105 protein-coding genes (1 of these 105 only partly in view) are annotated in these 112,906 nt (G+C 71.7%); 48 read left to right on the top strand and 57 right to left on the bottom strand.

Annotation, left to right across the window (positions count from 1 at the left end; genetic code table 11):
* Positions 1-112: 112 nt before the first annotated feature.
* The gene (locus AMK18_RS12515) at positions 113-1,498 is read left to right on the top strand and encodes a glycoside hydrolase family 18 protein (RefSeq protein WP_073862843.1); all 1,386 of its coding nucleotides are present in this window, start codon (positions 113-115) and stop codon (positions 1,496-1,498) included.
* A 55-nt stretch (positions 1,499-1,553) separates the two neighbouring features.
* Here AMK18_RS12515 and AMK18_RS12510 read toward each other — a convergent pair whose 3' ends face one another.
* Positions 1,554-1,838, bottom strand: coding sequence for a hypothetical protein (locus tag AMK18_RS12510; protein WP_241836555.1), 285 nt, complete (start codon positions 1,836-1,838; stop codon positions 1,554-1,556).
* A gap of 372 nt (positions 1,839-2,210) precedes the next feature.
* Here AMK18_RS12510 and AMK18_RS12505 point away from each other — a divergent pair, with 372 nt between their 5' ends.
* From AMK18_RS12505 to AMK18_RS12495, 3 genes are all read left to right on the top strand, one after another.
* A complete protein-coding gene (locus tag AMK18_RS12505) occupies positions 2,211-4,397 on the top strand; it encodes a M4 family metallopeptidase (protein WP_073862838.1) in 2,187 nt (728 codons plus the stop codon).
* Between the two features lie 185 nt (positions 4,398-4,582).
* A complete protein-coding gene (locus AMK18_RS12500) occupies positions 4,583-7,426 on the top strand; it encodes an AAA family ATPase (protein ID WP_073862837.1) in 2,844 nt (947 codons plus the stop codon).
* A 271-nt stretch (positions 7,427-7,697) separates the two neighbouring features.
* Positions 7,698-8,411 (top strand): lytic polysaccharide monooxygenase, encoded by a 714-nt coding sequence (locus tag AMK18_RS12495; RefSeq protein ID WP_018100883.1) that lies wholly within the window; start codon positions 7,698-7,700, stop codon positions 8,409-8,411.
* A 55-nt stretch (positions 8,412-8,466) separates the two neighbouring features.
* Here AMK18_RS12495 and AMK18_RS12490 read toward each other — a convergent pair whose 3' ends face one another.
* Positions 8,467-9,282, bottom strand: coding sequence for an SDR family NAD(P)-dependent oxidoreductase (locus AMK18_RS12490; protein WP_073862835.1), 816 nt, complete (start codon positions 9,280-9,282; stop codon positions 8,467-8,469).
* A 160-nt stretch (positions 9,283-9,442) separates the two neighbouring features.
* Between AMK18_RS12490 and AMK18_RS12485 the strand changes: the two genes are divergently transcribed.
* Together AMK18_RS12485 and AMK18_RS12480 are read left to right on the top strand one after the other, a co-directional pair.
* Positions 9,443-10,027 (top strand): TetR/AcrR family transcriptional regulator, encoded by a 585-nt coding sequence (locus AMK18_RS12485; protein WP_018100885.1) that lies wholly within the window; start codon positions 9,443-9,445, stop codon positions 10,025-10,027.
* Between the two features lie 39 nt (positions 10,028-10,066).
* Complete coding sequence (locus AMK18_RS12480; RefSeq protein ID WP_073862834.1) at positions 10,067-10,711, top strand: hypothetical protein; 645 nt, start codon at positions 10,067-10,069, stop codon at positions 10,709-10,711.
* Positions 10,712-10,744: 33 nt separating this feature from the next.
* Here AMK18_RS12480 and AMK18_RS12475 read toward each other — a convergent pair whose 3' ends face one another.
* Complete coding sequence (locus tag AMK18_RS12475) at positions 10,745-11,137, bottom strand: hypothetical protein (protein ID WP_241836569.1); 393 nt, start codon at positions 11,135-11,137, stop codon at positions 10,745-10,747.
* Positions 11,137-12,795 (bottom strand): hypothetical protein, encoded by a 1,659-nt coding sequence (locus AMK18_RS35205; RefSeq protein ID WP_241836554.1) that lies wholly within the window; start codon positions 12,793-12,795, stop codon positions 11,137-11,139. The genes AMK18_RS12475 and AMK18_RS35205 overlap by 1 nt, the downstream gene beginning before the upstream one ends.
* 322 nt (positions 12,796-13,117) lie before the next feature.
* Between AMK18_RS35205 and AMK18_RS12465 the strand changes: the two genes are divergently transcribed.
* Positions 13,118-13,387, top strand: a complete 270-nt coding sequence (locus AMK18_RS12465; protein ID WP_073862831.1) for a type II toxin-antitoxin system Phd/YefM family antitoxin — start codon at positions 13,118-13,120, stop codon at positions 13,385-13,387.
* Entirely contained in the window at positions 13,380-13,643 is a 264-nt protein-coding gene (locus tag AMK18_RS12460) for a type II toxin-antitoxin system RelE family toxin (protein ID WP_073862830.1), read from the top strand. Before AMK18_RS12465 ends, AMK18_RS12460 begins: the two co-directional genes overlap by 8 nt.
* A 126-nt stretch (positions 13,644-13,769) precedes the next feature.
* Here the strand turns inward: AMK18_RS12460 and ychF are convergent, their stop codons facing one another.
* From ychF to AMK18_RS12425, 7 genes are all read right to left on the bottom strand, one after another.
* The gene (ychF, locus tag AMK18_RS12455; protein WP_073862829.1) at positions 13,770-14,858 is read right to left on the bottom strand and encodes a redox-regulated ATPase YchF; all 1,089 of its coding nucleotides are present in this window, start codon (positions 14,856-14,858) and stop codon (positions 13,770-13,772) included.
* 119 nt (positions 14,859-14,977) lie between these two features.
* Positions 14,978-16,189, bottom strand: coding sequence for a GNAT family N-acetyltransferase (locus AMK18_RS12450; RefSeq protein ID WP_073862827.1), 1,212 nt, complete (start codon positions 16,187-16,189; stop codon positions 14,978-14,980).
* Positions 16,190-16,258: 69 nt separating this feature from the next.
* The gene (locus tag AMK18_RS12445) at positions 16,259-17,311 is read right to left on the bottom strand and encodes a peptidase C39 family protein (protein WP_073862825.1); all 1,053 of its coding nucleotides are present in this window, start codon (positions 17,309-17,311) and stop codon (positions 16,259-16,261) included.
* Positions 17,312-17,330: 19 nt separating this feature from the next.
* The gene (locus AMK18_RS12440) at positions 17,331-19,427 is read right to left on the bottom strand and encodes an iron ABC transporter permease (protein WP_073862824.1); all 2,097 of its coding nucleotides are present in this window, start codon (positions 19,425-19,427) and stop codon (positions 17,331-17,333) included.
* A complete protein-coding gene (locus AMK18_RS12435) occupies positions 19,424-20,488 on the bottom strand; it encodes an ABC transporter substrate-binding protein (RefSeq protein WP_018100902.1) in 1,065 nt (354 codons plus the stop codon). The genes AMK18_RS12440 and AMK18_RS12435 overlap by 4 nt, the downstream gene beginning before the upstream one ends.
* 77 nt (positions 20,489-20,565) lie before the next feature.
* Positions 20,566-21,429, bottom strand: coding sequence for an ABC transporter ATP-binding protein (locus tag AMK18_RS12430; RefSeq protein WP_018100903.1), 864 nt, complete (start codon positions 21,427-21,429; stop codon positions 20,566-20,568).
* A 180-nt stretch (positions 21,430-21,609) separates the two neighbouring features.
* Complete coding sequence (locus AMK18_RS12425) at positions 21,610-22,494, bottom strand: helix-turn-helix domain-containing protein (protein WP_073862823.1); 885 nt, start codon at positions 22,492-22,494, stop codon at positions 21,610-21,612.
* A gap of 244 nt (positions 22,495-22,738) precedes the next feature.
* Here AMK18_RS12425 and AMK18_RS12420 point away from each other — a divergent pair, with 244 nt between their 5' ends.
* The gene (locus AMK18_RS12420; protein WP_026171230.1) at positions 22,739-23,272 is read left to right on the top strand and encodes a DUF6542 domain-containing protein; all 534 of its coding nucleotides are present in this window, start codon (positions 22,739-22,741) and stop codon (positions 23,270-23,272) included.
* Positions 23,273-23,296: 24 nt separating this feature from the next.
* On the opposite strand, the gene ppgK is transcribed toward AMK18_RS12420, so the two are convergent.
* The gene (gene ppgK / locus AMK18_RS12415) at positions 23,297-24,043 is read right to left on the bottom strand and encodes a polyphosphate--glucose phosphotransferase (protein ID WP_018100906.1); all 747 of its coding nucleotides are present in this window, start codon (positions 24,041-24,043) and stop codon (positions 23,297-23,299) included.
* A gap of 61 nt (positions 24,044-24,104) precedes the next feature.
* Positions 24,105-25,094, bottom strand: coding sequence for a 4-hydroxy-3-methylbut-2-enyl diphosphate reductase (locus AMK18_RS12410; RefSeq protein WP_198956985.1), 990 nt, complete (start codon positions 25,092-25,094; stop codon positions 24,105-24,107).
* Between the two features lie 74 nt (positions 25,095-25,168).
* Between AMK18_RS12410 and AMK18_RS12405 the strand changes: the two genes are divergently transcribed.
* The 4 genes from AMK18_RS12405 to AMK18_RS12390 all read left to right on the top strand — a co-directional run bounded on the left by AMK18_RS12405 (position 25,169) and on the right by AMK18_RS12390 (position 28,856).
* On the top strand, positions 25,169-26,542 hold the full coding sequence (locus tag AMK18_RS12405; protein WP_073862822.1) for an APC family permease: 1,374 nt from the start codon (positions 25,169-25,171) through the stop codon (positions 26,540-26,542).
* A gap of 47 nt (positions 26,543-26,589) precedes the next feature.
* Complete coding sequence (gene xseA, locus AMK18_RS12400) at positions 26,590-27,801, top strand: exodeoxyribonuclease VII large subunit (protein ID WP_073862821.1); 1,212 nt, start codon at positions 26,590-26,592, stop codon at positions 27,799-27,801.
* Positions 27,802-27,872: 71 nt separating this feature from the next.
* Positions 27,873-28,109 (top strand): exodeoxyribonuclease VII small subunit, encoded by a 237-nt coding sequence (locus AMK18_RS12395; RefSeq protein ID WP_018100910.1) that lies wholly within the window; start codon positions 27,873-27,875, stop codon positions 28,107-28,109.
* 156 nt (positions 28,110-28,265) lie between these two features.
* Complete coding sequence (locus AMK18_RS12390; protein WP_018100911.1) at positions 28,266-28,856, top strand: malonic semialdehyde reductase; 591 nt, start codon at positions 28,266-28,268, stop codon at positions 28,854-28,856.
* 103 nt (positions 28,857-28,959) lie between these two features.
* Here AMK18_RS12390 and AMK18_RS12385 read toward each other — a convergent pair whose 3' ends face one another.
* Positions 28,960-29,478, bottom strand: coding sequence for a DUF4245 domain-containing protein (locus AMK18_RS12385; protein WP_018100912.1), 519 nt, complete (start codon positions 29,476-29,478; stop codon positions 28,960-28,962).
* Positions 29,479-29,621: 143 nt separating this feature from the next.
* On the opposite strand from AMK18_RS12385, the gene glpX reads away from it, so the two are divergent.
* Entirely contained in the window at positions 29,622-30,653 is a 1,032-nt protein-coding gene (gene glpX / locus AMK18_RS12380; protein ID WP_073862819.1) for a class II fructose-bisphosphatase, read from the top strand.
* An 87-nt stretch (positions 30,654-30,740) separates the two neighbouring features.
* Here the strand turns inward: glpX and AMK18_RS12375 are convergent, their stop codons facing one another.
* Both AMK18_RS12375 and AMK18_RS12370 read right to left on the bottom strand, forming a co-directional pair.
* Complete coding sequence (locus AMK18_RS12375) at positions 30,741-31,085, bottom strand: WhiB family transcriptional regulator (RefSeq protein WP_018100914.1); 345 nt, start codon at positions 31,083-31,085, stop codon at positions 30,741-30,743.
* 166 nt (positions 31,086-31,251) lie between these two features.
* Positions 31,252-31,932 (bottom strand): DUF1707 SHOCT-like domain-containing protein, encoded by a 681-nt coding sequence (locus AMK18_RS12370; protein WP_073862818.1) that lies wholly within the window; start codon positions 31,930-31,932, stop codon positions 31,252-31,254.
* A 192-nt stretch (positions 31,933-32,124) separates the two neighbouring features.
* Between AMK18_RS12370 and AMK18_RS12365 the strand changes: the two genes are divergently transcribed.
* Entirely contained in the window at positions 32,125-33,792 is a 1,668-nt protein-coding gene (locus AMK18_RS12365; protein WP_073862817.1) for a fumarate hydratase, read from the top strand.
* Positions 33,793-33,992: 200 nt separating this feature from the next.
* Here the strand turns inward: AMK18_RS12365 and AMK18_RS12360 are convergent, their stop codons facing one another.
* Positions 33,993-35,009: a LuxR C-terminal-related transcriptional regulator gene (locus AMK18_RS12360; RefSeq protein ID WP_073862816.1), complete on the bottom strand. Its 1,017-nt coding sequence runs from the start codon at positions 35,007-35,009 to the stop codon at positions 33,993-33,995.
* A gap of 146 nt (positions 35,010-35,155) precedes the next feature.
* On the opposite strand from AMK18_RS12360, the gene AMK18_RS12355 reads away from it, so the two are divergent.
* A complete protein-coding gene (locus tag AMK18_RS12355; protein WP_073862814.1) occupies positions 35,156-36,355 on the top strand; it encodes an MFS transporter in 1,200 nt (399 codons plus the stop codon).
* A 424-nt stretch (positions 36,356-36,779) separates the two neighbouring features.
* Positions 36,780-38,081 carry a M18 family aminopeptidase gene (locus AMK18_RS12350; RefSeq protein WP_073862812.1) on the top strand — a complete coding sequence of 434 codons (1,302 nt, stop codon included), beginning with the start codon at positions 36,780-36,782 and terminating at the stop codon, positions 38,079-38,081.
* 60 nt (positions 38,082-38,141) lie between these two features.
* On the opposite strand, the gene AMK18_RS12345 is transcribed toward AMK18_RS12350, so the two are convergent.
* On the bottom strand, positions 38,142-39,665 hold the full coding sequence (locus tag AMK18_RS12345; RefSeq protein WP_073862811.1) for a ricin-type beta-trefoil lectin domain protein: 1,524 nt from the start codon (positions 39,663-39,665) through the stop codon (positions 38,142-38,144).
* 114 nt (positions 39,666-39,779) lie between these two features.
* On the opposite strand from AMK18_RS12345, the gene AMK18_RS12340 reads away from it, so the two are divergent.
* The 3 genes from AMK18_RS12340 to AMK18_RS12330 all read left to right on the top strand — a co-directional run bounded on the left by AMK18_RS12340 (position 39,780) and on the right by AMK18_RS12330 (position 44,213).
* On the top strand, positions 39,780-41,183 hold the full coding sequence (locus tag AMK18_RS12340; RefSeq protein ID WP_073862810.1) for a class II fumarate hydratase: 1,404 nt from the start codon (positions 39,780-39,782) through the stop codon (positions 41,181-41,183).
* Between the two features lie 44 nt (positions 41,184-41,227).
* The gene (fomD, locus tag AMK18_RS12335) at positions 41,228-41,935 is read left to right on the top strand and encodes a cytidylyl-2-hydroxypropylphosphonate hydrolase (protein ID WP_073862809.1); all 708 of its coding nucleotides are present in this window, start codon (positions 41,228-41,230) and stop codon (positions 41,933-41,935) included.
* Between the two features lie 385 nt (positions 41,936-42,320).
* The gene (locus AMK18_RS12330) at positions 42,321-44,213 is read left to right on the top strand and encodes an ATP-binding SpoIIE family protein phosphatase (RefSeq protein WP_018100923.1); all 1,893 of its coding nucleotides are present in this window, start codon (positions 42,321-42,323) and stop codon (positions 44,211-44,213) included.
* Positions 44,214-44,222: 9 nt separating this feature from the next.
* Here the strand turns inward: AMK18_RS12330 and AMK18_RS12325 are convergent, their stop codons facing one another.
* The 3 genes from AMK18_RS12325 to AMK18_RS12315 all read right to left on the bottom strand — a co-directional run bounded on the left by AMK18_RS12325 (position 44,223) and on the right by AMK18_RS12315 (position 51,447).
* A complete protein-coding gene (locus AMK18_RS12325) occupies positions 44,223-44,984 on the bottom strand; it encodes a hypothetical protein (RefSeq protein WP_073862807.1) in 762 nt (253 codons plus the stop codon).
* Positions 44,984-48,961, bottom strand: coding sequence for an SGNH/GDSL hydrolase family protein (locus tag AMK18_RS12320; protein WP_241836552.1), 3,978 nt, complete (start codon positions 48,959-48,961; stop codon positions 44,984-44,986). Before AMK18_RS12320 ends, AMK18_RS12325 begins: the two co-directional genes overlap by 1 nt.
* A 203-nt stretch (positions 48,962-49,164) precedes the next feature.
* Positions 49,165-51,447: a transglycosylase domain-containing protein gene (locus AMK18_RS12315; RefSeq protein ID WP_073862805.1), complete on the bottom strand. Its 2,283-nt coding sequence runs from the start codon at positions 51,445-51,447 to the stop codon at positions 49,165-49,167.
* Between the two features lie 227 nt (positions 51,448-51,674).
* Between AMK18_RS12315 and AMK18_RS12310 the strand changes: the two genes are divergently transcribed.
* The 5 genes from AMK18_RS12310 (at position 51,675) to AMK18_RS12290 (ending at position 56,622) form a co-directional block, all read left to right on the top strand.
* Positions 51,675-52,646 carry an SPFH domain-containing protein gene (locus AMK18_RS12310; RefSeq protein WP_026171235.1) on the top strand — a complete coding sequence of 324 codons (972 nt, stop codon included), beginning with the start codon at positions 51,675-51,677 and terminating at the stop codon, positions 52,644-52,646.
* A 68-nt stretch (positions 52,647-52,714) separates the two neighbouring features.
* Positions 52,715-52,915 (top strand): hypothetical protein, encoded by a 201-nt coding sequence (locus tag AMK18_RS12305; protein ID WP_202533684.1) that lies wholly within the window; start codon positions 52,715-52,717, stop codon positions 52,913-52,915.
* Positions 52,916-53,018: 103 nt separating this feature from the next.
* Positions 53,019-53,543: a PadR family transcriptional regulator gene (locus AMK18_RS12300; RefSeq protein WP_018100929.1), complete on the top strand. Its 525-nt coding sequence runs from the start codon at positions 53,019-53,021 to the stop codon at positions 53,541-53,543.
* Positions 53,540-54,226 carry an ABC transporter ATP-binding protein gene (locus tag AMK18_RS12295; RefSeq protein ID WP_018100930.1) on the top strand — a complete coding sequence of 229 codons (687 nt, stop codon included), beginning with the start codon at positions 53,540-53,542 and terminating at the stop codon, positions 54,224-54,226. The genes AMK18_RS12300 and AMK18_RS12295 overlap by 4 nt, the downstream gene beginning before the upstream one ends.
* The gene (locus AMK18_RS12290; protein ID WP_073862804.1) at positions 54,223-56,622 is read left to right on the top strand and encodes an ABC transporter permease; all 2,400 of its coding nucleotides are present in this window, start codon (positions 54,223-54,225) and stop codon (positions 56,620-56,622) included. Before AMK18_RS12295 ends, AMK18_RS12290 begins: the two co-directional genes overlap by 4 nt.
* 22 nt (positions 56,623-56,644) lie before the next feature.
* On the opposite strand, the gene AMK18_RS12285 is transcribed toward AMK18_RS12290, so the two are convergent.
* Positions 56,645-57,610 (bottom strand): hydrogen peroxide-inducible genes activator, encoded by a 966-nt coding sequence (locus AMK18_RS12285; RefSeq protein WP_018100932.1) that lies wholly within the window; start codon positions 57,608-57,610, stop codon positions 56,645-56,647.
* A gap of 132 nt (positions 57,611-57,742) precedes the next feature.
* Here AMK18_RS12285 and AMK18_RS12280 point away from each other — a divergent pair, with 132 nt between their 5' ends.
* Positions 57,743-58,297, top strand: coding sequence for a peroxiredoxin (locus AMK18_RS12280; RefSeq protein ID WP_018100933.1), 555 nt, complete (start codon positions 57,743-57,745; stop codon positions 58,295-58,297).
* Between the two features lie 12 nt (positions 58,298-58,309).
* The gene (locus tag AMK18_RS12275) at positions 58,310-58,843 is read left to right on the top strand and encodes an alkyl hydroperoxide reductase (RefSeq protein WP_018100934.1); all 534 of its coding nucleotides are present in this window, start codon (positions 58,310-58,312) and stop codon (positions 58,841-58,843) included.
* 77 nt (positions 58,844-58,920) lie between these two features.
* Here AMK18_RS12275 and AMK18_RS12270 read toward each other — a convergent pair whose 3' ends face one another.
* From AMK18_RS12270 to AMK18_RS12255, 4 genes are all read right to left on the bottom strand, one after another.
* Positions 58,921-60,306 (bottom strand): AI-2E family transporter, encoded by a 1,386-nt coding sequence (locus AMK18_RS12270; RefSeq protein WP_073862802.1) that lies wholly within the window; start codon positions 60,304-60,306, stop codon positions 58,921-58,923.
* 131 nt (positions 60,307-60,437) lie between these two features.
* Positions 60,438-61,148 (bottom strand): transglycosylase SLT domain-containing protein, encoded by a 711-nt coding sequence (locus tag AMK18_RS12265; RefSeq protein WP_018100936.1) that lies wholly within the window; start codon positions 61,146-61,148, stop codon positions 60,438-60,440.
* A 390-nt stretch (positions 61,149-61,538) separates the two neighbouring features.
* Positions 61,539-62,861, bottom strand: a complete 1,323-nt coding sequence (locus AMK18_RS12260) for a PhoH family protein (RefSeq protein ID WP_018100937.1) — start codon at positions 62,859-62,861, stop codon at positions 61,539-61,541.
* Between the two features lie 185 nt (positions 62,862-63,046).
* A complete protein-coding gene (locus AMK18_RS12255; RefSeq protein WP_018100938.1) occupies positions 63,047-63,808 on the bottom strand; it encodes an isoprenyl transferase in 762 nt (253 codons plus the stop codon).
* 199 nt (positions 63,809-64,007) lie between these two features.
* Here AMK18_RS12255 and mgrA point away from each other — a divergent pair, with 199 nt between their 5' ends.
* The gene (gene mgrA, locus AMK18_RS12250) at positions 64,008-65,048 is read left to right on the top strand and encodes an L-glyceraldehyde 3-phosphate reductase (RefSeq protein WP_073862801.1); all 1,041 of its coding nucleotides are present in this window, start codon (positions 64,008-64,010) and stop codon (positions 65,046-65,048) included.
* Positions 65,049-65,318: 270 nt separating this feature from the next.
* Here the strand turns inward: mgrA and AMK18_RS12245 are convergent, their stop codons facing one another.
* From AMK18_RS12245 to AMK18_RS12235, 3 genes are all read right to left on the bottom strand, one after another.
* Positions 65,319-65,822 carry a hypothetical protein gene (locus AMK18_RS12245; protein WP_241836551.1) on the bottom strand — a complete coding sequence of 168 codons (504 nt, stop codon included), beginning with the start codon at positions 65,820-65,822 and terminating at the stop codon, positions 65,319-65,321.
* Positions 65,823-65,886: 64 nt separating this feature from the next.
* Complete coding sequence (locus AMK18_RS12240; protein ID WP_073862800.1) at positions 65,887-66,345, bottom strand: hypothetical protein; 459 nt, start codon at positions 66,343-66,345, stop codon at positions 65,887-65,889.
* 67 nt (positions 66,346-66,412) lie between these two features.
* On the bottom strand, positions 66,413-67,213 hold the full coding sequence (locus tag AMK18_RS12235) for a class I SAM-dependent methyltransferase (protein WP_073862799.1): 801 nt from the start codon (positions 67,211-67,213) through the stop codon (positions 66,413-66,415).
* On the opposite strand from AMK18_RS12235, the gene AMK18_RS12230 reads away from it, so the two are divergent.
* From AMK18_RS12230 to AMK18_RS34200, 4 genes are all read left to right on the top strand, one after another.
* The gene (locus AMK18_RS12230; protein WP_241836550.1) at positions 67,212-68,636 is read left to right on the top strand and encodes a type IV secretory system conjugative DNA transfer family protein; all 1,425 of its coding nucleotides are present in this window, start codon (positions 67,212-67,214) and stop codon (positions 68,634-68,636) included. The two genes, AMK18_RS12235 and AMK18_RS12230, sit on opposite strands and share 2 nt — an antisense overlap.
* On the top strand, positions 68,629-69,150 hold the full coding sequence (locus tag AMK18_RS12225) for a hypothetical protein (protein WP_241836549.1): 522 nt from the start codon (positions 68,629-68,631) through the stop codon (positions 69,148-69,150). The genes AMK18_RS12230 and AMK18_RS12225 overlap by 8 nt, the downstream gene beginning before the upstream one ends.
* Before the next feature lie 87 nt (positions 69,151-69,237).
* Positions 69,238-69,516 carry a hypothetical protein gene (locus AMK18_RS12220; protein WP_073862797.1) on the top strand — a complete coding sequence of 93 codons (279 nt, stop codon included), beginning with the start codon at positions 69,238-69,240 and terminating at the stop codon, positions 69,514-69,516.
* Complete coding sequence (locus tag AMK18_RS34200) at positions 69,513-70,328, top strand: zeta toxin family protein (RefSeq protein ID WP_079199272.1); 816 nt, start codon at positions 69,513-69,515, stop codon at positions 70,326-70,328. Before AMK18_RS12220 ends, AMK18_RS34200 begins: the two co-directional genes overlap by 4 nt.
* Here the strand turns inward: AMK18_RS34200 and AMK18_RS12210 are convergent.
* Complete coding sequence (locus AMK18_RS12210) at positions 70,316-70,846, bottom strand: HPP family protein (RefSeq protein ID WP_073862795.1); 531 nt, start codon at positions 70,844-70,846, stop codon at positions 70,316-70,318. The genes AMK18_RS34200 and AMK18_RS12210 overlap by 13 nt on opposite strands.
* A 139-nt stretch (positions 70,847-70,985) precedes the next feature.
* Here AMK18_RS12210 and AMK18_RS12205 point away from each other — a divergent pair, with 139 nt between their 5' ends.
* A complete protein-coding gene (locus tag AMK18_RS12205; RefSeq protein ID WP_073862794.1) occupies positions 70,986-71,564 on the top strand; it encodes a CGNR zinc finger domain-containing protein in 579 nt (192 codons plus the stop codon).
* Between the two features lie 10 nt (positions 71,565-71,574).
* Here the strand turns inward: AMK18_RS12205 and AMK18_RS12200 are convergent, their stop codons facing one another.
* Positions 71,575-72,372, bottom strand: coding sequence for a prepilin peptidase (locus AMK18_RS12200; protein ID WP_073862793.1), 798 nt, complete (start codon positions 72,370-72,372; stop codon positions 71,575-71,577).
* Positions 72,373-72,460: 88 nt separating this feature from the next.
* On the opposite strand from AMK18_RS12200, the gene AMK18_RS12195 reads away from it, so the two are divergent.
* Positions 72,461-72,841: a DUF192 domain-containing protein gene (locus tag AMK18_RS12195; RefSeq protein WP_198956984.1), complete on the top strand. Its 381-nt coding sequence runs from the start codon at positions 72,461-72,463 to the stop codon at positions 72,839-72,841.
* Positions 72,842-72,852: 11 nt separating this feature from the next.
* Here the strand turns inward: AMK18_RS12195 and AMK18_RS12190 are convergent, their stop codons facing one another.
* Positions 72,853-73,446: a hypothetical protein gene (locus AMK18_RS12190; protein WP_073862791.1), complete on the bottom strand. Its 594-nt coding sequence runs from the start codon at positions 73,444-73,446 to the stop codon at positions 72,853-72,855.
* Positions 73,447-73,636: 190 nt separating this feature from the next.
* Between AMK18_RS12190 and AMK18_RS12185 the strand changes: the two genes are divergently transcribed.
* Positions 73,637-74,233: a GNAT family N-acetyltransferase gene (locus AMK18_RS12185; RefSeq protein ID WP_073862790.1), complete on the top strand. Its 597-nt coding sequence runs from the start codon at positions 73,637-73,639 to the stop codon at positions 74,231-74,233.
* 56 nt (positions 74,234-74,289) lie between these two features.
* Positions 74,290-74,793, top strand: a complete 504-nt coding sequence (locus tag AMK18_RS12180; protein ID WP_018100961.1) for a DinB family protein — start codon at positions 74,290-74,292, stop codon at positions 74,791-74,793.
* On the opposite strand, the gene AMK18_RS12175 is transcribed toward AMK18_RS12180, so the two are convergent.
* Positions 74,790-75,701 (bottom strand): YihY/virulence factor BrkB family protein, encoded by a 912-nt coding sequence (locus tag AMK18_RS12175; RefSeq protein WP_073862789.1) that lies wholly within the window; start codon positions 75,699-75,701, stop codon positions 74,790-74,792. The genes AMK18_RS12180 and AMK18_RS12175 overlap by 4 nt on opposite strands.
* A gap of 172 nt (positions 75,702-75,873) precedes the next feature.
* Between AMK18_RS12175 and AMK18_RS12170 the strand changes: the two genes are divergently transcribed.
* The 4 genes from AMK18_RS12170 (at position 75,874) to AMK18_RS12155 (ending at position 80,713) form a co-directional block, all read left to right on the top strand.
* The gene (locus AMK18_RS12170; protein WP_018100963.1) at positions 75,874-76,302 is read left to right on the top strand and encodes a hypothetical protein; all 429 of its coding nucleotides are present in this window, start codon (positions 75,874-75,876) and stop codon (positions 76,300-76,302) included.
* On the top strand, positions 76,299-77,024 hold the full coding sequence (locus tag AMK18_RS12165) for a YqjF family protein (RefSeq protein ID WP_018100964.1): 726 nt from the start codon (positions 76,299-76,301) through the stop codon (positions 77,022-77,024). Before AMK18_RS12170 ends, AMK18_RS12165 begins: the two co-directional genes overlap by 4 nt.
* Before the next feature lie 252 nt (positions 77,025-77,276).
* Positions 77,277-78,920 carry a TlrC/CarA/OleB/SrmB family ABC-F type ribosomal protection protein gene (locus AMK18_RS12160; RefSeq protein ID WP_073862787.1) on the top strand — a complete coding sequence of 548 codons (1,644 nt, stop codon included), beginning with the start codon at positions 77,277-77,279 and terminating at the stop codon, positions 78,918-78,920.
* Between the two features lie 122 nt (positions 78,921-79,042).
* Positions 79,043-80,713, top strand: a complete 1,671-nt coding sequence (locus tag AMK18_RS12155) for an FG-GAP repeat domain-containing protein (RefSeq protein ID WP_073862785.1) — start codon at positions 79,043-79,045, stop codon at positions 80,711-80,713.
* Between the two features lie 45 nt (positions 80,714-80,758).
* Here the strand turns inward: AMK18_RS12155 and AMK18_RS12150 are convergent, their stop codons facing one another.
* From AMK18_RS12150 to AMK18_RS12095, 12 genes are all read right to left on the bottom strand, one after another.
* A complete protein-coding gene (locus tag AMK18_RS12150; RefSeq protein WP_018100967.1) occupies positions 80,759-81,385 on the bottom strand; it encodes an OmpA family protein in 627 nt (208 codons plus the stop codon).
* Positions 81,382-81,909 carry a hypothetical protein gene (locus AMK18_RS12145; protein ID WP_079199290.1) on the bottom strand — a complete coding sequence of 176 codons (528 nt, stop codon included), beginning with the start codon at positions 81,907-81,909 and terminating at the stop codon, positions 81,382-81,384. The genes AMK18_RS12150 and AMK18_RS12145 overlap by 4 nt, the downstream gene beginning before the upstream one ends.
* 109 nt (positions 81,910-82,018) lie before the next feature.
* Complete coding sequence (locus AMK18_RS12140) at positions 82,019-82,678, bottom strand: pilus assembly protein TadG-related protein (RefSeq protein WP_073862783.1); 660 nt, start codon at positions 82,676-82,678, stop codon at positions 82,019-82,021.
* Positions 82,675-82,923: a hypothetical protein gene (locus AMK18_RS12135; protein ID WP_374215665.1), complete on the bottom strand. Its 249-nt coding sequence runs from the start codon at positions 82,921-82,923 to the stop codon at positions 82,675-82,677. The genes AMK18_RS12140 and AMK18_RS12135 overlap by 4 nt, the downstream gene beginning before the upstream one ends.
* 206 nt (positions 82,924-83,129) lie before the next feature.
* Complete coding sequence (locus AMK18_RS12130) at positions 83,130-84,017, bottom strand: DUF5936 domain-containing protein (RefSeq protein WP_073862782.1); 888 nt, start codon at positions 84,015-84,017, stop codon at positions 83,130-83,132.
* Positions 84,018-84,036: 19 nt separating this feature from the next.
* Positions 84,037-84,975: a type II secretion system F family protein gene (locus AMK18_RS12125; RefSeq protein WP_073862781.1), complete on the bottom strand. Its 939-nt coding sequence runs from the start codon at positions 84,973-84,975 to the stop codon at positions 84,037-84,039.
* A 31-nt stretch (positions 84,976-85,006) separates the two neighbouring features.
* Positions 85,007-86,347: a CpaF family protein gene (locus AMK18_RS12120; RefSeq protein ID WP_018100973.1), complete on the bottom strand. Its 1,341-nt coding sequence runs from the start codon at positions 86,345-86,347 to the stop codon at positions 85,007-85,009.
* Between the two features lie 45 nt (positions 86,348-86,392).
* Positions 86,393-86,761, bottom strand: a complete 369-nt coding sequence (locus tag AMK18_RS12115; RefSeq protein WP_073862780.1) for a TadE/TadG family type IV pilus assembly protein — start codon at positions 86,759-86,761, stop codon at positions 86,393-86,395.
* A complete protein-coding gene (locus AMK18_RS12110) occupies positions 86,755-87,165 on the bottom strand; it encodes a TadE/TadG family type IV pilus assembly protein (RefSeq protein ID WP_198956983.1) in 411 nt (136 codons plus the stop codon). The genes AMK18_RS12115 and AMK18_RS12110 overlap by 7 nt, the downstream gene beginning before the upstream one ends.
* A 23-nt stretch (positions 87,166-87,188) precedes the next feature.
* On the bottom strand, positions 87,189-88,436 hold the full coding sequence (locus AMK18_RS12105) for an AAA family ATPase (protein WP_073862778.1): 1,248 nt from the start codon (positions 88,434-88,436) through the stop codon (positions 87,189-87,191).
* Positions 88,437-88,443: 7 nt separating this feature from the next.
* On the bottom strand, positions 88,444-89,157 hold the full coding sequence (gene cpaB / locus AMK18_RS12100) for a Flp pilus assembly protein CpaB (protein ID WP_018100977.1): 714 nt from the start codon (positions 89,155-89,157) through the stop codon (positions 88,444-88,446).
* 66 nt (positions 89,158-89,223) lie between these two features.
* On the bottom strand, positions 89,224-90,060 hold the full coding sequence (locus AMK18_RS12095) for a hypothetical protein (RefSeq protein WP_073862777.1): 837 nt from the start codon (positions 90,058-90,060) through the stop codon (positions 89,224-89,226).
* A gap of 330 nt (positions 90,061-90,390) precedes the next feature.
* Between AMK18_RS12095 and AMK18_RS12090 the strand changes: the two genes are divergently transcribed.
* A complete protein-coding gene (locus AMK18_RS12090; RefSeq protein ID WP_324604574.1) occupies positions 90,391-92,121 on the top strand; it encodes a chitinase in 1,731 nt (576 codons plus the stop codon).
* Between the two features lie 191 nt (positions 92,122-92,312).
* Positions 92,313-94,487 carry a serine/threonine protein kinase gene (locus AMK18_RS12085; protein WP_073862776.1) on the top strand — a complete coding sequence of 725 codons (2,175 nt, stop codon included), beginning with the start codon at positions 92,313-92,315 and terminating at the stop codon, positions 94,485-94,487.
* A gap of 15 nt (positions 94,488-94,502) precedes the next feature.
* Here the strand turns inward: AMK18_RS12085 and AMK18_RS12080 are convergent, their stop codons facing one another.
* The 4 genes from AMK18_RS12080 to AMK18_RS12065 all read right to left on the bottom strand — a co-directional run bounded on the left by AMK18_RS12080 (position 94,503) and on the right by AMK18_RS12065 (position 98,474).
* Complete coding sequence (locus AMK18_RS12080) at positions 94,503-95,978, bottom strand: GntP family permease (protein ID WP_018100980.1); 1,476 nt, start codon at positions 95,976-95,978, stop codon at positions 94,503-94,505.
* A 106-nt stretch (positions 95,979-96,084) separates the two neighbouring features.
* Positions 96,085-96,495, bottom strand: a complete 411-nt coding sequence (locus AMK18_RS12075) for a RidA family protein (RefSeq protein WP_018100981.1) — start codon at positions 96,493-96,495, stop codon at positions 96,085-96,087.
* Positions 96,496-96,501: 6 nt separating this feature from the next.
* Positions 96,502-97,260, bottom strand: a complete 759-nt coding sequence (locus AMK18_RS12070; RefSeq protein ID WP_073862775.1) for an IclR family transcriptional regulator — start codon at positions 97,258-97,260, stop codon at positions 96,502-96,504.
* Positions 97,257-98,474 carry a PfkB family carbohydrate kinase gene (locus AMK18_RS12065; protein ID WP_073862774.1) on the bottom strand — a complete coding sequence of 406 codons (1,218 nt, stop codon included), beginning with the start codon at positions 98,472-98,474 and terminating at the stop codon, positions 97,257-97,259. Before AMK18_RS12065 ends, AMK18_RS12070 begins: the two co-directional genes overlap by 4 nt.
* A 148-nt stretch (positions 98,475-98,622) precedes the next feature.
* Here AMK18_RS12065 and AMK18_RS12060 point away from each other — a divergent pair, with 148 nt between their 5' ends.
* From AMK18_RS12060 to AMK18_RS12050, 3 genes are read left to right on the top strand one after another with little or no spacing between them, the layout of a single operon-like run.
* Entirely contained in the window at positions 98,623-99,912 is a 1,290-nt protein-coding gene (locus AMK18_RS12060) for an amino acid deaminase (RefSeq protein ID WP_073862773.1), read from the top strand.
* A 34-nt stretch (positions 99,913-99,946) separates the two neighbouring features.
* Complete coding sequence (locus AMK18_RS12055; protein WP_073862772.1) at positions 99,947-101,557, top strand: N-acyl-D-amino-acid deacylase family protein; 1,611 nt, start codon at positions 99,947-99,949, stop codon at positions 101,555-101,557.
* A 33-nt stretch (positions 101,558-101,590) separates the two neighbouring features.
* Positions 101,591-102,454, top strand: a complete 864-nt coding sequence (locus AMK18_RS12050; RefSeq protein ID WP_198956982.1) for a DUF1206 domain-containing protein — start codon at positions 101,591-101,593, stop codon at positions 102,452-102,454.
* A gap of 62 nt (positions 102,455-102,516) precedes the next feature.
* On the opposite strand, the gene AMK18_RS12045 is transcribed toward AMK18_RS12050, so the two are convergent.
* The 5 genes from AMK18_RS12045 to AMK18_RS12025 form a co-directional block, all read right to left on the bottom strand.
* Positions 102,517-103,416 carry a S1 family peptidase gene (locus AMK18_RS12045; protein WP_073862769.1) on the bottom strand — a complete coding sequence of 300 codons (900 nt, stop codon included), beginning with the start codon at positions 103,414-103,416 and terminating at the stop codon, positions 102,517-102,519.
* A gap of 126 nt (positions 103,417-103,542) precedes the next feature.
* The gene (locus tag AMK18_RS12040; RefSeq protein ID WP_073862767.1) at positions 103,543-104,202 is read right to left on the bottom strand and encodes a response regulator; all 660 of its coding nucleotides are present in this window, start codon (positions 104,200-104,202) and stop codon (positions 103,543-103,545) included.
* Positions 104,199-105,350, bottom strand: a complete 1,152-nt coding sequence (locus AMK18_RS12035) for a sensor histidine kinase (RefSeq protein ID WP_073862766.1) — start codon at positions 105,348-105,350, stop codon at positions 104,199-104,201. Before AMK18_RS12035 ends, AMK18_RS12040 begins: the two co-directional genes overlap by 4 nt.
* Before the next feature lie 35 nt (positions 105,351-105,385).
* Positions 105,386-106,225 (bottom strand): CPBP family intramembrane glutamic endopeptidase, encoded by an 840-nt coding sequence (locus tag AMK18_RS12030; protein ID WP_073862765.1) that lies wholly within the window; start codon positions 106,223-106,225, stop codon positions 105,386-105,388.
* A 131-nt stretch (positions 106,226-106,356) separates the two neighbouring features.
* On the bottom strand, positions 106,357-106,680 hold the full coding sequence (locus tag AMK18_RS12025) for a hypothetical protein (protein ID WP_073862764.1): 324 nt from the start codon (positions 106,678-106,680) through the stop codon (positions 106,357-106,359).
* 143 nt (positions 106,681-106,823) lie between these two features.
* Between AMK18_RS12025 and AMK18_RS12020 the strand changes: the two genes are divergently transcribed.
* From AMK18_RS12020 to AMK18_RS12010, 3 genes are all read left to right on the top strand, one after another.
* On the top strand, positions 106,824-107,660 hold the full coding sequence (locus AMK18_RS12020; RefSeq protein ID WP_018100992.1) for an arylamine N-acetyltransferase family protein: 837 nt from the start codon (positions 106,824-106,826) through the stop codon (positions 107,658-107,660).
* A 226-nt stretch (positions 107,661-107,886) separates the two neighbouring features.
* Positions 107,887-109,098, top strand: a complete 1,212-nt coding sequence (locus tag AMK18_RS12015) for a pyridoxal phosphate-dependent aminotransferase (RefSeq protein ID WP_073862762.1) — start codon at positions 107,887-107,889, stop codon at positions 109,096-109,098.
* Between the two features lie 90 nt (positions 109,099-109,188).
* Positions 109,189-109,584 (top strand): SCO4983 family protein, encoded by a 396-nt coding sequence (locus AMK18_RS12010; protein WP_018100994.1) that lies wholly within the window; start codon positions 109,189-109,191, stop codon positions 109,582-109,584.
* 71 nt (positions 109,585-109,655) lie between these two features.
* Here the strand turns inward: AMK18_RS12010 and AMK18_RS12005 are convergent, their stop codons facing one another.
* The 3 genes from AMK18_RS12005 to AMK18_RS11995 all read right to left on the bottom strand — a co-directional run.
* Positions 109,656-111,788, bottom strand: coding sequence for a DUF7927 domain-containing protein (locus AMK18_RS12005; protein WP_143202268.1), 2,133 nt, complete (start codon positions 111,786-111,788; stop codon positions 109,656-109,658).
* A 100-nt stretch (positions 111,789-111,888) separates the two neighbouring features.
* Entirely contained in the window at positions 111,889-112,401 is a 513-nt protein-coding gene (locus tag AMK18_RS12000) for a hypothetical protein (RefSeq protein WP_073862761.1), read from the bottom strand.
* A 176-nt stretch (positions 112,402-112,577) separates the two neighbouring features.
* A protein-coding gene (locus tag AMK18_RS11995; protein WP_073862760.1) for a phosphoenolpyruvate carboxykinase (GTP) crosses the window boundary here: on the bottom strand, positions 112,578-112,906 show its 3' end. Its footprint extends 1,498 nt past the window's final position; 329 of the gene's 1,827 nt are visible here — the last part of the coding sequence; its start codon lies off the right edge, out of view — the gene reads right to left on this strand; it ends in the stop codon at positions 112,578-112,580.

Genomic DNA, 112,906 nt, shown 5'->3' with positions numbered 1-112,906 from the left:
ATGACATTGGGCGGGCCTGCGCATAGTCCGCCGCGCGTGGACCAGAACCCCTTTAAACCGCCTTTGCCAAACCCTTGACCCCGTTTGGTCCAGACCAATAACTTCTGGCCTCATGCGTCGAAGAACCCTGTCTTCACTCGCCATCGCCGCCTGCGCTGTCACGCTCGCGGCCTCCTTCTCCCCCGCCGCCAACGCCTCGTCCGGGCACGGCGGTCACGGCGGCGGGCACGGCCACCACGGCTCCGCGCCCAGCTACAAGCGCGTCGGCTACTTCACCCAATGGGGCGTGTACGGACGTGACTTCCAGGTCAAGGACCTGGAGACGAGCGGCACCGCGGCCAAACTCACCCACGTCAACTACTCGTTCGGCAACGTCAGCGCGGACGGCAAGTGCTTCACGGGCAATGTGCCCGGCGAGGCCGACGCCTGGGCGGACTACGTCCGTCCGCTCGACGCGGCCGGCTCCGTGGACGGGACCGCCGACACCGACGACCAGAAGCTCGCGGGCAACTTCAACCAGCTGCGGGAGCTCAAGGCCAAGCACCCCGGTCTGAAGGTGATGATCTCGCTCGGCGGCTGGAGCTGGTCCACGCACTTCTCCGACGCGGCCCGCACCGCCGCGTCGCGCAAGGCGCTCGTCTCCTCCTGCATCGACCTGTACATCAAGGGCAACCTGCCGGTGGACGGGACGCGCGGCGGCGAGGGCGCGGCGGCCGGGCTCTTCGACGGCATCGACATCGACTGGGAATGGCCGGGATCCGCCGGTGACACCGACACGGTGTACCGCCCGGAGGACAAGCGGAACTTCACCGCCCTGGTCCACGAGTTCCGCACCCAGCTCGACGCGTACGCGAGGAAGACCGCCCAGGCCCAGAAGGGCCGGCACCACGGCGCGAAGCCCAAGCACTACGACCTCTCGGCGTTCGTCCCGGCGTCCCCCGAGAAGATCGACGCCGGGTTCGACGTGCCGCGCATCATGCGGGACTTCGACTTCGTGAACCTCCAGGGCTACGACTTCCACGTCTCCGGCGAGGCGAAGACGGCCCAGCAGTCCGCGCTGTACGCGAAGAACGACTACAGCGTCGACCGGACCGTGCGCGACTGGCTGAAGCGGGGCGCCCCGGCGCGCAAGCTGGTGATGGGCATGCCCTTCTACGGCCAGGGCTGGACGGGCGTGACCGGCGGCGGCGACGGCCTCGGCCAACCGGCGGCGGGCCCCGCCCCGGCGACCTGGGCGGCCGGTTACGAGGACTACAAGGCCCTCAAGAAGCTGGCCGAATCCGGTACGTACAAGGTGCACCGCAACACGCGCGACGGCAGCGCCTGGCTGTTCGACGGCACCACGCTGTGGACCTACGACGACCCCCAGGTGCTGCGCACCAAGACCGCGTACATCCGCGACCACCGGCTCGGCGGCGCGATGTTCTGGTCGCTGGACGGGGACACCGAGAACGGCGAGCTGATCACGGCCGTCGACCGCGGGCTCTCCCACCGCTAGGAACACCCCGAGGGGCGGCTGCGCACCGGCAGCCGCCCCTCGGTCGTGCGTACGGTCACCAGTCGACGGTCTCCGTCCAGACGGACTGGATGTAGCCCGCGCCCCACGGGTTGGTGGCGACGGAGGCCTGACCCACCGGGGCCCAGTCGCCGAGGACGATCCGCTGCGGAAGGCGCGGGTCCAGGGCGTTGAGCACGGCGTGGACGCGGTGGTGGCCGGTGCCGCCTGTGCACAGGCTGGAGATCGTGCTGCCGGCACCGCCCCCGTAGGAGACCGAGCAGCCCGTCGGCGCCGCCTGGGCGGAGGGGGCCGCCGTCAGCATCGCGCCGACCGCGGTCATGGCAAGGGCCGCGGTACCTATGACACTGCGCTTCCCGAACATGTGACTCCTTGGGTCCAGTGGGTGGGTCCAGTGATGGGGAACTCGCCGCGATCCGCCCAACTCCCCGTATGTGCAGGTTTCCTGACACATCGGGAGATCGCGTGAAGAATCCTGCACACATCCGGCCACGCTGACAAGAGCGTTGCCCATATTTGGTCCAGTCCAATCGGGAGGCCCGGGGCCCGCATAGGGAAACCCCTCGGCATTCGCCGGGTGCCTGGCAGCCCCGCCGGACGGCTCCCCACACTCGTGCGTCGGCACCGCCCTCACCACCCCACGGGACGGTGGCCGGATTCCGCCTGTACGAGGTGAAAGGACACCCCCGTTCCTATGTACATACGAAGAGCCACGAGGCTTCTGACGGCCACTCTGGCCTGTGCGTGTGCCTCCGCCCTCGCCCTTCCCGTCGCGTCGGCCGCCCCGGCGCCGCCCGCCCCCTCCCCCACCGCCGGTCCGCATGCCTTCGCCCCGGCCCCGTACACGACGAATCCCACGGCCGCCGTCCGGCGCGATGCCGAGGCCGACGCGAAGAAGGCCCTGGCGGCGCACGGGCGCGTCGCGCACCGCAGTGGATCGGACGCCTTCACGGTCCGGAATCTGGTCGTCGACCGCGACGGCTCCGCGTCCGTGCGCTTCGACCGCACGTACAAGGGCCTGCCGGCGTACGGCGGCGATGTCGTCGTCCACCTGAAGAGCGACGGCAGCTACGAGTCGCTGACCAGCGCCGCCGAGGCCGCGCCCGCGCTGTCCACCACCCCCTGGCTCGCCGCGTCGCGCGCCGCGAAGCTGTCGGAGAAGGCGTTCGACGGCTCGGCCGACACGGTCTCGACGCCCCACCTCGCCGTGCAGCTGGACGGCACCGCGTCCGCCCTGGTCTGGGAGACCGTGGTCAGCGGGGTCCGCGCGGACCAGACGCCCAGTCGGCTGCACGTCCTGGTGGACGCGCACTCCGGCAAGGTCCTGCGCACCCGGGACGAGGTGAGCACCTTCGCACCGGCGGGCCGGGCGGCTCAGGCCCGTACCAGCGGAGCCACCGCCACCGACTCCGCCGCACCCGCGCCGTCCGCCGCCGCCACCGCGGTCACCGGCCGTTCGATCTACAGCGGCCAGGTGTCGCTGGACGCCACCCAGTCCGGCAGCGGGTACAGCCTCCAGGACCCCTCGCACGGCAACGGCTACACGACCAACCTCAACCACGCCACCAACGGCACCGGTTCGCTGTTCACCAGCTCCACCGGCACCTTCGGCAACGGCTCCCCCAGCGACCCGGCGTCGGCCGGCGCGGACGCGCACTACGGGGCGGCCATGACGTACGACTACTTCAAGACGGCCCACGGCCGCAGCGGCATCTTCGGCGACGGCCGGGGCGTGCCCTCGCGGACCCACTACGGCAACGCGTACGTGAACGCCTTCTGGGACGGCAGCCAGATGACGTACGGGGACGGCCAGGGCAACCAGCGCCCGCTGGTCGAACTCGACGTCGCCGGGCACGAGATGGCGCACGGCGTGAGCGGCGCGCTCACCGGCTGGGACGAGACCGGTGAGACCGGCGGCATGAACGAGGGCACCAGCGACATCTTCGGCACGCTGGTGGAGTTCTACGCCGACAACCCCGTGGACAAGCCCGACTACACCATGGGCGAACTGATCAACATCAGCGGCAACAACCAGCCGCTGCGCTGGATGAACCAGCCCTCGCTGGACGGCTCCTCGCCCGACTGCTGGAACAGCAACAACGGCGGCCTGGACCCGCACTACTCGATGGGCCCGCTCAACCACTGGTTCTTCCTCGCCGCCGTCGGCAGCGGCAACCACGGCTACGGGAACAGCCCGACCTGCAACAACTCCACGGTCACCGGCATCGGCAACGACAAGGCCGGGAAGATCTGGTTCAAGGCGCTGGCCACGTACGCCAACAGCCGCGAGAACTACCACCAGGCGCGCATCGACTCGCTGAAGGCGGCGGCCGACCTCTACGGCGCGCACTGCACCGAGTACAACACCATCGAGGCCGCCTGGGCGGCGGTCAGTGTCACCGGCGCCGACCCGGTCCCCGGCACCTGCGGCAGCCAGCCCGGCTCGCCCTCGGTGACCAATCCCGGCAACCAGACGACCGCCGTGGGCACCGCCGTCTCGCTCCAGATCCAGGCGAGCGACCCGGGCGGCTCGACGCTCACCTACAGCGCGAGCGGCCTGCCCGCCGGACTGTCGGTCAACGCCTCGACCGGCCGCATCACCGGCACCCCGACCACCGCGGGCACCTCGTCGGTGACCGTCACCGCGAAGAACACCGCGGGCGCCACCGGCACCGCCGCCTTCACCTGGACCGTCAACGACGACGGCAACCCGCCCGGCGGCTGCGGCGACCTCCCGGCCTGGAGCGCCACCACCCCGTACGCCCCGGGCGACCGGGTCGCGTACAACGGCCACACCTACACCTCGCAGTGGTACTCCACCGGTGCGGAGCCGGGTGCCCCGGGCTCCTGGGCGGTGTGGACGGACGGGGGCGCGTGCTGAGCCCCTGACCGCCTGACGGGGGATCACCGGTCACGGCGCGCGCCGCACGCGCCGTGACCGGTCGACGCACGTGAACCGACGCCCCGTTGACCCCGCCCCCGGCCGGTCCTACATTCGGGCCTGGTCATGGGCGGGCCCCGTCGCACGGGCGGCGAGGGTACAAGGCTGCGCGCGAAGGGGCCCCGATGACCCGCACCGGACACGACCGTTCCGCCGCCCCCAGCTCCACCCGTGCCGCGCTGCGCGAGGCCGCCCGTGCCCACCTGGAGGGTGGCGGCTCCGTCCTCCTCACCGGCCCGGCGGGCATCGGCAGGAGCACGGCGGCGGCACGGATCACGGATGGCCTCGCGGCACGCGGTCACCGGGTCCTGCGCTGCTCCCCGTCCCCGGCCGACCGGGACAGCCCGTTCCTCGGGCTGATCGACCTGCTGGGCCCGGCCGGTGACGAGGCCCTGGCCCCGCTGGCCGCCCATGAGCGGGCCGTGCTCGACGGCGCCCTGCTGCGCGGGACGCCGCCCGCCGGTACCGACCCCACGGGCGGCCGGGACGCGCTGGTCCTGCGGGTCGCCGTACGCAAGGTGCTCGCCGCGCTCGCCTCGGATGCCCCGCTGCTACTGGTCGTGGACGACGTGCAGTGGCTGGACGAGCCGACGGCCCGGGTCCTGCTGTTCCTGGCCCGCCGCTCGGGCCCGCACCACGCGGTGCTCGCCACCCTGCGCACCGCGCCGCACACCGGCCCGGACGCCCCGGCCGCGCGCGAGCTGTGCCCGCAGCCGGTACGGACGCTGCCGCTGCCGCCCCTGACGGTGCGCGGGATCGCGGACGTGCTCGACGCGCACGGTCTGCACGGCGGACCCGCCTGGCCCCGGCAGCTCGCCGCCCGCCTCCACGAGGCCGCGTCCGGCAATCCCCGTACCGCCCTCGAACTCGCCGCCGGGCTGCACGAGTCGGCCGCCGCCGGGGCGCCGCTCCCCGACGCCTGGGAGCCGCTGCCGGTGCCGGAATCGCTGAGCCGTCCCGTGCTGGACCGGGTGGAGGCCCTCCCGGCGCGGGCCCGGCAGCTGCTGCTCACCGCGAGCGCGGCGGTCCGCCCGACGGTGGAGCTGCTGCGCCGGGCGGGCTGCCGGCAGGCCGCGGCGGACGTCGACACCTGCGTACGGCACGGGCTGCTGGCCCCGCCGGACCGGGGCGCGCTGCGGTTCGCCGACCCGCTCACGCCGATGGTGCTGGAGGCGCGGGCCCCGTACGCGCTGCGGCTGGACGCGCACCGCGCGCTGGCCGAGGCGGCCGACGACCCGGTGGAGCGGGCCCACCACCTGGCCCGGCTGACGGCGGGGACCGACCCGGCGGTCGCGGACCGGCTGGTGGAGGCGGCGTCGGCGGCCAGGCGCCGGGGCGCACCGGGCACGGCGGCCCGGCTCGGGCGGCTCGCGGCGCGCCACACCCCGGCGGACTCCGCGCACACCGGCACGGCCCGCCGCCTGACCGCGGCCGAGGACGCGTTGGACGCGGGCGACCTGGACTTCGCCCGGGAGCTGGCGTACGAGGTGCTGGGCGACGCGGTCCGGCCCGCCGACCGGGTGCGCGCCTGGACGGTGGTCGTGGACGCCTCGGGCCAGGCGATGTCGGAGATCGCGGACGTGTTCCCGGAGGCGGTACGGGACGCGGGCGACGACCCCGGGCTGCTGGCGCCGCTGCACTACCGGATGAGCTGGCACGCGTGGATGGTGGGCGGCTCGGCCGGGCGGGCCCGCGATCACGCCGCGCGCGCCGCGGGGCTCGCCGCGCGGGCGGGCGACCGGCGCACCGAGGTGCTGGCGCTGACCCAGCAGGCGTCCCTGGAGCTGTTCCTCGGGCGCCCGGAGGCGGAGTCGACGCTCGCCGCCGCGCTGGCCGCGCCGCACGACGCGTACGCGATGAGCCACCACAACGGGCCGATCTACCTCAAGCACCGCTTCCACCTGGCGCACGACCAGCTGGACGAGGCGCGGGCGGAGCTGCGGACGCTCGTGTACACGCTGCGGCAGCGGGGGTCGGCGGACTGCCTGAGCCAGTGCCTGATCGGTCTCGCCCAGCTGGAGATCCAGCGCGGGCGCTGCCGCCAGGCGCTGTCGATGGCCAGGCAGAGCCTGCGGATCACGGAGCGGGCGGGGCTGAGCCAGGGGCCCGCCTGGTACGCGGTGGCGCTGGCCGAGACCGCGGGCGGCAGCCTGAGCCAGGCCCTGGCGGCGGCGGAGGCGGCGAGGCGGCACAGCGAGGACGACGACGACCGGCTCTTCCTGCCGAGAGCGCTGCACGCGGAGGGCCGGATCCGGCTGTTCGGCGGCGAGTCCGGGCGGGCGGCCGCGCTGCTGCGCCGGACGGCGGAGCTGGAGAGCGCCCAGGGTCAGGGCGACCCGGCGACCCGCCGCTGGCACGCCGACCTCGCGGAGGCCCTGGCGCGCTCCGGGGCGGTGGACGAGGCGGAGTCGGTGATCGACCGGGCGCGCGCCCAGGCGGCCCGGCTCGGCCGCGCCGGTGTCCTGGCGGCCCTGGACCGGGCGGCCGCGGCGGTGTGCGAGGCGCGGGGCGGGCTGGGGGCGGCGGCGGTGGGTTACGAGGAGGCGGCGGCGCGGCTGCGGGCCGCCGGGTACGTCCTGGAGGAGGCGCGGACCCGGGTGGCGCTGGGCCGGGTGCGCCGCCGCCTGGGCGACGAGGGCGCCGCGCATGCCGCGTTCACGCAGGCGCTGCGCGTGTTCACGGCGGCGGGGGCGCGGGCCTGGGTCGCGGGGGTCCGGGCGGAGCGGGACCGGGCCGAGGAGGCGCCGCTGTTCCAGGTGGACGACCGGGCGTGGCCGGAGCGGCTGAGCTCGACGGAGCGCAGTGTGGTGACGCGGGTGGCCCAGGGGGCGACCAACCGGGAGATCGCGGCGGGCCTGACGCTCAGCGTGAAGACCGTGGAGGCGGCGCTCACCCGGTCCTACCGGAAGCTGGGGGCGCGGTCCCGGGTGGAGATCGCACGGATCGTGATGACCCGGCCCGCGCCATGATGCTCCGTCAAGATCCTTGCGTACAAGCCCTCTTGACGTACAGGCCCTATTGACGAGTACACGCCCATGAGTATGGTCTAGACCTAAGGTGAGCCGTGGTCGCCCCCGGGCGTCCACCGGCGTGCGCGGGGGCTGCGGGCGGCTCCCCCCTCGCCACCGGCCGTACCCCTGCCCCCACCGCGCCGGCACCCCCCTGACGAGGCCGCTGCCCGGTGCGGGCATGTCCGACCGCTGCCGTCACCCCGCGGCAGTCCCCAGCGAAGGAGTTGGCATGAACGCGAAGCGAAAACTGGCCCTCGTGCTCGGTGCGGGAGTCGCCCCCCTGCTCGCGGTGGTCCTGCCGGCCACCACGGCCAGCGCGCACGGTTACGTCTCCTCGCCGCCGAGCCGCCAGGCCCAGTGCGCCGCGGGCACCGTCGACTGCGGCCAGATCAAGTACGAGCCGCAGAGCGTCGAGGGCCCCAAGGGCCTGATGAGCTGTAGCGGAGGAAACGCGCAGTTCGCCGAGCTGGACAACGACAGCAAGGGCTGGAAGGCCACCCCGGTCGGCAGCTCCGCCGACTTCTCCTGGACCCTGACGGCCCGCCACGCCACGAGCACCTGGCAGTACTACATCGGCGGCTCGAAGATCGCGGAGTTCAACGACAACGGCGCCCAGCCCGGCGCCACCAAGACCCACCACGTGAACTTCGGCAGCTACTCCGGCCGCCAGAAGGTGCTGGCCGTCTGGAACATCGCGGACACCGCCAACGCGTTCTACGCCTGCATCGACCTCCAGATCGGCGGGGGCGGCACCCCCGGCGACGGTGACGGCGGCGACCCGGGCGACTGCGCCGCCTCGGCGTGGGAGGCCGGCCGCGTGTACAACGGCGGCGACACGGTCTCGTACAACGGGCACACCTGGCGCGCCAAGTGGTGGGTCCAGGGCGACCAGCCCGGCACGACCGGCGAGTGGGGCGTCTGGGAGGACCTCGGCACCTGCTGACGCACGTCTCTCCGCGGGGCTCCGGCCCCGCGGAGAGGTACGTACGGGACCGGGCTCATGCCGCGTACGACGCGGCCCGCTCGCTGGCCCCGGCGGTGAGGACCTTGCGGGTGACGCGCTCGGCGATCGCGGCGACCAGGGTGCGCGGCCGGCGCGGCAGCAGGTGCGCGGACAGGGCGTTGCCGAACCCCGGGGTGACATAGGCGCGGTCGCGGTCGAGGGCGGCCAGCGCGGCGCGCACGACCGGCTCCGGCGTGCTCATCGACCCGTTGACGGCCGCCTCACGGGTCCCGATGGCCTCGAAGAACGGGGTGTCGACGGGCCCGGGGCACAGGGTGAGCACGCGCACGCCGCGCCCGCGGCACTCCTGACGCAGCGACAGCCCGAAGTTCAGCACGAACGCCTTGGCCGAGCTGTAGACCGCGAAGTACGGGGCGGGCTGGAAGGCCGCGGTGGAGGCGACGTTGACGACGGCGCCGGTGCCGCGTTCCAGCATGCCGGGGAGCAGGGCGTGGGTGAGGCCGACGAGCGCGACGACATTGACCATCAGCTGGTCGTGGTCGCGCCCCGCGTCGATGCCCTCGAAGCGCCCGCAGGTCCCGAACCCCGCGTTGTTGACGAGCATGCCGATGCTCAGCCCGCGCTCGTCGAGCCGTTCGGCGACCGCGCGGGCGGCGCCGGGCTCGGCGAGGTCCTGGACGAGGACGTGGGCGCGTACACCGTGCTCGGCCTCCAGCCGCGCGGCGAGGGCGGTGAGCCGGCCCTCGGAACGCGCGACCAGGACCAGGTCGTGCCCACGGGCGGCGAGCTGGGCGGCGAATTCCGCGCCGAGCCCGGAGGAGGCACCGGTGACGAGAGCGGTTGCAGGCATGGGAGGTCTCCTGAGTGAGGCGCGAACGGACCGAACATCTGCAACAAGAGAGTACCCATTCCCTCCCTATCTGCAACACCAATGTCCCACATACTCAAAAGATGGCGCACCGGTGTTACGTTTCAGGGGTTCGGGCAGCAAAGTGGACGAGGAGTGGACGATGGCCGGCGAGACAACGGCACGGCCGCTGCGGGCGGACGCGGAGCGCAGCGTGCGCCTGATCCTGGAGGCGGCGGAACGCCTGCTGTCCAAGGACCCGGGCGCCTCGATGGAACAGATCGCGGCCGAGGCGGGCGTCTCCCGCACGACGATCCACCGCCGCTTCGCACACCGCCAGGCACTGATCGACGCCCTGGCCCTGTCGGCGGCCCGCCAGCTCGCCCAGGCGGTGGACGACGGCCGCCCCACCACCGCCCCGCCCCTGGTGGCCCTGCACCGCATCACGGCCAACGTCCTGGAGGTCAAGGGCGCCTGGACCTTCGCCCTCAGCCTCCCCGCCACCCCCGGCACGGAGGCGGCCGCCCTCCACGAAACGATGACCGAACACTGCCTCGCAGTCCTGGCCCGCGCCCGCGAGGACCACCTCATCGCCCCCTCGTCCGACCTCCCCTGGCTCCAACGCGTCTACTACGCCCTCCTCGGCGAAACGCTGCACGGCAACCCGAACGACCCGGTCACGGACCCGGACGCACTGGCGGCGCGGGTGGTGGAGACGTTCCTGCGGGGGGCGGGGGGACGGGGCTGAGGCATCCCGGTTGTCAGTGCCCACTGCTTTCATGACGCCATGAGCACCGCACGCGAAACCGCAGCCCTCCTCCCCGCCCCCGAGGAACTGCGCGTCCACTTGAAGGCACTGGCGACCCTGGATGCCACGATCGGCGACGACCCGCTGTTCGTCTGCTACACCTTCGATACGGCGTGGGACCCCGGCGAGGAAGTGGCCCTGATGAACAACGGCTCGGGCGACGACTTCTCCGTGCACTTCACCCCGGCCGGCGTGCTCATCCGGGGCTTCGACCACGAGTCGGCGATGAGCCCGTACGTGAACGAGGAGGTCTGGCCGGGCCTCATAGACGAGGTACCGGCCTCACTGAGCCCGATCCTGCACAACCCGGCCTTTTGCGACGAGGACATCGACGTCCCACGCGTCACCGCGTGCCTGTGGCAGGAGACCGGTGACACTCTCTGGCACACCGGCACATCCATCGACTTCCCGCCGGACAACGCGGACCCGGACGGCTCCGGCTTCCTCTTCGACCTCCTCACGGACCGCTCCCCCGAGACCGTCCAGGCGTACTTCGCGGACTACTACGAACGCCCCGTCCCCCTGGAAGCCATCCGCCACGTCCTGGCGGGCCTCCCCCTCACTCCGGCGGTGACAAAGGCCCTCAACCCGGCCGCCGTCCCGCTCCGCGAGACCGCCGAGTGACCACGGACCTCATGGTGTCTCCTTGCTGACGAGTCAGCCGATCCATCCCGTGATGGCATCGGCCAGCGCCTGCCCGCCCTCCTGAACCGCAGTCCCGACAACCAGTGCGGGCAACGTCCGTGCCAGCTGCATCAGCACACCCTCGTCGGGCGGTGACGCGGCAAGCTGGGCGTCGATCGTCTCCGTCACGCCCCGCAGGACGGGCGCGGTGGCCAAGTCCTGCTGATTCCGATCCAGTTCGGCGCGGAACGCGGTGAGCAGGTCGCGTACGTCCTCGGGGCCCGCGGTGTTCCGGACCGACGCCGACTGGTGTACACCGGAGATGTCCCGTCCGACGACGTTCTGAATCGGGGCGACGCTGTCGCCGCCGATGTGGATGGCCGAGCTGGGTTCCCTGTCCGGGTCGGGGCGTCGACGGCCGATCATCACTTGCCTCCTTGGGGTGGGCTGCCCTGGCTCACGCCGCTGATGTTGCTGCCGGCGACGTTCTGGATGGGTGCGTGGTTGTCGCCGTACACCTGGATGTTGGTGATCACGGCAGCCACCTGCTGTTCGTAGGGGGCGGTATCGACGCCCAGCTCTTCGAGATACTCGGCCACAGTCCGGAAGACACAGGTCTGCATGAGGACGACGTGCCTCTTGGCGTCGTCGCTCTGGTGCATGTCCGTGACTTCCTCGATGGAGTAGCGGTCACGGACACTGACGGGGTCCTTCTCCTCGCCCCGGCCGTCGCCGCCCTCTTCCTGGTGCTTCGCCAGCCCCCGTCCGAGGCGGGCCGAGAACCGCCAGGCAGCCAACGGACCCACCACCGCGTCCAACAAGGACTGCACGGTGAGCCAGCGAAGGAGCCGGAAGTGCCGGAGCGCCAGCGGCGCGTCCGTCCCGCGCAGCTCGTTGTACACCGGTGTCACGACGTGCGGCCGGACCGTCAAATGGAGTTCCCCGGCCTCCAGGGCCGCGTGAACGAACACGGTGACCACGACCTCGCCGTCCCAGGTCACGCACTGGGCGCGCATATACAGGCGGTCAGGCACACTCGACGGCGACAGCCGACCACGGCCACGAAGTTTCGGCTCCCCCGCCTTCGCATTTCGCGTGCGCAGCAGCCACAAATCCGAAGGAAGACCGACCACCTCGGAGGCCGTGAAGCCCGGCAGCGGTTCGGTGATCTCCTGCGGACCTCGCCCCAGGTCCTCCAACGCCTCACGCATGCGGGCCAGCAGCTCGCGATCCTCGAACGGATCAACTGCCCCCTTCGCATCCTTGGGCTTCAACGGAACATTCATGTCCGCGATGCCCCAGACGTAGCGCCCGGCACCGACGAAACGCTCCGGTACGTCGTACGGCAGCTCTGTGAGCCCCTGCCCCTCCTTCAGCCGAGCGAACCGCCGCTTGCCCTTCGGGGCCATCCACGGCAGTCGCCCGGAGGCAATCTCGCCGCCGACGACCCGGCCCAGCGAGGCGCGGGCCACGAGCCGGTCTGCGGCAAACACAACGGCCCCGCCGATGAGCAGCACAAACGGCGCGAGAGCCAATTCGAGCCGTATGCCGACGACTTGGCCGTCAATAGGCCATTTGTAAGGAACGACAGCCAGCAGCCACGGCACGCAGAGCACCATGTACGCCAGGCCGGGCCGGGAAGAACGACCCGCCGCCCTCGGCTTCCGCTCCGCCCTAGCCGCCGCCCAGCGCAGGAAAAGCGCCAGAAGGACGGCGGCGCCCCAGACCGCAGAAGCCCAAGGAGCGACACCCGCGACGGCCACGAACACGAGGAGAAGCGCCGCGCGCCGTGCCCAGCGCCGCCGCCGGACACGAAGTCCGTGCGCCACCACCGGCCCAAGGTCGAACCCGTAGGACGGGACCGGCCACGGAGGCCCGTGCACGACATGATCCACGACCCACTGCGCCATCTGCTCGCCCAGAGGCGGACAGTCGTCGCTGCCCTCAAGGTAAATACGCCGTCGGGCACTCCGGCGCGGCTTCTCGGGCTTGTCACCCCTGCCAAGAAGCTTGCGCCACCACGCCTTGATCGGCTTCAAGCGGTCAGGGCGCGCATACATGCTCTGACACAACAGCTTGGTCACCACGGACGCCGTGGGGTTTACCTCGCCGCCGTGCTCCCCGGCATCATCCGGCGCCCTCCGATTCTGGCTGGGAATCCCCGGAAGCCCTCCCGCCGCCAAGCCCTCATGCCGCTGGGCACGCAGCTCCCGTTCCCGCCCCATGACTCCGCCCCCGTTGTTCGGTACGGCGGGCATCATCGCCGCGCCCGGCAGCGACGACCAGACCACAAACGCGACATTGCTCGCACATCTTCACACCCGTGCGGATTGTCCGAATCCAACCCCTAGGTCTGATCGATCGAAACAGTGGTGTACACATGGCACACTCGGTACGCTTGATCGCATGACGCAGCCGCAACCCATAGAGTCCATCCGCACGGTACGCGCGCACTTGGCCGAGGTCGTGGAGCGTGCCGACCGGGACGACGTACCCACCGTGATCACCCGACGGGGCAAGCAGGTCGCTGCCGTCGTCTCCATCGAGGTGCTGCGCAAGTACCAGGAGTGGGAAGAGCGCGAGATCAACCGGATCATCGACGAGCGTATGAGCAACTCCGCACCCGGCACCCCGATCGAGGACGTCATGAGGGAGACGCTGGAACGCGGTGAGTAAGTACCGAACCGTCTTCCGCCCCGAGGCCCAGGCCGAACTCCGAACGATCCCGCGCGGCATGGCCCTACGCATCCTGGCCAAACTGACCGAGCTGGAGAGCAATCCCCTGGGCTTCAACACCACCGCGCTCGTGTCACGGCCGGACCGTCGCCGCCTGCGAGTCGGCGACTACCGAGTCGTGTACACAATCGACAACGGAGAGGTCGTGGTGTGGGTCGTCCATATCGGGCATCGCTCCACCGTGTACGACACCTGAGCTCCGCTGAATCCCCTGTACCTACGGCACAGCCCCCGGTACGAGCGAAGGGGCCGACTCCCACGGAGTCGACCCCTTGTGAACGGCACGCTTGCCACGTCAGCCACGCGGCGACGTGTCATCCGCTCACACGTTGAACCTGAACTCCACCACGTCCCCGTCCTGCATCACGTACTCCTTGCCCTCCATGCGGGCCTTGCCCGCTGCGCGGGCTTCGGCTACTGAGCCGGTTTCGGTCAGGTCCTCGAAGGAGATGATCTCCGCCTTGATGAAGCCCTTCTGGAAGTCGGTGTGGATGACACCGGCCGCCTCGGGGGCCGTGGCGCCCTTCTTGATGGTCCAGGCGCGGGTTTCCTTGGGGCCTGCCGTGAGGTACGTCTGGAGGCCCAGGGTGTCGAAGCCGACGCGGCCGAGGGTGGCGAGGCCGGGTTCTTCCTGGCCCATGGACTGGAGGAGTTCCAGGGCCTCGTCGTCGTCCAGCTCGATCAGCTCGGACTCGATCTTGGCGTTCAGGAAGATCGCCTCGGCGGGAGCGACCAGGGCGCGCTGTTCGTTCTTGAAGTCCTCGTCCACCAGCTCGTCCTCGTCCACGTTGAACACGTAGATGAAGGGCTTGGTGGTGAGGAGGTGGAGCTCGTGGAGGAGGCGGCCCTTCTCCGTGGCGGCGGTGATGCCCGCGTGGAAGAGGGTGTCGCCGGCTTCGAGGATCTTCTGCGCCTCCTCGACCGCCGCGAGGACCGCGACCTTCTCCTTCTGGAGGCGGGACTCCTTCTGGAGGCGCGGGATCGCCTTCTCGACCGACTGGAGGTCCGCGAGGATCAGCTCGGTGTTGATCGTCTCGATGTCGTCCTTGGGCGAGACCTTGCCGTCGACGTGGACGACGTTCTCGTCCTTGAACGCGCGGATGACCTGGCAGATCGCGTCCGACTCGCGGATGTTCGCGAGGAACTTGTTGCCCAGGCCCTCGCCCTCGCTCGCGCCCCGTACGATCCCTGCGATGTCCACGAAGTCCACCGTCGCCGGGAGGATCTTCTGCGAGCCGAAGATCTTCGCCAGGGCGTCCAGGCGGTGGTCCGGGACGCCGACCACGCCGACGTTCGGCTCGATCGTGGCGAACGGGTAGTTGGCCGCCAGCACGTCGTTCTTGGTCAGGGCGTTGAACAGGGTCGACTTGCCGACATTCGGCAGTCCGACGATTCCGATACTAGTACTCATGCCACAAACGTCCGCTCAGGATCAAGAAGGGTGGGGTCGGCCGCGACGGCGGCCCAGGCGCGCCATCGTCCACGTGCGCCTATCACGGTACAGGGACGGGGCCGAGGAGATCTCCTCGGTCAGAACCAGTGCAGGCAGTGCGGGGACAGGTCGCTCGCGAACAGCGCGTCCGCGCGGGCGGCGGCGGCCGGGTCGTGCGCCCGGATGTGTCCGGCCCGTACGAGCGTGCTCGGGCGGGTGCCGCCGAGGTAGACCGAGCCCAGGTCCCGTACGTCCAGCGACAGGTCCGGCCGCCGGTCCGTCGCCACGCACTCCGCCCTGCCGTCGCGGACGGTCAGCAGGTAGCGGCCGTGCTCGCCCAGGAACGGATCGGCCACGTCCAGCACCAGCTCCCCGTCCGTGAACCAGCCGCGCGCCGTCAGCGCACGCGGTACGTCGAGGAGGCGCACCCAGAGCCAGTCGGTGTGGCCGCCGACCTCACCGGCCCGGATGTCCGCGAGCTGCCAGCGCAGCGGGTGCTCCGGCGGGACGTGGCGGAACACGACCTGGGAGACCAGGTCGTGCCCGAGGGCGTACCGGGCGAGGGCGGTGAAGGCCGCGTCGTCCACGGCGATGGTCTCGTCCACCGTCAGGGTGCCGGACTCGGTCGAGTAGCTGGCGTACCCGTCCGGCGTGCCGTCCGCGTCCCGGTGCACGGCCACGTAGCGAGGGGCCCGGGAGACCGGCGGCTGGCCCGCGCCCAGCTCCCACCAGCGGTGCGGCCGGGACAGCGCGCCGGGCTGCGCGCGGCGGTACCGGTCGTAGACCGCTTCGAGGATCTCCCCGCAGTCGGCACGCGGCAGGACCTCCACGGAGCCGGTGCCGTCCTCGGCCGCGCCGCCCCTCCGCGCCGCGGGCTCCGCCCGGTGCCGGGGCACCGTCAGCCGGGCCGTCGACGTCGCGGGGCCGTACCCGAACCGGCCGTAGATCCGCGCCTCCGAGGCCAGCAGCACCGACAGGAACTCGCCCCGCTCCCGCACCTCGGCGAGCTGGTGGCGCATCATCGCGCTGAGCACGCCGCGCCGCCGGTGCGAGGGCACGACGCCTACGGCGGTCACTCCGGCGGCCGGAACGGGCTTTCCGCCGGGCAACGTGAGCTCGAAGGAGTACGCGGCGGCGGTGCCCACGGGCTTTCCGTCCGGTGCCACGGCGAGCAGGCCGCGCTCCATCTCCAGCGCCGACCACCAGCGTCCGCCGTCCGCGACCGGGGCCTCCGGGAACTGCCCGAAGGCCGTGTGGACGGTGGCGACGAAGACCTCGAAGTCCTCGTCGGTCGTGGGGCGGATCTCCATCACTGGCGTTTCTCCTCGGGTTCGGAAAGGGGCCCAGCGTACGGGCGGCTCCGCGCCCGGTGCACCGGATTACTGGGGGGCGGAGCGCAGGGTCACGGCCCCGCGGAAGCCCCCCGGCGCCATCCTCGACATCGCGTCCAGCGAAGCGTCCGGCACCGGCAGCAGGTGGGCGTCGACCCAGGTGTCCCCGGTCGCCCCGTTGGCCCACGGGTCGTCGATCACCACGGCACCGGGCACGACGCCGTGGCAGAGGACCCAGTGCGGCACCTCGAACCCCTGCATCGCGGCGAGCGAGAGCAGCAGGAGTACGTGGTCCTGCCGGCCGATCGCGTCCCGGACCGCGCTCAGCGGAAGGTGGTCCGCGTCGACCGGGACGCCGACGCTTTCGGCCTCCGTACGGGACACCCGCTGGAGCAGCGCGCGCCACTCCTGGTCGCCCGGGCCGAGGTGGTCGAGCATGACCGGCCGGTCCGTATCGAGGTGGACCGTCACCCCGTACGACGGCCGCGCGCGACGCAGGGCGACGCCCAGGCCGACAGGCTCGCAGGCCATGAAGTTGGTCGCGTCCCGCCACAGCGTCAGTTCCGCCCGGCGGTCCAGCGCCTCCCGGGGCAGGACGCCCGCGTGCACCTGCGCGACGAGGGCGGTGACGGCGCCGCAGCTGAAGTGGGTGGTCTGCCCGTAGTACGGAGGCGCGGTCACCGCGTCGTCGTTGAGCCAGCGGACGTAACCGGTGTCCGGCCCGTTCGCGCCCTCCGACTGCGAGAGCGGCGGCTCCAGAGCGGCGAAGCCCGCGGCGGCGGCCTCCGAGGGCGTGACCGTCCACCCCTCCCACTTCAGCTGGACGAGCCCCCGCTCGCGCGCGTGCGCGGCGACGGCCTCGATGACGGCCGGTACGTCACCGACGGCGTCCACGATCTTCAGATACGCCGTACCGGGGCGGGCGGTCACGACCGCGGCGCCCGCCCACTCCTCGCCGTCACCGCGCACGGCCACGAGGTGCGGGGCGTGCGCGGAGCGGTCGACCGCGTCCCAGCGCTCCGCCACCTCCGGGGGGACGAGCGGGGCGGGCGCGATGCCGGGCTCGTAGGGCACGGGCCCTTCTTGCAGGGAGAACGTCATTCGAATGCTCCAGAGAAAATCACGCGCGGGACTGCTTCAGCACCCACACGAAGTACGGCGCGCCCACCAGCGCGATCATCAGCCCCGCCGGCACCTGGGAGGGGGCCGCGACGGTGCGCCCGAGCGCGTCCGCCACGCACACCAGCACCCCGCCGAGCAGCATCGCGACCGGGATCGTCCGGGCCTGCCGGGCGCCCACCAGGGAACGGGCGAGGTGCGGGGCGACGAGCCCCACGAAGCCGACGACCCCGATGGCGATCACGCTGAGCGCGGCGAGCACGGCGGCGATCGCCAGGGCCGCGAAGCGGGTGCGCTCCACCCTGACGCCGACGATGCGCGGGGTGTCCTCGTCGACGGCGAGCAGGTCGAGCCGTTCGCGCATGACCAGCAGTACGGGAAGGGCGAGGGCCAGCGCCACCGCGACCGGGACGGTGTCGGAGAACGTACGGCCGTAGGTCGTGCCGGAGAGCCAGGTGAAGATGCGGGGCGTGTTGTACGGGTCGGCGCGCAGCAGCAGGAACGTGGTCACGGCGCTGAGGCCGTACCCCACCCCGATGCCGATCAGGACGAACCGGTCGGGCAGGAAGCCCCCGCGCCAGGCCAGCAGGGCGATCACCGCGAAGGTGGCGAGCCCGGCCGCGACGGCGACCGCGACGAGCACCGTCTGTCCGCCGCCGAGCCCCGAGGTGACGACGCCCGCGGCGCCGAGACCGGCGCCCGCCGTGATGCCGAGGATCCCCGGCTCCGCGAGCGGGTTGCGTACGGTGCCCTGCACCACGCATCCGGCGAGTCCGAGCGCCATGCCGGCGAGGATCGCGGCGGTGACCCGGGGCACCCGGTCGTCCAGGGCGGCGCCGATCAGGTCGGGGGCGGTGCCCTGGATCCAGAGGGCGATGTCCCCGGTCTTCAGCCAGAGGCTCCCGGCCAGGGTGCCGACGAGGGCGGCCACGGCCAGCAGGACCGCCGCGCCGGTGACGACGAGGAGGTAGGCGCGCCGGGACCGGGCGGCGACCCGGGCCCGTGGCGGCTGCTGGATCCGGCCCGTGTCGCGCAGCCGCAGCGCGAGGACCACGATCACGACGGAGCCGAGCAGCGCGGTCGGCACCCCGGTGGGGATGGAGGCCGCCCCGTCCGCCCCCTGCACCGCGCGCAGGACGGCGTCCGCGAGCAGGATGAGCAGCGCGCCGAGCAGGCCGGCCGCGGGGATCAGGAGCAGGTGGCGGCGCAGCCCGCGGACCCGGCCCGCGATCAGGCGGGCGAGGACGGGGGCGCCGAGGCCGACGAACGCCATCGGGCCCGCGAGGGTGACCGAGGTGCTGGTCAGGAGGACCGCGCAGACCACGGCGAACACCCGGGTGCTCCGGATCGGGACGCCGAGGGTGGCCGCGGTGTCGTCGCCCAGGTTCATCACGTCGAGGCGCCGGGAGAGGGCGAGGGCGGCGCAGAGCACGAGGACGACGAGGGGGATGGCGCGCAGCGACGCGTCGATGTCGAGCTGCGAGAGCGAGCCGCTGCCCCAGGCGTAGAGGCCGGTGGTGTTCTGCTTGAACAGGATGAGGAGCATCCCGGTCGCGGAGTCCAGGGCCATCGCCAGCGCCGATCCGGCGAGGATGAGGCGGGTGCCCGAGGTGCCCGCCGCCCGGCCCGCGAGGAGCAGGACGAGCGCCGCCGCGACCAGTCCGCCGGCGAAGGCGACGACGCCCGAGGCCCACAGCGGTACGGAGAGGCCGAAGGCGGCGACCAGCGAGACGGCGAAGTAGGACCCGGCCGAGACCGCGAGGGTGTCGGGCGAGGCCAGCGCGTTGTGCGTGACGGACTGGAGCAGGGTGCCGGCGCAGCCCAGCGCGAAGCCGACCGCGACGCCCGCGAAGAGGCGCGGCAGCCGGGAGCCGGTGAGGATTTCGCCGACCGGGGCGCCGTCGGCGCTGTCCTCCGCCCCGGCGAGGTGGCGCACGAGGTCGCCGACGCCGACGCCGGAGGTGCCCTGGGTCAGGTGCCACAGGCCCACCAGGACGGTCGCGGCGAGGAGGACGGCCAGGACGGCCGCCCCGGCGGGAGCGCCGCCGCGTTCCTTGAGCGGACGCGTGGGCGCTCCCTCGGTGGGTACGGCGCTCACTTCTTGTCGAGTACGTCGACGTAGGCGTCGATCGCCTGCTCGTTGGAGCGGGGGCCGCCGGCGCCCCAGACCCGGGCCGGGAAGGCGTGGGCGCGGCCTTCCTTGACGGCCGGGAGCTTCTTCCAGATCGGGTTCTTCTGAAGCGCGGCGACGTAGCCGCCGGCGCCCTCGTCGTTGGCGTAGAAGAGGTTGGCGTCGCCCACCGCGACGAGGCCCTCGACGTCGGTCTGCGCGAGGCCGTAGGCGGGGTCGACGCCTCCGTCGCCGTGCTCCTTGTTGACGCTGCTGGTCCACGCGGGCTTCAGGCCGAGCTCCTTGCCCAGCTCGGTGAAGAGGGCGCCGTCGCTGTAGGGGCGGACGGTGAGGTTGTTGCCCTCCAGCCAGCCGTCGAAGAACACGAAGTCCTTCGTCGGCAGGTCGGCGTCGGTGACCTGCTGCTTGGCCTTCGCCAGGTGGGCGTCGAACTCCTTGAGCACCTGGTCGGCGCGCTCGGTGCGGCCGGTGGCCTCGCCGATCATGCTGAAGACCTGGCGCATGTTGCCGATCGGGTCCTTCGGGTTGGCGCCGCGCGTGGCGAGCACGGGGACGCCGCGCTTCTCCAGCTTCTTGATCATCTCGTCCTTGGCGTCGAACGCCTCCACGACGATGAGATCGGGCTTGGCCGCGTACAGGGTGTCGAGGTCGGGCTCCTCGCGGGTGCCGATGTCGGTCACCCCGCCGGGCAGCTTCTCCGCGCTGACCCAGGTGCTGTAGCCCTTCGCGTCGGAGACGGCCGCGGGGGTGACGCACAGCGTCAGGGCGTCCTCGACCTGCTGCCACTCCAGGACCGCGATGCGCTTGGCGGGCTTGTCGAGCTTCACCTGCCGGCCGACGCCGTCCGTGAGGGAGACCGGCTTCGTCGACGTGGTCGTGGTGTCGTCGGCGCAGCTCTTCGACGCGGGGGCGGCCTTGGCGCTGCTCTTGGCCGTGACGTCGTCGGCGTTCGTCGTACCGCAGGACGCGAGGGCGAACAGGGCGAGCCCGGTGGTGGCTGCGGCCGTGAGGCGGCTGGCGCGGTTCATGGAGGGTCCTCTTTCTCAAATTTTCGAACGTTGCGTCGGAGCGCCGCACGGCTGCTCCGGAAGGGGGTGGGGCCTCGTCAGGTGAGGTGGCGCCCGAGGGGGTCGATGCGCAGTCGGCCCGTACGCGGGTCGAGGGCGACGTCGACGCGGATGTCGTAGACCAGGCCGATGTTCTCGGCGGTGAGCACGTCGGCCGGGGCGCCCGCCGCGTGGATACGCCCGGCGTGCATGAGGACGAGCGTGTCGGCGATCCGGGACGCCTGGTCGAGGTCGTGGAGCACGATGCCGACGGCGAGGCCGTGCCGCTCCACGAGGTCCCGGACCAGGTCGAGCGTCTCGAACTGGTAGCGCAGGTCCAGGTGGTTGGTCGGTTCGTCCAGCAGCACGACGCCGGTGTCCTGGGCGAGGCAGGCCGCGAGCCAGACGCGCTGCATCTCGCCGCCGGAGAGCTCCCCGACCTGCCGGTCCGCCATGTCCCGGACGCCGGTGACGCCCATGGCGCGGTCGACGGCGGCGCCGTCCTCGGGGGTGGGTCCGGCGAAGCCGCGCCGGTAGGGGTGGCGCCCGAAGGCCACGACCTCGGCGACCGTCAGCCCCTGGGGCGCGGGCCGCGACTGGGAGAACAGGGTGACCTCGCGGGCGAAGCCGCGCGGGCTGAGCAGCGCCGCGTCGCGCTCGGCCGCTCCGTCGGGGGCGCCGAGGGTGACCTTGCCGCCGTCCACCGGGTGCAGCCGGGACAGCGCGCGCAGCAGCGTGGACTTGCCGCTGCCGTTCGGCCCCACGAGGGCGGTTACGCGGCCGGGCTCCAGGGTGACCGAGACGCCGTGGACGACCGGCTCGCCGCCGTAGCGCAGCACCAGGTCGCGCCCGTGGAGCGCGGACGCCGGTGCGGCGGGGCCGTCCGGGAGTCTTCCGGCACGGCGGAAGGGGCTTGTGAACATGAGGAGGTCCGGGTGATCGGAGGGGCGCGGTGTGGGGCACCCCCCGCCCGGCCTTCACGGGCCGGGCCGCACGCTCTCCCGTACGCGGGCAGCACCGCATACGGACGTACGCGGGCAGCACCGCGCACGGCGAGCAACAACTAAGGGTTACCTAACTCGAAGAAGACTATATTCCGCTTGTCAGGCAGACAATCCGGCGTTCTCGCCACCCGATACGGGATTCCGGACATCCCCGGAGGCCGTGACCGCCCCGGAGAACGCGCCGGGCGTGGTCCCCATGACGCGCCGGAACGCGGCGATGAAGGAGCTGGGCTGCGCGTAGCCGAGGCGTTCGGAGACGGACATCACATCGAAGCCGTCGGACAGGAGCATCAGCGCGCGGTGCACCCGCAGCATCTGCCGCCACTGCGCGAAGGAGAGCCCGGTCGACTGCCGGAACGCGCGGGTGATCGTGCGGTCGCTGGTCCCCCGCAGGCGCGCCCACTCCTCCAGCGAGCGGCCGTCGGCGGGGTCGTCCAGCAGGGCTTCGGCGATCGCGTCGATCCGGGGGTCGCCGGGCAGCCGCAGCGCCAGTTCGTGCTCCGAGGGCTCGATCACGTCGAAGACGACGGCCTCCGCCCGCAGCCGGGCGGCCTCGGCGAGGTCCGTGCGCGACAGGTGAGTCAGCAGCGAGACGAGCAGCGGGGTCATCGCGATCGCCTTCGGCTCCCCGAAGGCGAAGGGCGTGCGGTCGGGGGCGAAGAAGGCGCTGTGGAAGCGCGCGCCCTCCGTCGCCCGGCCCGCGTGCACCACCCCGGCGGGCATCCAGAGCCCGTGCCCCTCGAACACGGTGAAGACCCGGTCGCCCACCCGGGACGTCAGGGTCCCGCCGCGCACCCAGACGAGTTCGTGCAGCCGGTGCGCGTGCTGGGCCCACTCGGTGGGGGCGGGGACGATCCGGAACTCGGCGACGACGGCGCCGAAGTCCGTCGCCCGCTCGGGAAGCGCCCCGGCCCGGCGTACGACCGTGCCCGCCTCGCGGCGCCACAGCCCCGGGCTCACCTCACCACGGGACGACCGGACCATACGAGCGAGTCTAAGCGGCGGGTCCCCACCGGTTCCCGTTGCGCCGTGTGGCATCGAACTCATCGCCAAGGTCGGCCAAAGGGCGTGTCCCGCACCTGATTCCGGCCTCCCGGCGACCTACGTTGTCCCGGTGGAGCAGCACAGGACACGTCCCCCGCAGCGCAGGCAGGCCCCGTTGTCCCCGCTCGGGGCGGCCAAGGGGGCCAGGAAGGCCGACGGCGCGGGGGCTCTCGGTTACCGGGTGATGAGCGCGCCCGCCGGGCGGCCGGTACCGCCCGCCGCGGGCGTTCTGCGCCGGCTGCCCAATCCCCGGCTCACCGGGATCGGCGCAGGGCTCTTCGCGGCCGCCGCGATGTTCCTGATCGGGTGCCTGGACTGGCTGCTGTTCGACGAGTCGCCGGTCGTGTTCGGCGTGCTGTTCCTGCCGGTCAGCGCGCTCACCGCGCTCTGGGTGCGGCCGGCGGACCTGGTGACCGCGCCCATCAGCGTGCCCATCGCCTTCGCGCTCGGCATCGCCCCCATCGCCGGTGGCGGCGGAGGGCTCGGCGGCCGGACCATGGCCGTCGTCACCGCGCTCGCCGTGCACGCCGGGTGGCTGTACGGCGGCACCCTCGTCGCGGGCCTCATCGCCTCCGTACGCAAGGTGCGGCTGATGCGGGCCCGGCAGCGGCGGCTGATGCAGGCCGCGCACACCGCCCGGCCGGCCGCCGCCACCGCGTCGCCGGCACCCGCGGGCCGCGCGGCGGGGCGGGCACCCCGCCGCCCCTCGCAGCGCTGAGCCCGCCCTCCTCGCGCCGGGCCGTCAGTCCGACGCGGCTGCCTTCGCGGCCATCGCCGCGCCCACGATCCCCGCGTTGTTCTGGAGCTCCGCCGGGACCATCTCCGCCCGTACGTGCTCGATCAGCGGCAGGAACTTGTCGGCCTTGCGGCTGATCCCGCCGCCGATGATGAACAGTTCCGGCGAGAACAGCATCTCCACATGGGCCAGGTACTTCTGGACCCGGCGGGCCCAGTGGTGCCAGCCCAGGTCCTCGTCCTCCTTGGCCTTCGTGGAGGCGTGCTTCTCCGCGTCGTGGCCGTTGAGCTCCAGGTGGCCGAGCTCCGTGTTGGGGACGAGCCTGCCGTCGATGAAGAGCGCGCTGCCGATCCCCGTACCGAAGGTCAGCATGATCACGGTGCCCTTGCGGCCCCGGCCCGCGCCGAACGTCATCTCGGCGATGCCCGCCGCGTCCGCGTCGTTGAGCACGGTGACCGGGAGGCCCAGCTTCTCGCCGAGCAGGTGACGGGCGTCCTGGTCGATCCAGCCCTTGTCGACGTTGGCCGCGGTGCGGGTGAGGCCGTCCGTGACGACGCCCGGGAAGGTGACCCCCACCGGGCCCTTCCAGTCGAAGTGGCCGACGACCTCGGCCACGCACCCGGCGACGTCCTTGGGCGTCGCCGGGTGCGGTGTCAGTACTTTGTGGCGCTCCCGCGCCAGGTCTCCGCGGTCCAGGTCCACGGGAGCGCCCTTGATCCCGGATCCGCCGATGTCCACGCCGAAGATCTCCATGTGATCCACGGTACGGGCACCGGCGCGCGCCCACTCCCGGAACGGCTCCCGAAGGACCGGGCTACTCGCCCTTCAGGGCCGCCGCCTCCGCGCGCAGGTCGCGGCGCAGCTCCTTCGGCAGCGAGAAGACGATCGACTCCTCGGCGGCCTTCACGATCTCGACGTCCTCGAAACCGCGCTCGGCCAGCCACGCCAGCACGCCGTCGACCAGTACCTCGGGCACGGAGGCGCCGGAGGTGACGCCGACGGTGGAGACGCCGTCCAGCCACGCCTCGTCGATCTCGTCGGCACCGTCGACCAGGTGGGAGGCGCCGGCGCCCGCGCCGAGGGCGACCTCGACCAGGCGGACCGAGTTGGAGGAGTTCTTCGAGCCGACGACGATCACCAGGTCCGCGTCGGCGCCCATCTGCTTCACGGCGATCTGGCGGTTCTGCGTGGCGTAGCAGATGTCGTCGCTGGGCGGCGAGATCAGCAGCGGGAACTTCTCCTTGAGCGCGCCGACCGTCTCCATCGTCTCGTCCACGGAGAGGGTGGTCTGGGAGAGCCAGACGACCTTCGACGGGTCGCGCACCTCGACGTTCTCGACGTCCTCGGGGCCGTCGACCAGGGTGATGTGCTCGGGGGCCTCGCCGGAGGTGCCGATGACCTCCTCGTGGCCCTCGTGGCCGATGAGGAGGATGTCGAAGTCGTCCTGCGCGAAGCGGACGGCCTCCTTGTGGACCTTGGTGACGAGCGGGCAGGTCGCGTCGATCGTGGCGAGCTTCCGCTCGGCCGCCTCCTGGTGCACGGTCGGGGCGACGCCGTGCGCGGAGAACATGACGATCGAGCCCTCGGGGACCTCCGCCGTCTCCTCGACGAAGATCGCGCCCTTCTTCTCCAGGGTCTGTACGACGTACTTGTTGTGGACGATCTCGTGGCGCACGTAGACCGGGGAGCCGTACTGCTCCAGGGCCTTCTCCACGGCGATCACGGCACGGTCCACGCCCGCGCAGTAGCCACGGGGAGCGGCGAGGAGGACGCGTCGGGGGGTCGTAGCAGTCATGCGTCCCATCGTAAGGCCGTATCGGACGGGCGCGGGGGGCAGCAGGTCGGGAGACTGATCTTGACTCGACCAATGGAGGGCTCATGGCCGACAGCGGTACGGAATCCGGCAGCGGCGGCTCCACGGAGCAGGCCCGGCTGCGGCGGACCCTCGGCTTCCGGGACCTGGTGGTCTACGGGCTGCTCTTCATCGCCCCGATGGCCCCCGTCGGCGTGTTCGGGACGCTGGACGCGAAGTCGGACGGGGCGGTCGCGCTGGTGTACGTCGCCGCGACCGTCGTGATGGCGTTCACCGCGTTCAGTTACGCGCAGATGGTGCGGGTCGCCCCGATGGCCGGGTCGGTGTTCGCGTACGCCCGCAAGGGGCTCGGCGAGGGGCCGGGGTTCATCGCCGGGTGGATGGCGATGCTGGACTACCTGCTGATCCCGGCGGTGGCGTACCTCTTCTCCGGGATCGCGATGAACTCGCTGGTCCCGGAGGTCTCGCGGTGGGTGTGGACGGCGCTCGCGGTGGTCCTGACGACGCTGCTCAACCTGTGGGGCGTGCGGGCCGCCGCCCGGGTCGGTTTCGCGGTGCTGGCGATGGAGATCGTGGTGCTGCTGGTGTTCGTGGTGTCCGCCGTGGTGGTGCTCGTACGGGACGGGGCGCAGCGCGGCTGGCTGTCGCCGCTGACCGGGGATTCCGGGTTCTCCATGACGGCGGTGCTGGGCGCGGTGTCCGTGGCGGTGCTCTCGTATCTCGGGTTCGACGCCATCGCCTCGTTCGCGGAGGAGGTGACGGGCGGGTCGGCGCAGGTGGCGCGGGCGGTGCTGTTCTGCCTGGTGCTCGCGGGGACGCTGTTCGTGGCGCAGGCGTATCTGGCGGCCCTGCTGGAGCCGATGACCTCGGCGGAGCTGACCGCCGATCCGGGGGCGCAGGGCTCGGCGTTCTACGACACGGTGGACGCCGCGGTGGGGACCTGGCTGCACGATCTGGTGGCCGTCAGCAAGGCGATCGGGGCGGCGTTCGCGGCGCTGGCGGGGCAGGCGGCGGCGGGGCGGCTGCTGTTCGCGATGGCCCGGGAGCGGCGGCTGCCGGGGCTGCTGTCGAAGGTCGATCCGCGCTCGGGGGTGCCCCGGGTGGCGATCCTGCTCGCGGCCGTCGTGACGCTGGTGGCGGCGGTGTGGGCGGCGCGGCGCGACGACGGGCTCGACCATCTGGTCTCGGTGGTGGACATCGGCGCGCTGACGGCGTTCGTGCTGCTGCACGCGTCGGTGGTCGGCTGGTTCGTGGTGCGGCGGCGGGAGGGCGAGCCGAGCTGGTGGCGTCATCTGGTGGTGCCGGTGGTGGGGGCCGGGGTGCTGATCGCGGTGATCGTGGAGGCGACGGGGAGCGCGCAGGTGGTGGGCGCCTGCTGGCTGTTCGTGGGTCTGGTGGTGGTCCTGGTGCAGCGGGGGCGGCGGGGCGTGGCCACGTAAGGCTGTGACGGGCCCTGTTGTCGGCCCCGGCCGTTACGCTCGCTCGCATGGCTCTGAACACTTCCCCGGAAGCGCCGCTGCCCGTCGGTGACGTGTCGCGGCTGATCGGCGGCTGGATCGACCGGCTCGGTGCGGTCTGGGTCGAGGGCCAGATCACGCAGCTGTCCCGGCGGCCCGGTGCCGGGGTGGTGTTCCTGACGCTGCGCGACCCGTCGCACGACATCTCGGTGAGCGTGACGTGCTTCCGGCAGGTCTTCGACCGGATCGCCGACGTCGTCTCGGAGGGCGCGCGGGTCGTCGTCCTCGCCAAGCCGGAGTGGTACGCGCCCCGGGGTCAGCTGTCGCTGCGGGCGACGGAGATACGGCCGGTGGGCATCGGCGAGCTGCTGGTGCGCCTCGAACAGCTGAAGAAGTCCCTGGCCTCCGAGGGTCTTTTCGCCCTGGACCGGAAGAAGCCGCTGCCCTTCCTGCCGCAGCTGATCGGCCTGGTCTGCGGCCGGGCGTCGGCGGCCGAGCGGGATGTCCTGGAGAACGCCCGCCGCCGCTGGCCCGCCGTCCGCTTCGAGGTCCGCAACACCGCCGTGCAGGGGGTGCACGCGGTCAACCAGGTGGTGCGGGCGGTCAAGGAGCTGGACGGCATCCCGGACGTGGACGTGATCGTGGTGGCGCGCGGCGGCGGCAGCGTGGAGGACCTGCTGCCGTTCTCGGACGAGGAGCTGATCCGTACGGTCGCGGCGTGCCGTACGCCGGTGGTCTCGGCGATCGGGCACGAGCCGGACTCCCCGCTGCTGGACCTCGTCGCGGACGTACGGGCCTCGACGCCCACGGACGCGGCGAAGAAGGTCGTGCCCGACGTGGGCGAGGAGCTGGACCGGGTGCGGCAGCTGCGGGACCGGGCCCTGCGGACGGTCCAGGGGCTGCTCGACCGGGAGGAGCGGGGCCTGGCCCACGCGCTGGGGCGGCCCTGCATGGAGCACCCGCAGCGGATGGTGGACGAGCGCGAGGCGGACGTCGACGCGCTGGCCGGGCGCGCCCGCCGGGTGCTGGGCCATCTGCTGGACCGGGCCGATTCGGAGCTGTCCCACACCAGGGCCCGGGTGCTCGCGCTGTCGCCCGCCGCGACCCTGGAGCGCGGTTACGCGGTGCTCCAGCGCGCCGACGGACACGTGGTGCGGGAGCCCGCGGACGCGGGCGCGGCCGGGGAACCGCTGCGGGCCCGGGTGTCGGGGGGCGAGTTCACGGTGCGGGTCGCGGAGTAGGGGCCCCGGGTACCCCGGGGGCAGGGATCGGCGCAGAGGCCGGACACAGGACGACGCATAGGGTGGAAGACATGACGGACGACGGGACGGCGGCCGCCGCAGCGACGAGCCCGCTGGGCTACGAGCAGGCGCGCGACGAGCTGATCGAGGTGGTGCGCCGCCTGGAGGCGGGCGGGACCTCGCTGGAGGACTCCCTCGCGCTCTGGGAGCGCGGCGAGGAGCTGGCGAAGGTGTGCCGGCACTGGCTGGAGGGCGCCCGTGCCCGGCTCGACGCCGCGCTCGCGGGCCCGGCGGAGGACGAGGCGTAGCGGCTCCCCCGGTTATTCCGGCTTTCCGGAGTGAGTCTCCCCACTTCCCATTTAGTTGAACGTTAACGCACTTCCGCCGTACCGTGATCGTCGTGGCCGGTTCCCCCGTGTCCGTGGCCCGATCCCCCCGTGTACGTCCGGAAGGTAATACGCACGATGTCCCTCGTTCTTGACCCCGCCGCCCAGGACCTCCTCTTCCGCGAGGCCCGCACCGCCAACACGTTCACCGACGAGCCGGTGACGGACGAGCAGGTCCAGGCCATCTACGACCTGGTCAAGTACGGCCCGACCGCCTTCAACCAGTCGCCGCTGCGCGTCGTCCTGGTGCGCTCCGAGGACGCCCGCGCGCGCCTCGTGCAGCACATGGCCGAGGGCAACCAGCCCAAGACCTCGACCGCTCCGCTGGTCGCGATCCTGGCCGCGGACAACGAGTTCCACGAGGAGCTGCCGGCCCTGCTGCCGCACTTCCCGCAGGCCAAGGACCTGTTCTTCTCGGAGCGCCCGGTCCGCGAGTCCGCCGCCTCGCTGAACGCCGCCCTGCAGGCCGCGTACTTCATCATCGGCGTCCGCGCCGCCGGCCTGGCCGCCGGCCCGATGACCGGCTACGACGCCGCGGGCATCGAGAAGGAGTTCCTGGACGGCGACCACAACGTCCTGATGGTCGTCAACATCGGCAAGCCGGGCGAGGACGCCTGGTTCCCGCGCTCGCCGCGCCTGGCGTTCGACGAGGTCGTCAAGACCGTCTGAGTCACGGCCGTCCGAGCCACCGCCGTTCCGAACGGCGAACACGGGGAAGGCCCCGGAGCACTCGCTCCGGGGCCTTCCCCGTTTCACGTACGCCGTACGGCGGTCAGGACGTCTTGAGCGCCGCCGCCATCTCCGCCAGCCGCTCCGCCGGGGCCGAGCCGGTCACCACGGTCGTGGCGCCCTTCTCCTCGCGCACCAGCGCGTCGTACTTCGGGCCCTCCCAGCGCTGCCAGGTCTGCCCGGCGACCTCCTGGGTACGGCCGGTGTCCTTGGCCTCCTGGCTCACCTGGGTGATGTAGGCGTTCGCCGGGGCCGTGGACTGCTCCACCGCGACGTACTTGCCTTCCGGGTCGAGGAAACCCAGGTGCCAGCTGTTGCCCTTGTCCCGTTCGTACGTGACCGAGGTGGGCTTCCAGCCCGCGGGCAGGCCGTCGGGGGCCGCCACCGGGTACGGGGCGGCGCGCCGCGCGGTCAGGAGCTCGACGCGGTAGTCGACCGCCTTGACCGGGTCGGCCTTGTCGTCGTGCGGGATGAAGATGTAGACGACACCCGCCACGGCGGCGATCGCCAACAGCGACAGGATCATGTCCCGGACGGTCTGCTTGCCTTGCTTGCTTGCCACGCCCCCATGGTCGCATCAGCCTCCGTGCGGCCGAACCGGGGGCCACCCCGCTCAAACGTGACCCGGTCTGCTCATTTTATCGGCCTGGCGATAGAGTCAGATCACCCTCATCCGGTCGTCGCCGTACAGAAAGGTGCGCTCCGATGTCCGAGCATCATCTGCCGTCCCAGCTGGAGGTCTCCCCGGAGGCCCCCGACCGCAACCTCGCCCTCGAGCTGGTCCGGGTCACCGAGGCCGCCGCCATGGCCGCCGGGCGCTGGGTCGGCCGCGGGGACAAGATCGGGGCCGACGGCGCCGCCGTGAACGCCATGCGGACCCTGGTCTCCACCGTCTCCATGAACGGCGTCGTCGTCATCGGTGAGGGCGAGAAGGACGAGGCGCCCATGCTGTTCAACGGCGAGCACGTCGGCGACGGCACCGGGCCCGAGGTGGACATCGCCGTCGACCCGATCGACGGCACGACCCTCAACGCCAAGGGCATGCCGAACGCGATCGCCGTCCTGGCCGCCGCGGACCGGGGCGCGATGTTCGACCCGTCCGCCGTCTTCTACATGGACAAGCTGGTCACCGGCCCGGAGGCGGCCGACTTCGTGGACATCAACGCCCCGGTCTCGGCGAACATCCGCCGCGTCGCCCGGGCGAAGAACTCCACCCCCGAGGACGTCACCGTCGTCGTCCTGGACCGCCCGCGCCACGACGGCATCGTCAAGGAGATCCGGGAGACCGGCGCCCGCATCAAGTTCATCTCCGACGGCGACGTGGCCGGCTCGATCATGGCCGCCCGCGAGGGCACCGGCGTGGACCTGCTCATGGGCATCGGCGGCACGCCCGAGGGCATCATCTCGGCCTGCGCCATAAAGTGCCTCGGCGGTGTCATCCAGGGCAAGCTCTGGCCGAAGGACGAGGCCGAGCGGCGGCGCGCCCTGGACGCCGGGCACGACCTGGACCGCGTGCTGTCCACGGACGACCTGGTCAGCGGGGACAACGTGTTCTTCGTGGCGACCGGGATCACCGACGGCGAGCTGATGCGCGGGGTGCGCTACCGCTCGGAGACGGCGACCACGGAGTCCATCGTCATGCGGTCCAAGTCCGGCACCATCCGGACGATCAACTCCACCCACCGGCTGTCGAAGCTGCGGGCGTACAGCGCCATCGACTTCGACCGCGCGAAGTAGCACCCGCGCACCCGCCCGAAGAGGCGCCCCCCATGTGCGGTGGGGGCGCCTCTTCGTACGTACGGATACGGGAGTGCGGCCGCCAGCTCAGCCCGCGGCCTTCAGCTCCACGTCCCGCCGCCGGCGCCGGGCCAGCGCCACGCGGCGCTCGGCGGCCGTGAGGCCGCCCCACACCCCGTACGGCTCGGGCTGCATCAGGGCGTGCTCGCGGCACTCCACCATCACGGGACAGCGCGCGCAGACCCGCTTCGCGGAGTCCTCGCGCGAGAGGCGGGCGGCAGTCGGCTCCTTCGACGGGGCGAAGAACAGCCCGGCCTCGTCCCGGCGGCACACCGCCTCCGAATGCCAGGGGCCTGCCTGGTCCTCCCGAGCGGGGACCCGCTGCGGGGGAACGGCGGCGACCTGCAGGGGCTGATGCGGCAGTTGCAGCACGGTCCACTCCTGACGACGGCTTCGCGAGCGAGAGGCGATGCAGCAGTCCCTACCCGCTGTGCGCGCGCCTATGCACTGAGTGGTACTCAAGTCCGCTTCACGCAATTGCGGTCGAGTGCCCTTTCGGCCGGAAAGAATCCCCCGCCGACGTGCCCCGCCGGACGCCTCAGCGGTCGAGATGCTTATCGAGGTGCTTACGCAGCCGGTCCTGGAGATCCGCGATGAACTTGCCGCGTTTCGGCTTCGCCTCGACGCTGCCGAACACCGAATATCCGTTGACGACGACCACGGGCGCCTCGGGGTCGGCGGATTCCAGCGTGCGGACTTCGAAACTGCCGAAAATGCCCGTTCCGCTGCCGCGCATCGAGATGTTCTCAGGGACCCGGATCTCGACGCTGCCGAAGACGGAGGTCGCGTTGATGACGGTGAGACGCTGTCCGAAAAGCGCCTCCGTCAGGTCGATTTCCACACTGCCGAACAGCGAGAACGCGTTCGTGCGGGCACCCACCCGCCAGCGGCCCCTGCGGGTCGAGCTGCTGAAGATCGCCACCAGGTTGTCGGCGGGACCGGCGGCCGGCTCGGGGCCGTACCCGTACGGCGTGCCGGCGCTGGCCCTGGGCGCGCCGCCCGGCGCGGGCAGGTCCCGTACGAGCGGTTCGAGCTCGCCGACGGTCTTGGCGCGGTAGACGGAGTCGACCCGCTCCGCGTGCTCCTCGGGGGTCAGCCGGCCCTCGGCCAGCGCCTCGCGCAGGATGTCCGCGATCCGGTCGCGGTCCGCGTCGGAGGCACGGATGGCGTCGGTGTCCGCCGGTGCGGTGGGCTGCTGGGGCTGCTTCTCGAGGTCCACCGCCCCAGCGTACCGAAACGCGATAGATCGCGACAGGGGTGGGGCGGCACGGCGGGGCGGCACGGCGGGCCCGATGCCGCCCCGGCTGGTGAGCCCTACCTCACAAGCCCGCCGCTCCCGGTGCGTCCTACCCTGGTGGGTGCGCTGTCCAAGGGTGGCCAGCCGCTGTCTGCCGAGTGAGGAATGGCCGTAATGCCAGAGTTTGCGTACTCCGATCTGCTCCCCCTGGGAGAGGACACCACGCCGTACCGTCTGGTCACCGCCGAGGGTGTGTCCACCTTCGAGGCCGACGGGCGTACGTTCCTCAAGGTCGAGCCGGAGGCGCTGCGCACCCTCGCCGCCGAGGCCATGCACGACATCTCGCACTACCTGCGGCCCGCGCACCTGGCGCAGCTGCGGCGGATCGTGGACGACCCGGAGGCCTCGTCCAACGACAAGTTCGTCGCGCTCGACCTGCTGAAGAACGCGAACATCGCCGCCGCGGGCGTCCTGCCGATGTGCCAGGACACCGGGACCGCGATCGTCATGGGCAAGCGCGGGCAGAACGTGCTGACCGAGGGCGGTGACGAGGAGGCCCTGTCGCGCGGCATCTTCGACGCGTACACCAAGCTCAACCTGCGCTACTCGCAGATGGCCCCGCTGAACATGTGGGAGGAGAAGAACACCGGCTCCAACCTCCCCGCGCAGATCGAGCTGTACGCCACCGACGGCGGCGCGTACAAGTTCCTCTTCATGGCCAAGGGCGGCGGCTCGGCCAACAAGTCGTTCCTCTTCCAGGAGACGAAGGCCGTCCTCAACGAGGCGTCCATGATGAAGTTCCTGGAGCAGAAGATCCGTTCGCTGGGCACCGCGGCCTGCCCGCCGTACCACCTGGCGATCGTCGTCGGCGGTACGTCCGCCGAGTTCGCGCTGAAGACCGCGAAGTACGCCTCCGCGCACTACCTGGACGAGCTGCCCGCCGAGGGCTCCCCCACCGGGCACGGCTTCCGTGACAAGGAGCTGGAGGAGAAGGTCTTCGAGCTGACGCAGAAGATCGGCATCGGCGCGCAGTTCGGCGGCAAGTACTTCTGCCACGACGTCCGCGTGGTGCGCCTGCCCCGGCACGGCGCCTCGCTGCCCGTCGCCATCGCCGTCTCCTGCTCGGCGGACCGCCAGGCCACCGCGAAGATCACCGCCGAGGGCGTCTTCCTGGAGCAGCTGGAGAAGGACCCGGCCCGCTTCCTGCCGGACACCACCGACGAGCACCTCGACACCGAGGGCGACGTCGTCCGCATCGACCTGAACCGGCCGATGGACGAGATCCTCGCGGAGCTGACCAAGTACCCGGTCAAGACCCGGCTCTCGCTGACCGGTCCGCTGGTCGTGGCGCGCGACATCGCGCACGCCAAGATCAAGGAGCGCCTGGACGCGGGCGAGGAGATGCCGCAGTACCTGAAGGACCACCCGGTGTACTACGCGGGTCCGGCGAAGACCCCCGAGGGGTACGCCTCCGGTTCCTTCGGCCCGACCACGGCCGGCCGCATGGACAGCTACGTCGCGCAGTTCCAGGCGGCGGGCGGCTCCAAGGTGATGCTGGCGAAGGGCAACCGCTCCCAGCAGGTCACCGACGCGTGCGGCGAGCACGGCGGCTTCTACCTCGGCTCGATCGGCGGCCCGGCGGCCCGGCTCGCGCAGGACTGCATCAAGAAGGTCGAGGTCGTCGAGTACGAGGAGCTGGGCATGGAGGCGGTCTGGCGCATCGAGGTGGAGGACTTCCCCGCGTTCGTCGTCGTGGACGACAAGGGCAACGACTTCTTCACCGAGCCCGCCCCGGCGCCCACGTTCACCAGCATCCCGGTGCGCGGCCCGGGCCTGGGTTAGGGCCTTTCGTTTGGATCAGGCTGGATCAGGGAGCGGGGCGTGGTGCGTGCGGCTGCAAGGCGGAGGAGGGCGACAACGCGGAGCGTTGGCAACCGACGACAACGCCGCAGACGTGCGTGCTACGCCCCGCGAGCCCAGCATGATCCAAACGAAAGGCCCTAGCCCCGCGCCGCCGGAGGGGCGCGCCCTTCCGGCGGCGGTCAGCCGTCGAGCAGCCCCGAGGTGGCGACGAGATAGCCGAGCTGGGCGCGGCTGGTGCTGCCCAGCTGCTCGGAGACCTTGCGCATGTGCTCGGCGACGCTGCGCCTGCTCATCCCGATCCGGCGGGCTATCGCGGCGTCCGTCTCGCCGTTCACCACGGCTTGCAGGATGGCCCGTTGCAGGTCGGAGGTGACGACCGGGGTGCGCAACGGCGCCCGTTCCGGCCGTACGGGCACAGCGCGCGCCCATGCCTCGTCGAAGTCGCGGGCCAGGAAGCGCACCAGCGCCGGGTGGCGTACGCACAGCGCCTCGTGCGGTGCGTCGGAGAACGGGACGAACGCGAGGTCGAGGTCCACGACGATGACCCGGTCCGTCACCTCGGCGAGCGTCCTGATCTCGGCCCCGGCCGCGCTCACCTGCTCGATGTAGGCGAGGGTGGCCCGGTCCGAGCGGACGGTGTGCTGGTAGACGGTCCGCTGGCGGATGCCGCGCCGCAGGTTCCCCAGATCGCGGACGAGCGCCTCCCGGAGCGCCTCTTCGGGGCGGCCGCCGCCGGGCTGCGCGGTGCGGATCTCCTCGCGGCAGCCGGCCACCCCGGCCTCCAGGGCCCTGCTGATGACGGCTTCCCCGGAGAGCCGGGTGAGCGCGGGCTGTTCGAGCCGGTGCACATCGGCGTACAGGGTCTCGAAGGCGGCGAGGGTGGCGCGGGTGGCCCGCAGGGCGCGGCGCCGTTCGAGCACGGCCTCCTCCAGCGGCGCGAGCGCGGCGTAGGAGGCGGTCTCCGGCGGTACGGGGACCATCGAGCCGGGTGACGCGCGGTCCGGGACCATCAGGTGAAGGGCGGTCAGACAGCCGGCCACCTCCTCGCGGGGCAGGCTGCCCGCGACCAGCGCGCGCCGGTACGTGGCGAGGGCACTCGCGCACGGCTGCTGCGGCGGGTCTCCCGGGCGGCCGGTGCCGTCCGGCGCCGATTCGCGGCAATCACACACCGGTGGGCGGGATTGATCGTCCTTCACAAGGGTGCAGATTACCTTTGTGCATACGGGGGAACGGGCCCCGGTTCCGGGCTCTGGCCCACGATGACAGGGTGTCCTCCAGCAGCCCCGCTCCCGTCGGCGAACCGCCCGTACCACCGCGCGGTGAGCGCTCCTTCCGTTTTCTGGTGGCCGGGTACGCGGTCTCTTCGTACGGCACGTTCCTCAATATGGTGGCGCTCAATCTCTTCGTCTACGAGACGACGGGGCGGGCGCTGGCGATGGGGCTGTTCATGGCCCTGCGGCTGGGCGCGGGATTTCTCGCCGGGCTGCTCGCGGGCGGGCTGCTCGCGCGCTGCACGGCGAAGAGCGTGATGCTCTGGACGAATGTCGCGCAGGGCGCCGTGATGGTCCCGCTGATCTTCGCGCCGGACGGCTGGCGCACGCCCGCGCTGTTCGCCGTCTCCGTGGTCGTGGGGGCCTGCGGGACGCTGTTCATGGTGGCGCTGCGCAGCTCCGTGCCGGAGATGGTGGGCGAGGAGCGGCGGTCCTGGGCGAACTCCTTGTCGGTGACCGGGCGTTCGCTGGCGATGGTGGCGGGCTTCGCCTCAGCGGGTGTGGTCGTGTCGCTGGTGGGGTACACCGCCGCGTTCGTGGTGGACCTGTGCACCTTCGCCGTCTGCGCGCTGACGGTGGCGCTGCTGCCGGTCGCGGGCGGCGGTCGGGGCAAGGCGGTTGCGGAGGAGCCGGAGGGGGAACGGCCCCGGCGCCGGAAGCCCGTCGCGTTCGCCGCGCTGGCCGCGGTGCCGGGGCTCGGGCTGATGGTCGGGCTGCGCGGGGTGGACGCGCTCGGCTCCTCGTCGCACAACGCGGCGCTGCCCGTGCACTCCGCCGCGCTGGACGACGCGCACCCCGCGCTGTTCGTCAGCGCGTTCTGGTGCCTGTGGGCGGTCGGCAACATCGTGGCGCAGCAGGTGATCCAGCGGTACGGGCGCCGCACCGGCCGGTCCGTGGGCGCGGCGGGCTTCGGCTACGGCACCTGCGTGATGTCGGCGGCGTTCATCCTGGCGTTCGCCGGGTTCCCGGCGGCGGCCACGGCCGTGATCGCGCTGGTGGCGGGGGCGGCGGACGGCCTGACCGAGGTCTCGTACACCTCGCACCTCCAGACCCTGCCGGCCGGGCCCCGGGCGCACGCCTTCGGGCTGTCCGCGACGGTGGAGAACCTGGGCTTCGGGGCCGGGATGATCGCCGTGGCGGCGGCCCTGGAGCACTTCAGCCCGCTCGCGGTCGTCGGCTGGTCGCACGGCGCGGCCCTCGCCATGGCGGTGGTGTTCCTGGTGCGCGCGGCGGGAACGCGACGGGCGCGGGCGGCCGCGTCGGCGCCGTGACGGGCGCAACGGGCGTGATGGAACGGCGGCGCCCGGCCGGATTCGGGCCCTTTACACGTACATCGGGAATCAGCCAATCTCGCGCGACCGCCGCGACGGCCGCGCCACGGCCCCGGCCGGATCCGCGGGGACCCGGCACGGACCGGAGCGGGGCCCCGGGCGCCCGTCCGGCCTCCGCGGCGCCCCGCAGCGCACCGCAGCTTTCGCGCACCGGGCCGCCCGCCGGGCTTGCGGGCGCCACACGAATGCGGTGGGTTGTCCGGCGTTGCCGGAGAACTCCGCACCGCCGGGCGGCCGGCCCGGTGCCACCGACGGACGCGGGCCGCCCCCACGGGCCCGCCGCCGCCCTCGCCCCTGCCGACCCCGTCCGAATCCCGGGCGGCAGCGCCACCCTCACGTCCCACTCCGGAAAGGCGGACACCGCATGACGCCGGTCCCCCACCGCAGCCATGCCGACGACCTGCTCACCTTCATCTCCGCCAGCCCCTCCCCGTACCACGCCGTGGCGAGTGCGGCCCAGCGGCTGGAGAAGGCGGGCTTCCGCGAACTGCGCGGAACCGATGACTGGACGGGCACCACGGGCGGCGCCTTCGTCGTCAACGGGGGCGCGCTGATCGCCTGGTACGTGCCCGAGTCGCTGCCCGCCCACGCCCCGTTCCGGATCATCGGCACGCACACCGACTCGCCGAACCTGCGGATCAAGCCGACGCCCGACACGAGTTCGGCGGGCTGGCGGCAGGTCGCGGTGGAGATCTACGGCGGGGTGCCGCTCAACACCTGGCTCGACCGCGATCTCGGCATCTCCGGGCGGCTCGCGCTGCGCGCGCCGGGCGGCGGGACCGAGTCCCGGCTGGTGCAGATCGACGAGCCGCTGCTGAGGGTGCCGCAGCTGGCGATCCACCTGGACCGCACGGTCAACGACGGGCTCGCCCTGGACCGGCAGCGCCACATCGCCCCCATCTGGTCGCTCGGCGCGGCCGACGAGGGCGCGCTGCTGCGCCGGGTCGCGGCGGCGGCCGAGGCGGAGCCGGGCGAGGTGCTGGGCTGGGACCTGATGCTGCACGACGTGCAGCCGCCCGGCTATCTGGGCGCGGAGCGGGAGTTCCTGGTGTCGTCGCGGCTGGACAACCTGGTGTCGGTGCACGCCGGGGTGACCGCGCTGACCGCCGCGGCGACGGCCGCCGAACCTCCGGCGTACATCCCGGTGCTCGCCGCCTTCGACCACGAGGAGGTCGGCAGCGGCTCGGACACGGGGGCGCAGAGCCCGATGCTGGAGCGGGTGCTGAGCCGTTCGGTGTCGGCCCGGGGCGGCAGCGGCGAGGACTGGTCGCGGGCGCTGGCCGGGGCGTACTGCGTGTCCGCCGACATGGCGCACGCGGTGCACCCGAACTACGCGGAGCGCCACGACCCGGGCCACCAGCCGCTGCCCAACTGCGGCCCGACGGTCAAGGTCAACGTCAACCAGCGGTACGCCACCGACTCGACCGGGATCGCGCTGTTCGCGTCGGCCTGCGAGCGGTCGGGCGCGCCGTGGCAGCCGTTCGTCTCGAACAACGCGATGCCGTGCGGCACGTCGATCGGCCCGCTCACGGCGGCCCGGCTCGGGGTGCCGACGGTCGACGTGGGGGTGCCGGGGCTCTCGATGCACTCGGCCCGTGAGCTGTGCGGGGCGCGGGACCCGGGTCATCTGGCGTCGATCCTGACGGCGTTCGTGACAGCCGGATAAGGGGCACGGATACGGGGAAGGGCCACGCCGGTCCTTCCCCGTACCCGCGTCAGCGGCGGGTTATGCGAAGCGCTGCTTCGCGGTGCCGTCGCAGGGTTGCAGCCTCAGCGGGTCGTGGGCCCCCGCCAGGGTCGCGCACAGGCCCGTGGACGCGGCCGGGCGCAGGGTGCCCGACTGGCTCACGAAGCGCTGGTTGGCGGCGCCCGAGCAGTTGTAGAGGATGAGCGAGGCGCCTGCCTTGTAGTCGGCGCCGGGGACGTCGAGGCAACGGTCGTGGCTCAGTTCGGTGCGCAGGGTCTGCGTGCCGGAGTCGTACCACCAGCCCTGGTTGCGTCCGCCGTGGCACTCCCAGCCGGTGACCCCGGTGTTGTTGCGGGTGACGGATGCGGGGGCGTCCAGGCAGCTGGAGGTCGCCTCGCCGCGCAGCGGCTTGAAGACGTCGTCCCAGGCGACCGGCTGGAGGACGGGCTGCCCGGTGCTCGCCGGGTCGGCGCAGCTCGCCTCGCGCAGGCCGGAGTTGTAGATCTGCGTCAGGCAGGAGGCGAAGGCGCCGTGCCCGGCCGCGTTCGGGTGGAAGGACTGGCGCACCGAGTTGGAGTCCGGCGGGAAGTGCGACAGGTCGATGTAGAGGCCGCGCGCCCAGGTGGACTCGCTGCACACCTCGTGGCCGTGGAAGAGCCGCGAGTTGTCGAGGTAGACCGCGCCGGTGTCGGCCGCCGCCTTGCGCATGCCGCGCTCGAACGCGGGAACGGCGGTGTTGCGGCCCCAGGCGGCGTCGGAGTCGTATCCCGCGCAGCCGCCGGGAAGCTTCCCGGGGAAGTTCGGGTTGTCGTAGAAGTCCGGGCCGATGGGGCTCGGGTAGCCCATGACGACGAGCTTGTAGTCGCTGTCCGCGTAACCGGCGCCGGTCATCACGGTGCGCAGGTCGCGCACGGTCTTCTCGACCTTGGGGACCAGCCCGTCCACGCGGGCCTGCCAGCCGCCCTCGTACTTCGACTGGCACGGGCCCTGGATGAGGACCCAGCGCTCCACGCAGTCCGTCATGACGGGCCCGAACTGGAGGTCGTCGTTGGCGCCCGCGACCAGCACGATCATCTTGATGCGGGTGTTGCGCGCCTTGATGGCCAGGTTGTCGCTCTGCACCAGCTCGTCGGCGTACTGCTTGGAGCCGCCGATGACGATGTTTCCGGTGTACGCGCCGGAGCACGAGACGTTGTACGTGACGTCGGCCGGGATGCCCGTGCGGTGGATGGCGGAGTCGGGCGAGCGGTGGCACCAGTTGTCGGGGCCGTTGGTGCCCGCCTCGTACGTGCCGACGCCCTCGCCGGAGATCTCGCTGTCGCCGAGCGAGATGAGCCCCGTCTTGCGCTCGGCGAGCGGGCGCTCGGCCGGGTCGCCGTACAGCCGGGTGGCCTCCGCGGCGCGGATGGCCTCCAGTTCGGGCGACAGGGGGGTGGATGCGGTACTGGTGGTACCGGGCTGCGCGACCGCCGGTCCGGCGGCCGCGGTCATCCCGCCGAACGCCGCCGCGATGGCCGCGGCGGCCGCGACGGTACAGCGGAGTCTGTGCCTGGTGCGCCTCATTGCGCCTCCCCGGGTTGTGGTTACCCCCGGTATTTACTGGTCGGTAGGCGGCTTGGGAATACATCGAACAAGACAAGTGCTCATCTTTTTGGGCGGCTTCAAGGAGGTTGAACGATGACGGATCAGGGAACGGCCGAGGGCTACCGCGTCGAGCACGACTCGATGGGCGAGGTCAGGGTGCCCGCCGACGCGAAGTGGCGGGCCCAGACGCAGCGGGCCGTGGAGAACTTCCCGGTCTCCGGCCAGCGCCTGGAGCGGGCCCACATCGAGGCCCTGGCCCGCATCAAGGCCGCCGCCGCGAAGGTGAACGCCGAGCTGAAGGTCCTCGACCCGGACATTGCCGAGGCGATCCAGGAGGCGGCCGGCGAGGTCGTCGAGGGGCGCTGGGACGCGGAGTTCCCGGTCGACGTCTTCCAGACCGGCTCGGGCACCTCCTCGAACATGAACACCAACGAGGTCCTGGCCACCCTCGCCACCGAGCGCCTGGGCCGCGCGGTCCACCCCAACGACCACGTCAACGCCTCGCAGTCCTCCAACGACGTGTTCCCCTCCTCGATCCACATCGCCGCCACCGCCGCGGTCACCGCCGACCTGATCCCCGCCCTGGACCACCTCGCCGCCGCCCTGGAGCGCAAGGCGGAGGAGTTCGCGACGGTGGTGAAGTCCGGGCGCACCCACCTGATGGACGCCACGCCCGTCACCCTCGGCCAGGAGTTCGGGGGCTACGCCGCCCAGATCCGTTACGGCGTCGAGCGGCTGCGCGCCTCGCTCCCCCGCCTCGCCGAACTCCCCCTCGGCGGCACGGCCGTGGGCACCGGCATCAACACCCCGCCCGGCTTCTCCGCCGCCGTCATCGCCGAGGTGGCCCGCGCCACCGGCCTGCCGCTCACCGAGGCCCGCGACCACTTCGAGGCGCAGGGCGCCCGGGACGGCCTGGTGGAGACGTCGGGCCAGCTGCGCACCCTCGGTGTCTCGCTCACCAAGATCTGCAACGACCTGCGCTGGATGGCGTCCGGGCCGCGCACCGGCCTCGCCGAGATCTCCCTGCCCGACCTCCAGCCCGGCTCCTCGATCATGCCGGGCAAGGTCAACCCGGTCATCCCCGAGGCCGTCCTGATGGTCGCCGCGCAGGTGACCGGGAACGACGCCACGGTCGCCGCCGCGGGGGCCGCCGGGAACTTCGAGCTGAACGTCATGCTCCCGGTCATCGCGAAGAACCTGCTGGAGTCCGTGCGGCTGCTCAGCAACGCCTCCCGGCTGCTCGCGGACCGCACGGTGGACGGCATCACGGCGCACGCGGAGCGGGCCAGGGAGTACGCCGAGTCCTCGCCGTCCGTCGTCACCCCGCTGAACAAGTACATCGGCTACGAGGAAGCGGCCAAGGTCGCCAAGAAGTCGCTCGCGGAACGCCGGACGATCCGTGAGGTCGTCCTCGAAGGCGGCTACGTGGAGCGCGGAGACCTGACCGAACAGCAGCTCGACGAGGCCTTGGACGTGCTGCGCATGACCCGCCCGTGACGGGCGCCACGGTGCCGGGGCCGCGCGCTCCGTAGGATCTCTCCATGACGGGTACCGGAGGGACCGAGCGCTGGGCGCCGGGTGAGCAGATTCTGTGGCGCTACCGCGGCAACGGCCCCGAACGGCCGGATTCCGCCGCTCACGCGTTCCACATCTGCCGCCCGGTCACGGTCGTCCAGGACACCGAGGAGCTGCTCGCGGTGTGGGTGGCGCCCGGCACCGAGTGCGTGAAGCCGGTCCTCGCGGACGGCACCGAGGTGCACGCCGAACCGCTCGCCACCCGGTACACCGCCCCGCGCACGACGGCCCGTTCGCTCTGGCTGGGCAACGGCGTGCTGAAGCTGGCCAGACCCGGCGAGCCCTGGTCCGTCTGGCTGTTCTGGGAGCGCGGCTGGCAGTTCCGCAGCTGGTACGTGAACCTGGAGGAGCCGCGCACCAGGTGGGCCGGGGGCACCGACTCCGAGGACCACTTCCTGGACATCTCCGTCTACCCGGACCGCAGCTGGCTCTGGCGCGACGAGGACGAGTTCGAGCAGGCCCAGCGGGTCGGCCTGATCACGCCGGACACGGCGCGCCGGGTGCGCGAGGCGGGGCGCGAGGCGGTCGGGATGATCCGCTCCTGGGGGGCGCCGTTCCGCGACGGCTGGGAGGACTGGCGGCCCGATCCGGCGTGGCGGGTGCCCGAACTCCCGGACGACTGGGACCGCCGGCCGGACGGTTCGGACCGTACGGCTTCCGCCATGCCGTCGTGAGACCCTTGATGCACCCCAGGGGGGCAAACGTAGGATCGTCCCGAGGAGTGCGGCTCGGCCCCAACCGGCAGGCGGGGTGCAGGACCTGACCGTAAGTCATCGGCTCGTCGCGCGGACCGCGCCCTCAAGGGTCGCATCGGCGTCATGAGTCGCACGAGTTGCCCGCATCGCATGAGCCACTACGAGGGGGTGGAGACGTGTCCGCTGACCGCTGCCGCTCCCATGGAAACGTTGTCACCGGCATCCTGATCGGACATCGCGTTTCGGCCCCGTACGACGGGGAAGGCGATGTCAGCCGTTGTTATTGCCGCTCCTGCCGGGGCACAGTAGCGCCCCACAAGGTGATTGCCTCATACAACCGGCCCGGACGGACGGAATCCCACGCGTGACGGAGCACCCCACCTCCCACGAAGGCCGGCAGCCTCTCGCCGCCCGGCCGCAGGAACGCACCCGGCCGCGACAGCGGGACGCCGCCGTGGCGGCCGCCGCTGCCGCCACGGCGATCCCGGCACCCGCCAAGGGCCCCGCGGGCGCGGCCCCCGATCCACAGGCGGCGACGCGGCGCGAGGGCGACCGGCTGCGCTTCGTGGGGGCCGCGACCCGGCGGATCGCCCGGGGCATCGATCTGGACGAGATCGTGCTCGGGCTGTGCCGGGCCAGTGTGCCGACGTTCTCCGACGCCATACTCGTCTACCTCCGCGACCCGCTGCCCGTCGGCGACGAGCGGCCGGTCAACCCGTTCGTGCTGCGGCTGCGCCGCTCGGACCGGCTGCGGCTGACCGACGAGGAGACCGAGAGCCTGTCCGAGACGGAGCGGCTGCGGCTGCCCGCCGTCGACCCGCAGGCCGACCTGATGCCCGCCGCCGAGCTCTGCGAGGTCCGCCCCGGGAGCGCTCTCGCCGAGGTGCTGCGCGGGGTGCGGCCGGTCTTCGGCGACTCCGCGGCGGCCCGCGTCGCGCTGCCCGAACTGCTGGGCGCCGACCGCTCGGTGCCGTCCGGCCACCGGGTGATCCTGGCCCCGCTGCGCGGCCGGCGCCGGGTGATCGGGGCGGCGGTCTTCCTGCGCGGCGCCGAGCGCCCGGCCTTTGAGGCCAATGACCTCCTGGTCGCCGCCCAGCTGGCCACGCACACCGCCCTCGGCATCGACAAGGCCGTGCTCTACGGGCGCGAGGCGTACATCGCGGACGAGCTCCAGCGCACGATGCTGCCCGACTCGCTCCCCCAGCCGACCGGCGTGAAACTCGCCTCGCGCTACCTCCCGGCCGCCGAGACGGCCCGGGTCGGCGGCGACTGGTACGACGCGATTCCGCTGCCCGGCAGCAGGGTCGCCCTGGTCGTCGGGGACGTCATGGGCCACTCCATGACCTCCGCCGCGATCATGGGCCAGCTCCGCACCACCGCGCAGACCCTGGCCGGGCTCGACCTGCCCCCGCAGGAGGTCCTGCACCACCTGGACGAGCAGGCGCAGCGCCTCGGCAGCGACCGCATGGCCACCTGCCTCTACGCGGTGTACGACCCCGTCGCGCACCGCATCACCGTCGCCAACGCGGGCCACCCGCCGCCCGTCCTGCTCCACCTGGGCGGCCGCGCCGAGGTCCTGCGGGTGCCCCCGGGCGCCCCGATCGGCGTCGGCGGGGTCGACTTCGAGGCCGTCGAGCTGGACGCCCCGGCCGGTGCGACGCTGCTGCTGTACACCGACGGGCTGGTCGAGTCGCGGCTGCGGGACGTGTGGACGGGGATCGAGATGCTGCGGGAACGGCTCGCCGCGACCGCCCGGCTGACCGGCCCGGACCACTCGCCGCCGCTGGAGGCCCTGTGCGACGACGTGCTGGACATGCTGGGCCCCGGTGACCGCGACGACGACATCGCGCTGCTCGCCGCCCGCTTCGACGGGATCGCGCCGAGCGACGTCGCCTACTGGTTCCTGGACCCGGACGAGTCCGCTCCCGGCCGGGCCCGCCGACTGGCCCGCAGGGCGCTCGGCCGATGGGGCCTGGACGACCTCTCGGACTCGGTGGAGCTCCTGATCAGCGAGGTGGTCACCAACGCCGTGCGGTACGCGGAGCGCCCGGTCACCCTGCGCCTGCTGCGCACCGAGACCCTGCGCTGCGAGGTCGGCGACGACTCCCCGCAGCTCCCCCGGCAGCGTCGCGCCAAGGACATGGACGAGAACGGCCGCGGCCTGTTCCTGGTCAACCGCCTGGCCCGCCGCTGGGGCGCGACGCGCCTGTCGACGGGCAAGGTGGTGTGGTTCGAGATGCCGACCGGGGGGCGGTGACCCGCCGGTTCAGCAGGTGGCCACCGGGACCGCGGTCACCGGAGCGGCGTCCGCCCCGCGGTCGCGGGTGAAGGCGTAGCACTGCTGTACGGGTGCGCCGTCGACGCTCTCCCGGACGAGCACCGTGACGACGTCCGCGTCCCCGGACCGTCGTACCTGCTTCACGGAGTACGGGCGCTTCCGCTGCGCGGGGTCGAGGACCCGGGTCGCCTCAGCCGGGGTCACCCGGTCGGCCATGGTCGCCAGGCGCTTGCGCGCGAGCGTCACGTCGAAGCCGACCACCCGGCCGCTCCGGCACGCGCTGTCGTCCCGTTCGGCCCGCTTCGCCGTCCACGTGGTGGCGGGTGCCTTCCGCGCGAACGTCAGGGTGAAGCAGCGCTCCGTCCTGACGGACCCGGCGCCGAGCACGACCCCCTTCTCGTCGTGGTCCGACGAGAAGGGGGCGGTGGCGGCGTAGGTCCCGTGCTCCGGGTCGTACGCGATGACCGGGGCCTTCGTGTGCTGCCAGATGACGCCGACGAGCGCGTCGGGGGCAGCGGAGTGCGTGGCCGACAGCGCCCGGACCGTGTCGTCCGAGGCGCGCCGGGCCTGCGCGCGAACAGAGGCCACGGCCGCCTCCTCCCGCCGCTCGTTCACCCGGTCCGCGTGCCCGGCCGCGTACCAGAAGTACGCGAGCAACGCGGCCGGGACCATCAGCAGAAGCAGACAGCCGGTGGTGACGCGACGGCCGGGCCGCCGCGTCACCACCGGACTGCTGGGAATCGAGGCCATCAGCTCCCCGTGTACTTGGCGTCGGCCAGGGCCTGATCCATGACCTGCGCGTACTTCGTCGTTCCCGAGCCGTTCGGGTGGAAGGACTCAAGACTCGCGCAGATGTCGTCCCCGGGCCAGGGAAGGCACGGGGTCGGAGTCGCGTCGTCCCCGCTGTGGAAGTCGCCGTCGCCGTTCGGCCCGGCCACGATGTCGTGGATGTACGGGTCGCCGTCGCACACCGCATGGCCGCGGAAGGCCGGGATCGCGTCGGCGAACGTGACCTTGAAGCCGCTCGCGGCCAGGCCCTCGACCATCGTCTTCTGCTCGTCGCGCATGTAGTCGGCCAGGTTGTTCAGCACGTCGAAGTTCCCCGTGATGCAGGGATCGTCGGCGACGATGTGCGGGTAGCCCATGAGGACGATCCGGGCGTTGTACGCCGCTCCGCTGATCTCCTTGATGAGTGCCTCGGTGTCCTGGACCGCGGTGTGCGCCTTGCCGGTGAAGTCGTCCTCGTCGCAGATGCCGATGATGTAGCAGTCGGTGACCGCGTTGGTGAAGTTGTCACCGTCGTTGCCGCCGATGGTCAGCATGACCAGGCTCGTGTCCTTGCTGAGGACACCCGAGTCGATCTGGGTCACCTCGTGATAGTTGCCCATCTCACCCCAGGAGTTGGGGTCACCGGATGTCAGCTGCCACGTTTTGGCACCGGAGCACGAGACGTTCTGGAAGTCCATCGAAGCGTCACCGCCGTCGGCGAGCTCGCCGATCGGCTTGCTGGTGAAGGGCAGGACGACCTTGCGAGCCCAGGAGTTCGCGCTGCGACGGCAGGCGTTCCACTGGGAGGTGCCGTGGTCCCGGTCGGACTCGGGCGAGTAGCTGCCGGCTCCCTCACCGGAGGAGTAGGAGTCGCCCATCGCCACGACCATGTGCTGCGGCTTGGCCGAGAGCTTCTGGAAGGCGACCGAGGTGAACGCGATGTCGTCGTCGGCCGTACCGTCGGCCGTGGTGTTCGACAGTTCCACCTGGGGTGTGCCGGTGAAGTGGTACGTACCGAGTTCGAACCAGGTGTTGGTGCCGTAGTGGGTGTTCACATAGCGGTCCCGGTCACCGTCGTCGGTGCCCTTGATGACGTAATGGGCCTGCTGGGTGTGGGCACCCGTGTCGGGCAGGTGGACGAACACGCGCGCCCAGCCGGCACTCTGCCCCAGGGTCCAGGTACCGGTGATGGCCATGGGCCCGGTATCGCCGAGGTGCGCCGAGTTGCGGGTGTGGGTGTACCAGAAGTGGCCGTCGTAGCCGCCACCGACCTGATGGAGGTCGGCCTTCGCCTCGTAATGGTTGTCGGAGTCGGCGTTGAAACCGAACGCGAAACTGCCCTTGGACGAGACCGTCCCGCAGTCGTTCCACGACGGAGTGCCGTCCGGTACGGAGGCGACCACGAGGGAGCCGGCCGGTGCGCCGTCACATACGGGGGTGCCGTACTTGAGCCGGTAGCCGCGTCCCGGTTCCGAGCGCAGCGTCTCGTACTTGATGTGCTCGTGGCCGCAGTTGGTCGCGCAGTCGTCCTTCCAGGTCGCGTTGTCCTTGTGCCACCAGTACTGCGCGTAGCACGCCTCGGTGTCGCAGTCCGGCGGGCTGAGGGAGTCGCAGTTGTTGAACTCGTTGCAGAAGACGCTCAGGTCCGGGGAGACCTTGCTGCGCTCCGCGTTGCTGACCCACCAGGCGGGGTAGAAGCCGGCGGAGCTGAATCCGGATTCGCCCTGCCAGTCCTGCCGTCCGTCCGTGCCGTAGGAGTAGCCCGTGTCGATGGACCAGGCGGACCAGCCCATCACCTTCTCCTCGTACGGCCAGTCCTGCGGGTGTGCCGCGTCATGGTTCGCGTCGGGGTCCAGGCTGGTGTCCATGAAGGGATGGCCCCAGCTCTTCTTGTAGATCGGGTTGGCCGGGTTGTTGTACCAGCCGAGTCCCCAGGGGCCGCTGGAATGCGGGGTGGGCGGGTTGAAGCCGAGGTTGTAGTTCCAGACGGCGGTGAACCAGTTCTCCACCTTCGAGGGGTCGTCGTCGTTGACGGTGACCTCCTGCCCGGCCGTGTGGACCTCGTTCCACTTGTCCGCGAGGATCTGCACGGCCGCGGCGATGTTCACGGCGTAGTCGAGGGCGACGGCCTTCTGCTTCTCCGGCGACAGGCTGGTCTCGCCGGTCTTCTCGTGGCCGGCCAGGCGCATGCCGTCGGTGATCTGCCCGACTCCGTAGCCGCAGTCGGACTCGTCCCAGTGGACCTTCCAGTAGTCACTCGTCGAGCCGGACGCGTCATGCCCGTAGTAGCCGTCGACGGCCGCGAGCGGGTTGCCCATCTGGCCGGGGACGACGCCGGACTCGGCCTGCCACAGGTTCGACTCCTGGGCCAGGATGCCGAGCATCACGTTGGCGGGGATGCGGGCGGTCGCGGAATCGCCGAGCTTCGGCTTGGGGAAGAGACCCTGGGGGTCCACGACGCCGAGACCGTACTGGTTGCGCCAGCCGCCGGTGGTCAGCCACTGCGAGCGCAGCTCGCCGCGCACGGCCATGTCCACGGCCCACTCGACCTGGTTCGGCGTCGGCTGCAGGGCCTGGGCGTTCACATCGTTGCGGGAGATCGAGCACCAGCGGTCGGGGTCCGTCGGCGTGGTGGACGCGGCCGCGGCCGTCGCGCTGAGCGCGGAGGGCGCGGTCTTCGCCGTGGCCCTGGTCCGGTCGGCCAGAGCCGGTGAGAGGACGGCCGGGGACGCGGGGTCGGCGACGGCCGGAAGGACGCTCTGCGTGAGCTTCTTCCCGGTGGTGACGGCCGTCGAGGTGACGGTCACCGGCTCGGCCGGCTCCTCCTCGGCCGGCGGCTGCGGTTCGGGCTCGGCCTTGGTGAATCCGCGGCCCGTGTTCTTGATCCGTTCCAGACCCGCCTGCACCCCCGGAGTGAGCACCGGGTCGACGGCGAGTCGGCCCAGGCCGGACACCGTCGTGTCGGCGGGCGCGTCGAGCACGGTGACACCGCTTCCCTCGACACGCGGCTCCCCGGAGGGACGGCCGGTGAGGAACACGCGTCCGGCGTCGCCCGGCAGGAGTTCGAGGTCACCGACCTTCCCCTTGGCCAGGAGGGCCGGCTTCCCCCGGCCGGTGAACACCTTGGCCTGGGACACGGAGGTGCCCTTGCGGTCCACGAACGCGATCCGGCCGTCCTTGGCGGGACGGATGTCGAACGGGACGCTGTCCGCCGTAGCCAGCTTGGTCACCTTGCCTGCGTGGTCCACGCGGACCACTCCGTGCCCCTGCCCGGCGAGCATGCCGCCCTCGGCCGGCACCGCGCTGGTGAACTGCCCGTCGAGCGTGGCCTCATCGAGCGTCTTCCCGGACGTGTTCACGGTGATCAGGCGCGTCTTCATGGTGCGCACGTCGTTCATCCCGCGGTACGCGGTGAACGCGGCCGTCCCCTGCGCGGCGTTGCACGTGGGGTCGAAGTAGGCCAGTGACGCCGTGAACGGCAGCTTCGTCACGCGCCCGGTGTCCAGGTCCACGATCGCGGTGAAGGCGCCACCCTGCATCAGGTCCGGCTTGTTCGTGAAGGCCCTGGGCGCGTAGGCGACCGCGGCGTGGGAGCGGTCCATGACGCAGGTGTTGCCGATCCACGAGTCCGCGGGCATGCCTGGCTCGGACAGCCTGGCCGCCGTCTTCCACGTGTAGGCGTCCGCGCTGTCGGCGACCAGGATGTGCAGGCCGTCGGTGTCGGCCGCGGCGACCACGGCCCGGTCCTTGGAGCTCTTCCAGCCCTTCCCGAGCTGCCGGTCCGGGTCGGCGACCCGTGCCGGAGGGGCGGGCGCGGTACTGCTCGGGGACGGGGCGGCCTTCGGTGCGGGTGGTGCCGCGACGGCGGGCGCGGCCTGGATCAGACCCCCGACCAGCACGGCGCTGACCGCCAGCACCGCGGGTATGGAGGTCGCTCCGACGGATCTTCCGGCTTTCAAGAGTGCTCCCCTGGCATGCGTCGACGCCGGTCCATGACGGCAGGTCGTGGCGACCTTAGGTGACGCATACAAGGACCTGCCAGGGAACCGGAGTTACATGGCGCATATACGACAAGGCCGATGAGGACAGACCATGACGTCACCGACATGCTCGGTGCGGTCGGGACGGTCGCCTCATCGGCCTTGTCGCGCCGGTCAGCCGGTCAGCGCTCGTCGCTGCTGTCCGGCCGCCGGTCCCCCGAGAGGTCCGGGAGCTCCACGGTGGACGAGGGGTCCGGGTCCGGGTCGGTCGACGGGTTGGGGGGCTGTTCGCTCGTCGGGCCGCCCGAGGGCGAGGCGGGCGGGGAGCTCTGCGGGGACTCGCTGGCCGGCGGGGGCTCGGAGGACGGCGAGGTGGACGGTGTGTCGGAGGGCGAGGGCTTCTCGGACGGCGAGGTGCTCGGGCTCGGCGAGTTGGACGCGGGCGGCGGGCTGACCGCGGCGCCCATGTCGGTGTCGAGGTCGAACTCGCGGGCCTTGCCGACCGAGTGGCCCATGTAGTCGGCCCAGATCTCGGCGGGGAAGCCGCCACCGTTGACGCGTCCGCCGCCGCCGGCGCCCTGGAGGGTCACCTGCGCGTTCTTCTTGATCTCCTTGCCGTCGTCTCCGGTGCGGTCGAAGGCGGCCTCGCCGAACAGGCCGACCGAGGTGACCAGGTTGGAGGTGTAGCCGGTGAACCAGGCCGACTTGTTGTCGTCGGAGGTACCGGTCTTGCCCGCGATGTCCTTGTCGGAGAGCCCCTCCGCGTTGCGGACCGAGCCCCGGGCCGTACCGTCGTCGACCACGCCGGTCAGCACGGACGTCACGGAGTCCGCCGCCTGGCGGGAGATCACCTGGTCGCCGATGGCGTCGGGCAGGTCGAGCGGGGCGTCGCCCTGGTGCACGGCGGTCTTCACGATCTGCGGGGTGACCTGCTTGCCGTGGTTGTCGAGCGTGGCGTAGACCCCGGCCATCTCCAGCGGGCTCGCGCCCATGGAACCGAGGGTCATCGCGGGCGCGGCCTCCAGGTCCTTCACGTTCATGCCGAGCTTGCCCGCGGTCGCCAGCACCTTGTCCATGCCGACGTCCACGCCCATCTGCGCGAAGACGGAGTTGACGGACGCGTTCATCGCGGTCTGGACGGTGATCTGCCCGTAGTTGTGGTCGTCCTCGTTCTCCGGCGCGAAGTACCGGTCACCGCCGACGACGGGGCGCTTGCTGGTGCCGTCGTAGCGGGTGTTCGCGGTGATCTTCTCGTCGTCCTGCGTCTTCGACTCGTTGTCGAGGGCTGAGGCGAGGATGACCGGCTTGAAGGTGGACGCGGGCTGGTAGTCCCTGCGCCCGGCGTTCGAGATCCAGTGCTCGCTCTGGCCGCGTCCGCCGTACAGCGCGACGACCGCGCCGGTCTTCGGGTCGACCGAGGCGGCGCCCGCCTGGATGTCCTTGTCGAGCTTGCGCTTCTTGGTGTCCAGCTTGTCGAGCAGCTTGGCCTCGACCGACTTCTCCAGCTGCTTCTGCTTCTTCTTGTCGATGTTGACGGTGATCGTCCAGCCGCCGCGGTCGAACTGGTCGTCGGTGATGCCCGCCTGCTTGATCACGGCCTCGCGGGCCGCCTGGACGATGTAGCCCTTCTGGCCGGCCGTCCCGTTCAGCGGCTTGGGCTCGCGAGGCACCGGGAACGTCTGCTTCTGGCGCTTGGCGGAGTCGAGCCAGCCCTCCTCCACCATGTTGTCCAGGGTGTAGGCCCAGCGCGCCTTGACGAGCCGCTTGCCGTTCGGACCGGCGACGGCCCAGTCGTACTGGCTCGGCGCCTGGAGCAGCGCGGCGAGGTAGGCGCCCTGCGAGACGTTCAGGTCCTTGGCGTCCACGCCGTAGTACGCCTGCGCGGCGGCTTGGATGCCCCAGGCGCCGCGTCCGTAGTAGCTGGTGTTGATGTACCCGGCGAGGATTTCCTTCTTGGACTTCTTCTGGTCCAGCTTCAGCGAGATGACCAGCTCTTTGAGCTTCCGGGTGACCGTCTGCTGCTGGTCCAGGTAGTAGTTCTTGACGTACTGCTGCGTGATGGTCGAGCCACCCTGCTTGCCCTTGCCGGACAGCGTGTTGAGCAGGCCGCGCGCGGTGCCCTTGAAGTCGACGCCGTGGTCCTTGTAGAAGGACTTGTTCTCAGCGGCGACGAAGGTGTCCTGGACCTCCTTGGGCACCTCCGCGAGGCTCACGATCTCGCGGTTCACCTCGCCGGTCCTGGCGAGCAGGCTGCCGTCGGCGTACTTGTAGACGTTCGCCTGCAACTCCATCTTGGGGTTGCCCTCCGGCACGTCCACCATCATGTAGAGCACGGCGAAAGCGCCCATGCCCAGCAGGATCACCCCGAGGGCGGTGCCCAGTAGTTTGCGCCAGGTGAAGAGCCTGCGTATGCCGCCGCTCTTCGCAGCCCGCCGCTGGGCTCGTCGCGCTTCCGCTCGACCCATCGCTTGGTCGCTCCTGTTTCTCTGCTCTGCTCAGCCGAATCAGCCCGGACCTGCCAGCTAACACCGTTGGCAAGGCCGGAAAGCCGACGATCCGAGGTTTTACGGACGTGAGAATCAGCACCCGTCTCCGATGGAACCGACTCCTGAGGGGTGCGCAAGGTTGCGAGAACCGTTAATGTGTAATCACATTGCTAGCGACCGGCTAGCTGACCATGACGGGGGCCACCATGACCGATCCGCACGACCCCACCACCGCCGCCCAGCCGTCCGCCGGGCTCGCCCCGGACGCGCCGGAAATGCCGGAACCGCAGGTCCGGGAGACGAAGGCGCACAGCATCGGCGGCGGCCTCGGCCTGCTGCTGACCGTGCTCGGCGTGATCGCCGGCATCGCCCTCGCCGTCGTCGGAGGCGTCATCGGCTCGAACGGGAACAACGCCGTGGGCATCCCGCTCTGCATCCTGGGCGTCCTGCTCGCCATCGCCTCGTTCTTCTGCATGGGCGGTGTGAAGATGGTCGCACCGGGCGAGGCGCGGGTGATCCAGCTGTTCGGCCGGTACGTGGGCACCATCCGCACCGACGGACTGCGCTGGGTGAACCCGCTGACCTCCAGCCGCAAGATCTCCACCCGGGTCCGGAACCACGAAACCGCCGTCCTCAAGGTCAACGACGCCTACGGCAACCCGATCGAGCTCGCCGCGATCGTCGTGTGGAAGGTCGAGGACACCGCCCAGGCGCTCTTCGAGGTGGACGACTTCCTGGAGTTCGTGGCCACCCAGACCGAGTCCGCCGTCCGGCACATCGCCCTGGAGTACCCGTACGACGCCCACGAGGAGGGCGGCCTGTCGCTGCGGGGCAACGCCGAGGAGATCACCGAGAAGCTGGCCGTCGAGCTGACCGCCCGGGTGCAGGCGGCGGGCGTGCGGATCATCGAGTCGCGTTTCAGCCACCTCGCGTACGCCCCCGAGATCGCCTCCGCGATGCTCCAGCGCCAGCAGGCCGGCGCGGTCGTCGCGGCCCGGCAGCAGATCGTGGAGGGCGCGGTCGGCATGGTCGAGATGGCGCTGACCCGGATCGCCGAGCAGGACATCGTGGAGCTGGACTCGGAGCGGAAGGCGTCCATGGTGAGCAATCTGATGGTGGTCCTGTGCGGTGACCGCGCCGCCCAGCCGGTCCTCAATACGGGCACGCTCTACCAGTGACCGAGGACAGCCCGGAGGCCGAGGAAGCGCGGGAAGCGCCCCGCGCCCGGTCGCGGCAGCGCAAGCAGATGCTGCTGCGGCTGGACCCCGCCGTGCACGACGCGCTGGCCCGCTGGGCGTCGGACGAGCTGCGCAGCGCGAACGCCCAGATCGAGTTCCTGCTGCGCCGGGCGCTCGCCGAGGCGGGCCGGCTGCCGGGCGGCACGGCACCCATCCCCCGCCGGGGACGCCCGCCGAAGGCGGCGCCGGAGCCGCCGGGCGAAGAGTAGGTCCTGAGGCCCGTCCCGCCAGGGGCGGGCCTTTCACCTGCGCCGTTCGGATGTACCCCCTGCGTATACACAGCAGGTATACACACCATGTAGAGTGCTCCGCATGTCTATCGGCCACACCCTGCTCGGGCTCCTGGAGTCCGGCCCACGCCACGGTTACGACCTCAAGCGGACGTTCGACGAGAAGTTCGGGCACGACCGCCCCCTGCACTACGGACAGGTCTACTCGACCATGTCCCGGCTGCTGAAGAACGGCCTCGTCGAGGTCGACGGCGTGGAGAGCGGGGGTGGCCCCGAGCGCAAGCGTTACGCGATCACGGATGCCGGCATCACCGATGTCGCCACCTGGCTCGCACAGCCCGAGAAGCCGGAGCCGTACCTCCAGTCGACCCTGTACACCAAGGTCGTCCTGGCCATGCTCACCGGCCGCAACGCGGGCGACGTGCTGGACGCCCAGCGCTCCGAGCACCTGCGCCTGATGCGCATACTCACCGACCGCAAGCGACGGGGCGACCTCGCCGATCAGCTGATCTGCGACCACGCCCTGTTCCATCTCGAAGCCGATCTGCGCTGGCTGGAACTGACCGCCGCCCGCCTCGGCCAGCTCCAGAAAGTGGTGGCCCCGTGACCCCCGCCGGCTCCCTGCTCTCCGCGCACGACCTGCACAAGACCTACGGCTCGACCCCCGCGCTGGACGGCGCCTCGTTCTCCGTCCACCCCGGCGAGGTCGTCGCCGTGATGGGCCCCTCCGGCTCCGGCAAGTCCACGCTGCTGCACTGCCTCGCCGGGATCATCACCCCGGACTCCGGCACCATCACCTACGACGGCCGCGAGCTGTCCGCCATGTCCGACGCGGAGCGCAGCGCCCTGCGCCGCACGGACTTCGGGTTCGTCTTCCAGTTCGGCCAGCTCGTGCCCGAGCTCACCTGCGTGGAGAACGTCGCCCTGCCGCTCCGGCTGGCCGGCACCCGCCGCAAGGACGCCGAGCGCACCGCCCGCTCCTGGATGGAGCGCCTGGAGGTCGAGGACATCGGCGCCCAGCGCCCCGGCGAGGTCTCCGGCGGCCAGGGCCAGCGCGTCGCCGTGGCCCGCGCGCTCGCCGCGTCCCCGAAGGTGATCTTCGCGGACGAGCCGACCGGCGCCCTGGACTCCCTCAACGGCGAGCGGGTCATGCAGCTGCTCACCGACGCCGCCCGCTCCTCCAACGTCGCGGTGGTCCTGGTGACCCACGAGGCCCGCGTCGCCGCCTACTCCGACCGCGACGTCACCGTGCGCGACGGCCGGGCCCGTGACCTGGAGCACGCCGTATGACGCTCCTGGACGAGAAGCGGACCCCGGCCCCCGCGCCCGCTCCGCCGCCGGCCCGCCCCTCCCGCACCGCGCCCTGGCTGCGCGACCTCGCCCTCGGCGTCCGGTTCGCCGCCGCCGGCGGGCGCGAGGGCTGGACCCGCACGATGCTCACCGCGATCGGCGTCGGCCTCGGCGTCACGCTGCTGTTCCTCGCCGCCTCGGTGCCGCACGCGCTCGATGCGCGCAACGACCGCGACACGGCGCGCAGCGAGACCAAGATCTCCGAGAACCCGGACGCGCAGGGCAAGAAGTCCGACACCTCGGTCCTGCGGATCGGAGCGGACACCGAGTTCCACGACCGCAGCATCAGCGGCTATCTGATGCGCGCGGAGGGCAGCCACCCGGTGCTCCCGCCGGGCATCGACGCCATGCCCGCCGCCGGTGAGATGGTCGTCTCCCCCGCCCTGAAGGACCTGCTGAACGACCCGGCCAACGCCCTGCTCAAGGAGCGTTACCCGTACAAGATCACCGGCACCATCGCGGACGACGGACTGCGCTCACCCAACGAGCTGATGTTCTACGCCGGCAGCGACACCCTGACCCCGAGCGCGGGCGGCCACCGCGTCACCGGATATGGCGAGCCCGAACCGACCCCGCCGCTGGCCCCGCTGCTCGTGGTGCTGGTGATCATGGTCTGCGTGGTGCTGCTGGCGCCCGTCGCCATCTTCATCGCCACCGCCGTGCGCTTCGGCGGCGACCGCCGCGACCGCCGGCTGGCCGCGCTGCGCCTGGTCGGTACGGACATCAGGTCGACCCGGCGGATCGCGGCGGGCGAGGCCCTCTTCGGCTCCGCGCTCGGCCTGCTCATCGGCCTCGTCCTCTTCCTGGTGGGGCGGCAGTTCGTGAGCCACATCGAGGTCTGGGACGTCAGCGCCTTCCCCTCGGACCTCGCCCCCGACCTGCGGCTCTGCCTGCTCATCGCGGTCGCCGTCCCGCTGACCGCCGTGCTGGTCACGCTGTCCGCGATGCGCTCCGTGGTCATCGAACCGCTCGGGGTCGTACGCAACAACCGGGCCCGCAAGCGCCGCCTGTGGTGGCGGCTGCTGCTCCCGCTCGCCGGACTCGGCGTGCTCGCGCTCAACGGCCAGTCCGGCGAGTACGAGGTCGTCAACCCGTACGCCATCGCCACCGGCGCGGTCCTGGTCCTCCTCGGACTCGCCCTGCTGCTGCCGTGGCTGGTCGAGGCGTGCGTGAACCGGCTGCGCGGCGGGCCGGTGCCCTGGCAGCTCGCCACCCGCAGGCTCCAGCTGAGCAGCGGGACCGCCTCCCGGGCCGTCAGCGGCGTCACCGTGGCGGTGGCCGGCGCGGTGGCCGTGCAGATGCTGTTCGCCTCGATGAACGCCGACTTCAACAAGGCCACCGGGCAGGACCCGACCCGCGCCCAGTTCTACGCCGTGTCGGAGAAGGTCGGCGGCAACGCCGCCGTGGAGACCATCAACGAGTTCCGCGCCACCAAGGGCGTCACCCAGGTCATCGGCATGGTCGAGGCGTACGTCACCAAGCCGGGGAAGTACGGCGACGGGGAGATGCAGCCCACCACGTCGCTGAGCGTCGGTGACTGCGCCACCCTGCGCGAGGTCGCCCGCATCGACTCCTGCAAGGACGGCGACTCCTTCGTCGTGCACCCCAGGAACGACAAGGAAATGGCCGGCTGGATGGACAAGACCGCCCGCAAGGGCAAGGAGGTCGAGTTCGAGTCGGCGAGCGGCCGGAAGCTGCGCTGGACGCTGCCCGCCGACGCGAAGACCGTCGTCAGCCGCAAGGACCCGATCGGCGAGGACCGCTGGGGGATCATGGTCACCCCGGGGGCGATCGACGCGACCAGCCTGCCGGGGGCGACGACCGTCTCGCAGATCCGCATCGACGAGAGCGTCCCGGACGCCGCCGAGTACGTACGCAACACGGCGGCCCGCCTCGACCCCGGCATGCGCCTGGTCACCCTGACGTCCGTCGCACGCGACCGCCAGTACGCCAGCGTCCAGACCGGCCTCCAGGTCGGCGCCACGATCACGCTGCTGCTGATCGCGGCCTCCATGCTGGTCTCCCAGCTGGAGCAGCTGCGCGAGCGCAAGCGGCTGCTGTCGGTCCTGGTCGCCTTCGGCACCCGGCGGGCCACCCTCGCCTGGTCGGTGCTCTGGCAGACCGCGCTCCCGGTGGTCATCGGGCTCGCGGTGGCGGTGGCCGGCGGCCTCTCGCTGGGCGCGGCGCTGTGCTGGATGGTCGGCAAGTCGGTCGACGACTGGCTGGTGTTCCTGCCCCTCGCGGGAGCGGGCGGGGCGCTCATCCTGCTGGTCACGCTGCTGTCCCTGCCGCCGCTGTGGCGCATGATGCGCCCGGACGGGCTGCGCAGCGAGTGACACCGCGGAGGGCGGCCGGACTTCAGGTCCGGCCGCCCTCCGTCACGCGTACCGGCAGCGCCCGCATGGTCCCGCGCAGCGCCGCCGCCAACTCCTCGAACTCCTCCTGCCGCGCCGCCCCGGTCCGCATCGCCAGCGCCACCCGCCGCGTCGGGGCCGGGTCCGCGAAGTACCCCGTGGTCAGCGCCTCGTTGCGGGCGGTCTCGACGGTGACCGCGGTGCGCGGCAGCAGCGTCACCCCGAGGCCCCCGGCCACCAGCTGCACCAGGGTGGAGAGCCCGGCCGCGGTCGTGGTGACCGGGGCGCCCTCCGTCCGGCCGGCCTCACGGCAGATGTCGAGGGCCTGGTCGCGCAGGCAGTGCCCCTCGTCCAGGAGCAGCAGCGGGAGCTTCCGGAGCGCGTCGCGGGGGATGTCGGCGCGCCCGCCGAGCGGGTGGCCGCGGTCCATGACGAGCACGAAGTCCTCGTCGAAGAGCGGGAGCTCGCTGACCCCGGGGACGCCGAGGGGCACGGCGAGCAGCAGCAGGTCGAGCCGTCCGGCGCCCAGCCCCTCGATGAGCGAGGAGGTCTGCTCCTCGTGCACCTGGAGGTCGAGGGCCGGGTAGCGCTCGTGGACCAGCCGCAGCACGGCCGGCAGCAGATACGGGGCGACGGTCGGGATCACGCCGAGCCTGAGCACTCCGGTGAAGGGGGCGCGGACCGCCTCGGCCTCCTCCATGAGCTCGCCGACGGCTTCGAGCACGACGCGCGCCCGCACCGCGAGCCGTTCCCCGGCGGGCGAGAGCAGCACCTTGCGCGTCGTACGCTCGATGAGCTGGGCACCCAGTGCCTCCTCCAGCGCGGACACGGCCCCGGAGAGCGCGGGCTGACTCATCCCGATTGCGGCCGCCGCGTCCCGGAAGTGCAGATGTTCGGCGACGGCCGCGAAGGCGCGCAGCTGCGAGAGGCTGGGCTGTTTGAGCCGGTTGCCCGGATTGCTCTGCGCCACTGATAGGCACCTCCGATCATCACGACCGAGTGTAGCTATTTCCGCGATCAATGCACTCTGTGCCAAGGTGGAGATCGTCCAACCCCCAGGAACTCCCTCAAAAGGGGAGAACCTACGCTACAAGGAGAGCGCGTGCTCACTGTCGGTGACAAGTTCCCCGAGTTCGACCTGACCGCCTGTGTGTCGCTGGAGAGCGGCAAGGAGTTCGAGCAGATCAACCACAAGACCTACGAGGGTCAGTGGAAGATCGTCTTCGCGTGGCCGAAGGACTTCACCTTCGTGTGCCCCACCGAGATCGCCGCCTTCGGGAAGCTGAACGACGAGTTCGCCGACCGTGACGCCCAGATCCTCGGCTTCTCCGGCGACTCCGAGTTCGTGCACCACGCCTGGCGCAAGGACCACCCGGACCTCACCGACCTGCCCTTCCCGATGCTGGCCGACTCGAAGCACGAGCTCATGCGTGACCTCGGCATCGAGGGCGAGGACGGCTTCGCGCAGCGCGCCGTCTTCATCGTGGACCAGAACAACGAGATCCAGTTCACGATGGTGACCGCCGGTTCCGTGGGCCGTAACCCCAAGGAGGTCCTGCGGGTCCTCGACGCCCTGCAGACCGACGAGCTGTGCCCGTGCAACTGGACCAAGGGCGAGAACACCCTGGACCCGGTCGCGCTCCTCTCGGGCGAGTGAGCTGATACCGACATGGCTCTCGACGAACTGAAGTCCGCCATACCGGACTTCGCCAAGGACCTGAAGCTGAACCTCGGTTCGGTCATCGGCAACAGCGAGCTCCCGCAGCAGCAGCTCTGGGGCACCGTCCTGGCCTGCGCGATCGCCTCGCGCTCGCCGAAGGTGCTGCGCGAGCTGGAGCCGGAGGCGAAGGCCAACCTCTCCGCGGAGGCGTACACCGCCGCGAAGTCGGCCGCCGCCATCATGGCGATGAACAACGTCTTCTACCGCACGCGTCACCTGCTCTCGGACCCCGAGTACGGGAACCTGCGCGCGGGTCTGCGGATGAACGTCATCGGCAAGCCGGGCGTGGAGAAGGTCGACTTCGAGCTGTGGTCGCTCGCCGTCTCCGCGATCAACGGCTGCGGCCAGTGCCTCGACTCGCACGAGCAGGTGCTCCGCAAGGCCGGCGTGGACCGCGAGACCATCCAGGAAGCCGTCAAGATCGCCTCGGTGATCCAGGCGGTGGGTGTGACCCTCGACGCCGAGGCCGTGCTCGCCGACTAGGCACCGTACCCTGGAACACGAGAAGGGCCCCGAGGACGACCGACCGTCCGAGGGGCCCTTCTTCCTGTGCGTACGCGCTACGGGGCGTCCGGTGACGGCTCGTCCCCGCCCTTGTCCGGCTTCTCCGGCGGGGCGCCGGACGCGGCCGGGGCGGGCGCCGCGTCCAGCGCGGTCGACCCGTGCGGGGGCGGCGAGTGGCGGCGCGACTCCTCCTGCCCGTAACTGCGCAGATAGCCGACCACCGTATTGGTCACCGCGACCAGCGGCACCGCCACCACCGCACCGCCGATCCCGGCGATCATGCCGCCCGCCGCGACCGAGAGCACCACGGCCAGCGGGTGCACCCGCACCGCGCGGCCGAGGATGAACGGCTGGAGGACGTGGCCCTCGATCTGCTGCACCGCGAGGACCACGGCCAGCACCATCAGCGCGGTGAACACGCCCTCCGTGACCAGCGCGACGACCACCGCCAGCGCCCCGGACACCACCGCGCCGACGAGCGGGATGAAGGCGAACAGGAAGATGAAGACGGCCAGCGGCACCGCCATCGGCACGTTGAGGAAGTAGATCCCGAGCCCGATGAAGATCGCGTCGATCAGGGCCACGATGACCGTGCCGCGCACATAGGCGGTCAGCGTCCGCCAGGCGCGCGGACCGGCCCCGGCGACCCCGGGCCTCGCCTGCGCGGGCACCAGCTTGAGCACCCACTGCCAGATGCGCGCGCCGTCATAGAGCAGGAAGAGCGTCGAGAACATCGCGAGCAGCGCACCGGTCATGAACTCCACGACCACGGTGACGCCCTGGAGGCCCGCGGTGGTGATCGCCTCGGTGTTGGTGCCGACGGTGTCGCTGAGGTTCTTGGCGATGTCGTTGATCTGTTTGTCGGTCACATGGAACGGGCTGTCCAGCAGCCAGTTCTTGAGGTCGTCGATCCCCTTCGTCACCTTGTCGGACAGGGTGTCGATGTTGTCCATGACCTGCCACACCACGAACCAGCCGACCAGGCCCATGATGACGAAGCCGGAGATCGCGGTGACGGCCGTCGCCAGACCCCTCGGCAGCCCGTGGCGCCGCAGCCGGGCCACGGTCGGCTGGAGCAGCGCGGTGACGAGCAGCGCGGCGACGAAGGCCAGTACGACCAGTTGCACGGCGCTGATGACCCGCATCAGCACCCACAGGGTCCCCGCCAGCACCAGCAGCCGCCAGCCCGCCTCGGCCGCGACCCGCATCCCCCACGGGATCGCCGCGACCGGATCGGGCCGCGCGGCCACGGTGGGCGCGTAAGTGGGCGGCGCGGGCACCTGGTCGACGTGGGCCGCCTCGTCCTTCCCGGAGCCCACCGGGTCCGTACCCCCGAGCAGGGGGTCGTCGGCCTCCGTCTCGGCCCGTCGTTCATCAAGGCGCTCGCTCAGCCTGCTCAGCTCAGCACCCACTTGTCCGAGCCATCCCGGCAGTTTCGACATAACGCTTCCTCTACCCCCGTCCGCTCTCCCTACCGCTCCCCCGGCAGCGTTCCGCACGACCGTACACGCGTGAAGCCCCCCACCGAAGGACGGCGGGGGGCTTCACGAGGTTGAGCTGGTGAACCCTGGTTCTAGTACCAGTGGTTGGCCTGCCAGAAGGCCCAGGCGCCGCACGGGCTCTTGTAGCGCGGGCTGCTCATGTAGCTGAGGCCCCACTTGATCTGGGTGGCCGGGTTGGTCATCCAGTCGGCACCGGCCGAAGCCATCTTGGAGCCGGGAAGGGCCTGTACGAGACCGTAGGCACCGGAAGACGGGTTGCTCGCCCGGTAGTTCCAGCTCGACTCGTGGTTCACGATGTTGCTGAAGCACTGGAACTGGTCGGCCGGCACGATCTGCCGCGCGATGGCCTGGACCTCGGCCACGGTGTAGGAGCCCTGCACGGCGAACGAGGTGGAACGGACCTCGGAGCGGCTAGCGCGCTCCTGGGCTTCCTTGTCCTTCTTCGCCTGGCGCTCGCGCTCCAGCTTGTCCTCGGCGGCCTGCTTCTTGGACTTCGCGTCCTTGGCGGCCTGGACGCGGGCGGTCTCCTCCGCGGACTTCTTCGCCGCGGCATCGGCCGCGGACGCCTGGGCGTCGGCCTGCTGCGTCAGCGAAGCGGTCTGCACCTGGGCCTGCTGGCCCGCGGGAATGTCTGCGAGCAGCGTGGTGTCGGCTGCGGTCGCCTCGAAGTTGTTGTCGTCGGCAGCGGGAGTGCTGCCCGATGCAACGCCTACGACGGCGCCTACGGTGGTGACCGCGGTGGCAGATGCCACGGCGAACCCCCGGACCGAAATCCGGCTCACACGGTGTCCTTCCAGCATCGCCCGCTTAGGTGACCTCGCGGGCGCAATCGTGCCCCTGGCACTGGCCTCCCTACTGCTTGGGTCACGGGAAGGCACGGGCCCGGTGGGCGACTCCCCGGGGGGAGCGCCGCGTGGTGCTCGCGGGCGGCATACGGACGGCGGTTGTTGAGTTGTGTGGTGCGTGGCGCCTCTGGAGGTGCCGGTGTGCCGTATGCGGGGCCTGACGGAAGCAAGACTCTGCCGGAACGGGACCACGCGAAGCAATTCTCCGTTGCGTGTGAAAGGTCACACCCCGTTTGGCGGACCTGAATTACGGAAAAGGCGCCGGAACACGCCGCCGCCCGGCTAGGCTGCTTGGCCCGCCGGGCGGCGTCAACGTCCCAACCCGTATCAGATCTGACCTTCCTCCAGCATTTCGGTCACCAGTGCGGCGATGCGGGAACGCTCCGAACGCGTGAGCGTCACATGAGCGAAGAGCGGATGCCCCTTCAGCTTCTCGACCACGGCGACCACTCCGTCGTAACGGCCGACCCTGAGGTTGTCCCGCTGGGCCACGTCATGCGTGAGCACAACCCGGGAATTCGTCCCGATCCTGGACAACACGGTCAGCAGGACGTTCCGTTCGAGCGACTGGGCCTCGTCCACGATCACGAAGGCGTCGTGCAGGGAACGGCCCCGGATGTGGGTGAGCGGCAGGATCTCCAGCATCCCGCGCCCCAGCACCTCCTCGATGACCTCGCGCCCGGAGACGGCCGAGAGGGTGTCGAAGACGGCCTGCGCCCAGGGGCTCATCTTCTCGGCCTCGCTGCCGGGGAGATAGCCGAGCTCCTGCCCGCCCACCGCGTACAGCGGGCGGAAGACCATCACCTTCTTGTGCTGCCCGCGCTCCAGCACCGCTTCGAGCCCCGCGCAGAGCGCCAGCGCCGACTTGCCGGTGCCGGCCCGGCCGCCCAGCGAGACGATGCCGACCTCCTGGTCGAGCAGCAGGTCCAGGGCGATCCGCTGTTCGGCGCTGCGGCCGTGGATGCCGAACGCCTCCCGGTCGCCGCGGACGAGCCGCACACTGCCCTCGGGCGTGACCCGGCCGAGCGCCTTGCCGCGTTCGGACTGGAGAACCAGGCCGGTGTGCACCGGCAGCTCCGCGGCCTCGGGGACGTACAGCGTCTCCTCGGCGAAGAGCAGGTCCACCTGGTCGGCGGCGAGGGACAGTTCGGCCATCCCCGTCCAGCCGGAGTCGGTGATCGCCAGCTCCGCGCGGTACTCCTCGGCGAGGAGGCCGACCGATGACGCCTTGATGCGCAGCGGGAGGTCCTTGGAGACGACCGTGACGTCGTACCCCTCGGCCTGGAGGTTGCGCGCGACCGCCAGGATCCGTGAGTCGTTGTCCCCCAACCGGTAGCCGGCGGGAAGGACGCCGGGATCGGAGTGGTTGAGCTCGACGCGGAGCGTCCCGCCGAGATCCCCGAGGGGGATCGGCGCGTCCAGCCGGCCGTAGCGGACCCGGAAGTCGTCCAGCAGGCGCAGGGCCTGGCGGGCGAAGTAGCCGAGCTCCGGATGGTGCCGTTTGGCCTCCAGTTCCGTGACCACGACGACGGGGAGCACGACCTCGTGCTCGTCGAAACGGGCCATGGCGTTCGGATCGGCCAGCAGGACGCTGGTGTCGAGAACGTAGGTGCGCCTGTCGGGCAGGCGGCGCTTTGTGCTGGTCACCACGGAAGGACGTACCCCCTCGGAAGAGGCTGGCGTGCGACGGCGGGCCGTCGCGGAGCATCCCGCTTGTCATCGGCGCCCACCTGGTTGGTGACCGGGCGCCGGCCTGTCAGGGATATGCCCTCTTACCCGGCCGGCCATGCCGACGGGATCTCTTCCGGGGGACGGCGGGGCGGACCCCGCCGGGCTCAGCCTCCGTAGCGCCGGTGGCGGGCGGCGTAGTCGCGCAGGGCGCGCAGGAAGTCGACCCGGCGGAAGGCCGGCCAGAAGACCTCGCAGAAGTAGTACTCCGAGTGCGCGCTCTGCCAGAGCATGAAGCCGGAGAGGCGCTGCTCGCCGCTGGTCCGGATCACGAGGTCGGGGTCGGGCTGGCCGCGCGTGTAGAGGTGCTCGGAGATCAGGTCGGTGGAGACGATCTCGGCCAGGTCCTCGAAGGAGGTGCCCTTGGCGGAGTGGTCCAGGAGCAGGGAGCGCACGGCGTCCGCGATCTCCTGGCGGCCTCCGTAGCCCACGGCGACGTTGACGAGTATCCCGTCGACGCCGACGGTGGCCTGCTCGGCCTCCTTGAGGACCGTCTGGGTGTGGGCGGGCAGCAGGTCGAGCGTGCCGACGTGGTGGACCCGCCAGCGGCCGTCCGCGGCCAGGCCGCGCACCGTGTTCTCGATGATGCCGAGCAGCGGGGTCAGCTCCGACTCGGGCCGGTCGAAGTTGTCGGTGGAGAGCAGCCAGAGCGTGACGACCTCGACGTCGGTCTCACTGCACCAGCCGAGGAGCTCCTTGATCTTGTCGGCACCGGCCTGGTGGCCCTCGGCCGCCGTGCCGCCGGACGCCTTGGCCCAGCGCCGGTTGCCGTCGAGGATGACGCCGATGTGCTTGGGCACCTGGGAATGGTCGAGGCGGGCCTCCACCCGGCGCGCGTAGAGCCCGTACACCAGGTCGCGCAAGTTCACTGAGTCCACCTCTCGGTTCCGTGCGGGCCCGCCGGCCCCAGCTCAGGGGTCCGGGGTCGTCCCCTGGGGATCGGATCGCCGCACTGGAAGGGGGCGGATCGCCCCGCCGTGTCATGGCAGTCCCGTCAGGCCACATTACTGCGCGGGCGCCGCGCCCACCCAACTCGGCCTGTCACAAGTCCGTGATAAAGAGATAATCGTGACTGATTCCTCTTCCCCCTATCAGGCCGCCGCATCCCGCTACGACTCCATGGAGTACCGCCGCAGCGGGCGCAGCGGTCTAAAGCTGCCGGCCGTCTCGCTCGGCCTCTGGCACAACTTCGGCGACGACCGGGCGCTCGGCTCCCAGCGGGCCATCCTGCGCCGCGCCTTCGATCTCGGTGTGACCCACTTCGACCTGGCCAACAACTACGGCCCGCCGGCCGGCTCGGCCGAGCTGAACTTCGGCAAGCTCCTCCGCCAGGACTTCGCCCCGTACCGGGACGAGCTGCTGATCTCGACCAAGGCGGGGTACGAGATGCACCCCGGGCCGTACGGGGAGTGGGGCTCGCGCAAGTACCTGCTGTCGTCGCTGGACGCCTCGCTGAAGCGGATGGGCCTGGACTACGTCGACATCTTCTACTCGCACCGCTTCGACCCGGAGACCCCGCTGGAGGAGACGATGGGGGCGCTGGCCTCCGCCGTACAGCAGGGCAAGGCGCTGTACGTGGGGGTGTCCTCGTACAACGCGGAGCAGACCGCCGAGGCGGCGCGGCTGCTGCGGGAGATGGGTGTCCCGGCCCTGATCCACCAGCCGTCCTACTCGATGATCAACCGCTGGACCGAGGACGACGGACTCCTGGACACGCTGGAGGCGGCCGGGATGGGCTGCATCTCCTTCGTGCCGCTGGCCCAGGGGCTGCTGACCGGGAAGTACCTGAACGGCATCCCGGAGGGCTCGCGGGCCACACAGGGCAAGTCGCTCGACCCGGACCTGCTGTCGCAGGAGGTGGTGCGGCGGCTGAACGGGCTGAACGACATCGCGCGCCGCCGGGGCCAGTCGCTCGCCCAGCTGGCCCTGAAGTGGGTGCTGCGCGACAGCCGGATGACGTCCGCGCTGATCGGCGCGTCGAGCGTGGGGCAGCTGGAGGAGAACGTCGCGGCGCTGGCGGGCCCGGAGCTGTCGGCCGAGGAGCTGAAGGAGATCGACGTCTTCGCCGTCGACACCGAGGGCACCAACATCTGGGCCGCGCGGGGCTGAGCGCGCGTCCGGCCCGGCGCCGGGCACAAAAAACGGGCCGGTCCGTGGGGGGGGTTACGGACCGGCCCGAGGGGGGGTTTCCACCATAACCCTTCGTAAGTGATGCTGGGTGCCGCGGCGCGAAATAATTACTCTCCGAGAGTGAAAGGCTTCGCTCCGGTCACCGGCCGGCCCTCGCCGCACGTCTCTGACCTGCGAGGACACCACCCACCCCGGGACGGGCACCGGAAACACGCCCGAGACGTCCACAGGATGTCCACATTCCGCTCGTCAGTGGCCGCCCCGGGGCTTCACGCAGCCCGTTCCCTCCATGTAGCGACCGTGCGCCTCGGCGTTGACGAGACCGTTGACCATGCCGTCCAGCGAGCCGTCCAGGCAGAGGGTCCCGAGGGTCACGGTGAAGGAGGTGCGGTGCGTTCCGAAGCTGCTCGTGGTGACCGATCCGTCCGGGTATCCGAGGCCGTGGAGTGCCCGGAAGACCGTCTCCTCGGTGGACCTGCCCCCTTCCGCGAGCGCGGCGAGCCCCTGCTTCACCCGCTTCACCTCCGCCTCGCCCCGAGCGCGGTCCGCGTCGGACAGGTCGAGGGTGGACTGGAAGGCATGGTTCTCGGCGTAGTGCGAGTTGGGGTCGCCGCCCTGCTGCGGGCCCGGGTCCGGTGCCGAGGGCGAGGCGGCCGGAGAGGTGGAACCGTCGTTGTGGACCACCTCCGTACCGCAGCCCGTGAGGGCGGCGGCGGTCAGGAGCAGGGCGGCGGTACGTCTCGCGGAAGTCATGGGCACGAGTATGGAACGGCAACCCGGCGGTCGCCGACGGGAGTTGGCACCCGATGCCGTTCCGTCACGTCGCGGCGGCCGCGCCCCGGTGGCCCCGGGTGAAGCGGACGCCCACGGTGTCCCCGCCGACGACCACGAAACGGCCGCCCTCGCAGCGGATCACGGCCTCGTGGACCTCGCCCCGCGCGTCCCGGCGCTCGTCCGTGCTCAGCACCGTCCAGCCGCCGTCCGGAACCTGCGGCAGACCGGCGAGCTCGGCGAACTCCCACTGGGCGGCGGGCACACACCAGTCGGGCAGCTGCGGCCAGGTGCCGGCGCCCACGTGCAGGGTGCCGTCGGAGGCGCAGGTCAGACGGACCGACTGGCCGTCGTCCAGCACGAACGAGACGGCCTCCGGCTCGCCCATCCGGCCCTCGGGGCGGTAGAAGATCCCGAGGACGCGGACGATCCTGGCCCCCTTGAGCCACTCGGCGCCACCCCGGCGCGGGCCGTGCGCGGCGTCCCCGTCGGTGCCGAGGTCCATGGCCAGCTCCTTCCCCGAGCGCTCGCGACCAGAGTGCCAGTTTTCGCGCCGTGTGGGGGCACCCGTCTCACTCGGGTTTGCGGGCCTCGATCAGGAAGCGGGTGGTGTGGGCGACGAAGGGCCCCTCGGTCTCCAGGCGGTGGTGCAGCGCCGCGAGTTGGGGCCGGTACTGCTCGACGGTGAAGCCGGGCACCATCCAGATCACTTTGCGCAGGAAGTAGACAACGGCCCCGATGTCGAAGAACTCGGTGCGCAGCCGTTCCGGCCGCAGGTCCACGACGTCCAGCCCGGCCGCCTCGGCGTCGGCCCGCGCCCGCTCCGGATCACGCGCGCCGCGCACCTCCGGGGGCTGCGGCCCGAGGAAGTACTCGACCAGCTCGAAGACGCTCGCGGGGCCCACCTGTTGCGAGAAGTACGTGCCGCCGGGGGCCAGTACGCGGGCGATCTCCGCCCACCACGTGGTCACCGGATGCCGGCTGACCACCAGGTCGAACGCCCCGTCCCCGAACGGCAGCGGCGGCTCGTCCTCGTCCGCGACGACGGCCACCCCGCGCGGGTGCAGCAACGCCGTGGCCCGGGCGATGTTCGGCGGCCAGGACTCGGTGGCGACGGCGAGCGGCGGCAGCTCCGGCACGGAGGCCAGCACCTCGCCCCCGCCCGTCTGGATGTCGAGCGCGGCCCGTGCCCGCCCCATCCGCTCCCCCATGGCCCGCGCGTACCCCCAGGAGGGCCGCTGCTCGGTGGCCCTCCCGTCGAGCCAGGAGAAGTCCCACCCGTCGACGGAGACGCTGTCCGCCTCCGCGACGAGAGCGTCGAACCGGGCGGCTTCACCGGGCGTGGGCGGGATGGCGTCGGATTCAGTGGGCATGGGCCCATCGTCCCAGCCGGACCGGGCCGCCCGCGAACGCATTACGGACGGGCACCGCGGCCCTGGGACGGCGTACTCCCCTGCCCCACCCGCCTGGCTGTTTTACGTACTGTTCGCCGCCACCGTCGCCTGCATACTGCTCCTGATCGTCAAAGCCATCAGTCACCTGGCCCGCACGGGCAGCACGGGTGGGGCGCAATGGGGCGGGGCCAAGGTGGAACGCAAGCTCGCCGCACCACAGGACCCTCGCAAGCGGGCCAACAGGATCACCGCAGGGCGCGGAATGCACACGAAGAAGATCGTGGCCGCCCAGCGCAACATCAGCGCGACCGTGTTCGGCGTGCCCGGCTCGTCGAAAACAACCGGGCTGGTTCTACCGAACGCCGCCGAATGGCAAGGCCCCTTGGTCGTCACGACCACCAAGGCAGCCGACCTCGACGTCATCTACGCGCGGCGCCGTCGCCTCGGACCGGTCTGGGTGATAGCCCCGGCCGGGATCCCTGGCCGCGCCACCCAGAAGTGGTCCCCGGTCGACTACTGCACCGACGCCAAGGCCGCAGACCGCATGGCCTCATGGACGGCAGAGGCAGCTTCCTCCGGCGACGACAAGCGCGCAGCTCCCTGGATCGACCAGGCCAAGAGCGTCTTGAAGGGGGTACTGCTTGCCTCGAACCTGTCCGGCGGCGGCGCCCGGGTCTACGCCGATGAAGAGGTCCGTGAGACCTGCGCCGGCACCGACTTCACCGTCGACGACCTCTTGGATGAGAACGGCACTGTCTGCCTGATCGCGTCCGAGGCCGACGCCGAACGGCTCGCACCGCTCCTGACCTCGATCATCGCGTCGATCATTCACGGCGCCGAGGTCCGCTACAACGCCACCGGCAAGCCGCTCGACCCGAGCTTGGGCATACTCGTCGACGAAGCAGGCAACATGCTGCGCTACCCCCGGCTGCCGAACATCCTCACCACCGGACGGGGCATGGGCATCGACATCCTGACCGTGTGGCACGACCTGTCCCAGCTCCGCGAGCGGCTCGGCACGCAGAAGGCCAACACCGTGCTCTCCGCCAGCGGTCTGCGCATGCTGCTGCCCGGCTGCGGCGACTTGGAGACCTTGCGCTACTTCTCCGGTCTGTACGGGCGGACCGAGGTGATGAAGGTGTCCCACGGCCGGTCGCGTGGCGAGTACTCCACCAACACCTCAGCCACCGAGACGGACCTCGCCCCGGTCCACTCCCTCCAGCAATTACCCGATTACATCGCCATCGCCCAGTACTCGAATCAGGCGCCCATCAAGGTCCGGATGCGGCTGACCTTCCGGGACAAGGACCTCAAGAGGCTGCTGGCCGCTCCTGTTCCGCCCACAGGAGCGGCCGGTCATACCCAACCGAAGGCGACAGAGAAGGAAGGACCCCGTGTCTGATTTCGGCAACCCGGGCTCGCTGTGGCCTGCCCTCCCCGCTCAAGGACAACTGGAGCCGCAGCGATGGGTATGGGCCGCCATGGATCCCGTCGACCGCCGGGCCCGACTCCGCGAGCTGGCCATCTGGGTCGACTGGCTGCGCAGCGCCTTCGAGCTGCACAACAGCATCCCGCAGTGTTGGTACCGCCACCCATCTGTCGTGGAGCACCTGACAGCCCTGTACGTCGGCTGGCTGCGTACCTATGCGGGCGATCAGACGGCCGGGCGGGACCTCGCCGAGGCCGACTGGATCAACGTCCTCCACAACTTCACGCCCCGCCTGCGGCTTGCCGCCTGCACCGGCGGTCGCCACCAGGAACCCCCGGCACTGGTGCCGCTGTCATCCGGCGCATCGGAGGCATTCGAGGTGTACTTGACCTCGGCCGAGGTGCTCACTACGGAGGCCGCGCACCCTGCCGCCGCCGAACTGGCCCGTCGCACCGCCGAACCGGATGCACTTTTCCAGGCTCCATAGCCGCTGTCCCCGTCCTGTTCGCGAGGCGGGATGGAACGGACAACGGTGTCGCAAATCCACTGCCCCCGAAAGAAAGCAGGAAAAGCCATGCAGAACAACATCACGCCTGAACCAAATGTCCCCTACACGGCCGCGCAGGCTGAGTCCTACGGGGATGCCCGCGGACTGCTCAATGCCCTCATCGCGGCCTGCAGTGCCAAAATTGGGAACACCGACGCCACGGACGAAGCAGCCCGGCTGCAGGTCGAGCAACGAGGCTACGTGGACGAGCGACGTCGTCTCACAGTGACGGATAATACGGCTGTGGCTCGGATCCTGCGCGACTACCCGGCTCGGCTGCAGGCTGTCCGCGGAGAGAGCACGTGAGCGACGAGCTCTACCCACGTCTTGGATCCGACCGCGAGAACGCCCATGTGTTCAACCAATACGTTCGCCCAGGAATCACCGGCACGCCGCGTGAGAACCCAAACGTCCTGTTCATCGGCGGGGCCCCCGGCTCAGGCAAGACCACCGCGCAGGGCACTCTGCTGTCTCGGCTTGGCCGGACCGATTCCTTCTCACTCGATGGTGACGAGCTGATACTTCCACACCCTCGATCCGAACAGCTGCACAGAGAAGAGGAATTTACTGGCGCGTACCTGGCATCAGAGGGCCTCAAGGGGCACTGGTGGAGCCGAGCCGCCAGGTTGCTGCGCATGCAACGCCTGGACACTGTGATCAGTGCCCCACTCGCCGGCCCTCAATGGGCGATCAAACGGATCACCGAGTTCCGTCGAACGGGCTTCCAGGTCGGCGTTGCCTTCGTCGCCACCCACGAGGCCCTGAGCTTGCAGGGCGTCGTTGACCGATACCACCGTAACCGCCGGTTGTACGGATACGGCCGATGGATTCCGCCCCAGTGGCACGACGCCGCCTACTCCGGCCCTGGACGGCATCGACCGGTGGGCCATGCCGGCGGTCTCTCCCCTCCTCGTCCGCGACGACGTCCAGCTGGCAGCTCATCGCGCGGAGATGGAGAAAGCCCTCGCGGCCAAGCAGCCCGCCAGGCCCGCCCCTACTCGAAACGAGGGCCCGCGGCTCAACGGGCCGGAACGACAGGGCCGCCGACAAGGATGGTGAAGTCGAAGGAGCGTCGTGCCAGGCGGGCCGGGCATCGGGGCACGCGTCACCACCAGTAGACCGGATACGCCTGCCTGTTGACCCGGTTGCCGACCAGGCCCACCAGGACCAGCAGGACCGTCGCCGCTGCCAGCAGGGCGAGGAACGGGCCGGCGGAGGGGGCGGTGGCGGCCACGATCACGGCGGTCGCGGCGGCGGGTGAGTGGGCGACGCGGAGGAGCAGCATCGCGCCGAGGGCGAGGCCGCCCGCGAGGCCGGAGGACCAGACGCCCTGGCCGAGGACGGCGAGGACCAGGAAGCCGGTCAGGGCGGAGACGAGTTGGCCGCCGATCACGCTGCGGGGCTGCCCGAGGGGTGTCTGGGAGGCGCCCGCGATCAGCGCCATGCTGGCCGCCAGCGGCGGGATGAGCAGGACCTGGTGCGACCACTCCCCCACCGCCACCAGGAGGGTCAGGGCGATCACGCTGCTCGCCGTGGCGACCACCGTCGTCAGCGCCTTCGGCCGGGGCGGCGCCTGCGTCGCGTGCCAGGGGCGCGCGGGGGCGGGGACCTCGGCCGGGGGCCTGGTCTGCGTCATCGTGTCGGTTTCCCTTCGAGGCGAGCGCTAATGGCTTGCCCGTTAGCGTCGATGGGGTGAATCTACCCGCAGCCGCCCGATCACGCGGCCGTTCGCGGAACCTGGAAGAATCCGCGTACCCGGGTCAGGGAGGGCCGGCATGACGACACACGGCAAGGACACGCTCGAAATCCGCCCCCTTGAGCCCCTGGCGGTCGAGTTCACCAGCTCGTGGCATTACGAGGCGGGCGCCCTGATCGACGAGGTCGGCACCCCGCACGGGCTGGCCCACTGGATCGACGCGTACCGCCCGCGCCTCGGCATGGGCGCCGGGACCCGCGTGGAGATGGATGCGCCGGACGTCACGACCGCGCTCGCCGTCCGCGAGGCCGTACGGGACCTGCTCGACGCCCTGGTCGACCGGGGGCGCCCGCCCGCCGCGTCCCTCGGCCTGGTGACCGAGCGGGCGCGGGGCGTCCAGCAGGCCGCGGTCACCTGGCCGGACACCGGGCCGCGGCTCGAATGGCCGGACGGGGTGCGGGTGATGGACGTCGTGGCCACCCAGGTCTGCGCCTCGGCCACCCGGCTGCTCACCTCGCCGCGCCGCGAACTCCTCCGCCGCTGTCCGGCGCCCAGCTGCGTGCTGTTCTTCTCGGCCCTGCGCACGGGCCAGCAGTGGTGCAGCCCCGCCTGCGGGAACCGCGCCCGCGTGGCACGGCACAGCGCCCGGGCGCGCTGAGCCCCTGCGGTCAGGCCGCCAGTCCCCCGAAGACCAGCCCCAGGAACGCCCCCGCGATCATGAACGGGCCGAACGGGATGCCCGTCTTGCGGTCCGCGCGGCGCAGTGCGACGAGCGCCGCCCCGTACACCGCGCCGAAGAGGAAGCCGGCGAAGCCGCCCGCGAAGACGACGGGCCAGCCGTACCAGCCGAGCACCGTGCCCAGGGAGAGGGCGAGTTTGACGTCGCCGAAGCCCATGCCGCGCGGGTTGACGAGGAAGAGCAGGAAGTAGAACGCGCCCAGGACGAGCCCGCCGAGGAGCGCGGAGAGCCAGGAGCCCGCGTGTTCCGGCAGCAGGGCCGCCAGGCCCAGGAGTACGGCGGAGGCTCCGGCGGCTGGCAGGGTCAGCCCGTCCGGCAGCCGGTGCACGCGGTGGTCGATGCTCGCGAGGAGCACCGCGACCGGGGCGAGCACCAGCCAGGCCGCCAGCTCGGGGCGTGTGCCGGTGGACCAGGCGAGGGCGGCGCAGGCGAGGGCGGTGACGACGGGGGCGAGGCGGTGAGGGGCGTAACGGGGGGTGGGCGCGTCCTCGGGCGGTACGGGGGCGGGCGCGCCCGTACGGACCTCCGCGACCGTCCCCTCCGCGCACCCGCCGCAGCGCGCCGCGCCCAGCCAGGCGCGGGCGGGGCCGGTGAGCGGGTGGCCCGCCGGGCAGGCGTCGCGCCAGGGGTCGCCGGGCGGAACGGAGAACCGGTAGGCGGCGCGCGGGACCAGGAGCCCGGTCGCGGCGCCCCAGAGTGCGGCGACCCCTATCAGCATGGCGTACACCTGAGCGATCCTAATCGGCGTGCCCCGGACGGGGGTTGGGCCTGTGGATTCGGGCCCGGCGGCGGGCCGGCGCCGCTACCGTCGGGCCATGGCTCGATGGCGCGATGGCGCGGGGACCTTGACGATCACGGACCGGGACGGGGTGACCGAGACCCGGGTGCCGCTGCGGATCGCGGCCTCCTACCGGCACCGGGCGCGCGGGCTGCTCGGCCGGGACGGGGTCGACGGGGCGCTGATGATCACGCCGTGCGGGAGCGTGCACTCCTTCCGGATGCGGTTCACGATCGATGTGGCCTATCTGGACCGGAGGTTCAACGTGCTGGCGGTCCACACGATGAAGCCGGGCCGGCTCGGCCTGCCCCGGCCGCGCGGCCGCCATGTGATCGAGGCGGAGGCGGGCGCGATGGCGGCGTGGGGGCTGCGGCCCGGCGTACAGGTCCGGGTCGAGCAGGCTCCGCGCGGTCTGTAGGCCCTCGCGGTCTATCTGCGGGGCACGTCGCTTCCGTAGACGACCCACGGCGACTGCTGGAAGGAGTTCACGCCGGACAACTGCGGCTGGGCGGCGGCCACTTCGGGCAGCAGCGCGAGGGTGTCCGGCCAGCAGTCGAAGTACACCGAGCCCTTGACGATGAAGCCCGCCCAGTCGGTGGCCGCCGACGCGCCCTCGCGGTCGAGCACGAAGCCCACGCAGAGCAGCGAGGCCCGTCCGATCGCCTCGCGCACCGCGCGGACCACCCGTTCCCGGGCGTCGCGGTCCAGTGCGCCGAGGCCGAAGCGCAGTTCCACCGTGCCGTCGTCGCCCCGGCTGATCCTGGCCCGTATCTCCTCGCCGTCGGGCAGCCAGAGCAGGAAGTCGACCCGGTCGAGGCGTTGCAGCCCGGTGAGCAGCACGAGTTGGTCCCGGCTCACCCAGGACTGCGTACCGGACGGGTCGGCGCCGGGGCTGACCAGGGTGATGCGCCGGGTGACCGGGTGGTCGGCCCGCACCCCCGCCGCCTCCAGGTCGCCGAGCAGCGACTCGGCGTCGGGGCGGCTCCAGCACAGGTGGTACGAGCAGAAGAAACCGTCACTCATCGGCCGTCACCTCGGTACTCGTGGTGGCTGCCCGCCCCGCCCGCGGCACCGCTCGGGGCGGCGGCGTGGGGGGGGCCGGCGGGTGGTCGGTACCCGAGCGTACGGGCAACCCCTGGTCCGGGGCCCGGCTCGTAGACTCGCCGGACGGGCCGGACCGGTCCGCGGGGCGGGGACGGCGGGGAGTCGCGACATGGTCAGGTGGGTCCAGCGGACGGGCGCCGAGGCGCTGTCGGCACGGCAGGACGGCATACGGCGGACCTACGCGGAGGCGTTCGCGGGCCCGCCGTGGCACGAGGACCCGGATCAGGCCGACGGCTACGTCCACCGCCTGGCGGAGGACGCCGCCCGTCCCGGATTCAGGGCCGCGCTCGCGCTGGACGGCGTCCCGGAGGAGCCGGACGCCGCCTCGGTGGTGGGGTTCGCGACGGCCTGGACCACCGCCTCCCCCTTCCCGTCCACCCGGGGCTACGCGGCCGTCGCCTCGGTCCTGGGCCCTGAACGGACGGCGGACTGGCTCGTCGGCGCGCTGGAGGTGGACGAACTCGCGCTCAGCCCGCACGCCCGGGGGACCGGCCTGGCGGCCGCGCTCCTGGAGTCCGTCACCGCCTCCGCGCCCGGGGGCCGCTGCTGGCTGCTGACCTCGGCGGACGCCGGACCCGCGGTGCGCCTCTACCGGCGGCTCGGCTGGCGCCGGGCGCCCGGCCGTGCGGACGGCCCGGACATCGCCGTGTTCCTCGGGCCCGGGCATCCGGCGCTGCGGGATGCCGCACTGCGCGTCGACGCATGAGCAGTGGACGTATAAGCAGTGGACAACCCCCGTTCCGCCCGGGAGGCTGTGCGGCGATGACACGCACCGATACGCCTCCCGCATGGGACGAGCGCACCCAGCTGACCACGTTTCTCGACTACACCCGCGCCACCGCGGTCGCCAAGTGCGAAGGGCTCTCGCAGGAGGACGCCGTGCGCGCGCCCCTGCCCGGCTCCCCGCTGATGACCATCGCGGGGGTGGTCAACCATCTGCGCTGGGTCGAGTACTACTGGTTCGAGGTGGTCTTCCTCGGCGGCGAGGACGAGGGCCCGTGGACGGACGAGGACCCCGACCGCGAGATGCGGATCGCCGTCGACATGCCGCTCGCCGATGTGCTGCGGGAGTACGAGGAGCAGTGCGCCCGCAACCGGAAGCTGGTCGCGGCCCACGACCTGGACGCCCGGGCCGAACGGGTGCGCGTGGGCGGCCGGCAGCCCGACCTGCGCTGGATCCTGCTCCACCTCGTCGAGGAGACGGCCCGTCACAACGGCCACATCGACATCATCCGCGAGATCGTGGACGGGACGACCGGCGACTAGTCCTGCCGGGCCCGGTCCAGTTCGACGTTGAACTGGGCCCCGGACAACAGGGCCAGGTTGGTGAACCAGACCCAGATCAGGAACACCACCAGGCCCGCCAGTGAGCCGTACAGCCGGCTGTAGGAGCCGATGTACGTGGCGTACAGCGCGAATCCCGCCGACGCGGCCAGCCACAGCAGCGCCGCGAGCACCCCGCCGGGCACGGCCTGCCGGGCCCGGCGGGCCGGCTCCGGGCCGGTGCGGAAGAGCACCGTGATCAGCCCGGCGACCAGGCAGAGCAGCAGCGGCCACTTCAGCACCGCCCACACCGCGTCTCCCACATGGGTCAGGCCGAGCCGGTGCCCGGCCCAGCGCGCCAGCGGTCCGGTGAGCACGAGGGCGAACGCGCTGGCCATCATCAGCAGGAGCAGCCCGACCGCCCACGCCACGATGATGTGCGCCTGGCGCAGCGCGGGCCGGGTGTCGTGCACGCCGTGCATGGCGTGCAGCGCCCGCCGGAACACCGCGAGATAGCTGGACGCGGACCACAGCGCGCTGACGGACCCGGTCGCGACGAGCACCCAGACGGCGGTGCGCTGCTGGGTGGCGGCCTCCAGCGGCTCGCGCAGCGCGGCGGCGGCCTCGGCGGGCGCGAAGGCGGTGATGTCGGCGATCAGCGCACCGGTGGCACCCGGGCTGGCGAGCCCGATGACGGACACGGTCACCAGCAGCGCGGGCAGCAGGGCGAGGATCGCGTAGTACGTGAGGGCCGCGGCCCAGTCCGATATGTCGTCGTTCCACAGCGAGACGGGGGTGCGGCGCAGCGCGAGCGGCCAGCGCCTGGCCCCGCCGGGGCCGGGGGCGGTCGGCGGGGTTCTGCGCGGGTGGGGCGGGGCCCCGGCGGCGGTACCGCTGGACTGACTGGACACGGTTGCGGCTCCGGGGACGTGAGCGGTGGGAAAGGCGTGGTGACGGGGGTACGGGCCGGGCCCGCTCCCCGTCTCTCCTCTTCTGCTCATGTTCCCGCCCGGTACACCCCGTTCCGCACCGGGGTGCGCTGCCGGACCTCCCGTTGTCGTACCCCGCCCGTACGCTCCCCCCATGAGCGTCTCCCTGTACTACACCGCGCGCCGCGCGACCCCGCTGACCGGGTCGGAGTCGGCCGCCGTCGCCCGTATCGTCACCGAGCGCCAGACGTCGTTCCCGTACGAGGACGAGGAGAGCCTGTTCGTGTACGACCCCGGGACATCGGACCCGGGGACCGTTCTCGACGGCTCCACCAAGATGCCGTTCGACCCCGGCCGGCTGCTGCCGGTGGTCGCCCATGTGCTGGACTCGGTCACGGAGTTCCGGCGGGCGCTGCCGGACGCCGACTGGCATGTGCACATGGACGACCTGGACGTCGAGTGGGACGAGGCCCGGGGCTACGAGCTGCCCGGGATGCGCGACCCGGACCTCATCGCGGATCTTGCCGCGATCCCGGACGCGGTGGAGAACGCGCCGGACGGCCCTGCCACGCTTGGCCCGTGACCACCTCGCCCGTGACACCCGACGCCCCCGACGTCCTGCGCCGCCCGCTGCTCACCCAGCAGTGGCTCGACCTCTGCTTCGTCCACTGGGCCGTGGAGCCGGAGGCGGTGGCGGGGCTGCTGCCGGCGGGGACGGTGCCCGACACGTTCGACGGGGCCACGTACGTCGGTCTCGTGGCCTTCCGGATGCACCGGGTGGGGTGGCTGGGGCTGCCCGGTGTGCCGTACCTCGGCTCGTTCCCCGAGACGAACGTCCGCCTGTACTCGGTGGACGAGCGGGGGCGGCGCGGGGTCGTCTTCCGCTCGCTGGACGCGTCCCGGCTGGTCCCCGCGGCGATGGGGCGGCTGGGCTTCGGCCTGCCGTACGTGTGGTCCCGGATGCGGGTGGAGGCGGCCGGCGACACGATCGGCTACACCAGCTCGCGCCGCGTGCCCGGCCCTCGCGGCGCGTACAGCCGCATCACCGTGCGCCCCGGTGAACGGATAGACCGGCCCACCGAGTTGGAGCACTTCCTCACCGCGCGCTGGGGCCTGCACCAGTCCCTCCTCGGCCGCACCGCCTACCTGCGCAACGACCACCCGCGCTGGCCGCTGCACCGCGCGGACCTGCTCGTCTGCGAGGAGAACCTGATCGAGGCGGCGGGCCTGCCGGCCCCGGGCGGGGCGCCCATCAGCGTGCTGTACTCCCCCGGGGTGCCGGTCCGGCTGGGCGGCCCGTCCTGACCGAAAACCGCTTGCCGCCGCCCTGGCCTCCGCCTACCTTGGGACGCATGGGTTCTCTGTGATACTTCCCCTGCGCCTGCGTTGAGCCCGGCTCCGCAGTAGCGCATTCTCCCGCGCCTCCGCATTCCCACGCCTTCGCGGCTCCGTGACGCCTGCCCTTCCGGCACGCGTCCTCGGTGCGCCGTCGGCGTGCGCGGACGCGCCCCGACCACCGCGCGCCGATCGGCACGGGCCGAGAATCAGGGGCTTTTCATGCACACCGGACAACTCACCCTTCAGAACGTCACCCGCCGCTACGACGACCGCGTCGTGCTGGACGACGTCACCTTCACCGTCGCGCCCGGCGAACGGGCCGGCGTCATCGGCGACAACGGGGCCGGCAAGTCCACGCTGCTCCGGCTGATCGCCGGGCTCGACCGGCCCGACAACGGGGAGCTGACCGTCGTCGCGCCCGGCGGCACGGGCTACCTCGCCCAGGCGCTCGCCCTGCCCGCCGGGGCCACCGTCCAGGACGCGGTGGACGCGGCGCTCGCCGGGCTGCGGGAGCTGGAGGCCCGGATGCGCCGGGCCGAGGCCGGGCTCGCGGGCCTGGCGGGCGCGGAGCTGACCGCCGCGCTGGAGGCGTACGCGCTGCTGGTCGCGCGGTACGAGGCGCGCGCCGGTTACGAGGCCGACGCGCGGGTGGACATCGCCCTGCACGGTCTCGGGCTGCCCGGCCTGGACCGGGACCGGCCGCTGTCCACCCTGTCGGGCGGCGAGCGGTCGCGGCTGGCGCTGGCGGGGACGCTGGCCTCCCGGCCCGAACTGCTGCTGCTGGACGAGCCGACCAACGACCTGGACGACCGGGCGGTGGACTGGCTGGAGAACCACCTGCGGGCGCACCGGGGCACCGTGCTCGCCGTGACGCACGACCGGGTGTTCCTGGAACGGGTCACCACGACGATCCTGGAGGTCGGCGAGGGCCGGGTGACGCGGTACGGGGACGGCTACGAGGGCTACCTCGGCGCGAAGGCCGCCGATCGCCGCCGCCGGCTGCGGGAGTACGCGGACTGGCGCGCCGAGCTGGCCCGCAACCGCGAGCTGGCCGCGTCCAACGTGGCCCGGCTGGACGCGATCCCGCGCAAGGTGCCGCTCACCGTGTTCGGGCACGGCGGCTTCCGGGCGCGGGGGCGGGGGCACGGGGCGATGGTCCGCATCCGCAACGCGAAGGAGCGCGTCGAGCGGCTGACGGAGCGGCCGGTCGCGCCGCCGCCGGATCCGCTGGTGTTCGCCGCCCGGGTGACCGCCGCGGAGGCGTCCGCCCCCCGGATCGCGGCGGAGCTGGCCGGAATCCGCGTCGGCCGCCGCCTCTCCGTGCCCGCGCTGCGAATCGGGGGCGCGGAACGGCTGCTGGTCACGGGGGCGAACGGGGCCGGCAAGTCGACGCTGATGCGGGTGCTCGCGGGTGAGCTGCGGCCGGACGCGGGGACCGTGCGGACGCGGGGGCGGGTCGGGTACCTGCGCCAGGAGGAGACGCCGTGGCCGGCCGGTCTGACGCTCCCGGAGGCCTACGCCCACGGGCGCGGCGGTGACCTCGACGCGCACACGGAACACCTGCTGTCGCTGGGCCTGTTCGGCCCGGCGGACCTGCGCCTCCGGGTGGGCGAGCTGTCCTACGGGCAGCGGCGCCGGATCGAACTGGCCCGTCTGGTCGGCGAACCCGTCGACCTGCTCCTGCTGGACGAGCCGACGAACCACCTCTCCCCGGCGCTGGTGGAGGAGCTGGAGGGCGCGCTGGCCGGGTTCGGGGGTGCGGTGGTGGTCGTCACGCACGACCGGCGGCTGCGGGGCCGCTTCCGCGGGAGGCGGCTGGAACTGGACGGTGGGCGGGTGGTGGAACGTACCGAAGCGGCATGATGGGCCGATAGGGCACTGGCTTGATGGCTGAAAACAACCCCCTCCAAAGGGATCCAGCACCAGTCATATGAACACCAGCCGACTTTTTGACAGCTGGCTCATAGACAACCCCTGGGGGGGCTTTGCACCTGTCTTCACTGAAATCGGGCCGCACCGGCCGCGCGCACGCGAAGCGCGCGCGCCGGATCGCGGCCTGCACCGCGCTCGTCCTCTCCGCCGGCATGCTGCTGGCGGCCCCGGCCTCGGCCGACGACGCGAAGGGCGCCGAGGCGCCGAAGGCCGTGGGCTCGACGCCGCGCATGGACATCACCGGCGACGGCAAGAGCGACATCCTGTACCAGACACGGGAGGGGTACCTGTTCCAGTCGGTGGCTACGTCGGTGGCCGACTACCCTCTCCGGCTCAACGACCCCAGTGACCCCGGCGAGCGGATCGTCTACAAGGACATCATCGCCCCGGGTGACCTGCAGGGCGACGGCATGCCCGAACTCCTCACCCTGACGGCGTCCGGCACGCTCACGCTGCACCCGATGTTCGGCATGGACCCGGAAGGGGCCGCTCCCACCTGGTCCGGGAAGGGCTGGCAGAAGTACAACAAGATCGTCGCGCCGGGCGACCTGACCGGTGACGGTCACAACGACCTGATCGCGCGCACGCCCGCCGGTGACATCTATCTCTACGTCTCCACCGGGCGCATCGACGGCGAGCCCTTCGAGCCCGCCGTCAAGGTGGCGTCCGGCTGGGACACGTACGACCAGATCGTCGGCCTGAACGACTCCACCGGCGACGGGATCGGCGATGTCGTCACCCGGACCCCCTCCGGTGACCTGTACTTCCACATGGGCACCGGGGACGCTTCGAAGCCCTTCAAGGCAGCGTCCAAGATCGGCTACGGGTTCGACACGTACAACCAGCTCGTGGGTGTGGACGACATCAACGGGGACGGCAACGGCGACCTCATGGGCCGTACGCCGAACGGCGACACGTACATCTACCGCTTCTCCGGTATCGGCTACTACCGTGCGAGGATCCCCGGCACCTTCGGGTGGCAGAAGGCGGCCATGTTCGTCGGTGCGGGCGGCAACCCGGACTTCGGCAAGCGGAGCGTCATGGGGGTCACCTCCGAGGGCTCCGGGTACGTGTACGACTCCAAGAACAACGGCGAGTTCTTCGCCCGCGAGAGCCGGTTCGCCTTCCCCGAGGGGTGGGTGCGGGTTGCCTCGTCCCTCGGCGACGACGGGCGCGCGGACAACCTCTGGGTGAAGAACGGCGTGCTGTACGCCGCGGGTGGGCGGATCAGCGCCGGCTGGGACGTCTACAACGACCTCATCGGCCCCGGCGACCTGAGCGGCGACGGCGCGGGCGACATACTCGCGCGCGACACCAAGGGCGACCTCTACCTGTACCAGGGGAACGGCAAGGGCACCGCGCTCGCGGCGAAGATCAAGGTGGGCTACGGCTACGGCTCGTACCGCCACATCGTCGGCGCGGGTGACCTCACGGGGGACGGCCGGGCGGACGTCGTGGGCATCGCCGAGGACGGCACGCTGTACCTGTACGAGGGCACGGGCAAGGCGTCCGCGCCGCTGAAGGCACGCGTGAAGATCGGCTCCGGCTTCGACATCTACAACAAGTTCGCCGCGATCGGCGACCTCAACGGGGACGGCAAGGCCGACCTGGTGGGGGTCAACGGCTACGGCGACCTGTACCGGTACACGTCGACCGGTACGGGCAAGCTCAACAAGCGCGTCCGGATCGGCTACGGCTTCAACACCTACACGGCCCTGCGCTGATCCCCCGCGCGGCGACGGCCCTTGTGCCGTCGCCGCGCGGTGCGGTCAGCTCTGCGAGCCGGTCTCGCCGCGTTGGAAGGAGACCTCCACGCGGCGGTTCTTGCGGCGGCCGTCCTCGTCGTCGTTGCTGGCGATCGGGTAGTCCTCGCCGTAGCCCCGGATCTCGAACGTGATCCCGGAGCCGCCGAGCGCCTCGTCCAGTACGTTGTGGACGGCCTCGGCGCGCTTCTTGGACAGCACGTCGCCGTGTTCGGAGGAGCCGAGGTCGTCGGTGAACCCGAAGACCCTGACCTTCTTGGCGTCCTGCCGCTTGATCTCCTCGGCGATAGCGTTGATCCGCCCCTTGGCCTCACCGCTGAGCTTGGCGCTGTCCTTGCCGAAGAGCACTTCCGCCTGGAGAGCGAACTTGATGTCGGCGTTGGTGTCCTCGCGGCGCTCCTCGCCGCCGAGGTCCTCGATGACGGACTTGATGTCGAGGACTTTGGGCGGAGCGAGGGTGGCGCCCTCGGGGAGCTTCAGGTCGGTGTCGTGGGGGTCGATCTCGACGGGGGGTTCAGCGGACGCGGACGGATAGGGACTGTCCCCGGCAACCGCCTCCGGGGCCACGGCCCCGACACCCCCCAGGGCGACCACCCCGGCGAGGAGGGTTGTCGTGACGCGGCGGGGGGTCATCCGGAGATCTCGATCGTCGCCGAGCTGAACCCTGGGAACTGAACGCTCACCTCGGAGGTCGTCGGAGCGGGTGCCGGGAACTGCGCGAAGAAGGGCAGACTCGCACCTGCGTCGATCCCTGAGTCGTAGTTCGTCGTGGTCAGGGGGCGGTCGTTGGTGTCCCGGAGCACGTAGTAGCGCTTCTTCGCCTGGGAATCGACCAGCGTCATCGCCGCCAGGGAGGGGCCCGTCGCGACGACCGCTTCCTCCTTGCCGCTCCACTCCACCGGCGTGACCACGCGGCTGCCGGAGGTGTTCTTCAGCTCGCCCGTCAGCGTCAGGAAGCCACCCTGGTCACGCTGGGCGGTGTGGATCACCATGTCGATGCCCATGGCGCCCTTGACGGTCGCGAGGATCTTGTCGCTGTCCGTATCCGTTGGGCCCTGCCCGGCCGGCTTCTTGTCACCGGCCTCGGGCGCCGCGGACGAGCTCGAAGGAGCCTTGTTTCCCGCGTCGCCCTTGTCGTCCCCGCCGCAAGCCGCCACGGAAAGAGCCAACGTCCCGATCAGCAATGCTGCGGCACCGGTTCGGCGCATGCTTCTCACGTACCGAATACTCATTGCTCCAGTTCCTTTGCGTTCACTTCGCGATCGGTCAGTTTTCGGCCAGATGGACGGAAAAGAAATCAGCCATGTCGGGCATGGGTTCCGTTCCTTCCGGATCAATCCCCCATTCCAGGCCACCATCACAGCGAACCTTGCCGATCGGCTTATCCGGCGTGTCCGGGGCGTCCGGGTCCGGACTCGAACTCGGGCCAGGGCTCGGATCTTCGTCCGGGTCGCTGTCCGGGTCCGGGATGAACGTGCAGCGCGGTTCGACAACGGCCACGGCAACGGCTGTCGCCTTCTTTCCTCCGGTGCCCGGGATGACGTTCGTGCTCATGCCCTTGTCGGACCTCAGGCTGACCTTGTAGCCCCACCTGCCGTCGGCCAGTGGCCGGCAGCGGACCCCGCTCGCCTTGTTCCGGGCGGCGAAGTCGGATGCCTTCCCGCAGGCGTCGCCGGCCACTCCGACGAAGGCGGCGTTGAACACGGAGTCGAGGTAGTCGGGGTCCGTGAGGTGGGCCTCCAGATCCGGTGCGAGCAGGCCGCGCGATTCCTTGGCAGCCGCCAACGCGGCGGCGTCGGCCGCACTCTGTGCACCGTTGCGCTGGATGTCGGCCTCGCCGAACGCCAAGAAGATCAACGCGACGAAGAGCAGGCCCGTCACCGCTGCGATGTACAGCGGTGTGGCCTGCCCCGACTCGCGCTTCACCCCTTCGAACCCCCGCCGGATCCACCGTTGAGAACGGAGTCGATCTTCGCCTTGAACTTCGTGGCGATCGTCGTCCCGAGGTTCGTGCTCATCAGGGCGATCACGATCGCGACCACGAGGATGGTGATGCCGACATACTCGATCGCGCCTTGGCCCTTGTCGCTGCGGCGTTTGACCGCCTCCATGACGGTGTTCTTCCAGCCGTTGACGTACGTCCGCGTGGTGACGACAGCCTGCAGCATCATGTCCGTCATGGTGCCCCCTCCGATTTCGACCGACCGGGAATCGGTCGTTGGTCGACGCAGATGAAAGTAACGGCGGTGATCCGCTGATGGGATATGCCCGGCGCGATCACGTCCATCACCTTCACCTCCCGCCCGCTCAGCTCCGAATGTCCCACAAATGGCCCCGGTGCGCGGCATTTCGTCGTGACCGATCTGCTGACTTGTGCTCAGCTGCCGAAGATCTCATTGATGTTCACGTTCGCCGCGTAGTAGAAGCCGACCGCGATCAGGATGATCGTGCCCGGGAGCATGAAGCTCGTGACGATCAGGGTGGCCTTGGGGACTGCCTTGGAGGCCTTGCGGCGGGCGTTCTGGGCGTCCGTGCGGCGCATGTCGTTGGCGATCTGGATCAGGGTGTCGACGATGGGGGCGCCCAGCTCCTCGCCCTGCTGGAGGGCGGAGACGAACATCGAGACCTGTTCGGACTCGTTGCGGCGGCGGAGCTGGTCGAAGGCGTCGCGTCTGCTGACGCCCATGTCCATCTGGCGCAGGGTGATGCGGAGCTCGTCGGACCACGGACCGGTGTACTTCTCCGAGACCCGCTCCAGCGCCTGCCGGAAGCCCAGTCCGGCCGAGACGACGACCGCGAGGACGTCCAGGAAGTCGGGCAGGGTGCGCTCGATGTCGTCCTTGCGTCGGGCGATGGCCGCCCGGATGATCACGTCCGTCCAGAAGAGGCCGTAGACGAGCAGGATGATCGCCAGGACCACCTGCCCGTTCATCAGCATCGCCAGGGCGGCCAGGATGCCGAGCCCGCCGAAGACCGCGCGCCGGGCGGCGTAGCGGTCGACGGTCAGGCCGCGCGGGTTGCCCGCCATGTCGAGTTTCCGGCGGATGCGGTCGACCCGCCGGGGGCCCATCAGCGACAGGACCCGCGGCGCGTACCGCATGCCGATGCGGTCGATGGCCGACCCGGCCGCGCTGGTGCGGCTGGCACCGACCTCCAGGGCGAGGACCAGGTCGCCGGGGAGCTTGGCGTCCGCGCGGTACATGCGGACACCATGGAAGGCGCCGAGGACGGCGAGTCCCATGACGGCGGCGAGCAGGATCTCCATGTGTGTCTCCTTCCGGCCCTCAGATGCGGACGCGCGTCAGGCGGTTGATCAGGAAGAAGCCGAGGCCGTAGAGCCCGGCGGCGACGACGATCGCGATGCGGCCGGGGGTCGCGGCGGCCATGTCGTCCAGTGCGCCGCCCCGCATGGTGTTGATGAGGAGCAGGAACAGCAGCCCGAGGACGGGGACGGCGACGGCGGTGACCTTCACCTGGGAGAGGAGGGTGGTGACCTCGCGCCGGGTCTCCTTGCGCTCCTCCAGCGTGTTGGTGAGGTTGCGCAGCGAGGAGACGATGGTGCCGCCCGCCCGGTTGGAGAGGATGAGCGTCGATACGAGGACCGTCAGCTCGCGGGAGGGCAGCCGTTCCACGAGTTCGTTGAGGGCGTCGTCCAGGGAGTGCCCGATCGCCAGGCGGTCGGCGACGCGCCGCAGTTCCTCGTGGGCGGGGTCGTCCAGCTCCTCGACGGCCATGGAGATCGCGGTGCGCAGGGCGAGCCCGGCCTGGGTGGCGTTGGCGAGGACGCGGGTGAGTTCGGGGAGCTGGCTGATGAACGCCTCGGTGCGTTTGGCGCGCTGCCAGTTGAGGAAGGCGTTGCCGCCCCACGCGCCGATGAGGACGGCGAGGAGCCCGAAGAACGAGGCGAACACGGCCGCGGTGACGAAGTAGAGCGCGAGTAGGGCGGCGACGACGTACACCGCGTACTCGCCGGGCGTGAGGTCGAGCCCGGTGACCGCGAGCTTCCGCTCGATCCGCTTGCCGAGGCCGGTCCGCCGCAGCCTGCGGTCGATCGACCGGAAGCGCCGGGCGCGCCCCTCGATCGCCGGGGGGCCGGTCCGGGACAGGCGGTCGATGAGCGCCCGCTGCTGTTCCCTGCCGGAGGCGAAGACACGCAGGCCGACGACGGCGAGCACACAGGCGAGCAGGGTCACGCCGACCGTCAGGAGCGGCAGGTTGTCCATGTCGGGAAGCGCCTTCCAGGGGGTGAGGGGGTCAGGCAGTCGGCGTACGGGTCAGCAGTTGCTCGTCCGTATGGGCGACCCCGAACGCCGGGGGGACGGTCTCGTTCGCCATGTAGAAGCGGTCCGCGACCCGGCGGGGCACGGGGAAGTACGCGAACTGCCCGTACACACGCCCGTCCGCCGCCATCGGGAGGGCGTCGAAGCGGCAGACGGAGACGATGCGGTAGTCCTCGCGGCCGTACGAGTCCACGACGGCGATCTCCGTGACGCGGCGGGAGCCGTCGCCGTGCCGGGTCAGCTGGATGATGACGTCGACGGCGCTGTTGATCTGGTCGTGGATCGCGGCGAACGGGATCTCGACCTCGGACATGGAGCTGAGGGTCTGGAGCCGCATCAGCGCGTCCTCCGCGCTGTTGGCGTGGACGGTGGCGAGGGACCCGTCGTGGCCGGTGGACATGGCCTGGAGCATGTCGAGGGTCTCGCCGCCCCGGACCTCGCCGACGATGATGCGGTCGGGCCGCATGCGCAGGGAGTTGCGGACGAGGTCGCGGATGGTGACCCGGCCCTTGCCCTCGACGTTGGGCGGGCGGCTCTCCAGCGTGATGACGTGCGACTGCTGGAGCCGGAGCTCGGCGGAGTCCTCGATGGTGACGATGCGCTCGCCGTCGGGGATCAGCCCGGAGAGCGCGTTGAGCAGCGTCGTCTTGCCGGTGCCGGTAGCGCCGGAGACGATCACGTTGAACTTGGCGCGGACGAACCCGGCGAGCAGGAGCAGCATGTGCTCGTCCAGCGAGCCGAGCGCGATCATCTCCTGGAGCGTGAAGGCGCGGGGGAAGCGCCGGATGGTGAGGATCGGCCCGGACAGGGAGAGCGGCGGGATGACCACGTTGACGCGCTCGCCTGAGGGCAGCCGGGCGTCGACCATCGGATTCGACTCGTCCACCCGGCGGTTGACCGTGGAGACGATGCGCTCGATGGTCTGCATCAGCTGGTCGTGCGAGGAGAAGCGCATCGGCAGGAGTTCGAGGCGGCCGCCGCGCTCCACGTAGACCTGTTCGGGGCCGTTGACCATGATCTCGCTGATGGAGGCGTCCTCCAGGAGCGGTTCGAGGATGCCGAGGCCCAGCGCCTCGTCCACGACCCGGCGGATGAGCTGTGAGCGCTCCACGGAGGACAGGACGGGGCCCTCGCGGCTGATGATGTGGCCGAGGACGCGTTCGAGCCGGGCCCTGCGGTCGGCCGCCGGGAGGGCGGACATCTCGGCGAGGTCGATCTCCTCCAGCAGTTTGGCGCGGTAGGCGCCGACGAGCCGGCTCTCCTCGCTCATCCCGTTCACGGGTTCGGGGCTGGTGATGCGTGCCCGCAGGCTCATGTGATCGACTCCCTCGTTTCCTGTGGCCGCACGGTCGGTTCCGGGTCAGTCGCTCGGCATGGTGGCGCTCTTCTCGACGGAGCCGAAGGAGAACATCGGCAGCAGGGCGGGGACGGAAACCCGCACGGTCACGGTGACCGACTCCGCGCCGGCCCCGGTGCTGACGGTCGCCCCGTCCGCGAGCCAGCCGCTCATGGACTCCCGGGCCACCGCCCCCGCCCGGCCCTGCCGGCCCTCGGTCGACGCCACCCGGGCCGCCGCCCGCGCGGCCGTACCCGCCTGCTGGGCCGCGTACACGGCGAGGCCGAGCTGGACCACGGCCAGCGCGACGACGAGGAGCAGGGTGAGCACGCCCACGTACTCGACGGCGGCCTGCCCGCGCTGCCGGGAGCCGGGACGGCGGCGGGTCACCATGTGTTCCGCCGTTCGTTCCTGGCCTTGGCCTCGCCCGTGGCGTGCATGGGCACGCTGAACGCCCCGGGGAACAGCAGGGGTACGTCTATGCGCACGGTCGCGGTGACCAGCTCGCCGTCGCCGCCGCAGTTGACCACGTGGGCGCTCCAGCCGCCGGGGACGTCCTCGCGGACCGCCCGCGCGCAGGCCGCGCCCGGGTCGCCCTCCGCGACGGCGGCGGCCCGGACGGCCTTGTCGGCGGCGTTCCCCGCCAGGATGTACGTGTAGCAGACGAGCCCCGCCTGCCAGAGCAGGGCGAGGGTGAGCAGGATCAGGGGCAGGGTGCCGACGAACTCGATGGCGGTCTGGCCCCGGTCGGAGCGGGAGCGGGCGTCACGGCGCACGTCTGCGCGTAAGAGGTTCATGGCACGGCACTCCCCCTCGGTGGTCATTTCGCCCGCGCCCGCCGGCCGCCCGACGTGCCGCGGTCTCCCTTGAGCCTGCCCGCTCGGGCGGCCGCTTCCGCGTTCTTGACCAGACCGAGGTCTGCGGCCAGCCCCCAAAGAGCTTGTTTCACGGTGGACTTGGCGTCCAGGTCCTGGAGGCGTCCGGCGTCCACGACGGCCTGGAGCTCCTTGAAGTTGGCGGGGACGGCGGTCCGGGCGACCTTGGTGGCGGTGATCTTCTCGATCAGCGCGGGCTGGATCTCCGTGTGGCGGGTGTGGCGGTTGACGAGGGTGATGGTCTCCTCGGCCTTGCGGACCTGGAGCCGGTCCCAGAGCCGGACCATGCGCTTGGCGGCCCGGACGGTGATCACGTCCGGGGTGGTGACGAGGACGGTCCGGTCGGCCATCTCGACGGCCGCGGCGTTGGCCGAGTTCATGTACGTACCGCAGTCGATGACGACGACCTCGTAGCGGTGGCGCAGGGCGCTGACGGTCTGGCGTACGACGCGGTCGGTGACGTCCTCGCCGCGCTCGCCGTCGGCCGGGGCCAGCAGCAGGGCGACGCCGGACTCGTGGTTGTACAGGGCGTCCTGGAGGACCCGGGGCGAGATGTCCTGGATGGTGGCGAGGTCCACCACGGACCGGCGGAACTGCACGTCGAGGTAGGAGGCGACGTCCCCCGACTGGAGGTCCAGGTCCGCCAGCGCGACGGTGTGCCCGGAGGCGGCGGCGGCCAGGGCGAGCTGGACGGCGGTGACCGTGGTGCCGACGCCGCCCTTCGCGCCGCTGACGGTGACGACGGTGCCGGCGGGTCCGGTGTGCAGCTCGGCCCCGGAGCCGAGGTGGCGGCGAACGCCGACGGACCAGCCGGAGGCGGCCTGGACGCGCTGCGCCAGCTCCTCGTACGAGAGGGGCAGGCCGACCAGTCCGCGGGCGCCGGAGTCCATGGCGGCGGAGTAGAGCCCGGGGCTGGTGTCGGCGGTGACGAGGACGACGCCGACGGCCGGGAAGCGCAGGGCCACTTCCCGGATCAGCTCCAGGGCCGGGACCGGGCCGATCCGTTCGTGCACGAGGACGACCTCGGGGAGCTCGTCCAGGGATTCGGCGGCGAGCCGGGCGAGGGTGTCGAGCAGTGAGGTCGAGTCGCCGAGCGGGGCGGCCGGCTCGGCGTCGGGGAGCTGGCCGAGGAGCCCGGAGACGGCGCGGGCGGCGTCGGCGTCACCGACGGCCGGGAGGATGCGTGTGCTCATCCGGTCCTCACTTGTTCTTGTCTTCGTCGAGGTCGTAGCTGCCCTCGCCCGGGCGCAGGGTGGTCGGGCTGTCGGCGGGGAGCAGGGCGAGGCGTACGTGTTCGGCGAAGGACTCCGCGTAGGCGACGCGCTGGGCGTCGTCGGTGTCCAGGGCGAAGGTGATCGGCACGGCCTCGGTGGGGCCGTCGCCGCGGTCCTCCGGCTTGGGTTCGAGGGAGGTGAGCCGGCCGACGTCGATGACGTGCGCATTGGCCACGATGACGCGCGAGGTGGGCTTCTCCTTGTCGGTGCGGCCGGCGAAGGTGGCGTAGATGTTGACGAGGTTGCCGGGCCTGATCTTGCCGGCGACACCGGTCGCGGCATCGATCATGATGGCGATCTCCTGCTGCCCGCTCTTCAGCTTCGGGCGGTCGACCAGCATGTCTTCCTGGAGCAGGGAGCCCGGGTGCAGTTCGGTGACGGCGATCTTGCCGCGGAGGGCGGAGAGGTCGGTGACGGCGCTCTTGGAGAGCCACCGCTCGGGCATCGAGATCTTCTCGAACTGGCTTGATTCCAGCGGCTTGTAAGGCGCGATGGTGGTCTTCACCCGGTACGCGGTCACCTCGGGGCCCACCTTCGCGTTCACGTCACCGATCACCCACAGCACACCGGCGAAGGCGGCGAGGGCGCACAGGACCGACAGGACGAGCAGGATGACGCCGCGGCGTTGCCGTGAATTCATGGGCGGAGCGACCTCGTTGGGGTATGTGGGCCGGTGGTCGGTACGGAGCGGGGCGGTACGGGGACGTCAGGGGTTCAGCGCGGCGGGGCCGCGCGTGCGGTCCTCGGGCGGGTTCAACGGGGCGTTGCACAGCCCGCAGCGGTCGCCGATGAGTTCGTTTCCGCACCAGGTACAGACCTCTCTGCGCACCGAGGAGACCAGTTGGTAGATCAGTGAGATGTCGGGCAGATAGGCCGCGAACTCGATCATCTTCGGGGTGCCCCACCAGCCGGGGGACTCGTCGGGCAGGACGGCCTCGTGCACCGCCTGGACCTGCCAGGCCCGGGCCAGCGTCCCGGTCACCCACTCGGACGGGGACTGCCCCCGGGCGACCAGGAGGTGCGTGGCGAAGCGGGGGCCGGACAGCTCCCCCGTACCGGCCCTGACCAGCTGGGGTTCCGGGTTGGCGAGCACGCCGAACTGGGCGCCGGGCACCCAGGACTTGGCGTGCGACTTGAGGCTGACGGGCACCCGGTCGAGCCGGGTCACGGAGTGGAGGAGGGCGCCCGCGTGCACGTAGTGGGACAGGAGCCGCGCGGCGGAGGCGATCACTCCGGCGCTGAAGTCGCAGACGGACAACTGCCGTAACTGGCGCACCAGTACGGCCACGCCGAGCGGCGGCAGGTCCGATTTGAGCAGGGCGATCCGGTCGCTCTCCAGGACCGCGCGGACGGTGTGCAGCCGGCGTTCGTGCGCGGCGGAGATGCCGGCCGGGTAGACGGCGATGACGTGTCCGTGCTGTTCCAGGAGGCGCTGCATGTCCTCCAGGGCCTGGTCCAGGGACTGTTCGGCGGGTCCGCGCAGGACGACCGCCGGGGGCGTCTGGCGGTCCTGCGGGGGCAGCACGAGGCCGGGACCGGTCACTGCTATGGCTGTCGGCACGCCGCTCCCCGTTCCTCGGGCCGCCGCGTACCGCCGGCCGCACTCGCTCCCGCCGGGTGCTTCCGCTCGGATGCTCCCGCCTGAGCACTTTATCCACGTACGGCAGGACAGAGAACACTTTCAAGAAGCCCGCGGAGCACGGGCGATGAGGTCATCGGTGCCTTCGGGGGGACCGGAGACCGCCAGAGGTCTTGACAACTTGATTGGTCTGGACCAGTTTATCGGCCAGCGGTGGCCACCGTTCCTCGATTCCACACCCCGGCACCCCCCGTGCCGCCCCCCGCCATCCCCGACTCCCCCCGGAGGCAGCAAGTGGATCGTTCCCCCGCCCCGAGCCGCAGAAGACGCCGTACCCGCCCGGTCCTCGGCTCCGCCGTGGCCGTCGTCGCGGCCGGCGCCCTGACCCTCACCGGGCTCGTGACCAGCGCCGAGGCCGCCGACGTCAACGTCGCCAAGAACGCCGGCTTCGAATCGGGCCTCGCCAACTGGACGTGTACCGGCAACTCCGGCACCACCGTCTCCTCCCCCGTGCACGGCGGCACCTCCGCCCTGAAGGCCACCCCGGCCGGCCAGGACAACGCCAAGTGCTCGCAGACCGTGGCCGTGAAGCCCAACTCCACGTACCAGCTGAGCTCCTGGGTCCAGGGCGGTTACGCGTACCTGGGCGCCAGCGGCACCGGAACCACCGACGTCTCCACGTGGACGCCCGGCTCCTCCGACTGGACGCAGCTGAAGACCAGCTTCACGACCGGCGCGAACACCACGTCCGTCACCGTGTACACGCACGGCTGGTACGGCCAGGCGGCCTACCTCGTGGACGACTTCTCGGTGACCGGCCCCGACGGGGGCGGCGGCACCGACCCCGGCCCGTCGATCCCCGGCGCCCCGGCCGGGCTCGCGGTCGGCTCGACCACGTCGTCCTCGGTCGACCTGTCCTGGAACGCGGTGTCCGGCGCGACCGGCTACACCGTCTACAAGGACGGCGTGAAGGCCACCACCGCCTCCGGAACCTCGGCGACGGTCACCGGTCTCGCGGCCGACACCGCCTACCAGTTCGCGGTGACCGCCACCAACGCGGCCGGTGAGTCCGTGAAGTCGGCGACCGTCAGCGGCCGCACCGCCAAGTCCGGGTCCACCAACCCGAACCCGGGCACCTCCGTGCCGAAGCACGCGGTGACCGGCTACTGGCAGAACTTCAACAACGGCGCGACCGTCCAGAAGCTCAGCGACGTGCCCGCGAACTACGACATCATCGCGGTCTCCTTCGCCGACGCCACGACCACGCCCGGCGCCGTCACCTTCAACCTGGACTCGGCGGGCCTGAACGGCTACACCGTCGACCAGTTCAAGGCCGACATCAAGGCGAAGCAGGCGGCCGGCAAGAACGTCATCATCTCGGTCGGCGGCGAGAAGGGCTCGGTCTCGGTCAACAGCGACGCGTCCGCGACCAACTTCGCCAACTCGCTCTACTCCCTCATCCAGGAGTACGGCTTCAACGGCGTCGACATCGACCTGGAGAACGGCCTCAACTCCACGTACATGACGAAGGCGCTGCGTTCGCTGTCGCAGAAGGCGGGCTCCGGCCTCGTCATCACGATGGCCCCGCAGACCATCGACATGCAGTCCACCGCGGGCGAGTACTTCAAGACGGCGCTCAACATCAAGGACATCCTGACCGTCGTCAACATGCAGTACTACAACAGCGGTTCGATGCTCGGCTGCGACGGCAAGGTCTACTCGCAGGGCTCGGTGGACTTCCTCACCGCGCTCGCCTGCATCCAGCTGGAGGGCGGCCTCGACCCGTCGCAGGTCGGCCTCGGCGTCCCCGCCTCCACCCGGGGCGCGGGCAGCGGCTACGTCGCCCCGTCGGTCGTGAACGCGGCGCTGGACTGCCTGGCCAAGGGCACCAGCTGCGGCAGCTTCAAGCCGTCGAAGACCTACCCGGGTCTGCGCGGCGCGATGACCTGGTCGACCAACTGGGACGCGACGGCCGGCAACGCCTGGTCGAACGCGGTCGGCCCGCACGTCCACGGCCTCCCGTAAACCACATCCCCATGACCAGCAGCGCCGCCGCTCCCCCGGCGGCGCTGCTGCGTGTCCGGACAGCACCCGCGGGCCACGGCTTCGATACCGGTAACGCAACAGTCCTGTAGGGGAGTTGTGCCACCTCATGGCTGTCCGCGTCCGGACGTGGCACCGTGGTGGGCGCGGTGCTGGGCGACAGGGGGAGTGACATGGCCGGGGCGCGGATCGAAGCGCTGGGCGGGGACGATCCGGTCACGCTCGGGCCGTACCGGCTGCTCGGGCGGCTGGCGTCCGGGGGCATGGGCCGGATCTATCTGGCCCGGGCCGGCGGCCGGGACCTCGTCGCCGTGAAGACGCTCCTCGCGGAGGGCCGGGTCGCCGACACGGACCGGCGGCGCTTCGCCCGGGAGGTGGCGGTCGCCCAGCGGGTGGACAGCGCCTACACCGCCCGCGTACGGGACGCCGATCCGGACGCCGAGCGGCCCTGGATGGCCATCGACTACATCGCCGCGCCCCCGCTCTCCGAACTGGTCCGCTCCTGCGGGGTGCTGCCCGCCTCGGCCGTACGCTGGATCGCGGCCGGCACCGCCCAGGCCCTGGTCACCCTGCACGGGGTGGGGATCGTCCACCGCGACGTGAAGCCGCAGAACGTGCTGCTGCCGCTGGACGGGCCCCGGGTCATCGACTTCGGCATCTCGCACGCCAGCGACCTCACCCTGACGGGCCTCACGCTGGGCACGATCGCCTTCACCTCGCCGGAGCAGGCGCGCGGCGAGGAGTCCACCGCCGCGTCCGACGTGTACTCGCTGGGCGCCACGCTCTTCCTGCTGGCCACCGGCCGGGCGCCCTACCGCGCGGACGGCGACACGCTGCGGCTGCTGGCCCGGGTGCAGCGCGGCGAGCTCGATCTGACCGGGCTGCCCAAGGAGCTGGTCGCGACGATCCGGCCGTGCCTGACCGTGCAGCCCCGGCACCGTCCGACCCCCGCCGAGCTGCTGGCCCGCTTCCGGGAGCAGCAGGCCGGGCTGCCGATGACGACGAGCGGCACGCGCTGGCTGCCGCCGCGCTGGACGGCGCTGATCGACGCGTACGCGGACCAGGGCCTGGAATGGGCGGGTGGCCGGCCCCCGGGTGGCCCGTCGCACGCCCCGACGGTGACGCAGCGGACGCGCGCGGTGCCGAAGCCGCCCCCGACGCTGGTGTATTCGCCGCAGCGGCAGGCCCGGGCCGACCGCGACCGCACCCGCCGCGAGATGGCGGCCCTCGCCCAGCTGGCCGAACGGCAGCGCGCGGAGCGGGAGCAGTCGGAGCGCGAGGAGGCGGAGCGGGTGGCCCGGGTGCGGGCCGAGCGGGAGGAACGTGAGCGCGCGGAGGCCGCCCGCCGCGAATCCGCCCGCCGCGAGGCCGCCCGCCTGGAGGCCGAGCGCGTGGCGCGGGTGCGGGCCGCCCAGGAACGGGCCGACCGGGAGCGCGCGGAGCAGGAGCGGGCGGCCCGGGCCCGCGCCGACCACGAGCGCGCCCAGCGGGCGGCCCGGGCCCGGACCGCCTCGCCCGCCCCGGCCCCCGTCCCGGCGGGCCCGCGCCCCCGCTCGTCGTCCTCCGGCGGCGCCGCCCTGGGCTGGCTGCTCGCGCTGGTGGCCGTGGCGGGGCTGCTGACCTGGCAGCCGTGGGAGAAGACGGGCGACAGCGGGTCCGGCTCCGTCACCTCGGGCGGCGACCTCGACACGCACTCCGACGACCGCACGACCGCCGACACGGACACGGACACGTCGAGCAGCGGCGGAGGCTCGACGGACAGCGACACCGACACCGACTCCGACGACACAGTCACCGAAGACCCGACACCGACCCCCACCCCGACACCTACACCCACCCCCACGCCCACCATGGACTCCACCGACCGCGCCTTCGCCGCCGTGCGCGCGGGCGACTGCCTCGACGTCTACAACGACGGCTACGACCACATGAGCGCGAGCCGCCCGATCCGGGTGAAGTGCGCCGCCTCGAACGCGTACATGCACGTCAACCAGGTGAGCACCCGCACCGGCGCATCCGGTTCCTGCGACACGGGGGCGGGTTTCACCTGGTGGAGCCGGTCGGGCGACGACGGGATCACACGGACGCTGTGCCTGGACCGGGTGTACAAGGCGGGCCAGTGCTTCCCGGCGAAGGTGAACGGGGAGACCAACGCGGACCTGACGGTGGTGTGGAAGTGCAACGCCTCGAAGGTGCCCAAGGCGGGTCAGTCGATCCTGCGGATCACCGGCTTCTACCGGGCCCCGAAGCAGGGCCAGAACTGGACCTGTCCGGCGGGGCCCGGCGAGCGGTTCTGGTACTGGCAGGTCAACCAGGGCCGCAGCATCATCTGCGCCTCGGCCGCCTGAAGCACCGGCGTACGGCTAGATCACCAGGCTGAGCAGCGCGGCGACGACGAACCCGGCGACCGACAGGACGGTTTCGAGCACGGTCCAGGACTTCAGGGTGTCGCGTTCGGAGATGCCGAAGTACTTCGACACCATCCAGAAGCCGCCGTCGTTGACGTGCGAGGCGATGATCGAACCGGCCGAGATGGCCATGATGATCAGTGCGAGGTGGGCCTGCGAGAAGCCCTGGTTCTCCACGAGCGGGACCACGATGCCGGCGGTGGTGACGATGGCGACGGTCGCCGAGCCCTGGGCGATCCGCAGCACGGCCGAGATCAGCCAGGCGAGCAGGATGACGGGCAGGCCGACGTCGTTGAAGGTGTCGGCGAGCGCGTCCGCGATGCCGCTGCCCTTGAGCACGGCACCGAAGATGCCGCCCGCGCCGACGACAAGCAGGATGTTCCCGACCGGCTTCAGCGAGGAAGTGGACACGGATTCCAGGGACTTGCGGGACCAGCCGCGCCGGATGCCGAGCAGGTAGTACGCGAGGAGCAGCGCGATTGTCAGGGCGACGAAGGGGTTCCCGAAGAACTCGATGACCGAGCGGCCCGTCGAGGGGTCCATCGCGATCGAGGAGAACGTGGCGGCGAGGATCAGGATCAGCGGGGTGCCGATGATGGCGAGCACGGTGGAGAGCGCGACCGGCTCCTCGCGCGGGGTGACCCCGGCGGCCCGCTGCTCGGCGACGACGGCGGCCTTCGCCTCCTCGGCGGCCTCCACCATGTCCTGCGGGACGTCCACGAAGATCCGCTTGCCGATCCAGGCGGCGTAGCCCCAGGCGGCGAGCACGGACGGGATGCCGACGAGGGCGCCCATCAGGATGACCCAGCCGAGCGAGACGTGGAACAGCCCCGCGGCGGCGACCGGGCCGGGGTGCGGGGGCAGGAACGCGTGGGTCATGGAGAGCCCCGCGAGCAGCGGCATGGAGTAGAGCAGGATCGATTTGCCGGACCGCTTGGCGGCGGCGTAGACGATCGGCGCGAGGACGAAGATGCCGACGTCGAAGAAGACCGGGATGCCGAAGATCAGGCCGGTCAGGCCCATCGCGAGCGGGGCGCGCTTCTCACCGAAGAGCCGCAGCAGCCGGGCGCTCAGCACCTCGGCGCCGCCGGAGACCTCCAGGATCGCGCCGAGCATCGTGCCGAGGCCGATGATGATCGCGACATGGCCGAGGATGCCGCCCATGCCGGATTCGATGACGGAGACGGCGGCGGACTTCTGCACGGTGCCGAAGAGTTCGGTCACCGAGAGTCCCGCACCCAGGCCGACGGCTATGGAGACCGCGAGCAGCGCGACGAACGGCTGGAGCCTGACCTTGATGATCAGGAAGAGGAGGAGCGCGATACCGAGGACGGCGACGGTCAGCAGACCGGCGGTGCCATCGATGAGGAGGAGGAGTCCACCGGTGTGGGGTGGCGTCTCGGGCGGGGTGGGGCCTGCGGCGAGCTGCATGGGTAACTCCGTTGTTGGTCCATGTTCTTGGGCAGGGGGGACCGCGGCACGGCGCCGCCGTCTCGCGCGGCGCCGTGCCCGGAAGGGCGGGGTTTACGGGGATGGCTCAGCCCAGGACGGCGAGGGCGTCGATCTCGATGAGGAGGCCCTTCGGGAGTCCGACGTAGACCGTGGTGCGCGCGGCCGGGGCCTCCTTGAGGTTCTGCTCGGCGAAGTACGCGTTGTAGATCTCGTTCATCTCGGCGAAGTGGTCCACGTCCGTGAGATAGACGCGCATCATCATCACGTCGTCCCAGCTCGCGCCGCCCTCCTCCAGGATCGCCTTGACGTTGGCGAAGGTCTGGAGGGTCTGCTCGCGCAGGGTGGGGCCCGCCGGGGTGGGCGCCTGGCCCTCGACGGCGGGCAGGAAGCCGACCTGGCCGGCGACCTGGAGGATGTTGCCCTTGCGCACGCCGTGCGAGAACTTCGCGGGCGGGGTGGTGTGGGTGCTGGGGGTGAGCGCGGTCTTGTCGGTCATCGCTGATCAGACTTTCTTGGGTCGGTTGCTGCCGGAGTACTCCCGGCTGATGGTGTCGGCGGTCCGACGGACCAGGGGGAGCAGGGTGAGGAGTTCCTCGCCCGTGACGACCACGTTCGGCGCGGAGACCGACATCGCGGCGACGACGCGCCCGTCGGCGCCGCGGATCGGGGCGCCGACGCAGTTGATGGACTCCTCGTGGCCGCCGAGGTCGGTGGCCCAGCCCTGTTCGCGTACGGCGGCGAGCTCCTTGAGGAACGCGGCGGCGCCGGGCGTCGAACGGGACGTGTACATGGGGTAGTCGAGCTTGTCGGCGATGGCCCGCCGCTCGGCCTCGCTCAGGTCGGCGAGCAGCAGCTTGGCCACGGCGGCGACGGTGATCGCGACGGGCTTGCCGATCCGCGAGTACATCCGGACCGGGTAGCGGCTCTCGACCTTGTCGATGTAGAGGACCTCGTTCTCCTCGTACACGGCGAGGTGGACGGTGTGCCCGCACTGCTCGTTCAGCTCCACGAGGTGCGGGTGGGCGATCTCCCGTACGTCGAGGTTCTCGACGGCCTCCTGCGCGAGCGCGAACAGCCGGGCGCCGAGGCGGTAGCGCTGGTCCTGCTGCCGGTAGACGAGCCCGTGCTCGTGGAGCGTACGGAGCAGGCGCAGCGCGGTGGACTTGTGGACGCCGAGCCGGTCGGCGACCTGTCCGAGGTCGGCGGGCCCCTGGGCGAGGAGCGGCAGGATGCTCAGCGCGCGGTCGACGGTCTGGCTCATGGCGTACGTACCTCCGTGTCGTCCCCCGTCCACCCGGGGCCGAGACGCAGTCTCCCCCACGCGTCGTCGTCCAGTGCCGCGAGCCGGTCGGCGTGCTCGCGGGCGGGGGGCGCGGTGAGGTCGCCGGGGACGGTGAGGACGGCGGCGGCCATGAGATGCCCGTGCCTGGCGCGCTCCCGCGCGGAGAGTCCCCGCAGCGTGCCCGAGAGGAACCCGGCGGCGAAGGCGTCGCCGGCGCCGACGGGGGCGACGACGTCGACGCGGAGGGCGGGGACGTGGGTGACGGTGTCCTGGCCGCTGCGCGGGGCCTCTCCCCGCCCCGCCCCTTCCCGAACCGGGGCTCCGCCCCGGACCCCGCTCCTCGAACGCCGGAGGGGCTGAATGTCGCCGCTGAGGGGCTCGGATTCGGCGCGGACCGGCTGAAATTCAGCCCGTCCGGCGATTGAGGACTGGGGGTCCGGGGGCAACGCCCCCGGTTCGGGAAGGGGCGGGGTGGGGTGAGAGAACACCGTCACGCCGTCGGCGCCGCGCTTCACCACCACCACCCCCGGCTCCGGCAACGCCTCCCGGATCGCCGCGGCCCCCACGACCCCCCACGCCTCCTCCGCCTCGTCCTCCCCCACGAACACCACATCCGCCCGCCGCGCGAGATCGAGCAGCACCCCGGCCGACTCCCCCCGCCACAGCCCCGGCCGGTAGTTCACGTCGAAGGAGATCAGGGGCCGCCCCACCCGCGGAGCGGTCAGCTCGTGGAGCAGCGCCAGGCAGTCCGCCGACAGCGCGGCGGTGATGCCGGACAGGTGCAGGATCCGCCCGGCGGGCAGCGCGTCGCACGGCACGGTGGACGGCGACATCGCGGAGGCCGCGGATCCGGCCCGGTAGTACGCCACCTCGTGGACATCCGTGGCCCGGTCCGTGGCCGTACGGAAGTAGATCCCGGTCGGCCGCGCGGGATCGCGCCGTACGAAGGACGTGTCCACCCCGTACGCGGCGACCGCCTCCACGAGGTGGTCGCCGAAGCCGTCCGCCCCGACCCGGCTCACCCACGCCGCCCGGTGCCCGGCCGCCGCCAGCGCGCAGGCGACGTTGGACTCGGCGCCGCCGATGCCCCGGTCGAAGGAGGGCACGTCGGCGAGGCGCCCGGGCCGTGAGGGCAGGAACGTCACCATGGACTCACCGAGGCACACGACATCGGCGGGCGTCGTTCCGGACACGCGGGGCTCCTCAGCAGTCGGGCGGCGGCACCGGCACTCACCATTGACCGGGCGTCGGCTCGGATGTTAGACAGCCCTGAGCGATATACGCAATGGTTGTTGCACATGTTGCAATACTGGATGACCGGACCCGGACCGAGGAGACCCCATGGCCGCCGCGCACGACGTGACCGCTCTCGCCGACGAACCGGTCGACCACCGGTTCAAGGGCCTCCCGCCCGACGCCGAGGGCCTGACGGTCGGCGCCCTGGCGGCCGAGCGCCGCAACCTCTTCGGCGGCGGGTTCACGACCCCCGTCCTCGCCCTGTCCGCCGAGTCGGTCGAGCACAACCTCGCGCTCCTGGAGACGTACGCGGAACGCCACGGCCTCGCGTTCGCCCCGCACGGCAAGACGTCGATGTCCCCGCAGCTCTTCGCCCGCCAGCTGGAGCACGGCGCGTGGGGCATCACGGCCGCCGTTCCCCACCAGGCCCGGGTCTACCGCGCGTTCGGGATCGGCCGGATCTTCCTCGCCAACGAGCTGGTCGACGCCGCCGCGCTGCGCTGGCTGGCGGGCGAGCTGGACGCCGACCCGGACTTCGCCTTCGTCTGCTACGTGGACTCCGTGCGCGGGGTCGAGCTGATGGACGAGGCCCTGCGCGCGGCGGGCGCCTCCCGCCCGGTCGACGTCGTCGTGGAGCTGGGCGCGGGCGAGGGCGCGCGCACCGGCGCCCGGACCGAGGCGGACTGCGCGGCCGTGGCGGACGCGGTGGCGGAGGCGCCGTCCCTCCGCCTGGTCGGCGTGGCCGGTTACGAGGGCGAGGTGCCGGAGGCGGACGGCGACCGGGTCCGGGCCTGGCTGCGCAGGCTCGTCGCGCTGGCGGCGGACTTCGACGCGGCGGGCCGCTTCGGCGCGCTGGGGGCCGGCGAGCGCATCGTGATCAGCGCGGGCGGCAGCGCGTGGTTCGACGCGGTGGCGGACGTGTTCGCCGAGATCCCCGCGCTCTCCGCGCCCGTACTGAAGCTGCTGCGCTCGGGGGCGTACGTCTCGCACGACGACGGCCACTACCGCCACCTCACCCCGTTCAACCGCGTCCCGGAGGAGGGTGCGCTGCAGCCCGCGTTCCGGCTGTGGGCGCAGGTGGTGTCGCGCCCGTCCGCCGGGCAGGCGTTCCTCAACGCGGGCAAGCGGGACGCGGCCTACGACCTGGACCTGCCCGAGGCGCAGGTGGTGCGCTCGGGCCGGGACGGCTCGGTGCGTCCGGCCGAGGGGATCACCGTGACCGGCCTGTCCGACCAGCACACCTGGGTCCGCACGGACGAGGGCGCGCGCCTGGAGGTCGGGGACTGGGTGGGGATGGGCCTGTCCCACCCGTGCACGAGCTTCGACAAGTGGCAGCTGATCCCGCTCGTGGAGGCGGACGGCACGGTCACGGACTTCGTCCGCACGTTCTTCTGATCCGGGCCAAGCACTCCGAGAAAGGCCAGGCCGCATGGACCTCGTCATCCGCGACGCGACCGTCATCGACGGCACCGCCACCCCCTCCTACCGCGCCGACGTGGCCGTCACCGACGGGCGCATCGCGGAGATCCACCGCGAGGACTCCCCCGGCCCCCGCCCCACCGGGACCCGCATCCTGGACGCCGACGGCCTCGCCCTCTCCCCCGGCTTCATCGACATGCACGCCCACAGCGACCTCGCACTGCTCCGCGACCCGGACCACAGCGCGAAGGCCGCCCAGGGCGTGACCCTGGAGGTCCTGGGCCAGGACGGCCTGTCGTACGCCCCCGTGGACGACCGCACGCTCGCCCAGGTCCGCCGCTCCATCTCCGGGTGGAACGGCGGCGGCGAGGACATCGACTTCGACTGGCGGACCGTCGGCGGCTACCTGGACCGCCTCGACCGCCAGGGCATCGCGGTCAACGCCGCCTATCTCATCCCGCAGGGCACGGTCCGGATGTACGCGGTGGGCTGGGACGACCGCCCCGCGACCGACGCCGAGCTGGACCGGATGCGGCAGCTCGTGGACCAGGGCATGCGCGAGGGCGCGGTCGGCATGTCCTCGGGCCTCACCTACACCCCCGGCATGTACGCGGACGACGCCGAACTCACCGAGCTGTGCCGGGTGGTGGCCGCCCACAACGGCTACTACTGCCCGCACCACCGCTCGTACGGGGCGGGCGCCCTGGAGGCGTACGAGGAGATGGTGCGGCTCACCCGCAGCGCGGGCTGCTCCCTGCATCTGGCCCACGCGACCATGAACTTCGGGGTCAACGAGGGCCGCGCCCCCGACCTCCTCGCCCTCCTGGACGACGCGCTGGACACCGGCGCCGACATCTCCCTCGACACCTACCCGTACACCCCCGGCTGCACGACCCTCGTCGCGATGCTCCCCAGCTGGGCGAGCGAGGGCGGCCCGGAGGCGGTCCTGGCCCGGCTGGCCGACGCGGACACGGCCGCCCGCATCCGCCACGACCTGGAGATCACGGGGTCGGACGGCTGCCACGGGGTGCCGATCGAGTGGGACACCATCGAGATCTCCGGCACCGGCACCCCCGCCCTCGCCGGATACGTCGGGCGTACGGTGGCCGAGTCGGCGGCGCTGCGGGGCGAGGAGCCCTGGGTGACCGCGCGGCGGCTGCTGGTGGTGGACCGGCTCGGGACGACGATCCTCCAGCACGTCGGACACGAGGAGAACGTCCGGCAGATCATGCGCCACCGGGTGCACACGGGCGGCAGCGACGGCATCCTCCAGGGCGACAAGCCGCACCCCCGTGCGTACGGCACCTTTCCCCACTATCTGGGCCACTACGCGCGCGAGCTCGGCATCCTCTCCCTGGAGGAGTGCGTCGCCCATCTCACCGCCCGCCCGGCGGCCCGGCTGCGGCTCCCCGACCGGGGTCTCGTCCGCGAGGGCTACCGCGCCGACCTGGTGCTCTTCGACCCGGCGACGGTGGCGGCGGGCTCGACGTTCGAGGCGCCGCGCACCCTGCCGGTGGGCATCCCGCACGTGCTGATCGACGGCCGCTTCGTCATCGAGGACGGCAGGCGCACCCAGGTGCTGGCGGGCCGCGCGGTGCGCTCGGCGGGCAACGCGGCGTAGTTTCTCCGGCCGCCGCCAGGGCAACCGGCTGTCATGAATATCTCTGCGACAGCCTCGAAGGGCCAAGGCAAAGCCCGGCAGGCGGGAAACAGCACAGCCGTCGAGACGGCCGGCCGTGCCGGGTTCGTGGCACGTGGGGTCATCTACTTCCTGGTCGGCCTCCTCGCCCTGCGGATCGCGTTCAACGGCGGCGACAGCAACGGCAAGGGCGGCGGCGGGAAGCAGGCGGACCGGGGCGGGGCTCTCACGGAGATCGCACAGAAGCCCTTCGGCCATGTGCTGCTGTGGGTCCTGGGCATCGCGCTCGCGGGCATGGCCCTGTGGCGGCTGTCCGAGGCGGCGTTCGGCGCGGCGGGCCCGGACGGGCAGAAGGCGACCAAGCGGCTGGCCTCCGGCGGACGGGCCGTCTTCTACGGCTTCGTCTCCTACTCGGTGCTGTCGTTCGCGGCCGGTGACAAGGGCAGCGGCAGCGGCAAGGGCGACGCCCGCTCCCAGGACGTCACGGCCCGGGTGCTCGATCTGCCGGGCGGCCGCTGGCTGGTGGGCGCGGCCGGGGTGGGCATCGCCTGTGCGGGCCTGTGGATCGCGGGGCGTGCGGCGCTCCGGAAGTTCCACAAGCACCTGCGGATGGACGCCATGTCGCCCGTCGAGCGGCGGGCTGTGGACACCACCGGGATCTTCGGCGGCGTCAGCCGGGGCCTCGTCTTCGCGGTCGCGGGAGGTTTCGCGGTGTCGGCGGCGGTGAAGGCGCGGTCCGGTGAGGCCAAGGGCATGGACGACACCCTGCGCTCCTTCAGCGCCACCCCGGCGGGCCCGTGGCTGCTGGGCCTCATAGCCGTCGGCCTGGTCGCCTTCGGTCTCTTCTCCCTCGCGAACGCGCGGTGGCGCAAGCTCTGAGCGAGGGGGCGCGAGGAAGGGGCGGGGCCGTGGCGGCCCCGCCCCTTCTCACGTACGACGGATCACGGCTTGGGCAGCGTGCACCCCGCACGGTTCAGGTCGAAGACGTTGCCGGTGCCGATGCAGGCGGCGATGCCGTAGGTCTCCTGGGCGTAGTTGATGCCCTGGCGGACCGTCACCTGCCCGCTCTCGTCGACCTCGCACGGGTTGTTGTCCGTGCAGCGCTGGCCGTCCTCGTTGCCGGTGTTGTTGACGGCGACCACCTTGCCGGTGGCGTCGTCGATCACGGGCGAGCCGGAGGTGCCGCCGATGGTCTGGCAGGCGGAGGTGTAGCGGACCGAGTCCTTCCAGGTCCAGTTCCCCTCCTTGAGGCGGTAGACGAAGCCGTCCACGTTGCAGCTGTACAGGCGCTTCCAGTACCCGGACGCCACGGTGATCGCGGTGCCCGCGACGGGATGCGTGGTGCTGAGCTCCAGCGCCTTGATGCCGTAACGGCTCTCGATCTGCGCGTACGTGGAGGTGAGCTGGTACACCGAGATGTCGGTGTCCGTCATCGTCCCGTACGCGATCTTGCTCGCCCGGACCGTACCGACACCGCTGCCGGAGGCGTTGAGCAGGGTGAAGCTGCGGGTGGACGAACGGTTGAACACGACCGCGCCGGGGGCCGGGAACCCGGTCTCCAGGCAGTGCCCGTTGGACAGCACGAGGGCGGGGTCGCCCGGCTGCGAGGAGGGCGTGCGGACGACCGAGCCGGAGCAGTTGCTGAGCGCCACGGTCCCGGCGAAGTTGACCGCCTTGGCCCGTATCTCCTTCTCGGCCTTGACCGCGGTGTGACCGGACGGGGCCGAGGCCCCGGCCGTGCCGGCCGGTGCCGCGCCGTGGCTCGTGGCCGCGGTCGCGGGTGCGATGCCCGCCCCGAGGAGCAGTACCGCGAAGAGTGCACCGACGAGAGGCTTTTTCATGTGGGGGTCCCCTCTTGCGACTGAACAGAGCACGACTGGCCTCTGCGACCGAAGTTCCTTCGGTTTGACATGCGCATGTTGGCGTACGAAGAGGGGGCGCACAAGGGGCGGATTCCGGCCGCGCGTTCAGGTCACCAGACCGTGCCGGTACGCGTAGACGACCGCCTGGACGCGGTCGCGGAGCCCGAGCTTGGCGAGGATGCGCGAGACGAACGTCTTCACGGTCTCCTGGCTGATCACGAGCGCGGCCGCGATCTCGCTGTTGGAGAAGCCGTCCGCGATGAGGCGCAGCACCTCCAGTTCGCGCGGGGTCAGCGGGATGTCGGCGGAGGTGTCCCCGGTGGGGCGGATGCGGGCGGCGTAGCGGCCGACCAGCCGGCGCGTCACCTCCGGGTCGATCAGCGCCTGGCCCGCGTGCACGGTCCGGATGCCGTGCAGCAGCTGCGCGGGCGGGGCGTCCTTCAGCAGGAAGCCGCTCGCTCCGGCGCGCAGCGCCTCGTACACGTACGCGTCCAGGTTGAAGGTGGTCACCACGAGCACCTTGGCGGGCCGCTCCACGCCCGCCCCGGCCAGCAGCCGGGTCGCCTCGATGCCGTCGAGCTCGGGCATGCGGATGTCCATCACCACGACGTCCGGGCGCAGCCGCCCGGCCAGCTCGACGGCGGTCCGCCCGTCCCCGCACTCGCCCGCCACCTCCAGGTCCGGCTGGGCGTCGATGATCGTGGCGAGGCCGGTGCGGACGAGCACCTGGTCGTCGCAGACGAGGACGCGGGCCGGTGCGGTCACGACGCGCTCCCCGAGGGTATGCGGGCCCGCACGACGAAACCGCCGTCCGGACCGGGCTCCGCGCGGAACTCGCCGCCGAGCACGCCGACCCGCTCGCGCAGCCCGGCCAGCCCCCGCCCGCTGCCCGGGGGCACCGCGGCGCGCGCCCCGGAGCCGTCCGTGCCGACCTCCACGGTGATCTCTCTTCCGCCGTGCCGCACGCGCACCGAAGTCCGGCCGCCGTGGGCGTGCTTGAGGGCGTTCGTCAGCGCCTCCTGGACCACACGGTAGGCCACGAGTTCGGCGCTCCCGGCGGACTCGGCGGGAGCGCCCTCCTCGCTGAAGTCCACGTCCTGGCCCGCCCGCCGCGCCTGCTCGACCAGGCCCCGGATGCGGCCGGCGGACGGCTCCCGGGCCCCGGCGCCGTGGCCCGGGTCGAGCAGGTCGAGCAGGTGGCGCAGGTCGTTGACGGCCCGCCGCCCGGTGTCGGTGACGCTGCTCAGGGCGCCGTCGAGCCGGTCGGGCGCGGCGGTCAGATAGCGGGCCGCCTCGGCCTGGACGATCATCGCCGTGACGTGATGGGTCACCACGTCGTGCAACTCCCGCGCGATCCGGGCCCGTTCGGCGTTACGGCTCTCCTCCGCGACCCGGAGCCGCCGGTCGGCCTCGGCGGCCCGGGTGGCGCGCAGCCAGGCTCCGAAGCCCCAGACGAGGGCCAGCACCAGGTAGAACGTCAGGAACTCGTCCACCGGTTCCGTGCCGTACCGGTGCAGGGCGAAGGCCAGCGGCAGGTAGGCGGCGGTCAGGGCGAGCGCGACGGCACGGCGGTGGCGGTCCAGATGGGCCCCCGCGCTCAGCACGGCGAAGGGCAGCGCGGTCCCGGCGACCATGTGGTAGCCGCCCAGTTGGTCGACGGCGAAGCCCAGCGAGACCAGGGCCAGGCAGATCACCGGCCACCGCCGCCGCAGGGCGAGCGACAGGCTCTCCAGCGCGGCGGCCACCGCGGCCACCGCGTCGAACGGACGCTCCGCCACGGCGCCCAGCTGCGTCCCGTGCCGGTGAAAGGCCGGAATGAGCGACAGGGCGAGGAGCAGCAGCCCGAACGGCAGATCGCGAACGGCGGGGTCGAGCCGCTGCCACCGCGCCGGCCGCCGGACGGCGGCGCCCAACCGCCGCCACCGAGCCGGTACTTCGCGAGGACTGATCACCGGGGCACTGTAGTGGCGGCCGGGGCCGGGGCGGTGCGCCGTCCGCCACGCGGCACCAGAAGGCCCCGCCGGCGGGCCAGCCACAGGAACACGAGCGTCATGAGGACCCCGAACAGCACCGCGTACACACTCGCCTCCGGCCCGAAGTCGCCGCCGGTGACCAGCTCGGAGCCGGTGGCCGTCGAGTCCAGAAGTCCCCGCGAGGCGCCGTTGCCCGAGACCTCCGAGCCGTAGATTCCCGCCGCGGCGAAGTTCCAGGCGAAGTGGAGGCCGATGGGCAGCCACAGGCTGCGGGTGGCGGCGTACGCGGCGCCGAGCATGCCGCCCGCCTCGATCGCGATGGCGAGCGCGCCCCACAGGTTGGCGTCCGGGTTGGCCAGGTGCATCAGCCCGAACAGCAACCCGGTCGACGTCAGCGCGATCCAGGTCCCGGCGCGCTCCTCGACGATCCGGAACAGCACGCCGCGGAAGACCACTTCCTCGGTGACGGCGGCAGCGGCCATGAAGCCGACGAACCCGACCGCTCCCGTGACCGACCCCAGGCCGTCCACTTCGTAGTCACCGAGGAGGGCGAGGTTCGCGATGACCGCCGTGAACAGCACCGCCCCGATGAGCGCACCGCGCCCCAGGGCCGCCGGCGCGCCCTCCCGGGCCAGCTCGGTGACCGGGCGGCGCTCGGTGCGCCCCACCACCCACCGGTAGGCGACGACGGCGAGCACCGCCGTCACCAGGCCGGTCACGAGCGTGAGCCATGGGTTTCCGTCCACTGCGCTGACGCACTGACCGCCGATCGCCCAGACCGCCACGACGGCGAGAAGTTGCCACACCACTCTCATGAGTCCCCCTTCGACGCGCCCGCGGCGACCTGCCGCGGCTGCCCCTGAACGCTATGGACGTCCGGCGCCGAAAGCGTCACCGCTGGGGGGACACCTGCGTGTAGCTCGCACGGGGGACAACGCGGGCCGGGCTAGGGTTTCGCCGCCGCCTCCCGGGACAGCTGCACGGCCTGCCGCAGGCTCAGCCCCGGCTCGGCCTGCCGCAGCGCCTTGACCGCCGCCACCGCGTCGAGCGGCCCGTCGTATCCGCCCGCCGTGATCCGCCGCGCGGCCCAGCGCCCGCGCAGCTCCGCGTCCGGGACCCCGGCCTGCGCCTCGGCCAGCGCGAGGGCCCGCTCCAGGCCGGGACGGTCCGCGTCCGGGGCCCGCCCCAGCTCCTCGCGCAGCACGGCGGCCACGGCCTCCGCGTCCCGCACCACGATCACGGCCAGGTCCTTCTTCCCGTTTCCGATCATGTTCGGACCCTCCCCCGGAGCACCCCGGCGCATCCGGCTGTTGAGCTACTTCAGAGGTCCGGGAGGACCAGGGCCGGCGGACCAGGGCCACCCCGCCCCGGGGCGGAGGCGGCGGAGCGGCGCCCCCGCATACCGTCGGGGACATGACTCGCGACGCCGTCCACGCCCTCGACCTCGACGCCTATCTCGCCCGGATCGGGTACGACGGGGACCGCCGCCCCACCGCGGACGTGCTGCGTTCCGTGCACCGGGCCCACGTACTGGGCATCCCGTTCGAGAATCTGGACCCGCTCCTCGGCACCGCCCCCTCGCTCGCCCTGCCCGACCTGGAGGCGAAGCTCGTACGGGGCGGGCGCGGCGGCTACTGCTACGAGCAGAACACCCTGTTCGCCGCCGCGCTCCGGGCCCTCGGCTTCGGCGTCACCCTGCTCGCCGCCCGCGTGGTGCTGGGCGCGGCCCCCGGGGACGTCCGGCCGCGCACCCACATGCTGATGGAGGTCCGGGTGGCGGGCGAGCCGGACCCGTACCTCGCGGACGTCGGCTTCGGCGGGTCCGGCGCGCTGCTGGAGCCCATCGCGCTGGTCCCGGACGCGGAGCTGCGCGACTCCCCGCGCCACCACCGCCTCGTCCGGCTGCCGCACGACGGGCCGCTGGACCTGTGGGAGCTGCGGGCCCGGACGCGCGACGGGGCGTGGGCGGGGCAGTACGCGTTCACCCGGGAGCCCTTCGAGGCGCCCGACTACGAGGTCATCAACTGGCACATCGCGACCAACCCGCGCTCGCCGTTCTCCCGGCTGCTGTACGTACAGCGCACCACCCGGGACGCCCACCTGTCGCTCTCCGGCCGCACCCTCGTGGTGACGCCGCACGACGGCGGCGACCGGCGCGAGCGGGAGCTGGCGGACGCCGACGAGGTGGCGCGCGTCCTGGCGGAGGACTTCGCGCTGCGCCTGCCGGAGGGCGTGCGGCTTCCCGGGTGAGCCCCGGCGCACACCACTCCGTGGCGTATGTCACCCGTTCCGGTGCGTCACACCGCCGCGCCACCCCATTCCAAGCCCCGGGCCTCCCGTGACCGGCGTTCCCACGGTTCGCGGGAGGCGGGCGCATGGCGATGAAAGCCCGGGCGGAGCCGTACCGGCGCCCGGGCGGACCAACCTGCGGCGAAAGCCCGGGCGGGCCGTGAAACACAGTCGTAAGCTCGCTGACATGCAGGTCATCCAGTCCACGAAGCTCGCCAACGTCTGCTACGAGATCCGCGGCCCCGTGCTCGAGGAGGCGATGCGGCTGGAGGCGGCCGGGCATCGCATCCTCAAGCTGAACACCGGCAACCCCGCCGCGTTCGGCTTCGAGTGCCCGCCCGAGATCCTCGAGGACATCCTGCGCAACCTCGCCGGGGCGCACGGCTACGGCGACGCGAAGGGGCTGCTGTCCGCGCGCCGGGCGGTGATGCAGCACTACCAGACCAAGGGCATCGACCTGGACGTCGAGGACATCTACCTCGGCAACGGCGTCTCCGAGCTGATCCAGATGTCGATGCAGGCGCTGCTCGACGACGGGGACGAGGTGCTGGTCCCGGCCCCGGACTACCCGCTGTGGACGGCCTCGGTCTCGCTGGCGGGCGGCACGGCCGTGCACTACCGCTGCGACGAGCAGGCGGACTGGATGCCGGACCTCGCCGACATCGAGCGGAAGATCACCGACCGCACCAAGGCGATGGTGATCATCAACCCGAACAACCCGACGGGTGCCGTCTACGACGACGAGATGCTGCGCGCGCTCACGGAGATCGCCCGCCGGCACAACCTGGTCGTCTGCTCCGACGAGATCTACGACCGCATCCTGTACGACGGCGCCACGCACACCCCCACCGCGACGATCGCCCCGGACCTGATGGTCCTCACCTTCAACGGGCTGTCGAAGAACTACCGGGTCGCCGGCTACCGCTCCGGCTGGATGGCCGTCTGCGGCCCCAAGGCGCACGCCTCCTCGTACATCGAGGGGCTGACGATCCTGGCCAACATGCGGCTCTGCGCCAACATGCCCTCGCAGCACGCGGTGGCCGCCGCGCTCGGCGGCCGGCAGTCGATCAACGACCTGGTGCTGCCCGGCGGCCGCATCCTGGAGCAGCGCGACGTCGCGTACGACCTGCTGACGCAGATCCCGGGCGTGACCTGCGTGAAGCCCAAGGGCGCGCTGTACCTCTTCCCCCGGCTCGACCCCAAGGTCTACAAGATCAAGGACGACCGGCAGATGGTCCTGGACCTGCTGCGGGCCGAGAAGATCATGGTGGTGCAGGGCACCGGGTTCAACTGGCCGGATCCCGACCACTTCCGCGTGGTGACGCTGCCCTCGACCGAGGATCTGACCGACGCGATCGGCCGGATCGCCCACTTCCTGGACGGCTACAGCCAGGTCTAGCGGATCTCGCTCAAGCTTTTCTCGAAGACGAACAACTTTAGACTGAATCCAAGCTAGGATGGTTCTCACAGCACCACCAGGAGGCCATCCATGTACGAACCGATCCGCACCAAATCGGTCCACACACCGGCCGACCATGCCGGCGACTTCCCGCACCGCACCCGCGAGGAGGAGCTGGACATCCAGCTCGCCGGACACCTGGCCGCCCTGCTCGCGGTCACCGACGAGCTGGGTCTCGGCGAGGCGGGCGACCGCATCGCCGGTCAGGTCGCCAGGCTGCGCGGCGCCCCGCCCGTCCGGCACGCCGGACTGAGCGACGCCCCCGCGCCCGTCCTCCACCGCCGCGCCCACGCCCTCGCGGGCCGGGCTCTGGTGGTGGCGGCCTCGCGCGCCGACACAGCGGTCGCGATCCTCTCGGCCGAGCGCATGGACGCCCACACCGAGGCGCTCGCGGCCGACGCCCGGACGCCGGTCGGCGCCCACTGACGGCCCCGGTCCACGCACCGCAGAGGCGCGTGGACCGGGTGCCACCCATGTTCAGTTGTCACGCGTGCCCATCAGTGCCGGCCACGCGGCCTGGACTTCATCCGTACGGTGACGATGCCGGCCAGCAGCAGGAGCACGGCCGCGATGCCCGCACCGGTCGCCGCGCTGCCGGTGTCGGCCATGCCGCCGCCTCCGTCATGCCCGCCGCCCCCGCCGTGGTGGCCCCCGTCGTGCGTCGGGTGCGGACCCGGGGTCCAGGACGGGCCCGGTCCGTGGGTGTGCGTGTGCGTCGGCTTCGGCGACGGGCTCGTGCTGTCCGACGGTGACGGGGTCGGCGTCGGGCAGTCGTCCGTGGGCGACGGGCTCGGGCTGGGGCTCGGGTTCGTCACCGGGACCTCGGTGGTGCAGGGCAGCTCGGGCGCCCCTTCCGTGGTGCAGCGCGCGCCCGGCGTGTCCGAGGTGACGGCGTTGCGCAGGACCGCGTCGCCCTCGTCCGGGTCGTCCACGGTGACCGTGTAGGTGATGGTCACGGAGGCTCCGGGGGCCAGCTCGCCGGACCAGTCGAGCGTCTCGCCGTTCACCTGCGCGGTGCCGGTGGTCGCGGTGGGCCCCGCGGTGAGCGAGGCGTCGTCCAGGACACCGGACAGGTCGTCGGTGAGGTGGGCGGGGCTCAGCGTGGTCTCACCGCTGTTGGTGGCGGTCACGGTGTAGGTGAGGGCGTCGCCCGGCTCGGCCTGGGCCGGCGCGGCCGTCTTGGTGATGTCCAGCACCTGGTCGAGCTTGTCGACGGGGACGGACGCGGAGGACTCGTTGGACGTCACGTCGTTGTCGCCCGCCGTGCCCTGCGCGGTGGCCGTGTTGGTGAAGGTGTCGTTGACGACGTCGGCCTCGGTCAGGACGTGGGTGCCCTCGCAGACCATGGACGAGGTCGCGGACCCCATCGGGCCGAGCGTGGTGGACGGGCAGGTCACGTCGGTGACGGACGGGTCCTCGACGTGGACGTCGGTGAGCTCCGACGTACCGGTGTTGGTGACGAGGAACTGGTAGTGCACGGTGTCGCCGACCTCGAAGGGCTCGGTGGCCGCGTTGTCCGGGGGCGCCACCGTCTTGACCAGGTTCAGCTGGTCGAGCTCGTCCACGGAGCTGGCTTCGAGCGCCCGGATGAGGTGGGTGTCGATGCTGCCGCCGGTCGACCCGGAGAAGCCGAACTTGTACGTGGGCGGGGCGTCGGCCGTCATCTGCGTGGACAGCACGGGCTGGAAGCCGGCGCCGTCGTTGAAGTCGATCTCGACGGCCACGGTCGGCCGGGTGTCCGGGCTGACCGTGATGTGCACGGTGCGCTTGGCGGGGAGCGGGTCGGTGCCCTTCTCCCGCAGACTGCCCGGCAGCGTGGAGCGGAAGCCGGACGACTGGGTGGCGTCCGCCTCGATGGTGGAGTCCAGGAAGCAGTAGCCGTCGTCGCCCTGCCCGGGACCGCGCAGCGTGACGGTGTCGGGGACCGGGAGTCCGCTGGTGACCGGGGACTTCTGGCCGTCGGGGCAGCCGTTGCCGCGCAGCTCCGCGTCGTTGGCGAAGTTCCCGTACGCGTCGAGCCCGACGCCGAGGTAGCCGCCGTCGACCCCGGGTTCCAGGTTGCGCTGGGCGTACCCGAGGGAGCCGCCGTTGGCCCCGGCCTTGGTGAGGTCCACCGAGCCGTCGACCAGGAAGAAGCCGATGCCGTCGGCCCCGGCGTCCCCGGTCCCGTACTGGTACTGCTCGAACGTGACGTCGAGCCCGCCGTTGCCGGGCAGCGGGCGGTTGTAGAGCATCCCGCCGACCCGGTAGTAGTCGTGGTCCGTGAGCTGGAGCCACCCCGGCGTCTGGCCCGGGGTGGGCACGGGCGGGGTCATCTGGGTGTCGGGGTCGTCGCACGGACCGGTCTGCGACTGCCCGGCCGGCGGTTCGGCCGACGCGCCGGTCAGGCAGGCCGTGTCCAGGGGGACGAAGCCGGGGTCGGCGACCGAGGTGCCGGTGAAGGTCTCGTCCAGCAGCACGGACTGGCCGAGCGCCCGGGCCGACGAGGAGGCGGCGGGTGCGGCGTCGGAGGTGGGGCCGGCGGACTGGGCCACACCGGAGGCGGTGGTCAGCAGGAGCCCCAGCGCCGTTCCCGCACAGGCGGTGGCCGCCACGGCCGGAACGTGGAGCAACCGTTCATATTTGCGCATGAAAAAAACATAAGAAAATGGGATATGACGCTCGGTCAGCCCACCCGGGACACGCCGCAGCGGCGGCCGAATGGCGGCGCGGGCCGCGGGGGCGCAGTACTCAGGGGGCAGACGGCGACACGGTCGCGGCCCCGGCCGTCGACTGGAACGTCACGTCGTCGGCCTCGCACTCCGGCGGCCCCAGCACCGCGGTGGGCCCGACGACCCGCTCGGACACCGTGGCGCCGACCGCCAGGTCCTCCACGACCAGGGTGCGCTTCCCGGCGGCCGCGTCCTTCCCGCTCCCGGCCGCGCGGTCCCGGAAGACGAGGTGCACGGTGTACGTCCCGCGCCGCGCCGCCTCACTCGTGATCCGCACCCCCGCCACGGGGCGGCGCGTCTCCGCGTCCATCCGGCAGGAGGTGACGGTGACATCGTCGTGCGGGTACCGCATGTCCGCATGGACCTCGCCGTACGTGTAGGCGAACAGGATCATGACGACGAGCCCGCCCACCGCAGCCAGGGCGAACAGCCCGCCCACGGTGATCAGGGCGATCGACATGCCGCCCATGCGGCGCCCGGGGAAGAGCGGCGGGCCGCCCTCCGTCGTTTTCGGGTACGGCGGATACTGCATGCCGAGCGGCCCCCTCCGCTGCCGCGCACCGGCGGCGCGACCGGCTCAACCGTACGGCCGGGTGCCTCACCCCTGCAGCTCTGAAGGATCACAACCCGGGTACGAACAGGGCACGTTGAGCAGGCCGATGGCCCCCGAAGCGGCTTCGGGGGCCATCGGCGTACGTACGCGGGAACTCAGCCCAGGCGCGCGACCAGGGAGCGGTACTCGTCCCACAGCTCCTTCGGCGTGTGCTCGCCGAAGGTGTTGAGGTGCTCGGGGACCAGCGCCGCCTCCTCGCGCCAGACCTCCTTGTCGACCTTCAGCAGGAAGTCGAGGTCCGCCTCGGCGAGGTCCAGGCCCTCGGTGTCGAGGGAGCCCTTCGCGGGAAGGATGCCGATCGGCGTCTCGACGCCCTCCGCCTTCCCCTCCAGACGCTCCACGATCCACTTCAGGACGCGGCTGTTCTCGCCGAAGCCGGGCCAGACGAACTTGCCCGCGTCGTTCTTACGGAACCAGTTCACGT

This window comes from Streptomyces sp. CB01249 (genome assembly GCF_001905735.1).
GTDB lineage: Bacteria > Actinomycetota > Actinomycetes > Streptomycetales > Streptomycetaceae > Streptomyces.
This window is presented reverse-complemented; position numbering and strand designations above follow the sequence as displayed.

What these genes read in the sequence shown, in the direction of transcription:
- AMK18_RS12515 (WP_073862843.1), top strand. Translation starts at nt 113, where the DNA reads ATGCGTCGAAGAACCCTGTCTTCACTCGCCATCGCCGCCTGCGCTGTC.
- AMK18_RS12510 (WP_241836555.1), bottom strand. Translation starts at nt 1,838, where the DNA reads ATGACCGCGGTCGGCGCGATGCTGACGGCGGCCCCCTCCGCCCAGGCG.
- AMK18_RS12505 (WP_073862838.1), top strand. Translation starts at nt 2,211, where the DNA reads ATGTACATACGAAGAGCCACGAGGCTTCTGACGGCCACTCTGGCCTGT.
- AMK18_RS12500 (WP_073862837.1), top strand. Translation starts at nt 4,583, where the DNA reads ATGACCCGCACCGGACACGACCGTTCCGCCGCCCCCAGCTCCACCCGT.
- AMK18_RS12495 (WP_018100883.1), top strand. Translation starts at nt 7,698, where the DNA reads ATGAACGCGAAGCGAAAACTGGCCCTCGTGCTCGGTGCGGGAGTCGCC.
- AMK18_RS12490 (WP_073862835.1), bottom strand. Translation starts at nt 9,282, where the DNA reads ATGCCTGCAACCGCTCTCGTCACCGGTGCCTCCTCCGGGCTCGGCGCG.
- AMK18_RS12485 (WP_018100885.1), top strand. Translation starts at nt 9,443, where the DNA reads ATGGCCGGCGAGACAACGGCACGGCCGCTGCGGGCGGACGCGGAGCGC.
- AMK18_RS12480 (WP_073862834.1), top strand. Translation starts at nt 10,067, where the DNA reads ATGAGCACCGCACGCGAAACCGCAGCCCTCCTCCCCGCCCCCGAGGAA.
- AMK18_RS12475 (WP_241836569.1), bottom strand. Translation starts at nt 11,137, where the DNA reads ATGATCGGCCGTCGACGCCCCGACCCGGACAGGGAACCCAGCTCGGCC.
- AMK18_RS12465 (WP_073862831.1), top strand. Translation starts at nt 13,118, where the DNA reads ATGACGCAGCCGCAACCCATAGAGTCCATCCGCACGGTACGCGCGCAC.
- ychF (WP_073862829.1), bottom strand. Translation starts at nt 14,858, where the DNA reads ATGAGTACTAGTATCGGAATCGTCGGACTGCCGAATGTCGGCAAGTCG.
- AMK18_RS12450 (WP_073862827.1), bottom strand. Translation starts at nt 16,189, where the DNA reads ATGGAGATCCGCCCCACGACCGACGAGGACTTCGAGGTCTTCGTCGCC.
- AMK18_RS12445 (WP_073862825.1), bottom strand. Translation starts at nt 17,311, where the DNA reads ATGACGTTCTCCCTGCAAGAAGGGCCCGTGCCCTACGAGCCCGGCATC.
- AMK18_RS12435 (WP_018100902.1), bottom strand. Translation starts at nt 20,488, where the DNA reads ATGAACCGCGCCAGCCGCCTCACGGCCGCAGCCACCACCGGGCTCGCC.
- AMK18_RS12430 (WP_018100903.1), bottom strand. Translation starts at nt 21,429, where the DNA reads ATGTTCACAAGCCCCTTCCGCCGTGCCGGAAGACTCCCGGACGGCCCC.
- AMK18_RS12425 (WP_073862823.1), bottom strand. Translation starts at nt 22,494, where the DNA reads ATGGTCCGGTCGTCCCGTGGTGAGGTGAGCCCGGGGCTGTGGCGCCGC.
- AMK18_RS12420 (WP_026171230.1), top strand. Translation starts at nt 22,739, where the DNA reads ATGAGCGCGCCCGCCGGGCGGCCGGTACCGCCCGCCGCGGGCGTTCTG.
- ppgK (WP_018100906.1), bottom strand. Translation starts at nt 24,043, where the DNA reads ATGGAGATCTTCGGCGTGGACATCGGCGGATCCGGGATCAAGGGCGCT.
- AMK18_RS12410 (WP_198956985.1), bottom strand. Translation starts at nt 25,094, where the DNA reads ATGGGACGCATGACTGCTACGACCCCCCGACGCGTCCTCCTCGCCGCT.
- AMK18_RS12405 (WP_073862822.1), top strand. Translation starts at nt 25,169, where the DNA reads ATGGCCGACAGCGGTACGGAATCCGGCAGCGGCGGCTCCACGGAGCAG.
- xseA (WP_073862821.1), top strand. Translation starts at nt 26,590, where the DNA reads ATGGCTCTGAACACTTCCCCGGAAGCGCCGCTGCCCGTCGGTGACGTG.
- AMK18_RS12395 (WP_018100910.1), top strand. Translation starts at nt 27,873, where the DNA reads ATGACGGACGACGGGACGGCGGCCGCCGCAGCGACGAGCCCGCTGGGC.
- AMK18_RS12390 (WP_018100911.1), top strand. Translation starts at nt 28,266, where the DNA reads ATGTCCCTCGTTCTTGACCCCGCCGCCCAGGACCTCCTCTTCCGCGAG.
- glpX (WP_073862819.1), top strand. Translation starts at nt 29,622, where the DNA reads ATGTCCGAGCATCATCTGCCGTCCCAGCTGGAGGTCTCCCCGGAGGCC.
- AMK18_RS12365 (WP_073862817.1), top strand. Translation starts at nt 32,125, where the DNA reads ATGCCAGAGTTTGCGTACTCCGATCTGCTCCCCCTGGGAGAGGACACC.
- AMK18_RS12350 (WP_073862812.1), top strand. Translation starts at nt 36,780, where the DNA reads ATGACGCCGGTCCCCCACCGCAGCCATGCCGACGACCTGCTCACCTTC.
- AMK18_RS12345 (WP_073862811.1), bottom strand. Translation starts at nt 39,665, where the DNA reads ATGAGGCGCACCAGGCACAGACTCCGCTGTACCGTCGCGGCCGCCGCG.
- AMK18_RS12340 (WP_073862810.1), top strand. Translation starts at nt 39,780, where the DNA reads ATGACGGATCAGGGAACGGCCGAGGGCTACCGCGTCGAGCACGACTCG.
- fomD (WP_073862809.1), top strand. Translation starts at nt 41,228, where the DNA reads ATGACGGGTACCGGAGGGACCGAGCGCTGGGCGCCGGGTGAGCAGATT.
- AMK18_RS12325 (WP_073862807.1), bottom strand. Translation starts at nt 44,984, where the DNA reads ATGGCCTCGATTCCCAGCAGTCCGGTGGTGACGCGGCGGCCCGGCCGT.
- AMK18_RS12315 (WP_073862805.1), bottom strand. Translation starts at nt 51,447, where the DNA reads ATGGGTCGAGCGGAAGCGCGACGAGCCCAGCGGCGGGCTGCGAAGAGC.
- AMK18_RS12310 (WP_026171235.1), top strand. Translation starts at nt 51,675, where the DNA reads ATGACCGATCCGCACGACCCCACCACCGCCGCCCAGCCGTCCGCCGGG.
- AMK18_RS12305 (WP_202533684.1), top strand. Translation starts at nt 52,715, where the DNA reads ATGCTGCTGCGGCTGGACCCCGCCGTGCACGACGCGCTGGCCCGCTGG.
- AMK18_RS12300 (WP_018100929.1), top strand. Translation starts at nt 53,019, where the DNA reads ATGTCTATCGGCCACACCCTGCTCGGGCTCCTGGAGTCCGGCCCACGC.
- AMK18_RS12290 (WP_073862804.1), top strand. Translation starts at nt 54,223, where the DNA reads ATGACGCTCCTGGACGAGAAGCGGACCCCGGCCCCCGCGCCCGCTCCG.
- AMK18_RS12275 (WP_018100934.1), top strand. Translation starts at nt 58,310, where the DNA reads ATGGCTCTCGACGAACTGAAGTCCGCCATACCGGACTTCGCCAAGGAC.
- AMK18_RS12270 (WP_073862802.1), bottom strand. Translation starts at nt 60,306, where the DNA reads ATGTCGAAACTGCCGGGATGGCTCGGACAAGTGGGTGCTGAGCTGAGC.
- AMK18_RS12245 (WP_241836551.1), bottom strand. Translation starts at nt 65,822, where the DNA reads ATGACTTCCGCGAGACGTACCGCCGCCCTGCTCCTGACCGCCGCCGCC.
- AMK18_RS12240 (WP_073862800.1), bottom strand. Translation starts at nt 66,345, where the DNA reads ATGGACCTCGGCACCGACGGGGACGCCGCGCACGGCCCGCGCCGGGGT.
- AMK18_RS12230 (WP_241836550.1), top strand. Translation starts at nt 67,212, where the DNA reads ATGGGCCCATCGTCCCAGCCGGACCGGGCCGCCCGCGAACGCATTACG.
- AMK18_RS12235 (WP_073862799.1), bottom strand. Translation starts at nt 67,213, where the DNA reads ATGCCCACTGAATCCGACGCCATCCCGCCCACGCCCGGTGAAGCCGCC.
- AMK18_RS12220 (WP_073862797.1), top strand. Translation starts at nt 69,238, where the DNA reads ATGCAGAACAACATCACGCCTGAACCAAATGTCCCCTACACGGCCGCG.
- AMK18_RS12210 (WP_073862795.1), bottom strand. Translation starts at nt 70,846, where the DNA reads ATGACGCAGACCAGGCCCCCGGCCGAGGTCCCCGCCCCCGCGCGCCCC.
- AMK18_RS12205 (WP_073862794.1), top strand. Translation starts at nt 70,986, where the DNA reads ATGACGACACACGGCAAGGACACGCTCGAAATCCGCCCCCTTGAGCCC.
- AMK18_RS12195 (WP_198956984.1), top strand. Translation starts at nt 72,461, where the DNA reads ATGGCTCGATGGCGCGATGGCGCGGGGACCTTGACGATCACGGACCGG.
- AMK18_RS12190 (WP_073862791.1), bottom strand. Translation starts at nt 73,446, where the DNA reads ATGAGTGACGGTTTCTTCTGCTCGTACCACCTGTGCTGGAGCCGCCCC.
- AMK18_RS12185 (WP_073862790.1), top strand. Translation starts at nt 73,637, where the DNA reads ATGGTCAGGTGGGTCCAGCGGACGGGCGCCGAGGCGCTGTCGGCACGG.
- AMK18_RS12180 (WP_018100961.1), top strand. Translation starts at nt 74,290, where the DNA reads ATGACACGCACCGATACGCCTCCCGCATGGGACGAGCGCACCCAGCTG.
- AMK18_RS12170 (WP_018100963.1), top strand. Translation starts at nt 75,874, where the DNA reads ATGAGCGTCTCCCTGTACTACACCGCGCGCCGCGCGACCCCGCTGACC.
- AMK18_RS12160 (WP_073862787.1), top strand. Translation starts at nt 77,277, where the DNA reads ATGCACACCGGACAACTCACCCTTCAGAACGTCACCCGCCGCTACGAC.
- AMK18_RS12150 (WP_018100967.1), bottom strand. Translation starts at nt 81,385, where the DNA reads ATGACCCCCCGCCGCGTCACGACAACCCTCCTCGCCGGGGTGGTCGCC.
- AMK18_RS12135 (WP_374215665.1), bottom strand. Translation starts at nt 82,923, where the DNA reads ATGATGCTGCAGGCTGTCGTCACCACGCGGACGTACGTCAACGGCTGG.
- AMK18_RS12130 (WP_073862782.1), bottom strand. Translation starts at nt 84,017, where the DNA reads ATGGAGATCCTGCTCGCCGCCGTCATGGGACTCGCCGTCCTCGGCGCC.
- AMK18_RS12125 (WP_073862781.1), bottom strand. Translation starts at nt 84,975, where the DNA reads ATGGACAACCTGCCGCTCCTGACGGTCGGCGTGACCCTGCTCGCCTGT.
- AMK18_RS12120 (WP_018100973.1), bottom strand. Translation starts at nt 86,347, where the DNA reads ATGAGCCTGCGGGCACGCATCACCAGCCCCGAACCCGTGAACGGGATG.
- AMK18_RS12115 (WP_073862780.1), bottom strand. Translation starts at nt 86,761, where the DNA reads ATGGTGACCCGCCGCCGTCCCGGCTCCCGGCAGCGCGGGCAGGCCGCC.
- AMK18_RS12110 (WP_198956983.1), bottom strand. Translation starts at nt 87,165, where the DNA reads ATGAACCTCTTACGCGCAGACGTGCGCCGTGACGCCCGCTCCCGCTCC.
- AMK18_RS12105 (WP_073862778.1), bottom strand. Translation starts at nt 88,436, where the DNA reads ATGAGCACACGCATCCTCCCGGCCGTCGGTGACGCCGACGCCGCCCGC.
- cpaB (WP_018100977.1), bottom strand. Translation starts at nt 89,157, where the DNA reads ATGAATTCACGGCAACGCCGCGGCGTCATCCTGCTCGTCCTGTCGGTC.
- AMK18_RS12085 (WP_073862776.1), top strand. Translation starts at nt 92,313, where the DNA reads ATGGCCGGGGCGCGGATCGAAGCGCTGGGCGGGGACGATCCGGTCACG.
- AMK18_RS12080 (WP_018100980.1), bottom strand. Translation starts at nt 95,978, where the DNA reads ATGCAGCTCGCCGCAGGCCCCACCCCGCCCGAGACGCCACCCCACACC.
- AMK18_RS12075 (WP_018100981.1), bottom strand. Translation starts at nt 96,495, where the DNA reads ATGACCGACAAGACCGCGCTCACCCCCAGCACCCACACCACCCCGCCC.
- AMK18_RS12070 (WP_073862775.1), bottom strand. Translation starts at nt 97,260, where the DNA reads ATGAGCCAGACCGTCGACCGCGCGCTGAGCATCCTGCCGCTCCTCGCC.
- AMK18_RS12060 (WP_073862773.1), top strand. Translation starts at nt 98,623, where the DNA reads ATGGCCGCCGCGCACGACGTGACCGCTCTCGCCGACGAACCGGTCGAC.
- AMK18_RS12055 (WP_073862772.1), top strand. Translation starts at nt 99,947, where the DNA reads ATGGACCTCGTCATCCGCGACGCGACCGTCATCGACGGCACCGCCACC.
- AMK18_RS12050 (WP_198956982.1), top strand. Translation starts at nt 101,591, where the DNA reads ATGAATATCTCTGCGACAGCCTCGAAGGGCCAAGGCAAAGCCCGGCAG.
- AMK18_RS12045 (WP_073862769.1), bottom strand. Translation starts at nt 103,416, where the DNA reads ATGAAAAAGCCTCTCGTCGGTGCACTCTTCGCGGTACTGCTCCTCGGG.
- AMK18_RS12030 (WP_073862765.1), bottom strand. Translation starts at nt 106,225, where the DNA reads ATGAGAGTGGTGTGGCAACTTCTCGCCGTCGTGGCGGTCTGGGCGATC.
- AMK18_RS12025 (WP_073862764.1), bottom strand. Translation starts at nt 106,680, where the DNA reads ATGATCGGAAACGGGAAGAAGGACCTGGCCGTGATCGTGGTGCGGGAC.
- AMK18_RS12020 (WP_018100992.1), top strand. Translation starts at nt 106,824, where the DNA reads ATGACTCGCGACGCCGTCCACGCCCTCGACCTCGACGCCTATCTCGCC.
- AMK18_RS12015 (WP_073862762.1), top strand. Translation starts at nt 107,887, where the DNA reads ATGCAGGTCATCCAGTCCACGAAGCTCGCCAACGTCTGCTACGAGATC.
- AMK18_RS12010 (WP_018100994.1), top strand. Translation starts at nt 109,189, where the DNA reads ATGTACGAACCGATCCGCACCAAATCGGTCCACACACCGGCCGACCAT.
- AMK18_RS12005 (WP_143202268.1), bottom strand. Translation starts at nt 111,788, where the DNA reads ATGCGCAAATATGAACGGTTGCTCCACGTTCCGGCCGTGGCGGCCACC.
- AMK18_RS12000 (WP_073862761.1), bottom strand. Translation starts at nt 112,401, where the DNA reads ATGCAGTATCCGCCGTACCCGAAAACGACGGAGGGCGGCCCGCCGCTC.